At 70.4% G+C, this 115343-nt stretch carries 94 protein-coding genes, 1 tRNA gene, 9 pseudogenes and 1 riboswitch (2 of these 105 cut by a window edge); of the genes and pseudogenes, 60 read left to right on the forward strand and 44 right to left on the reverse strand.

What is annotated here, in order from left to right:
* The 7 genes from shc to ACIQ7D_RS02495 form a co-directional block, all read left to right on the forward strand.
* A protein-coding gene (gene shc, locus ACIQ7D_RS02465) for a squalene--hopene cyclase (RefSeq protein ID WP_403932682.1) crosses the window boundary here: on the forward strand, nt 1-346 show its 3' portion. It extends 1670 nt beyond the left edge of the window; the window shows 346 of its 2016 coding nt (coding positions 1671-2016); the start codon falls outside the window, past its left edge; its stop codon occupies nt 344-346.
* Nucleotides 346-1002 (forward strand): 1-hydroxy-2-methyl-2-butenyl 4-diphosphate reductase, encoded by a 657-nt coding sequence (locus ACIQ7D_RS02470; RefSeq protein WP_403932685.1) that lies wholly within the window; start codon nt 346-348, stop codon nt 1000-1002. The genes shc and ACIQ7D_RS02470 overlap by 1 nt, the downstream gene beginning before the upstream one ends.
* Nucleotides 1003-1007: 5 nt before the next feature.
* Complete coding sequence (gene hpnH / locus ACIQ7D_RS02475) at nt 1008-2027, forward strand: adenosyl-hopene transferase HpnH (protein WP_403932688.1); 1020 nt, start codon at nt 1008-1010, stop codon at nt 2025-2027.
* Nucleotides 2028-2222: 195 nt separating this feature from the next.
* Nucleotides 2223-4109 carry a 1-deoxy-D-xylulose-5-phosphate synthase gene (gene dxs, locus ACIQ7D_RS02480; RefSeq protein WP_403932691.1) on the forward strand — a complete coding sequence of 629 codons (1887 nt, stop codon included), beginning with the start codon at nt 2223-2225 and terminating at the stop codon, nt 4107-4109.
* Nucleotides 4106-5521, forward strand: coding sequence for an aspartate aminotransferase family protein (locus tag ACIQ7D_RS02485; RefSeq protein ID WP_403932694.1), 1416 nt, complete (start codon nt 4106-4108; stop codon nt 5519-5521). The genes dxs and ACIQ7D_RS02485 overlap by 4 nt, the downstream gene beginning before the upstream one ends.
* A gap of 71 nt (nt 5522-5592) precedes the next feature.
* Nucleotides 5593-6216 (forward strand): helix-turn-helix domain-containing protein, encoded by a 624-nt coding sequence (locus ACIQ7D_RS02490; RefSeq protein ID WP_403932697.1) that lies wholly within the window; start codon nt 5593-5595, stop codon nt 6214-6216.
* 22 nt (nt 6217-6238) lie between these two features.
* Complete coding sequence (locus tag ACIQ7D_RS02495; RefSeq protein WP_403932700.1) at nt 6239-6412, forward strand: DUF6126 family protein; 174 nt, start codon at nt 6239-6241, stop codon at nt 6410-6412.
* Between the two features lie 30 nt (nt 6413-6442).
* Here the strand turns inward: ACIQ7D_RS02495 and ACIQ7D_RS02500 are convergent, their stop codons facing one another.
* The gene (locus tag ACIQ7D_RS02500) at nt 6443-7255 is read right to left on the reverse strand and encodes a tyrosine-protein phosphatase (RefSeq protein ID WP_403932703.1); all 813 of its coding nucleotides are present in this window, start codon (nt 7253-7255) and stop codon (nt 6443-6445) included.
* A gap of 438 nt (nt 7256-7693) precedes the next feature.
* Nucleotides 7694-7860, forward strand: a riboswitch (cyclic di-AMP (ydaO/yuaA leader).
* A 4-nt stretch (nt 7861-7864) separates the two neighbouring features.
* Here ACIQ7D_RS02500 and ACIQ7D_RS02505 point away from each other — a divergent pair.
* Both ACIQ7D_RS02505 and ACIQ7D_RS02510 read left to right on the forward strand, forming a co-directional pair.
* Nucleotides 7865-8851: a peptidoglycan DD-metalloendopeptidase family protein gene (locus ACIQ7D_RS02505; protein WP_403932706.1), complete on the forward strand. Its 987-nt coding sequence runs from the start codon at nt 7865-7867 to the stop codon at nt 8849-8851.
* Between the two features lie 180 nt (nt 8852-9031).
* On the forward strand, nt 9032-9856 hold the full coding sequence (locus ACIQ7D_RS02510; protein WP_403932710.1) for an SGNH/GDSL hydrolase family protein: 825 nt from the start codon (nt 9032-9034) through the stop codon (nt 9854-9856).
* A 42-nt stretch (nt 9857-9898) separates the two neighbouring features.
* Here the strand turns inward: ACIQ7D_RS02510 and ACIQ7D_RS02515 are convergent, their stop codons facing one another.
* The 6 genes and pseudogenes from ACIQ7D_RS02515 to ACIQ7D_RS02540 all read right to left on the reverse strand — a co-directional run bounded on the left by ACIQ7D_RS02515 (nt 9899) and on the right by ACIQ7D_RS02540 (nt 15613).
* A complete protein-coding gene (locus ACIQ7D_RS02515) occupies nt 9899-10744 on the reverse strand; it encodes an STM4011 family radical SAM protein (RefSeq protein ID WP_403932713.1) in 846 nt (281 codons plus the stop codon).
* Nucleotides 10745-10804: 60 nt separating this feature from the next.
* A complete protein-coding gene (locus ACIQ7D_RS02520; protein ID WP_403932716.1) occupies nt 10805-12172 on the reverse strand; it encodes an STM4012 family radical SAM protein in 1368 nt (455 codons plus the stop codon).
* Nucleotides 12169-12981 carry an STM4013/SEN3800 family hydrolase gene (locus tag ACIQ7D_RS02525; RefSeq protein ID WP_403933787.1) on the reverse strand — a complete coding sequence of 271 codons (813 nt, stop codon included), beginning with the start codon at nt 12979-12981 and terminating at the stop codon, nt 12169-12171. Before ACIQ7D_RS02525 ends, ACIQ7D_RS02520 begins: the two co-directional genes overlap by 4 nt.
* Nucleotides 12982-13025: 44 nt before the next feature.
* Nucleotides 13026-14189, reverse strand: a complete 1164-nt coding sequence (locus ACIQ7D_RS02530; protein ID WP_403932719.1) for an STM4014 family protein — start codon at nt 14187-14189, stop codon at nt 13026-13028.
* 3 nt (nt 14190-14192) lie between these two features.
* Nucleotides 14193-15143: an STM4015 family protein gene (locus ACIQ7D_RS02535; protein WP_403932722.1), complete on the reverse strand. Its 951-nt coding sequence runs from the start codon at nt 15141-15143 to the stop codon at nt 14193-14195.
* Between the two features lie 115 nt (nt 15144-15258).
* Nucleotides 15259-15613, reverse strand: a pseudogene (locus ACIQ7D_RS02540) (pyridoxamine 5'-phosphate oxidase family protein).
* Nucleotides 15614-15850: 237 nt separating this feature from the next.
* Here ACIQ7D_RS02540 and ACIQ7D_RS02545 point away from each other — a divergent pair.
* A pseudogene (locus ACIQ7D_RS02545) lies at nt 15851-15985 on the forward strand (DUF6745 domain-containing protein); the annotation flags it as partial.
* A gap of 109 nt (nt 15986-16094) precedes the next feature.
* Here the strand turns inward: ACIQ7D_RS02545 and ACIQ7D_RS02550 are convergent.
* Nucleotides 16095-16973: a carbohydrate kinase family protein gene (locus tag ACIQ7D_RS02550; RefSeq protein WP_403933788.1), complete on the reverse strand. Its 879-nt coding sequence runs from the start codon at nt 16971-16973 to the stop codon at nt 16095-16097.
* Nucleotides 16974-17332: 359 nt separating this feature from the next.
* On the opposite strand from ACIQ7D_RS02550, the gene ACIQ7D_RS02555 reads away from it, so the two are divergent.
* Complete coding sequence (locus ACIQ7D_RS02555; RefSeq protein ID WP_403932725.1) at nt 17333-18574, forward strand: MBL fold metallo-hydrolase; 1242 nt, start codon at nt 17333-17335, stop codon at nt 18572-18574.
* A 21-nt stretch (nt 18575-18595) separates the two neighbouring features.
* Here the strand turns inward: ACIQ7D_RS02555 and ACIQ7D_RS02560 are convergent.
* From ACIQ7D_RS02560 to ACIQ7D_RS02590, 7 genes and pseudogenes are all read right to left on the reverse strand, one after another.
* Nucleotides 18596-19546 (reverse strand): annotated as a pseudogene (locus ACIQ7D_RS02560) (IS481 family transposase); the annotation flags it as partial.
* A 113-nt stretch (nt 19547-19659) separates the two neighbouring features.
* The gene (locus tag ACIQ7D_RS02565; RefSeq protein ID WP_403932728.1) at nt 19660-20427 is read right to left on the reverse strand and encodes an SDR family NAD(P)-dependent oxidoreductase; all 768 of its coding nucleotides are present in this window, start codon (nt 20425-20427) and stop codon (nt 19660-19662) included.
* Nucleotides 20403-21374, reverse strand: coding sequence for a Gfo/Idh/MocA family protein (locus tag ACIQ7D_RS02570; protein WP_403932731.1), 972 nt, complete (start codon nt 21372-21374; stop codon nt 20403-20405). The genes ACIQ7D_RS02565 and ACIQ7D_RS02570 overlap by 25 nt, the downstream gene beginning before the upstream one ends.
* 5 nt (nt 21375-21379) lie before the next feature.
* Entirely contained in the window at nt 21380-22300 is a 921-nt protein-coding gene (locus ACIQ7D_RS02575) for a sugar phosphate isomerase/epimerase family protein (protein ID WP_403932734.1), read from the reverse strand.
* Entirely contained in the window at nt 22297-22860 is a 564-nt protein-coding gene (locus ACIQ7D_RS02580) for a VOC family protein (protein ID WP_403932737.1), read from the reverse strand. The genes ACIQ7D_RS02575 and ACIQ7D_RS02580 overlap by 4 nt, the downstream gene beginning before the upstream one ends.
* Nucleotides 22857-23843 (reverse strand): LacI family DNA-binding transcriptional regulator, encoded by a 987-nt coding sequence (locus tag ACIQ7D_RS02585; protein WP_403932740.1) that lies wholly within the window; start codon nt 23841-23843, stop codon nt 22857-22859. Before ACIQ7D_RS02585 ends, ACIQ7D_RS02580 begins: the two co-directional genes overlap by 4 nt.
* 1 nt (nt 23844) lies before the next feature.
* The gene (locus ACIQ7D_RS02590; protein WP_403932743.1) at nt 23845-24858 is read right to left on the reverse strand and encodes a Gfo/Idh/MocA family protein; all 1014 of its coding nucleotides are present in this window, start codon (nt 24856-24858) and stop codon (nt 23845-23847) included.
* 66 nt (nt 24859-24924) lie between these two features.
* On the opposite strand from ACIQ7D_RS02590, the gene ACIQ7D_RS02595 reads away from it, so the two are divergent.
* The 8 genes and pseudogenes from ACIQ7D_RS02595 to ACIQ7D_RS02630 all read left to right on the forward strand — a co-directional run bounded on the left by ACIQ7D_RS02595 (nt 24925) and on the right by ACIQ7D_RS02630 (nt 31787).
* Complete coding sequence (locus ACIQ7D_RS02595) at nt 24925-25653, forward strand: bifunctional 4-hydroxy-2-oxoglutarate aldolase/2-dehydro-3-deoxy-phosphogluconate aldolase (RefSeq protein ID WP_403932746.1); 729 nt, start codon at nt 24925-24927, stop codon at nt 25651-25653.
* Nucleotides 25650-26285 carry an AAA family ATPase gene (locus tag ACIQ7D_RS02600; protein ID WP_403932748.1) on the forward strand — a complete coding sequence of 212 codons (636 nt, stop codon included), beginning with the start codon at nt 25650-25652 and terminating at the stop codon, nt 26283-26285. The genes ACIQ7D_RS02595 and ACIQ7D_RS02600 overlap by 4 nt, the downstream gene beginning before the upstream one ends.
* An 84-nt stretch (nt 26286-26369) precedes the next feature.
* A complete protein-coding gene (locus ACIQ7D_RS02605) occupies nt 26370-27167 on the forward strand; it encodes an IclR family transcriptional regulator (protein ID WP_403932751.1) in 798 nt (265 codons plus the stop codon).
* A gap of 81 nt (nt 27168-27248) precedes the next feature.
* Entirely contained in the window at nt 27249-28670 is a 1422-nt protein-coding gene (locus ACIQ7D_RS02610) for an MFS transporter (protein WP_403932754.1), read from the forward strand.
* A gap of 57 nt (nt 28671-28727) precedes the next feature.
* The gene (locus tag ACIQ7D_RS02615; protein ID WP_403932757.1) at nt 28728-29540 is read left to right on the forward strand and encodes a sugar phosphate isomerase/epimerase family protein; all 813 of its coding nucleotides are present in this window, start codon (nt 28728-28730) and stop codon (nt 29538-29540) included.
* Nucleotides 29541-29707: 167 nt separating this feature from the next.
* Entirely contained in the window at nt 29708-30499 is a 792-nt protein-coding gene (locus ACIQ7D_RS02620) for an SDR family NAD(P)-dependent oxidoreductase (RefSeq protein ID WP_403932760.1), read from the forward strand.
* Nucleotides 30500-30575: 76 nt separating this feature from the next.
* A pseudogene (locus tag ACIQ7D_RS02625) lies at nt 30576-30851 on the forward strand (transposase domain-containing protein); the annotation flags it as partial.
* A 357-nt stretch (nt 30852-31208) separates the two neighbouring features.
* Nucleotides 31209-31787 (forward strand): dienelactone hydrolase family protein, encoded by a 579-nt coding sequence (locus ACIQ7D_RS02630; protein WP_403933790.1) that lies wholly within the window; start codon nt 31209-31211, stop codon nt 31785-31787.
* Between the two features lie 260 nt (nt 31788-32047).
* Here the strand turns inward: ACIQ7D_RS02630 and ACIQ7D_RS02635 are convergent, their stop codons facing one another.
* Nucleotides 32048-32890 carry a class I SAM-dependent methyltransferase gene (locus tag ACIQ7D_RS02635; RefSeq protein WP_403932763.1) on the reverse strand — a complete coding sequence of 281 codons (843 nt, stop codon included), beginning with the start codon at nt 32888-32890 and terminating at the stop codon, nt 32048-32050.
* 288 nt (nt 32891-33178) lie between these two features.
* Here ACIQ7D_RS02635 and ACIQ7D_RS02640 point away from each other — a divergent pair, with 288 nt between their 5' ends.
* A complete protein-coding gene (locus tag ACIQ7D_RS02640) occupies nt 33179-33481 on the forward strand; it encodes a hypothetical protein (protein ID WP_403932766.1) in 303 nt (100 codons plus the stop codon).
* A 52-nt stretch (nt 33482-33533) separates the two neighbouring features.
* Entirely contained in the window at nt 33534-33842 is a 309-nt protein-coding gene (locus ACIQ7D_RS02645) for an ArsR/SmtB family transcription factor (protein ID WP_403932769.1), read from the forward strand.
* Between the two features lie 15 nt (nt 33843-33857).
* Here the strand turns inward: ACIQ7D_RS02645 and ACIQ7D_RS02650 are convergent, their stop codons facing one another.
* The 6 genes from ACIQ7D_RS02650 to ACIQ7D_RS02675 form a co-directional block, all read right to left on the reverse strand.
* Nucleotides 33858-35075, reverse strand: a complete 1218-nt coding sequence (locus ACIQ7D_RS02650; protein ID WP_403932772.1) for an aminotransferase class V-fold PLP-dependent enzyme — start codon at nt 35073-35075, stop codon at nt 33858-33860.
* Between the two features lie 5 nt (nt 35076-35080).
* Nucleotides 35081-36406, reverse strand: a complete 1326-nt coding sequence (locus ACIQ7D_RS02655; protein ID WP_403932775.1) for a pyridoxal-phosphate dependent enzyme — start codon at nt 36404-36406, stop codon at nt 35081-35083.
* Complete coding sequence (locus ACIQ7D_RS02660; RefSeq protein ID WP_403933792.1) at nt 36403-37884, reverse strand: Y4yA family PLP-dependent enzyme; 1482 nt, start codon at nt 37882-37884, stop codon at nt 36403-36405. The genes ACIQ7D_RS02655 and ACIQ7D_RS02660 overlap by 4 nt, the downstream gene beginning before the upstream one ends.
* A gap of 157 nt (nt 37885-38041) precedes the next feature.
* Complete coding sequence (locus tag ACIQ7D_RS02665) at nt 38042-39220, reverse strand: GTP-binding protein (protein ID WP_403932778.1); 1179 nt, start codon at nt 39218-39220, stop codon at nt 38042-38044.
* Between the two features lie 5 nt (nt 39221-39225).
* The gene (rpmF, locus tag ACIQ7D_RS02670; RefSeq protein ID WP_403932781.1) at nt 39226-39396 is read right to left on the reverse strand and encodes a 50S ribosomal protein L32; all 171 of its coding nucleotides are present in this window, start codon (nt 39394-39396) and stop codon (nt 39226-39228) included.
* A gap of 436 nt (nt 39397-39832) precedes the next feature.
* The gene (locus ACIQ7D_RS02675) at nt 39833-40369 is read right to left on the reverse strand and encodes a hypothetical protein (RefSeq protein WP_403932784.1); all 537 of its coding nucleotides are present in this window, start codon (nt 40367-40369) and stop codon (nt 39833-39835) included.
* Nucleotides 40370-40386: 17 nt separating this feature from the next.
* Between ACIQ7D_RS02675 and ACIQ7D_RS02680 the strand changes: the two genes are divergently transcribed.
* The 6 genes from ACIQ7D_RS02680 (at nt 40387) to ACIQ7D_RS02705 (ending at nt 45481) form a co-directional block, all read left to right on the forward strand.
* On the forward strand, nt 40387-40614 hold the full coding sequence (locus tag ACIQ7D_RS02680) for a TSUP family transporter (protein ID WP_403932787.1): 228 nt from the start codon (nt 40387-40389) through the stop codon (nt 40612-40614).
* A 229-nt stretch (nt 40615-40843) separates the two neighbouring features.
* Entirely contained in the window at nt 40844-41023 is a 180-nt protein-coding gene (locus tag ACIQ7D_RS02685; protein WP_403932790.1) for a hypothetical protein, read from the forward strand.
* Nucleotides 41023-43299 carry a heavy metal translocating P-type ATPase gene (locus ACIQ7D_RS02690; protein WP_403932793.1) on the forward strand — a complete coding sequence of 759 codons (2277 nt, stop codon included), beginning with the start codon at nt 41023-41025 and terminating at the stop codon, nt 43297-43299. The genes ACIQ7D_RS02685 and ACIQ7D_RS02690 overlap by 1 nt, the downstream gene beginning before the upstream one ends.
* Nucleotides 43296-43820 (forward strand): copper chaperone PCu(A)C, encoded by a 525-nt coding sequence (locus tag ACIQ7D_RS02695; RefSeq protein ID WP_403932796.1) that lies wholly within the window; start codon nt 43296-43298, stop codon nt 43818-43820. Before ACIQ7D_RS02690 ends, ACIQ7D_RS02695 begins: the two co-directional genes overlap by 4 nt.
* Nucleotides 43821-43925: 105 nt before the next feature.
* The gene (locus ACIQ7D_RS02700) at nt 43926-44615 is read left to right on the forward strand and encodes a hypothetical protein (protein WP_403932799.1); all 690 of its coding nucleotides are present in this window, start codon (nt 43926-43928) and stop codon (nt 44613-44615) included.
* 203 nt (nt 44616-44818) lie between these two features.
* Complete coding sequence (locus tag ACIQ7D_RS02705; protein WP_403932802.1) at nt 44819-45481, forward strand: sigma-70 family RNA polymerase sigma factor; 663 nt, start codon at nt 44819-44821, stop codon at nt 45479-45481.
* 77 nt (nt 45482-45558) lie between these two features.
* Here the strand turns inward: ACIQ7D_RS02705 and ACIQ7D_RS02710 are convergent, their stop codons facing one another.
* Nucleotides 45559-46062 (reverse strand): copper chaperone PCu(A)C, encoded by a 504-nt coding sequence (locus tag ACIQ7D_RS02710; RefSeq protein ID WP_403932805.1) that lies wholly within the window; start codon nt 46060-46062, stop codon nt 45559-45561.
* Nucleotides 46063-46652: 590 nt separating this feature from the next.
* Here ACIQ7D_RS02710 and ACIQ7D_RS02715 point away from each other — a divergent pair.
* From ACIQ7D_RS02715 to ACIQ7D_RS02770, 12 genes and pseudogenes are all read left to right on the forward strand, one after another.
* Entirely contained in the window at nt 46653-47408 is a 756-nt protein-coding gene (locus tag ACIQ7D_RS02715) for an aspartyl/asparaginyl beta-hydroxylase domain-containing protein (protein WP_403932808.1), read from the forward strand.
* Nucleotides 47409-47678: 270 nt separating this feature from the next.
* Entirely contained in the window at nt 47679-49034 is a 1356-nt protein-coding gene (locus ACIQ7D_RS02720; protein ID WP_403932811.1) for an MFS transporter, read from the forward strand.
* Between the two features lie 69 nt (nt 49035-49103).
* A pseudogene (locus ACIQ7D_RS02725) lies at nt 49104-50146 on the forward strand (beta-ketoacyl-ACP synthase III).
* The gene (locus ACIQ7D_RS02730) at nt 50143-50415 is read left to right on the forward strand and encodes an acyl carrier protein (RefSeq protein ID WP_403932813.1); all 273 of its coding nucleotides are present in this window, start codon (nt 50143-50145) and stop codon (nt 50413-50415) included. The pseudogene ACIQ7D_RS02725 and the gene ACIQ7D_RS02730 overlap by 4 nt, the downstream one beginning before the upstream one ends.
* Nucleotides 50416-50437: 22 nt before the next feature.
* Nucleotides 50438-51328, forward strand: a complete 891-nt coding sequence (locus ACIQ7D_RS02735) for a TauD/TfdA dioxygenase family protein (protein ID WP_403932816.1) — start codon at nt 50438-50440, stop codon at nt 51326-51328.
* Nucleotides 51325-51822 (forward strand): FcoT family thioesterase, encoded by a 498-nt coding sequence (locus ACIQ7D_RS02740; RefSeq protein ID WP_403932819.1) that lies wholly within the window; start codon nt 51325-51327, stop codon nt 51820-51822. Before ACIQ7D_RS02735 ends, ACIQ7D_RS02740 begins: the two co-directional genes overlap by 4 nt.
* A gap of 19 nt (nt 51823-51841) precedes the next feature.
* Nucleotides 51842-53404, forward strand: coding sequence for a long-chain-fatty-acid--CoA ligase (locus tag ACIQ7D_RS02745; protein WP_403932822.1), 1563 nt, complete (start codon nt 51842-51844; stop codon nt 53402-53404).
* A gap of 25 nt (nt 53405-53429) precedes the next feature.
* Nucleotides 53430-53675 (forward strand): phosphopantetheine-binding protein, encoded by a 246-nt coding sequence (locus tag ACIQ7D_RS02750; protein ID WP_403932825.1) that lies wholly within the window; start codon nt 53430-53432, stop codon nt 53673-53675.
* The gene (locus ACIQ7D_RS02755) at nt 53672-57928 is read left to right on the forward strand and encodes an amino acid adenylation domain-containing protein (RefSeq protein WP_403932828.1); all 4257 of its coding nucleotides are present in this window, start codon (nt 53672-53674) and stop codon (nt 57926-57928) included. Before ACIQ7D_RS02750 ends, ACIQ7D_RS02755 begins: the two co-directional genes overlap by 4 nt.
* A 100-nt stretch (nt 57929-58028) precedes the next feature.
* Nucleotides 58029-59072, forward strand: coding sequence for an ABC transporter substrate-binding protein (locus ACIQ7D_RS02760; protein WP_403932831.1), 1044 nt, complete (start codon nt 58029-58031; stop codon nt 59070-59072).
* Between the two features lie 56 nt (nt 59073-59128).
* The gene (locus tag ACIQ7D_RS02765) at nt 59129-60103 is read left to right on the forward strand and encodes a FecCD family ABC transporter permease (protein WP_403933793.1); all 975 of its coding nucleotides are present in this window, start codon (nt 59129-59131) and stop codon (nt 60101-60103) included.
* Nucleotides 60100-60900: an ABC transporter ATP-binding protein gene (locus ACIQ7D_RS02770; RefSeq protein ID WP_403932833.1), complete on the forward strand. Its 801-nt coding sequence runs from the start codon at nt 60100-60102 to the stop codon at nt 60898-60900. Before ACIQ7D_RS02765 ends, ACIQ7D_RS02770 begins: the two co-directional genes overlap by 4 nt.
* Before the next feature lie 177 nt (nt 60901-61077).
* Here ACIQ7D_RS02770 and ACIQ7D_RS02775 read toward each other — a convergent pair.
* A pseudogene (locus ACIQ7D_RS02775) lies at nt 61078-61728 on the reverse strand (RICIN domain-containing protein); the annotation flags it as partial.
* Between the two features lie 779 nt (nt 61729-62507).
* Nucleotides 62508-63290, reverse strand: a complete 783-nt coding sequence (locus ACIQ7D_RS02780; protein ID WP_403932836.1) for a DeoR/GlpR family DNA-binding transcription regulator — start codon at nt 63288-63290, stop codon at nt 62508-62510.
* Between the two features lie 174 nt (nt 63291-63464).
* On the opposite strand from ACIQ7D_RS02780, the gene ACIQ7D_RS02785 reads away from it, so the two are divergent.
* The 9 genes from ACIQ7D_RS02785 to ACIQ7D_RS02825 all read left to right on the forward strand — a co-directional run bounded on the left by ACIQ7D_RS02785 (nt 63465) and on the right by ACIQ7D_RS02825 (nt 71709).
* Nucleotides 63465-64364, forward strand: coding sequence for an SIS domain-containing protein (locus ACIQ7D_RS02785; protein WP_403932839.1), 900 nt, complete (start codon nt 63465-63467; stop codon nt 64362-64364).
* 332 nt (nt 64365-64696) lie between these two features.
* Nucleotides 64697-66631 carry an ATP-binding protein gene (locus ACIQ7D_RS02790; RefSeq protein WP_403932842.1) on the forward strand — a complete coding sequence of 645 codons (1935 nt, stop codon included), beginning with the start codon at nt 64697-64699 and terminating at the stop codon, nt 66629-66631.
* Nucleotides 66632-66638: 7 nt separating this feature from the next.
* Entirely contained in the window at nt 66639-67076 is a 438-nt protein-coding gene (locus ACIQ7D_RS02795; RefSeq protein WP_329827633.1) for a roadblock/LC7 domain-containing protein, read from the forward strand.
* A 2-nt stretch (nt 67077-67078) separates the two neighbouring features.
* Entirely contained in the window at nt 67079-67450 is a 372-nt protein-coding gene (locus tag ACIQ7D_RS02800) for a DUF742 domain-containing protein (RefSeq protein ID WP_403932845.1), read from the forward strand.
* The gene (locus ACIQ7D_RS02805) at nt 67428-68096 is read left to right on the forward strand and encodes a GTP-binding protein (protein WP_403932848.1); all 669 of its coding nucleotides are present in this window, start codon (nt 67428-67430) and stop codon (nt 68094-68096) included. Before ACIQ7D_RS02800 ends, ACIQ7D_RS02805 begins: the two co-directional genes overlap by 23 nt.
* A 40-nt stretch (nt 68097-68136) precedes the next feature.
* Complete coding sequence (locus ACIQ7D_RS02810) at nt 68137-68667, forward strand: GAF domain-containing protein (protein WP_403932851.1); 531 nt, start codon at nt 68137-68139, stop codon at nt 68665-68667.
* A 197-nt stretch (nt 68668-68864) separates the two neighbouring features.
* Entirely contained in the window at nt 68865-69728 is an 864-nt protein-coding gene (locus ACIQ7D_RS02815; RefSeq protein ID WP_403932854.1) for an ABC transporter permease, read from the forward strand.
* A gap of 99 nt (nt 69729-69827) precedes the next feature.
* Nucleotides 69828-70850, forward strand: a complete 1023-nt coding sequence (locus ACIQ7D_RS02820) for an ABC transporter substrate-binding protein (protein WP_403932857.1) — start codon at nt 69828-69830, stop codon at nt 70848-70850.
* 13 nt (nt 70851-70863) lie between these two features.
* Nucleotides 70864-71709, forward strand: a complete 846-nt coding sequence (locus ACIQ7D_RS02825; RefSeq protein ID WP_403932859.1) for an ABC transporter ATP-binding protein — start codon at nt 70864-70866, stop codon at nt 71707-71709.
* Nucleotides 71710-71768: 59 nt separating this feature from the next.
* Here ACIQ7D_RS02825 and ACIQ7D_RS02830 read toward each other — a convergent pair whose 3' ends face one another.
* The 6 genes from ACIQ7D_RS02830 to ACIQ7D_RS02855 all read right to left on the reverse strand — a co-directional run bounded on the left by ACIQ7D_RS02830 (nt 71769) and on the right by ACIQ7D_RS02855 (nt 79718).
* Complete coding sequence (locus ACIQ7D_RS02830; protein WP_403933795.1) at nt 71769-72494, reverse strand: sugar phosphate isomerase/epimerase family protein; 726 nt, start codon at nt 72492-72494, stop codon at nt 71769-71771.
* A 198-nt stretch (nt 72495-72692) separates the two neighbouring features.
* Entirely contained in the window at nt 72693-76157 is a 3465-nt protein-coding gene (locus tag ACIQ7D_RS02835; protein ID WP_403932862.1) for a ThuA domain-containing protein, read from the reverse strand.
* 236 nt (nt 76158-76393) lie between these two features.
* Complete coding sequence (locus tag ACIQ7D_RS02840) at nt 76394-77251, reverse strand: aldo/keto reductase (protein ID WP_403932865.1); 858 nt, start codon at nt 77249-77251, stop codon at nt 76394-76396.
* A gap of 241 nt (nt 77252-77492) precedes the next feature.
* A complete protein-coding gene (locus ACIQ7D_RS02845) occupies nt 77493-78020 on the reverse strand; it encodes a DUF664 domain-containing protein (RefSeq protein WP_403932868.1) in 528 nt (175 codons plus the stop codon).
* Nucleotides 78021-78103: 83 nt separating this feature from the next.
* Nucleotides 78104-79003: a transketolase gene (locus ACIQ7D_RS02850; protein ID WP_403932871.1), complete on the reverse strand. Its 900-nt coding sequence runs from the start codon at nt 79001-79003 to the stop codon at nt 78104-78106.
* Nucleotides 79004-79070: 67 nt separating this feature from the next.
* Nucleotides 79071-79718, reverse strand: coding sequence for a transketolase (locus ACIQ7D_RS02855; protein WP_403933796.1), 648 nt, complete (start codon nt 79716-79718; stop codon nt 79071-79073).
* 257 nt (nt 79719-79975) lie between these two features.
* Here ACIQ7D_RS02855 and ACIQ7D_RS02860 point away from each other — a divergent pair.
* The 3 genes and pseudogenes from ACIQ7D_RS02860 to ACIQ7D_RS02870 all read left to right on the forward strand — a co-directional run bounded on the left by ACIQ7D_RS02860 (nt 79976) and on the right by ACIQ7D_RS02870 (nt 82979).
* Nucleotides 79976-80049 (forward strand) — tRNA-Pro (locus tag ACIQ7D_RS02860).
* A gap of 114 nt (nt 80050-80163) precedes the next feature.
* Nucleotides 80164-81029, forward strand: a pseudogene (locus ACIQ7D_RS02865) (IS5 family transposase).
* A gap of 774 nt (nt 81030-81803) precedes the next feature.
* Nucleotides 81804-82979, forward strand: a complete 1176-nt coding sequence (locus ACIQ7D_RS02870) for a glutathione-independent formaldehyde dehydrogenase (protein ID WP_403932874.1) — start codon at nt 81804-81806, stop codon at nt 82977-82979.
* A 750-nt stretch (nt 82980-83729) separates the two neighbouring features.
* Here the strand turns inward: ACIQ7D_RS02870 and ACIQ7D_RS02875 are convergent.
* Together ACIQ7D_RS02875 and ACIQ7D_RS02880 are read right to left on the reverse strand one after the other, a co-directional pair.
* Nucleotides 83730-84146 (reverse strand): hypothetical protein, encoded by a 417-nt coding sequence (locus ACIQ7D_RS02875; RefSeq protein ID WP_403932877.1) that lies wholly within the window; start codon nt 84144-84146, stop codon nt 83730-83732.
* Nucleotides 84147-84299: 153 nt separating this feature from the next.
* Nucleotides 84300-84704: a hypothetical protein gene (locus ACIQ7D_RS02880; protein WP_403932880.1), complete on the reverse strand. Its 405-nt coding sequence runs from the start codon at nt 84702-84704 to the stop codon at nt 84300-84302.
* A gap of 100 nt (nt 84705-84804) precedes the next feature.
* Between ACIQ7D_RS02880 and ACIQ7D_RS02885 the strand changes: the two are divergent.
* A pseudogene (locus ACIQ7D_RS02885) lies at nt 84805-85239 on the forward strand (IS3 family transposase); the annotation flags it as partial.
* Between the two features lie 535 nt (nt 85240-85774).
* Here ACIQ7D_RS02885 and ACIQ7D_RS02890 read toward each other — a convergent pair.
* Complete coding sequence (locus ACIQ7D_RS02890) at nt 85775-86809, reverse strand: sodium-dependent transporter (RefSeq protein ID WP_403932883.1); 1035 nt, start codon at nt 86807-86809, stop codon at nt 85775-85777.
* Between the two features lie 175 nt (nt 86810-86984).
* On the opposite strand from ACIQ7D_RS02890, the gene ACIQ7D_RS02895 reads away from it, so the two are divergent.
* A complete protein-coding gene (locus ACIQ7D_RS02895) occupies nt 86985-87809 on the forward strand; it encodes a hypothetical protein (protein WP_403932886.1) in 825 nt (274 codons plus the stop codon).
* 39 nt (nt 87810-87848) lie between these two features.
* Here ACIQ7D_RS02895 and ACIQ7D_RS02900 read toward each other — a convergent pair whose 3' ends face one another.
* The 3 genes from ACIQ7D_RS02900 to ACIQ7D_RS02910 all read right to left on the reverse strand — a co-directional run bounded on the left by ACIQ7D_RS02900 (nt 87849) and on the right by ACIQ7D_RS02910 (nt 91081).
* The gene (locus tag ACIQ7D_RS02900) at nt 87849-89219 is read right to left on the reverse strand and encodes a sensor histidine kinase (protein ID WP_403932889.1); all 1371 of its coding nucleotides are present in this window, start codon (nt 89217-89219) and stop codon (nt 87849-87851) included.
* Complete coding sequence (locus tag ACIQ7D_RS02905) at nt 89216-89878, reverse strand: response regulator transcription factor (RefSeq protein ID WP_403932892.1); 663 nt, start codon at nt 89876-89878, stop codon at nt 89216-89218. The genes ACIQ7D_RS02900 and ACIQ7D_RS02905 overlap by 4 nt, the downstream gene beginning before the upstream one ends.
* 264 nt (nt 89879-90142) lie before the next feature.
* Nucleotides 90143-91081 (reverse strand): LysR family transcriptional regulator, encoded by a 939-nt coding sequence (locus ACIQ7D_RS02910; protein WP_403932895.1) that lies wholly within the window; start codon nt 91079-91081, stop codon nt 90143-90145.
* A 135-nt stretch (nt 91082-91216) separates the two neighbouring features.
* Between ACIQ7D_RS02910 and ACIQ7D_RS02915 the strand changes: the two genes are divergently transcribed.
* The 3 genes from ACIQ7D_RS02915 (at nt 91217) to ACIQ7D_RS02925 (ending at nt 93948) form a co-directional block, all read left to right on the forward strand.
* Nucleotides 91217-92149: an NAD-dependent epimerase/dehydratase family protein gene (locus ACIQ7D_RS02915; protein ID WP_403932898.1), complete on the forward strand. Its 933-nt coding sequence runs from the start codon at nt 91217-91219 to the stop codon at nt 92147-92149.
* Between the two features lie 55 nt (nt 92150-92204).
* On the forward strand, nt 92205-92747 hold the full coding sequence (locus ACIQ7D_RS02920; protein ID WP_403932901.1) for an NADPH-dependent F420 reductase: 543 nt from the start codon (nt 92205-92207) through the stop codon (nt 92745-92747).
* A 199-nt stretch (nt 92748-92946) separates the two neighbouring features.
* Nucleotides 92947-93948: an NAD-dependent epimerase/dehydratase family protein gene (locus ACIQ7D_RS02925; protein ID WP_403932904.1), complete on the forward strand. Its 1002-nt coding sequence runs from the start codon at nt 92947-92949 to the stop codon at nt 93946-93948.
* A gap of 116 nt (nt 93949-94064) precedes the next feature.
* Here the strand turns inward: ACIQ7D_RS02925 and ACIQ7D_RS02930 are convergent, their stop codons facing one another.
* Nucleotides 94065-95180, reverse strand: coding sequence for a sensor histidine kinase (locus ACIQ7D_RS02930; RefSeq protein ID WP_403932907.1), 1116 nt, complete (start codon nt 95178-95180; stop codon nt 94065-94067).
* Entirely contained in the window at nt 95173-95919 is a 747-nt protein-coding gene (locus tag ACIQ7D_RS02935) for a response regulator transcription factor (protein WP_403932910.1), read from the reverse strand. Before ACIQ7D_RS02935 ends, ACIQ7D_RS02930 begins: the two co-directional genes overlap by 8 nt.
* Nucleotides 95920-96041: 122 nt before the next feature.
* Here ACIQ7D_RS02935 and ACIQ7D_RS02940 point away from each other — a divergent pair, with 122 nt between their 5' ends.
* From ACIQ7D_RS02940 to ACIQ7D_RS02950, 3 genes are read left to right on the forward strand one after another with little or no spacing between them, the layout of a single operon-like run.
* Nucleotides 96042-96740, forward strand: a complete 699-nt coding sequence (locus ACIQ7D_RS02940; RefSeq protein WP_403932913.1) for a glycosyltransferase family 2 protein — start codon at nt 96042-96044, stop codon at nt 96738-96740.
* Nucleotides 96737-97357, forward strand: a complete 621-nt coding sequence (locus ACIQ7D_RS02945) for a DUF2064 domain-containing protein (protein WP_403932916.1) — start codon at nt 96737-96739, stop codon at nt 97355-97357. The genes ACIQ7D_RS02940 and ACIQ7D_RS02945 overlap by 4 nt, the downstream gene beginning before the upstream one ends.
* Nucleotides 97354-98100, forward strand: a complete 747-nt coding sequence (locus ACIQ7D_RS02950) for a class I SAM-dependent methyltransferase (protein ID WP_403932919.1) — start codon at nt 97354-97356, stop codon at nt 98098-98100. Before ACIQ7D_RS02945 ends, ACIQ7D_RS02950 begins: the two co-directional genes overlap by 4 nt.
* A gap of 316 nt (nt 98101-98416) precedes the next feature.
* Here the strand turns inward: ACIQ7D_RS02950 and ACIQ7D_RS02955 are convergent, their stop codons facing one another.
* A complete protein-coding gene (locus ACIQ7D_RS02955) occupies nt 98417-99655 on the reverse strand; it encodes a molybdopterin-dependent oxidoreductase (protein WP_403932922.1) in 1239 nt (412 codons plus the stop codon).
* Nucleotides 99656-99769: 114 nt separating this feature from the next.
* Between ACIQ7D_RS02955 and ACIQ7D_RS02960 the strand changes: the two genes are divergently transcribed.
* Complete coding sequence (locus ACIQ7D_RS02960) at nt 99770-101185, forward strand: hypothetical protein (RefSeq protein WP_403932924.1); 1416 nt, start codon at nt 99770-99772, stop codon at nt 101183-101185.
* A 199-nt stretch (nt 101186-101384) separates the two neighbouring features.
* Here ACIQ7D_RS02960 and ACIQ7D_RS02965 read toward each other — a convergent pair.
* The 4 genes and pseudogenes from ACIQ7D_RS02965 to ACIQ7D_RS02980 form a co-directional block, all read right to left on the reverse strand.
* A pseudogene (locus ACIQ7D_RS02965) lies at nt 101385-101618 on the reverse strand (IS5/IS1182 family transposase); the annotation flags it as partial.
* A gap of 116 nt (nt 101619-101734) precedes the next feature.
* Entirely contained in the window at nt 101735-108370 is a 6636-nt protein-coding gene (locus tag ACIQ7D_RS02970) for a beta-ketoacyl synthase N-terminal-like domain-containing protein (RefSeq protein ID WP_403932927.1), read from the reverse strand.
* A gap of 102 nt (nt 108371-108472) precedes the next feature.
* On the reverse strand, nt 108473-114517 hold the full coding sequence (locus ACIQ7D_RS02975; protein WP_403932930.1) for an SDR family NAD(P)-dependent oxidoreductase: 6045 nt from the start codon (nt 114515-114517) through the stop codon (nt 108473-108475).
* A gap of 58 nt (nt 114518-114575) precedes the next feature.
* Nucleotides 114576-115343, reverse strand: partial view of a PfaD family polyunsaturated fatty acid/polyketide biosynthesis protein gene (locus ACIQ7D_RS02980; protein WP_403932933.1) — the final stretch only. The gene runs 825 nt beyond the window's last position; the window shows 768 of its 1593 coding nt (coding positions 826-1593); its start codon lies beyond the right edge, outside the window; the stop codon is at nt 114576-114578.

A 115343-nucleotide genomic window follows, 5' to 3' on the forward strand; every position in this document is an offset into this window, starting at 1 on the left:
CGAGGACGGCGGCTGGGGCGAGGACCTGCGCTCCTACCGCGAGGAGGAGTGGATCGGGCACGGCGCCACCACCGCCTCCCAGACCGCCTGGGCGCTCCTCGCGCTCCTCGCGGCGGGGGAGCACGGCAGCGAGGCCGTCGAACGGGGCATCGCCTCGCTCGCGGCGACCCAGCGCGAGGACGGTTCCTGGGACGAGCCGTACTTCACGGGCACCGGCTTCCCGTGGGACTTCTCCATCAACTACCACCTCTACCGGCAGGTCTTCCCGCTGACGGCGCTCGGCCGCTATCTCCATGGGGAACCGAAGGCCCTCGCCACCCGCTCCGGCGTCCGACAGGGCGTCTGATGGAGCGGCCCCCGGGGCCGTCCACCGGTCCCGGCACACCCCTGCTGATCGCCTGCGCGCTCTCCATCGAGCGCCTGGCCCTGCGGGGTTCGGGGCGGGGCGCCGCGGCCGGCCCCGTCACCGTGCTCCGTACGGGCATGGGCCCCAGGAACGCCGAGCGTGCCGTGGCGCGCGCGCTCGGCGGGCCCCGGCACGGGGACGCGGCCGTCATCGCCGCCGGATTCTGCGCCGGGCTCACCCCGGGGATGAACCCGGGCGATCTGATCGTCGCCGACCAGACCCGCGACCGGCACGGCGCCACCCCCTGTACCGGCACCGGCCTCCTCGTGGACGCCCTCGCCAGGACCCTACCGGGGCGCACGGTCCACACCGGCCCGCTGACCGGCTCCGACCATGTCGTACGCGGTCAGGAACGGTCCGCGCTGCGCGCCACCGGGGCGCTCGCCGTCGACATGGAATCCGCCGCCACGCTGCGGTGCGCCCTGGCCACCGGGCCACGCCCCGTTGCGGCCGTCCGGGTGGTCGTGGACGCTCCGGAGCATGAGCTCGTCCGTATCGGCACAGTGCGCGGTGGAATATCAGCCTTCCGTGTTCTTCGTGCCGTCCTTCCAGCTTTCTATGAATGGCACCGTTCTTTGCTGCTCCCCAGGAGGTGAGCTAGATGGCCATGCCACTCCGTCAGACCATCAGGGTCGGGACGTACCTCTTCGAACAGAAGCTCCGCAGGCGTGAGAAGTTCCCGCTCATCGTCGAGCTGGAACCCCTCTTCGCCTGCAATCTGGCATGCGAGGGCTGCGGCAAGATCCAGCATCCCGCCGGGGTGCTGAAGCAGCGCATGCCCGTGGCGCAGGCCGTCGGGGCGGTGCTGGAGTCCGGGGCGCCCATGGTCTCCATCGCCGGCGGCGAACCGCTGATGCACCCCCAGATGGACGAGATCGTGCGGCAGCTCGTGGCCCGCAGGAAGTACGTCTTCCTCTGCACCAATGCCATGCTGCTGCGGAAGAAGATCGAGAAATTCACCCCCTCGCCCTACTTCGCCTTCGCCGTGCACATCGACGGGCTGCGCGAGCGGCACGACGAGTCCGTCGCCAAGGAAGGCGTGTTCGACGAGGCCGTCGCCGCGATCAAGGAAGCCAAGCGGCGCGGATTCCGGGTGACCACCAACTCCACCTTCTTCAACACCGACACCCCGGGGACCGTCATCGAGGTGCTCAACTACCTCAACGACGACCTGAAGGTGGACGAGATGATGATCTCGCCCGCCTACGCCTACGAGAAGGCCCCCGACCAGGAACACTTCCTGGGTGTCGAACAGACCCGGGAGCTGTTCAAGAAGTCGTTCGCCGGCGGCAACCGGGCGCGCTGGCGCCTCAACCACTCGCCGCTCTTCCTGGACTTCCTCGAAGGCAAGGCCGACTTCCCCTGCACCGCGTGGGCCATCCCCAACTACTCGCTCTTCGGCTGGCAGCGCCCCTGCTACCTGATGAGCGACGGGTACGTCCCGACGTACCGTCAGCTCATCGAGGAGACCGACTGGACCAAGTACGGCCGCGGCAAGGACCCGCGCTGTGCCAACTGCATGGCGCACTGCGGCTACGAACCGACCGCCGTCCTCGCGACCATGGGTTCCCTCAAGGAGTCCCTGCGCGCGGCCCGCGAAACGGTCGTCGGAACGCGGTGACGGCATGACCACGGGAGAGCCGGTGGGGCGGGGGCTTCCCGCGCCGCCGGCCTCGCCGCTCGCGCGGCGCCGGTCGCGCGCCGCGTTCATGGACGGCGCCGGGTCCACCGAGGACAGGGCGCCCAGGGAAGACGGCGGGCGCCCTCGGGGCCCCGCCGCCACCGTGAGCGACACGAATGCGAGAGGGGGCCGAGCGTGTCCGTCCTGGAGCACATTCGGGGGCCGCACGATCTCAAGGCACTGACGGCGAACGAACTCGACGAACTGACCGGGGACATCAGAGCGTTCCTGATCCAGGCGGTGGCGAGGACCGGGGGGCATCTCGGGCCCAACCTCGGGGTGGTGGAGCTGACCGTCGCCCTGCACCGGGCCTTCGACTCACCCGCCGACCGCATCCTGTGGGACACCGGCCACCAGAGTTACGTCCACAAACTCCTCACCGGCAGAAAGGACTTCTCCAAACTGCGTGGCAAGGGCGGCCTCTCCGGCTACCCCTCCCGCGAGGAGTCCGAGCACGACGTCATCGAGAACTCGCACGCCTCCACCGTGCTCGGCTGGGCCGACGGCCTCGCCAAGGCCCGGGACGTGCTCGGCGGGGAGGACCATGTCGTCGCCGTCATCGGGGACGGCGCCCTCACCGGCGGCATGGCCTGGGAGGCGCTGAACAACATCGCCGCCGCCAAGGACCGTCCGCTGATCATCGTCGTCAACGACAACGAACGGTCGTACGGGCCGACGATCGGCGGCCTCGCCGACCACCTCGCCACGCTCCGCACCACCGACGGTTACGAGAGGTTCCTCGCCTGGGGCAAGGAGGTGCTGCACCGCACCCCCGTCGTGGGCCGCCCCCTGTACGGGTCGCTGCACGGGGCGAAGAAGGGGTTCAAGGACGCCTTCGCCCCCCAGGGGATGTTCGAGGACCTCGGCCTCAAGTACGTCGGACCGGTCGACGGCCATGACATCGCCGCCCTGGAGTCGGCCTTCCACCGGGCCGGACGCTTCCACGGCCCCGTACTGGTCCACTGCCTCACCGAGAAGGGGCGCGGCTACACCCCGGCGCTTCAGGACGAGGCGGACCGCTTCCACACCGTCGGCGTGATGGACCCGCTGACCTGCGAACCGCTGGCACCGGCCGCGGGCCCCTCCTGGACCTCGGTGTTCCGCGACGAGATCGCCGAGATCGGGGAGGAGCGCCCCGACGTCGTGGCGATCACGGCGGCCATGCTCCACCCCGTGGGGCTGACGAAGTTCGCCGAGCGGTTCCCCGACCGGATCTGGGACGTGGGGATCGCGGAACAGCACGCGGTGGTCTCCGCCGCCGGACTCGCCACCGGCGGACTCCACCCCGTCGTCGCCGTCTACGCGACCTTCCTCAACCGCGCCTTCGACCAGCTCCTGATGGATGTCGCCCTGCACCGCTGCGGGGTGACCTTCGTCCTGGACCGCGCGGGTGTCACCGGGGTGGACGGCCCCTCGCACAACGGCATGTGGGACATGTCCATGCTCCAGTGCGTGCCCGGACTGCGGATCGCCGCGCCGCGCGACGCCGACCAACTGCGCGCCCAGCTCCGCGAGGCCGTCGCCGTGGACGACGCGCCGACTGTGCTGCGCTTCCCCAAGGAAGCGGTGGGCCCGGCGATCCCCGCGGTCGGGCGGGTCGGCGGTATGGAGGTGCTGCGCCGGGCGCCGGACGGCGCCGACGACGTCCTGCTCGTCGCGGTCGGCGCGCTCGCCCCGGTCTGCCTCGGCGCCGCCGAACTCCTCGCGGAGCGTGGCATCGGCTGCACCGTGGTCGACCCGCGCTGGGTCAAACCCGTCGACGAACAGCTCGCTCCGCTGGCCGAACGGCACCGGCTGGTCGCGGTCGCGGAGGACAACTGCCGCAGCGGCGGCGTGGGTTCCGCCGTCGGCCAGTCGCTCCGCGACGCGGGCGTCGACGTACCGCTGCGTACCTTCGGCATCCCCGAACAGTTCCTGGCGCACGCCAAACGCGGTGAGGTGCTGGCCGACATCGGCCTCACTCCGGTCGAGATCGCGGGCCGGATCACCACCGCACTGACCGGCAAGGAGAGCCCGCGATGAACGAGTCCCCCCAGCCGGCACCGGCACCGTCCAAGGGGTTCGACCTTGCGAGCCTGCTCGCGGAGCGCGGCGCCGAGCGCTACGAGCTGCACACCAGACACCTCAACCACCAGCTCCCGCGCATGCTGCACACCATCGGCTTCGACCGGGTCTACGAACGGGCCGAGGGCGCCTACTTCTGGGACGCGGACGGCAACGACTACCTGGACATGCTCGCGGGCTTCGGCGTGATGGGCCTCGGCCGGCACCACCCCGTCGTACGCAAGGCGCTCCACGACGTCCTCGACGCCTCCCTCGCCGACCTCACCCGCTTCGACTGCCAGCCCCTGCCCGGCCTCCTCGCCGAGAGACTGCTCGCCCACAGCCCGCACCTGGATCGGGTGTTCTTCGGCAACAGCGGTACGGAAGCCGTCGAGACGGCCCTGAAGTTCGCCCGGTACGCCACCGGCCGCCCCAGGATCCTCTACTGCGGCCACGCCTTCCACGGGCTGACCACCGGCTCGCTCTCCGTCAACGGCGAGGACGGCTTCCGCGACGGCTTCGCGCCGCTGCTGCCCGACACCGCGATCGCGCTCGGCGACCTCGACGCGCTGGAACGGGAGCTGGCCCGCGGCGACGTGGCCGCACTCATCGTGGAGCCGATCCAGGGCAAGGGCGTCCACGCCGCGCCGCCCGGCTTCCTGCGCGCCGCCCAGGAGCTGCTGCACCGCCACAAGGCGCTGCTCATCGCCGACGAGGTGCAGACCGGCCTCGGCAGGACCGGCGACTTCTACGCGTACCAGCACGACGAGGGCGTGGAGCCGGACCTCGTCTGTGTCGCGAAGGCGCTCTCCGGCGGCTATGTGCCCGTCGGCGCGACCCTCGGCAAGGACTGGATCTTCCGACGCGTCTACTCCTCGATGGACCGGGTCCTGGTCCACTCCGCGAGCTTCGGCTCCAACGCCCAGGCCATGGCGGCGGGGCTGGCCGTTCTGTCGGTGCTGGAGGACGAGCAGATCGTCGCGGGCGCACGGGCCACCGGCGAGCTGCTCAGATCCCGGCTGGCCGCTCTCGTGGACCGCTACGAGCTGCTGCACGAGGTACGCGGCCGGGGGCTGATGATCGGCATCGAGTTCGGCCGGCCGGACTCGGTCAGGCTGCGCGGGCGCTGGGCGATGCTCCAGGCCGCCCGCAAGGGGCTCTTCGCCCAGATGGTGGTCGTACCGCTGCTCCAGAAGCACCGGATCCTCACCCAGGTCTCCGGTGACCATCTCGAAGTGATCAAACTGATTCCGCCCCTGATCATCGGGGAGGGCGAGGTGGACCGTTTCGTGGCCGCCTTCACGGCCGTGATGGACGACGCACACGGCGGGGGCGGACTGATGTGGGACTTCGGGAGGACACTGGTGAAACAGGCCGTCGCCAACCGGTAGGGCTGGGTGTCTTCTTTTGCCTCACGGGTAAGAAATTTGCCCCGGAGGAAAGTTCCTGGCGCAATGGACGTATGAGCACACCCCCCGCCGGAGAGGCGGCCGACGCGCTGCCCGACCAGCTTCCCGACGTCGCGCCGCGCCTGCGCGAACTGCGCCGCGGCCGCCGGCTCACCCTGGAGGCCGCGGCCCGGCGGGCGGGGCTCTCCCCCGCCCATCTCTCCCGGCTGGAGACGGGCCGCAGACAGCCCTCCCTGCCCATGCTGCTGGGACTGGCCCGGATCTACGGGACGACCATCTCCGAACTGCTCGGCGAGGCGCCCCCGGAGCGCGAGCCGATCGTCCGGGCCGGCCGTACCGAACCCGTCGAGGCCGACGGATGGACGTACCACCAGGCGGGCGGCCCCGGCCGCGCCATGCAGCCGCTGCGGCTCCGGGTGCCGTACGGGGCGCAGGGCGACCTGGTCCGCGTACACCCCGGTGAGGAGTGGCTGTACGTCCTCGACGGCCGGCTCCGGCTGAGCCTGGGCGGCAGCCTGCATCTGCTCGGCCCCGGGGACAGTGCGCACTTCGACTCGCTCACCCCGCACCGCATCGCGGCGGCCGGCCCCGAGGGGGCCGAGCTGCTCTTCGTCCACACCCTGCTCCAGAGCCCGGCCGCCGACCTGTGCCTCGGCGACCCGGCCCACCGTGTCTGACCCGCTGAGAGAGGCCCCCGTCATGTCGGAGACAGAGCAGCCGGTGCCTCACGAGGGAGCGCCGGAACATGTGATGGACGAGGAGAAGAAGTTCCCGCGCGGGCTGGTGATCCGGCTCTTCGCCTATCTGGTCGCCGGTCATATCTTCGCGGCCTTCCTCTATCTCCTCTTCCACCTCGGGGCCCAGGGGCAGTGACGGCCCGGCCGCGACGGAGCACCGGCGGCCTCAGCCCTCGTCCAGGAGGCGGCCGCGCAGCCGTTCGCGGGTCCCGGGCATGAGGCCGAGGCCGTCGGACAGATAGCGGTCGGTGGAGCCCCAGGTCCTTCCGATGGCCTCGAACGCGGCGGCGAGATAGCCGGCGCGGGCGTCGAAGAGCGGGCTCAGCAGCGCCGACGCCTCATCCGACACCGCGGCGGGCGTGCTGACGGCGCGGCGGAAGAGGTAACGGCGGTGCGGGTCGTTCGACGTGAGGTAGTCCGCCTCGATCGCCTCCGGCTCCACCCCGACCGCGAGCAGCACCACGGCCACCGAGATACCGGCGCGGTCCTTGCCCGCCGCACAGTGCAGCAGTGCGGGGAGGCTGTCCTCCGCGAGTGCGTGCAGCAGACGGCTGTGCTCCGCCGCGCGCTCCGTGACGATCGCGCCGTACGAGCGGATCATCCGGGCCGCGGCTCTGCCGTCCCCGAGGAGCGCGCGGAGCTGGTCGAGGTCGCCGTGCCGGACCATCCGCCAGAACTCGGCGCCGTCGGCCGGGTCGGAGAGCGGGATGTTCACATGACGTACGCCCGCCAGCGCCACGTCCGCGCCGTCCAGCCTCAGATCGGCCGAGTTGCGGAAGTCGAAGATCGTGTGCAGACCCAGGCCGGTGAGGAAGGCGGCGTCCTCGACGGTGGCGTGGGCGAGATGCCCGCTGCGGTAGAGCGCGCCGTACCGCACCCGCCGTCCGTCCACGGTCGGAAGGCCGCCGACATCACGGAAGTTGCGTACTCCGGACAGCTCGGGCTCGGTGGACGGGACCTGCGGCGACTGCTGCGTCACGGCTGCTCCTGCGGGTCTGCCGTCGGCGCCGATCGCCGGCGGAGTCGGCCCCCGACCCTACGACATCCCCTGGCGCGCCGGTCGGTTCGGCGGAACGGCGGGCAAGCGTCCGCGTACGGAGCGGGCACACGGGGAGAAAACGCCCAAACAGCCCGCTGTCCGTATTGACTGATTCCGCATAACCTGCCCCGGTCGCGGGGGAGATGGGTGGCGCCCCGTGAGCAGGATCATATCCGTGACGTTCCGTGGTGACGGCGCGAAAGGGAAAGGCCCCCTCGAAAGGGAATTGGAGGGGGGACTCCACGCAGGGTGACGGGCGATCTTCCGCCGGCAGGACAGGTACGCAGCCGATGGAAAAGGGTGGCTTGTTCCGGCCGTCCCACTCGCCTACGTTCACCCTCAATCCGAGCGGAACGCCGAATCCTGCCGCCGCCTCGGGGACACCATCCACCCATTCACGCGTGGCAGGAGCGGGGGAACCAGGTAGTACGCCGTTCCGGTGCTCCGGCACCAGGGACGGCTCGGGGTGAAGTCGCGCACCACGCGCGGCCGGGCAGCTCCAGCCCGAACCCGACAGCTCACCTCGTAGGCGCCGGAGAGGAATTCGCCATGCCCGCGAAGGGTAAGCACCGCCGCCCGAGGACCAATCCGTTCTCGCGCGGATTCATCGCCGCAGGAACGGGCGGCGCCGCCATCGCGCTGCCGCTCATCGGCGCCACCGGCGCGCACGCCGCGCAGCAGGCCGCACCCGCCGCCGCTCCGCAGACCGCGCCGACCACCGCGCAGAACCTGTCCGCCGCCCCGCAGGGAGGCGCCGCGACGCAGGTCACCCGCTCCGAGGGCACCAGCGTCCACACGTACGCGGTGGTCGCCGGTGACTACCTCTCCAAGATCGCCGACGAGCAGAACGTACAGGGCGGCTGGCAGCGCCTGTACGAGGACAACCGCCAGGCCGTCGGCGCCGACCCCGGGCTGATCCACCCCGGCCTGAAGCTCACCATCGGCGGCAAGGGCGCGAGCGCCCGCTCGGAGGCGCCCGCCGCCTCGAAGCCGTCGAAGCCGTCGAAGACCGAGTCGTCGAAGCCGAAGTCGTCCACGTCGTCGAAGGCGCCCTCGTCCGGCACGTCCTCCTCCACGCCGGCCAAGAAGGCGGCGCCCGCCGCGGAACCGGCCGCGCGCAGCAGCGCGTCCGGCTTCACCCTGCCGGTCGACGGCGTCGGGGTCGGTACGGCGTACCGCGCCGCGGGCGGAAGCTGGTCCAGCGGCTACCACACCGGTGTGGACTTCGTGGCCTCCACCGGCACCACCGTGAAGGCGGTCGGCGCGGGCACCGTCGTGACCGCGGGCAACGGCGGCTCGTACGGCAACCAGATCGTCATCCGGCACGAGAACGGCCTGTACTCCCAGTACGCCCACCTCTCCTCCCTCTCCGTCTCGGCCGGCCAGAGCGTCACCACGGGCCAGCAGATCGGACTCTCCGGGGCCACCGGAAACGTGACCGGGCCGCACCTGCACTTCGAGATCCGCACGGGACCGGAGTACGGCTCGGACATCGACCCGCTGGCCTTCCTCCGGCAGAACGGCGTCTCCATCTGACCCGTCCGGCGAACACCGCGACACCCGCGTTTCCCGTGCGGCCCGGCACCGAATGTGCCGGGCCGCACGGCTTTTCGCTATTCCCACTTGAAAGAAAATTGACCGATGGTCTTTCTCACCCCACGTCAACCCCCGCCTACGGTCGCGTAGGTCACATGACCGGGTGGAAAATACCCTGCTGTGGCAGACGATTCGAGAGCAAGAAGAGACAAGATATTCGGGTCGTACGCGGCGATCGGTGACAGCTTCACGGAGGGCGTGGGAGATCCAGGACCCGACGGGCTGTTCGTCGGCTGGGCGGACCGGCTCGCGGTCCTGCTCGCCGACCAGTTTCCGGTCTCCGGTGCGACGGCCGACCCCGTCCACGGCGACTTCCGCTACGCCAACCTCGCCGTACGCGGCCGGCTCCTCGACCAGATCGTCGCGGAGCAGATCCCCCGGGCCAAAAAGCTCGCCCCTGACCTGGTGACCTTCTGCGCGGGCGGCAACGACATCATCCGCCCCGGCACCGACCCCGACGATGTCGCCGAGCGCTTCGAGCGGGCCGTCGCCGACCTCACCGGCGCCGTCGGCACGGTCATGCTGGCCACCGGCTTCGACACCCGCCGCGTGCCCGTCCTGCGCCATCTGCGCGGCAAGATCGCCACGTTCAACGAACACACACGGGCCATCGCCGACCGCTACGGCTGCCCCGTCCTCGACCTCTGGTCCTTCAGGACCGTCCAGGACCGGCGGGCCTGGGACGGCGACCGGTTGCATCTGTCGGCCGAGGGCCACACCCGGGTCGCGCTGCGCGCCGGGCAGGTGCTGGGCGTCGACGTACCCGCCGACCCGGACCAGCCCTGGCCGCCGCTGCCCCCGCGCGGCACGCTCGAAGTACGGCGCGACGACATCCACTGGGCCCGCGAGTACCTGGTGCCCTGGATCGGACGGAGGCTGCGCGGCGCCTCCTCCGGCGACCACATCGAGGCGAAGAGGCCGGACCTGCTGCCCCTGAAGCACTGACACGGCCCGGATCCCGGGCGGCGGGGGCGGCCCCGCGTGACCTCACGCCCCCGCCGGGATCCGCTCCAGCACCCCGCCGGCGAAGACGTCGTACAGCGGCAGCGTCTCCAGATGGACATAGCCGATATGGCAGTCGCACACCGCCAGCGGACAGGCCCGCGGCGCGAGCGCGCGCCGGTACGAGCCGTCGTAGAGACGGCCCAGCTCGGCGCGGACGAAGTGGCAGCGCCGTACCGTACCCTCGCCGTCCACCGAGATCACCGACTCGCCCGTCCGGCACGGCAGCCCGGCCGAGCGGTGCGGATGGCGGCTGTACGGGAAGAGCGGATCCAGCTCCGTCCACCGCGCCGCCTCCTCGTCCGTGTACGCGTGCCCCTCGGCCGCGTTGATCCAGAGATAGACGTGCGGGGGCAGCTCGGCGCGCAGCCGGCGCGCGTGCTCCAGATGCGCGTCGAGGCCGACGACCCCCACACTGAACCGGATCCCGCGCTCCGCCAGCTCGTGGGTCCTGGTCAGGAAGCGGTCGTACGGCGTCTGCCCCGGGTGGTACGTGCACCACAGGGCGAGCTTCGCGGGGTCGGCGTCCGCCAGCCCGTTCGTACGGAAGCTGAGATTCGTCTGGATGGCCACCCGGCGGATGTGCGGCAGCAGCGACAGCTCGGTGAGCGCCCGCCGGTACCAGGAGCGGACCATCCCCTCGCCCCACGGCGTGAACAGCACGGAGAGCCGGTCGTCCGTGGCGGCGGCCGCCCACGCGGTGAACCGCTCCAGGGCCGCCCGGTCGGCGCGCAGCAGCTCCGGGCCGTCCCGCCGCTTGGCGAACGGGCAGTACGGACAGTCGTAGTCGCAGGAGGCGAGCGGTCCGCGGTAGAGGATCGTCAGGTCCATGGGGCTCCCTTCGGGGCGTCGGTCCGCTTCGGCGGCGGCTCGGGCCGCCGCCTCGGCGGGCTATTTCGAGGCGTAGGCGGCCATCGCGGCCCGCACGGCGGGCGAGAACAGCGCCGGGCCCAGCGCGTCGGAGTGCGCGAGACCTTCGGGGGAGAGCCGCAGCAGCCCGGGGCCCGCACCGCTGTCCAGCCAGCCGAGTCCGGCGAACCGGTCCAGCTCGGCCCCGAAGTCCTCGGCCGGATCGGCGCCGAAGCGCGCGCGGTACTCCGCCACCGCCATGCCCCGGGCCTGGAGCAGCGACTGGAGCAGATGGCGGCGGCGCGCCTCGTCCCCGTCGACCCGGTGGCCCACCTCGGCGCGGGAGAAGTCCTCCGTCCGCGTGTAGGCGTCGATGATGGCCCGTATCGCGCGCATGTCGACGGCGTAGTCGAAGGAGTAGTGCAGGCGGGAGGTGTACGAGCGGGCCCCGCAGCCCAGGCCGATCATGCCGTCGGTCTGGCACGCGTAGTCGTCGGCGCCCTGGGGCGGCGCGTCCCGGCGGCGGAACATCCGCATGGACACCTGCTCGTACCCCTCGGCGAGGAGATGGTCGCGGCCCTGCCGGTAGAGACCCAGCCGCTGGCGGTCCCACCGGGCGTCGCTGCCAGCACCGAGCTTGCCGAGGCCCGTGAGCGGCCGTACGTACAGGGGGTAGAGATACAGCTCCTCGGGGAGCCAGGCGAGCGCCGCGTCCAGCGAGCGGCGCCAGGTCGCCGGGGTCTGGCCGTCGATGCCGTAGATGAGATCGATGTTGAGGACGGGGATCCGGGCGTCCCTGATCCGGCCGAGGGCGGCCTCGACCTCCGCGCGGCGCTGCGGGCGCACGGCGGCCCGCGCCTCCGCGTCCACGAAGCTTTGGACCCCGATGCTCAGCCGGGTCGCGCCCCGCTCGGCGAGAACGGCCAGCCGGTCGGCGGTGGCGGTCGCGGGGGAAGTCTCGACGGAGAGCGGGACGGCGCGCAGATCGGCGCCCATCCGCTTCTCGGCCAGGTCGCAGAGCCGCTCCAGTTCAGCCGCGTCCAGATAGGTGGGCGTACCGCCGCCGAAGGCCGCGGCGGCGAACCGCACCGGCCCCTCCCCGCCCCCGCCGGCGTCCAGCGCGTCGCGTACCGCCGTCGCCTGCCGGTCCAGCGCGTCCAGATAGCGCGTCGTCAGCTCCCCGGGCGCGCCGATCCGCGTGAAGAGATTGCAGAAACCACAGCGGACCTCGCAGAACGGGATGTGCAGATAGAGGGAGAGCGCGTCCTTGCGCTCAGTGGCCCACTCGGCGGCCAGCGCCGGACGGTCGTCGAGCGGGCGGTACGCCGTCTTGTGCGGATAGGCGTAGACGTAACTCTCGTACGGACGCGGCGTGGTCGCCGGGGCCGTGGGTGACGGCGCGGTGGTCATGGGGTGCTCCCGTACTCAAGGAAGAAGTGGGCGTACGGCACCGTCCAGACGGACGGGTGGCCCAGCCGGTGGCCGCTCCAGCCGTCGTCCCCGTAGGCGGTGCCGTGGTCGGAGCAGACGATCGCGAAACACCGGCGGCGGCTGCTCGCGGCGGCGAAGAGCCGGCCGATGTGCCGGTCGACATATTCGAGCGCGGCGGCGTGTGTGGCCCGGGTGTCACCCGCCTTCTCGGTGGCGCCCGGCCGGTGGAACCAGTTGGGCTGGTGCAGCGCCGACACATTGACGAAGAGGAAGAGCCGCCGCTCCCGGTCGAGGCCGGCGACGACCCGCTCGGCGCGGGCGATCTGCGCCTCGAAGGAGACCGGGGACGCCACGCCGAACTCCGGCTCCCAGTGGCTCTCCTGGAACAGTCCTGGCAGGACCGAGCCGAGCGCGCCCCGCCGGTTGAAGAAGCCGACCCCGCCGATACAGACCGTGCGGTAACCGGCCGCGGCGAGGCCCGAGACCAGGTCCGGCGTGTCGTAGACGAACGTCCTGGCGGCCGTCGACTCGCTGCCGCCGAAGCGCGCGGCGAACAGCCGGGGGTGCGGCCCCTGGGCGGCCGGGGTCGGCAGAAAACCGGCGAAGATCGCCTGGTGCGAGGCGTAGGTGAAGCTGCCCGGGGAGTGCCGCTCCTCCCAGCGGCCGGCCGGCAGATGGCGGGCGAGATGCGGGATACGGCCCGCCGCGGCCAGCTCGCACGCCACGTCGAAGCGCAGCGTGTCGAGCGTGACGAGCAGCAGGTCGTCGCGCCCGACCACCTCGTTCATGTCGGGCGGGGGGACGGCCCCGGGCGCCTCGGGGCGGGGGGATGTCATACGGGATCTCCGCACGGCCGGTGGGCCGCGGCACGGCCGGCCCGGCGGGGCAGGGCCGCGAGCTGCGCCGCATAGGTGTCCAGGCCGGCGGCCTCGCGTTCCGGCAGTCCGCCGAGGCCGGGCAGCAGGTCGCCGAAGGCGTTCACCTCGGCGACGGCGTACCGCAGCCAGCCCGGCTCCGGCATCAGGTCCACCCCCACGCAGTGGGTCGCCGGGAAGCAGGCCGCCGCCGCCTCGCACAGGGCGAGAACGGTGGAGAAGCTGCCGCCCGCCGCGTCGACCGTGGAGCGGACCGCGTCGAGATCGCCCCGGGCCCCGCCGAGATGGAGGTTGGTCATGGGCGAGGCACTGGTACGGACGACCGCGTGCGTGGCGCGGCCCGCGACCACCACCACGCGCAGATCGGCCGCGCGGCCCTGCTGCGTCCCCTTGGACACCCACTGCTCGATGTGCAGCCCGTCCGGTGCGAGGGTGTCGATGATCGCCGCCACCTCGCGCTCGGCCGTGTAGCGGCGCACCCGCAGGGAGTTGAAGAGGCGGCCCGCGCCGTCCAGCTCCACGGAGGTGATCGCGCTCACCCGGCCGGGGCCCGCGATCCGCACGGCGAGCACCCCGGAGGCCGAGGAACCGTGGGCGATCTTGACGAAGGCCCGGCGCAGCCCGGCCCCCGCCATCCGGGCCCGTACGTCGTCCCAGCCCGACACGGCGGGCGCCGCCGCGCCCGAGGTGGGCGACAGGGGGACCGGCACCCCCGCCTGGTCCAGTTCCCGGTGGGTGAGGCGCTTGTCGAAGAGGACCGCCAGCTCGTCCGGGTCGTCGAGGAGTTCGGCCCCGGCGTCCGTGGCCGCCCGGCCCAGGTCACGGGCGGCCGCCGTGAACCGTTCGTACCAGCGGCCCGTGCCCTCGACCCGGGTCTGGTCGTCCGTGCCGCGCAGCAGCCGGTCCACCTCGGCGTCCTCGCCGGGGGAGTCGATCCGTACGGTCTCCCCGGCGCCGAACGCGGCCCGGCCGCGCAGCACATCGAGCCAGCCGACCTCCCGGGCCGGTGCCAGCCCGGCGGCCAGGACCGCGTCCTGGAGCAGGGACAGGCGGCGGTTTCCGGGGATTCCCACCACGGTCAGTCGTGGCGTTCGGTGCCGGCCGGCGGTGAAGGAAGGCATCGGTTACTCCGCCACCGCCACGTAGCGGTGCTCGATGTCGTCCCAGTCCTCCGCCTCCTCGACCTCGGAGAGGTCGACCTCCACCCCGGCGGCGCCGAGGGTGGCGAGCAGCCGCTCCCGCACCGGCTCGCTCACGAAGTGGTGGTGCAGGTCGAGCTTCTTGAGGTGGGTGAGCGGCTGGCCTTCGAGGAGGGCTTGCGCGCCCTCGTCGCCGAGAGTGCCCATGGAGAGGTCCAGACTCTCCAGCCGGGCCACCACAGGGGCGCCGGCCAGCGCGACAGCTATCTCGTCCTGGATGACGCTGTTGCGCAGCGCCAGATGGCGCAGCCGAGGGAGCCGGGAGCCGGTCAGGACGGGCGCCAGGTCGGCCACGGTGGCGTCCGCGCCGTAGCCGTCCGAGCCGAGCCAGAGGTCCAGGGACTCCAGCGCGGGCAGGTCGCTCGCACCGATGCCCCGCACCACGTCGGCGCCGAGGCCGCCCGTCTCGATCCTGAGCGAGCGCAGCCGCTCGTGCCGTACGGCGGGGAAGTCCAGGCCGTTGCCGCCCCGCGACCCGAACTCCTCCAGCTCAGGGAAGGCGTCCAGCAGCGGGGTGAGCAGTCCCTGGTTGATCCAGGAGATCTCGCAGTCCGTGAACGTCATGTCACCGATGAACAGGGCCCGCAGGCCGGGCAGCCGGTGACGCGCCGCGACCAGCGCCGACACGACCGGTTCAGGGTCCGATTCGTACGCGTCGCTCCACGAACCGACGATCAGCGCCCGGACGCCGGTGGTGTCGACGCTCGCCGTGAAGCGGGCGAACGCCTCCTCCCACGACTCCGACGATTCGTACGAACCGACCGAGATCCGCCACGCCACCGAGTCCGGGTCCGGCAGCTCCTCGGTCGCACCGGGTTCGGGGAACCTGTACACGGGCAGGCCGTACAGCTCCTGCAGGTAGTGATTGACGGTCATGACGAACGCTCCAGACACCGGCGGGCAGTGATCGGCTGATGTGGAGAAGTTCTACCAAGCGCCACTGACAACTCCGGCCGGCGGGGCGATGCCGGTCGGCGGGGCGGGGTCCGCCTCACCAACCGGGCGGGCGCACCGTGCCCATCACGCGGGTCACCGTGATCTCGATGACCACGCGCTCGGGGTTGGGGCGCGGCGGCCGGCAATGCTCGGCGTAGCGCCGTTCGGCCTCGGTGACGGACCGCGGGTCGTTCTTGACCAGCGCGGTGCCTTCGAGGGTGCACCAACGGCGCCCCTCGACCTGGCTGACCGCGACCGTCACGCCCGGGGCCCGCCGCCCGGACGTTGCGGACCTTCCTGCTTCCGGCGCCGCTGATGATGCGCGCGATGCCGGCCTCGGGATCGAAGGTGACACCCACGGGGACGAGATGCTGACTGCCGTCCGGGCGCTGGGTGGCGAGGAAGCAGATCCGGCGTTCCTGTCAGAATCGGGCATCCTCCGCCCCGGGCGGAGGTACGTCGATGGTCATGGTGGTCCTTCGTCGAGCGGGGTGAACCTCGTGGGTCGGGAGCAGCGGCGGATGGCGGCAGCGGTCGGCCATGGCGAGCGGTCGGCCATGGCGAGCGGCCGGCGGGCCTCGCGGAGGTGGCGCGGCATGTGGGCTGGTGGCGGCCGTACGAAACGAACACGCGGGTAGAGGTGCCCAAACTCCGCGCCGGAGCCGGACGGTGCCCACGGCACCTACTGGCTGCGGGTGCCGCCCACGGTCCGCTCGACGAGAGAGGGCGTGGCCTGGACGTTCGGCCTCGAAGCGGAGGCGTACGTACCGATACGCCGGACCCGAGCCGGGGCCCGCGCCGGAAGGGGGTCGCCCTGCCCGGGCGGGGCGAAGCCGCAGAGCCCCGGGTGCGGGAGCCCCGGGGCTCAGATCTCCGGACCTGCCCCGGGGGTCATACCCGGGCCGCGAGCAACTCGTCCCGGCCGATCAGGGCCTCGCTGCCCTCGGCCGTACAGGCGTAGGCACCGGCGACCGCGCCCAGCGCCGCGCTCTGTTCGAGATCCAGGCCCGCGAGGCGCCCGTACAGGAATCCGCAGACGTACGCGTCGCCCGCGCCGTTGGAGTCCACCACCGGCGCGGGCGGGACGGTCGCGCGCACCGGGCGCGGGGTGCGTCCGCCGTCGCGGGTCATCAGGTACGAGCCGCCCGCGCCCGCCGTCGCGACCACCGCCTCGGCCCGCCCCTCGCGCAGGATCTCCCGCATCACCGAGGCGATCCGCTCACCCGCCCCGGCCGCGCTGAGGAAGACCAGATCGGAGCGGAAGGCGAACTCCCGGTGGTAGTCGTCGAGTCCGTCCCAGTCGTGCAGATCGGTCGAGACCGGGACCGCGAGCGCTTCGAGGTCGTCGAAGAGGTGGCGGGTGAAGTCGGTGATCGAGAGATGGACGTGGCGGGCGCGCCGCAGATGCGGCAGATAGAACTCGCGCGGCATCCGCAGACCTTCGGGGTCCCTGGCGTCGTGGAAGGACATCCTGCGGCCGGTCCTGTCCACGAGATTGACCGCGCGCCGGGTTCCTTCCGGCGAGATCAGCGTCTCGAAGTCCACATCGCCGGCGGCGAGCCGGTCCCTGACCTGTACGCCGGTCCAGTCGTCTCCTATGTAGTCGAGGAACTTGACGTTCAGCCCCAAGTTCCGGCAGCCCAGAGCCACATTGCCACCCGTGTGGCCGGGCCATTCACGGATCGGCCCCACCGGGACGGAATCGGCGAGCGGCACCGGCAGCGAATCGACCCGGACGACGGTATCCACCCCGCTGCCCCCGACGACCAGCACGTCGTGGCGGAACTGGTCGCTCTGATCGGTCTGCGGCTGCGTCACAGTCTCCCTTTCACGGTCCGGACGGTCCGACCGTCCCCCAGTATGGCCGTACCGCACGCCCCGGCGAAGGGACCGCCCCCGCCGCCCCGGCCCCCGCCGCCCCGCGGTCGCCCTCCGCTGTCCGTGATCGTCCGGCACGCTCCGGGAGATCACATGAATCGGGGGCATGAGACGGGAATCCCCGGGGCAGTGACGAACGTTGGACGGGCGTACGCGGCAGGGGGTGGGAGTGATCGATTCCGGTCATTTCGCCCCGCACCGATGAATGCTCCCGGCCATAATGGGACAACACCGAACCTCCAGGAGGTGCTGTGACAGGCGCTGGTTCCCCCCCTTCGTTGCGCTCCCGGCTGCGCTCGCTGCGACCCGCGGCCTTCGGGGCCGACTCGGCGGGGGAGAGGCTGGAGCGGATCCACCGCTCGCCGAACTTCGCCGACGGGGTGTTCCAGAACCCCGTGGGGGCCAGGACCAGACCGTCCGGGGCCTCGGGGATCGAGTTCGCGAAGATCTACTTCCAGAAGGAGGCACGGGCCCGGCGCTCCCCGATCGGCACCATCCCCGTGCATCCCACGACCCTCGCCGACCTGGCCGCGCCCCCGGCCTCGGGCCTGCGGCTCACCTGGATGGGGCATTCGAGCGTCCTCGCCGAGATCGACGGCCGGCGGGTCCTCTTCGACCCGGTGTGGGGTGAGCGCTGCTCGCCGTTCTCCTTCGCGGGTCCGAAGCGGCTGCACCCCGTCCCCGTACCGCTCGCCGCGCTCGGTCCGGTGGACGTCGTCGTGATCTCCCACGACCACTACGACCATCTCGACCTGCCCACGATCCGTGCCCTCGCCTCCACCGACACCCTCTTCGCCGTGCCGCTCGGGGTCGGAGCCCACTTGGAGGGCTGGGGCGTGCCCGCGTCCCGGCTGCGCGAGCTGGACTGGAACGAGTCCACCGAGGTCGCCGGTATCCGTCTCACCGCCACCCCCGCCCGTCATTTCTGCGGGCGTGGTCTGCGCAACCAGCAGCACACCCTCTGGGCGTCCTGGGTCGTGGCGGGGCCCGAGCACCGGATCTACCACAGCGGCGACACCGGCTACTTCCCGGGTTTCACGGAGATCGGCGCCGAGCACGGCCCCTTCGACGCCACGATGATCCAGGTCGGCGCGTACAGCGAGTACTGGCCCAAGAACCACACGGAACATACGCCGCTGCCCGGCGCGTGGCCAGACATTCACATGTCGCCCGCTCAGGGGGTTCAGGCGCACCTTGACCTGCAGGGCGGCCGGCCGCGTGGTGCGTTGATGCCGATTCACTGGGGCACGTTCAACCTGGCGCCGCATGCGTGGGCGGAGCCGGGGGAGTGGATCAAGGATGTGGCTGAGGAGGTAGGGCAGCCGGTGGGGTTCCCTCGTCCGGGTGAGCCGTTCGAACCGGCAGGGGAGCTTCCGTCGGATGCCTGGTGGCGTGCGGTGTCGGCGCCGATTGCGTGTCCGTGGCGTCGTCCGAAGGTGACGGGTCTGGCGCCGGTGCACCGGGAGGAAGTCGACCTTGCGGGCGAGCGGTGACGGGGGGCAAGGGGGATTTAAGGTGTACTGACCCGTGAGGTTAGGGACGCGGCTGGCGGGTGGTTGCCCCTTGAGCGCGGTGTGTCCGCGGTGGTGATTGTAGGTGTGCAGCCAGGCAGGGTAGGTGTCGCGTCGCTCGGCCTCGGTCCGGTAGGGCTGGGCGCGGGCCCATTCGTCCAGCAAGGTGCGGTTGAACCGCTTGACCTTGCCGTTGGTCTGGGGCCGGTAGGGACGTGTCCGTTTGTGTGAAATACCCTGCCCAGCAAGGGCGTTGCGCCAAGCGTGTGATTTGTAGCAGGCGCCGTTGTCGGTCAGGACGCGTTCGACGGTGATCCCGGCCCGGGCGAAGAAGGCGTGGGCCCGCTGCCAGAAGCCGACGGCGGTCTCCTTCTTCTCGTCGGTGAGAATCTCGCTGTAGGCGAGGCGGGAGTGATCGTCGACGGCGTTGTGGAGATAGCTGTAGCCGACGCCGGAGCGGGTCTTGCGGCCCGCCTGGCGTCCGAGGGTCTTGTGCCCGCCGCCGTCGGGGATGTTGCCGAGCTTTCTGATGTCGACGTGCACCAGTTCGCCGGGCTTCTCGCGCTCGTAGCGGCGTATGACGCGGCCGGTGGCCCGGTCCAGGTGGGTCAGGCGGGCAAGCTTGTAGCGGGTCAGGATCCGGTGGACGGTCGCCGGGTTCAGCCCGAGCAGGTAGGCGATGCGGGCCGGTCCCCAGCGCCGCAGGACCCGGACCTTGATGATGCGCCGCTCGGTGCGCGTCGGCGTCCGGTACGGGCTGGTGTGGGGGCGTGAGGACTGGTCGCACATGCCTGCCTCGCCGTGTTCCCGGTAGCGGCCGGCCCATCGCCGGGCCGTCGTGGGTGAGACCTGGAAGCGTTCGGCGGCCCGGCGCAGGGTCCAGCCGTCCTCGACGACGCAGCGGGCCAGGCGCAGTCGTCCGGTCTCGGTCAGGGGTGCGTTACGGTGGGGCACGAGGGCCTTTCGGTCGGTGTAGACGTCGCAATCCACACCGAACCCGGAAGGCCCTCGCTCGTTCAAGATCACCCCACCGTGAAACCTGTCACCAACCTCCGTGGACAGAACAACTAGGACCCCATACCGAGATGCGCTCCACCGGCGACGTCGAGAGAGACGCCGGTGATGTACCGGTTGGCCCGGTCCGTGAGGAAGCCGATCGCGTTGGCGACCTCGGCCGGTTCGGCGAAGCGTCGCATGGGGAGCTGCGCGGCGCGAGCGTCGCGTGCTGCCTGCGCGGAGCCGGACTGGTCGGCGAGCAGCGTCCACATCGGCGTGTTCACCGGTCCGGGGTTGACGGTGTTGACCGAGATCCCGTCCGGTCCGAGGATCTTGGCCATCGACCACATGATGTGCAGCACGGCGATCTTGCTGGCGTTGTACGGCAGGTAGTCGATCCGCGCTTCCTTGGCCGCGACCGACGACAGCAGCAGAATGGTGCCCTTCGTGCCGCTGCCCCGCATGAGGTTCGCGACCTCGCGCGTGATGGTGAACGTGCCCGTGGCGTTGATGCGCATGGTGCGCTCGAACTCCTCGGTCGTGGTCGCCAGCGGATCGGGGGTGCCGCCGAGCACCCCCGCGGCGTGGACGAGGACGTCGATGCGGCCGTGCTCGGCGACAATCCGGCGCACCACTTCGGCGGTCTGCTGCTCGTCGGTGACGTCGAGTTCGGAGAAGCCGGCGATGTCCTGCCCGTCGAGCGGTGCGAGGTCCGCCCCGACGACGATGTCCCCGCGCGCCTTCAGCGCGTCGACGACGGCCGCGCCGATGCCGCCGCTGGAGCCGGTGACCAGGGCGACCTGGGGCAGCGGCGCTACTGCACTGCTTTGCTGGACCACGTGCGTCCCTCCTGCTCCTCGGTGGGCAGGCCTGCCGCCGCGAGGATCTTGTCGAGTAGCTGCTGGGTCTTGACCGCTTCCCATCCGGAGGTCAGCGGCTGCTGCCGGTCCTGAACGCGGTCGAGGAAGTGGCGGACCGCGTCGGCGAAGCCGAAGGCCTCGGTCGCGGTCGCCCAGCCGAACGCCTCCGGGCTCATCGACCGGACGGTGCGGACGCCGTCCGCCGTCACCGCGACGGTGTCGGGGGCGATGACCTCCGCCGAGCGCAGCTGCCCGTAGGCGTCGAGCTTCTCACCCCACGCGCCGGCGGCTCGGGCCGCGACCAGCAGGCCGGTGTTCCCGGTCGAAAACCGGATGAGGGCGGCCGTGCCGTCCTCCTCCCAGGGGTCGGTTCCGGCGGCCGCGCTGGTGACCGCGACGACGTCTCCGCCGCAGAACCAGCGGAGGAGGTCCACCATGTGGATCGCGTTCTCGAACGTGGCCCGGTACTCGGAGCCGGCGCGGTTCTTCTGCGCGATGCAGAAAGACGCTCCGGCCGCACCGAACGCTTCCCGCGCAGCGACGTACACGGGCGCGAACCGCCGGTTCAGGCCGACCATCAGGATACGGCCGTGCTCGTCGGCGAGCTCCGCGAGGCGGACCGAGTCGGAGGTCGAGGTGGCGAGGGGCTTCTCGCAGAACACGTCGATGCCGGCGCGGAGGGCGCTCTCGACGGCCGCGACGTGCTCGGAGCGGGGAGTGAGCACGAAGACGGCGTCGAGCTCTTCGGCGTCGAGCATTGCGTCGACCGTGCGGTACACGTTCGCGAACCCCCACCGACGCTGCAGCGGGCTCGGGTCCTCGCGCCGCGACACCAGGGCGCGCAACTCGACGTCGTCGCGCTGGACAAGGGTGGGCAGCTGCGCGATGCTGGCGATGTTGCCGGCGCCAACCACGCCGACGCGCACTGCGGTCACGAGCGGACCTCGGCGTCCTGGGCGGTCGCCTCGAGATCGAGCTGCCGCAGCAGCGTACGGAGGTGCTCGGCGCCGCGACGGAATCCGATCTCGGGGGCGTCGAGATCCTGCGGATGCCACCGGTACTCGTATTCGAGCGAGAGCACGTCGTCGTAGCCGACCTCGCGGAGGCGCCGGAGGATGGGCGACCAGGCGAGGACGCCGTCGCCGACGACGCGCGAGATGACGGCGCGTTCCTCGGCGTGCACGCGCGCCGTCTCGGACGCGACGAACGGGGCGTTCGAGTCCTTGAAGACAAGGTCCTTGACGTGCACGTGGCCGATGAGATCGCCCTGGACGGCGAAGGCGTCGTCGACGTCCTCGTCGTGGGTGAAGGTGAGGTTCGCCTGGTCGTATAGGACGCGGACGGCGGGCGAGTCGACCGCGCGGATGAGCTTGGCGGTGTCGCGCGCGGTCTGCGTCATGGTGCCGAAGTGGTTCTCGGCGCAGAGCACGACGCCTGCGTCCGCCGCCGGGCCGGAGAGCTCCTGGAACGAGCGGACGAGCTGCGTCCAGTGCGCGGCGTGGTCCTGCTGGCCCGGCTGCCACGCGCCGGAATAGACTCGTATGCGGTTCGCGCCGACCGCGTGGGCGATGTCGATGGCCGACCGCAGCTCGTCGACGGCTGCTCCGCGCATACGCTGGTCGGTCGCGTTGATGGCGGTCGTGTACGGCGTGAGCCCGATGACGGGGATGCCTTCGCCGTCGGCGACGCGTGCCGCTTCCGCCGCTGCCGCGGCACCGCCGATGGGCAGGCCGCTCGTGTAGTCGTCCTGGTAGATCACCTCGGCGGCATCCAGGCCGGCTCGGGCGAAGAGTTTGAGCGCTTCGGGAACGGTGTAATCGGGGGTGCCGAGGGTGTGACCGGCGATCTTCATGAGGGTGTCTCCGAGGCATTCGGGGTCGAGTGGGTGTGCCAGTCGTGGGGGCCGACGAGGCGCGGGGGATCGACGACCCGCGAGCGGTCGACGAACTCGAGGATGAGTCCCCAAGCGGTGCGGGCGTATACCCACCGGTTCCCGGCGACAGCGGGGCTGTCGCCGGCGACCTCCTTGCGCGCACCGAGGATCTCGACGCCCCGGAGGTCGGCGACTGCGGCGACGACGTCGTCGACGTCGTCGACGACGAAGCAGAGGTGGTGCCCGCCCGCATCGCTGGCGCGCGGGAACACGGGGGAGCGGTCCTCGCTCCACCACTGGAACAGCTCCACGTTCAGGTTCGGCGGCAGCCGGAGCATGCGCAGCTCCAGGTGCGCGTCCGCGGGCACGCCGAAGTGCTCCGGCATGACCGCGGCATCGGGTCCGCGGGTGGAGCGATAGAGCTCTTCGGCGCCGAGAAGAACGGTGAACAGGCGGGTGGCGTCGTCGAGGTCGGGGACGGTGAAGGCCACGTGGTCCACGTATTGCAGACCGGGAAGGCGACCGGGGTTCGGATTCATGAGCGGAGTTCCTGGGTGGAGGAGCGGATGAGAAGCGATGGCTCGAGCACGACGTGGCCGGGCGGGCCGCCGGCGATGAGGGCCTCGCCGAGTTCGATGGCGATCCGTCCGAGGTCGGTGATTGGTTGTCGGACACTGGTCAACCGGGGGTTGAACTGGGCGCCGAGGTCGAGGCCGTCGAAGCCGACCACCGACAGGTCGGCGGGCACGGTCAGTCCGCGCGAGCCGAGCTCGGAGATCATGGCGAACGCGATGAGGTCGTTGGAGGCGATCACCGCCGTCGGGCGGATCGGTTCCCGCATCCAGTGGTCCACGATCCCCGGCCCCGGATCGGCGCCGGGCGCCGCCTCCAGGACCACGGGCGGGAGGGCGTGACGCTCGGCGGCGTGGTGGTAGGCGTCCCAGCGATCCTGGGCGGTGTACGTGCCGACGATCCCCGGGGCGTAGGCGATGTTCGCGTGGCCGAGACCAAGGAGGTGGTCGAAGGCGAGGTCGACGCCCCGGGCGCTGTCGACAGTGACAGTGGGCACGGCGGGGTCGTCTTCGACCCGGTCGATGACGACAACCCGGTTCGGAAACGCGTACCGGCGGAGCGCCTCAAGGTTGACCCGGGTTGAGGGGGCGACAATACCGAAGGGGGAGTACATGGACTGCATCGCGCTCACGTAGTCGGCGGTCTGCCCGGTGTCGCCGTCGGTGATGCAGAGCATCAGCTGGTAGCCGCGTGCTTCGGCGGCGGCGGCGGTCGTGCGCGCCAGCTCGGCGAAGAACGGATTGGTCATGTCCGGAACGATCAGCGGGATGAGGTTGCTCGAGCCGCGGCGGAGAGCCTGCGCGAGGGGGTTCATCGAATACCCGAGCTCGGCTGCGACACGCAGCACGTGTTCCCGGGTCGCCGCGCGCACGGCATCCGGCTTCGAGAACGCGCGCGACACGGTCGAGCGGTGCACGCCGGCCGCCTCGGCGACGTCGTCGATGCTCACCTCAGCCACGACGCGCCGTCCCCTCCAGGTGCGGCGACCAGATGAGCTCCATGGTGGTCAGAAGCTCGGCGAGCGTCGGCAGGCCCGCGAACCCGGTCGTGAGCGTGTCGGCGACGCCGGTGACGAACACGTCGTACAGCGGGTCGCTGTCGACCTCTAGGACGGCCCTCTTGGTGATGCCGGATTGGTCGGTGAACGTCGCGACTCCGGTGGTGTCGACGGTGGCGAACCCGTTGGTCCCGGCCGCGGTGAAGCTGCAGTACCGCTTCAGCGGCGAGTTGGGGAACGCGTAGCCGACCTCGACGATTGCCTCGCGGCCCGTGACGGTGGTCAGGACCATCGTGGAGTGGTCGTCGACCGCCTCGCCGTGCAGCGTGGTGGAGAGCTTTTGGACGACGTCGACCGGGTGTCCGAGGTGGCGAATCGCCAGGTCGACGAAGTGCGGTCCGAGGTTCATTAGGCTGCCGCCACCGGAGAGGGCGGGTTCGAGCATCCACGGGTTGCCGTTCCGCCGGTACCGCGAGGGCGGACCGGCGACGAACGCCATCCGCTCGTAGACAATGTCGCCGGCCTGTCGCAGCCAAGTGTCGATCGGGGCGCCGCGCTGGACGAGCGGCACGGTCGCCGGCACGGCGGCCAAGCGCGCCTCCTCCTCGATCGTCCGAAGGTCGTCGAGGCTCGCACCGGCGGGCTTCTCGATCACGAACGGGATGCCGCGGTCGATGAGCTCTCGGCCGACCGCGAGCATCTCGTGGTGCGGGCAGAACACGAACGCCACCTCGATGCCGTCCTGGCCCAGAGCCTCGTCGACGCTTGCCGTGACGGGTGCGCCCAAGGGCTCGGCGAATGCCCGAGAGACCGCGGGGTTGGGGTCCTGCACCGCCGTCACGCGGAAGTGTCGAGCGAGCCCGGCACGGTACAGCGGCGCGTGCCAGTGGGACGCACCCAGCACCACGGCCGAGGGCCGAGGGGCCGAAGAGGAATGATCCACCGCCGTCGACTCCTTCGTCTCCATGAGGATCCCGGCGCATCAGTCGCCCTCGAAGATGAGAACGATTGCTGAGATCGATTGCAATCGAAGATGCCAGACCTCGCGGCGATTCGTCAACGCATCCGGATCGCGGCTCGCGGAACGCGCAAAAGTGGTGTACCCATCAGGGTCATGTTCCAGAAACTCGACGTCATAGAGACCATCCGCGATTCCGGCAACGTCCTCATCGTCCGCCTCGACACCGCCGAGGAGGCGTTCGAGGTCGCCTCGGCAGCCGTCGCCGGCGGCATCCGCGCCCTCGAGATCACCCTGTCGATCCCCGGCGCCCTCACCGTGATCGAGCGCCTGACCGAGCGCTTCGCCGGTGAAGACGTGGCCTTCGGCGCGGGCACCGTCCTCGACGGGCACGCCGCCTGGTCGAGCATTCAGGCCGGCGCGCAGTTCCTCGTCAGCCCGAACCTCAACCCCGAGATGATCCGCGTCGCCAACCGCTACCAGATCGCCACCATCAGTGGTGCCTACACACCGACCGAGATCCTCGACACGGCCGAGGCTGGCTCGGACATCGTCAAGCTCTTCCCCACCGAAGCCGGCGGCATCCCTTACGCCAAGGCGGTCCTGGCGCCGCTCGCGCACGTCCCGATCCTTCCGGCGGGTGGCGTCACCACCGCCAACGTCGGTGACTGGTTCGCCGCAGGCGTCGCGGCGGTCGGAGTGGGCAGCGCCATCACCAAGGCCGGCCGCCCCGACGGCGACATGGGCAAGGTCACCGCAGCGGCGAAGGAGTTCGTGGCCGCGATCGCGCGAGTGAAGCGGTGACATCCGACGTCCGCGCCCTGCCCGTCGCCTACATCACGCTCGGCGGGGCGGGGTCGGGTAAGTCGACCCTGTCGAGACACCTCAGCTCCCTCACGGGCGCGGCGTATCTCGACAAGGACACGCTCGCCGGGCCCCTCGTGCGAGTGGCTCTCGAGGCGTTCGGGCAGGATCCCTCCGATCGGGAATCGAACGAGCTGTACCTGCGGACGGTCATGCCGGCCGAGTACGAGACGCTCTTCGCGACCGCCGGCCGGAACCTGGAACTCGGCCACTCCGTCGTCCTCGACGCGCCGTTCGTGGCGTACCTCGGAGACCCCGACTTCCTGCGTCGCTCGACCGAGAGTGCAGGCTGGCCCGCCGCTCGCATCCGGGTGATCCACGTGCGCACCTCGCCCGAGGTCGTGCGGCAAAGGTTGATCGAGCGCGGCAGCGAGCGGGACCGGGTCAAGCTCGCCGGATGGGACGTCTACTGGGAGCGATTCGGTGCACTCGAGTGCCGCTGGAACACCGGCGAGCACGACGTCGTCGTGAACGATGACGAGTCGGCGTTCACGCGTCTGCGTGAGCTGGTGCAGCAGGATCTGACCGCTGCGTTCTCGGGGTCTGACGACCAGGATGGCCGCGGGGCTTGACAGCGAGGGCGGACGCGTGTGAATTTTTGTAACCGCGTTACAGGCGACGCGGACCTGGATCCACGATGGCGAGGAGACGAGGACATGGCACTAGCCGATGACGTCACCAATGCGATGCATGTGCTCGAACTGCTGGCGCCGCATCGCGAAGGCCGACGCGTCACGGAGATCGCCGAGCGCCTGGGCATCAACAAGGCCATCGCTCATCGCCTCCTCGCCGCCCTGGTCGACGCGGGCTATGTGAATCAGGATCCCCGCACCTCCAGCTACTTCGCCACTCACAGCCTCGGCGCCCTGGGGCTCCGCCAGCTGTCCTCGTCAGCAGTGGGAACGTGGGCTCAGCGAAGCCTGGACTCGCTCGCGGCGGAGTGTGAAGAACTCGTTCGCCTGGCGGTAGTCACCAACGACTCCTTGAAGTGGATCGCCAAAGCCCAGGGGGCGAACTCGTCCCTCCGCATCGACCCCGTCATGGGCCAGGACGCGGTCCCCCACGCCACTGCATCCGGGAAGGCGTGGCTCGCCACTCTTTCTCCGGACCGAGTCGCGACCGTGCTGGCGCACGAGAGCCTTCTCGACGTCACCCCCAGATCCGCCCTCGATCGGTCCGCTCTCCAGGTCGAGCTCGACGAGGTTCGTCACCGCGGGTACGCCACGACGATTGAGGAGATGGACCTCGGTATCAGTGCCGTGGCGGCCGCCATCCACGGAGCCGGACCGGGCCGGGAGGCCACCGGGACGATCAGCATCGCGGGCCCCTCCGTGCGGATGACCCGAGCGCGCATGGCCGAGCTGTCGCCGCCCCTGCTCGCGGCCGCGGCTGACATCTCCCGGAGCTGGCTGAGCTATGCCTACCTCGTCGCAGACGAGGAACTCTCCGCCTAGACAGGCAGATGCAACAGGTTCAGCGACCCTCGGCCCGGGCGTGGGGATGCTCACTCGCGACCAAATTCAAAGGAGAATTTAATGACGGCCTCACGTCACGCGCCCGTCGCATCCACCCCCGACAGCGCAGATCCTGTCCCGCGTAAGGGACACGCCCGTAACCTGCTCGCCGGGACCGTCGGGCACTTTGTCGAGTGGTACGACTGGTATATATACGGTCTTCTCGCCTCTGTCTTCTCTGCGCAGATCTTCCCCGCGGACTCCCAGTTCGCGTCCCTCATCGCCTCGTTCCTCACTTACGCCATCGGGTTCATCGTGCGGCCTCTGAGCGGCATTATCATCTCTCCGCTTGCCGACCGGTACGGGCGCCGACGCGTCCTGTCTCTCGCGGTCTCGGGGATGGCTCTCGGCACGTTGATCATCGGGTTTACACCCTCATACGCGACCATCGGCTACTTCGCGCCGATCCTGTTCGTCGTCGCCCGCATCCTCCAGGGCATCTCCGCCGGCGCCGAGGGGCAGAGCGCCATCGCGTTCATGGTGGAACACGCTCCAGCCAACCGGCGCGGACTTTACGGCTCCTTCACCAACATGGCCAGCGGGCTGGCAACCCTCGCCGCAACGGGCGCCGCAGCCACCGTCACCTCTGTTTTCGCCGCCGACGCCCTGGCGTCTTACGGATGGAGGATCCCTTTCATCATCGGTGGTGTGGTCGGCGTCGCCGGACTCATCCTCCGCGCCCGCTCGGACGAGTCTCCGGAGTTCGAAGCCAGCACGCTCGTCGAGCAGAAGTCCGCACCCGCGAAGCTCCTCCAGCTGCTCCGCGAGCACCCCAAGGCGATCCTGCAGACTGCTGCCCTTTCCGCTCCCGCCGTGGCCTACTACACCTGGGCGACGTTCCTGCCCACCTACGCCAACCTCACCTCGGACCGAGACCTGTCCTCCGCCCTTGCCGGCAGCGCGATCGGCCTGGCCCTGCTGGTTGTCGTCGTCCCCGCCACCGGCTACCTCTCCGACCGTCTCGGTCGCCGGAAGATCTTCCCCATCATCGGCGCCATCGGAATGATCGTCCTGTTCTATCCGCTCCTTCTGCTCCTGCAGGCGCCCGGCTTCGGTGTCTACGTCATCGTCGCCGCCTCCGGATGGGTTGTCCTCGGAATCTGGCAAGCCGTCTACCCCACCATCCAGGCTGAGCTGTTCCCCGCCTCGGTCCGCGTCTCCGGGATCGGGTTCGCCCATCAGATCGTCATCGCCCTCTTCGGCGGCACCGCACCCCTCATCGCGGCCGCGTTCGTCGGCGCCGGACGCCCCATGTACGTGGCGCTCTACATGATCGTCATCGTCACCCTGTGCCTCATCGTCTACTTCACGCTCCCCGAGACTGGCAGCCGTGCCCCGCGGGAGATCGTTTCCGCGACCGACATCATCGCCGTCGTCATGAGCGAGAACTCGTCCACTGCTGTCAGTTCAGCCCCTGAACAGTACAAGGACTCCCGGTCGTAGCCGCCCCTGCTCCCGAGCGTGCGATGGGGACACTTCAAAGTTTGAACGGAAATTCATATGATCATCAACACTTTTTCATACCTTTGGTCGACAACGGCGATCGATGCGATATCCGAGTTGACCCAGAATGGGTACAATACCTTCGAGGTGCCCATCAGCTCTCCACATTGCTGGCCGGAAGAGATCTCCAGCTCCGAGAGTTCGGCAATCCTGGCGACGCTCAACGAGAACGGCGCCAAGATCCGATCCCTGAATGCCGGCGGATACGACATCAATCTGGCCAGTCCTGGTGCCAGCATGCGCCGGAAGAGCATCGAGCACATCACGTCGGTGATCGATCTTGCGGTAGCTTGGGATGTCCCGGAAATTGTGATCTCACCCGGCACGCGGCGTCCTATGATCTCCCCCTCACTCGAGAACGTCTACGGGTGGATGCACGAAAGCCTGGAAGAGCTGGTCCCGCTGGCCAAGCGGGCGGGAAAACGACTCCTCTTCGAGAACACCCCCTACTGCTTTGCTCCGACGATTAAGGAACTGGCGGACATCGTCGGCACGGTCAATGACGATGCACTAAAAATCGTGTACGACGTCGCGAACGCTGCTTACATCGGAGAGGATCCCGTATCGGGTCTGCGCTCACACCACGGATCGGTTGCACTCATGCATATCTCCGACACGGGTACGGAAACGTGGGGCCACGACCCCATCGGCACTGGGGTGATCGATTGGAACGGGTTGGGTAAAGCAGTCCAAGAAACAATCGGGGTAGACAACGTCGTGCTCGAAGTCATCCGCGAAGAGAACACCCTTGAAGAATTCGCGAAGGCGATGCGTGACCTCAGTGAAGAGGGTTGGAATCTCGGAGGGTGATTTCAGCGCCTCGGGGTTCAGAGTGACTCCGAGGGTCATCGAACAGTAGGTGACTGTTCTCGATCACCGATGTGAGTCGAAGTGCTTCGAAACGCATCAGATACAGCTGTCACGACTTGTGTGGCCTGCCGAGTATGCCCGCTGGAAATATACAAGGAGAGTGTGCAATGAGAGTTCTGGTCAGTGGCGGAAGCAGCGGCATCGGCGCGGCTGCAAGCCTGAGGCTCGCAGAGGCGGCGCTTGCCCGTGGCGAACAGCCGATGATCGCGGTATCCGGCCTTACTGCGAACGCGCGACAAGACGAGGTCGTCCGATCGATCCAGTCGATGGGCGGCAAAGCCATTGCATTGACTGGAGACCTGGGCGATCCTGATGTGCCCGGTCAGCTGGTAACCGCTGTGGTCGACGAATTCGGCGGCTTGGATGCGCTGGTGGCAAACGCCGGAATCGCCAGCCCTGGCGCACTCAAGGATCTCTCCCTTGAGGACTGGGACGGCATGTTCTCCGTCAACCTCCGCGGGGCGTGGCTACTTGCCAAAGCAAGTTACCCGCACCTGAAGGATAGCCGCGGGTCCGCCTGTTTCACCTCTTCAATGTCCGGCCAGCTCCCACATGCCGGATCGGGTGCTTACAGTCCGACCAAGGCTGCGCTCACGCTGTTGGCTCAGACGCTCGCACTGGAATGGGCGCCTGACGGAATCCGCGTGAACGTGGTATCCCCGGGCATGACTCGCACGCAGATGACTGAACAAATGTACCTCGATCCCGAAGTCAAGAAGGCAAGGGAAAAGATCATCCCGTTGTCGAAAATTGGCGACCCGATGGATATCGCGAACGTGATCGAGTTTCTTGTCAGCCCGCTGGCAGGATATGTCACCGGCCAAGATGTCTGTGTCGATGGAGGTTTCTCCAAGTCCATTCTCAGTCACATTCCCGGTCGGCCCAGCTCCAAGTCCTGACGGGAACTGTTCCGCCAAGACTTGTGTTCCTCCACAAGGGCTGCGGTGTCCGATTCTGTCATTACGCATGCCCCCGATGTGTTCGCCGTGGCGCCTGGGCGAGTTGACCCAGGTTGTTCCGTTCGATCTCGTCGACGAGGCACTCGCATCCGCAGGTGGTCTGCAACAGCGGGTGCGGCGGCTGCCGTCGCGGGTGGTGGCCTACCTTCTGCTCGCAGGCGCTCTGTTCACCGGACAGGGCTGGACCGGGATCTGGTCCCGGCTGACCACCTCACTGCCCGTGCCGCTGCCGATGCCGGCAGGTTCATCGATCACGGCCGCGATGCGACGGGTCGGCCCCACATCACTGAAAGCACTGTTCGACCTGGTCAAAGGCCCCGCAGCGGTGACGGCGACGCAGATGACACGGTTCGCGGGCAGGCTGGTGGTCGCGATCGACGGCACCCAGATCGCCCTGGCGGACACACCCGCGAACCTCTTGGTGTTCCCCAAGGCGAAGGCAGGACAGAACCGGCCGGCCGGATACCCGATGCTGCGTCTGGTCACGCTGGTTGCGCTTCCAAGACCGGCGAGTCGCCGACCTCGAAGCCCGCCTCACCGAACCGGGACCACCAACCTGACGCTGTCGGCCGAGCCCCACGGATGTCAGTGCCGCGGGCCATACTCGTGCCGCGGCGCCACCCGGGCACCACAGTACGAGGGGAGCAATATGGCTGAGGTGCTGGTCTTCCACCATGGACAGGGGCTGACCGCCGGCGTTCGCGAGTTCGCCGAGCAGCTACGACAGGCCGGACACACCGTCCACGCCCCAGACCTATACGAGGGGCAGGTATTCGACAGCCTCCAGGAAGGCGCCGGCTACGCCCTGAATGCCGGGTTCGACACGATCATTGCACGCGGAACCGCAGCCGCCCAGGGGCTGCCTGCGGAGCTCGTCTACGTCGGCTTCTCGCTCGGCGTCCTGCCGGCGCAGAAGCTGGCCCAGACCCGCCCCGGCGCAAGGGGGGCACTGTTGCTTGAGGCATGCGTCCCGGTCTCGGAGTTCGGCGGTGCCTGGCCCCAGGAGGTCCCGGTCCAGATCCACGGCATGGATGCAGATCCGTTCTTTGCCGGGGAGGGCGATGTGGACGCCGGCCGTGCGCTCGTCGAGACGGCGACGGATGCCGAGCTGTTCCTCTACCCTGGCGGCAGGCACCTGTTCACCGACAGCAGCCTGCCGTCCTACGACGAACAGGCCGCACGGCAGGTCAGCCATCGGGTGCTCGGCTTCCTCGGCCGCATCAAGTAGGGGCATCAACAGCCTGATCCTGTCCGGCTGGCTCGCGGCCCGTCCACCGTCCCGGTGAACGGGCCGGCCCACGAGACCACGCTGAATCCTGGCCAGCCCTGCGCAGGAACCCGTACGCCGGTCGCTTCGACGGCGCAAGCCCGCGCACCCCGGCTCGTAACACCAGCCGCCTGCCCGCCTAGGGCTGCCGCCGCTCGTACAGAATCGACCCGCGAGCCGCTTCGGCAGTTGAAACGCGTGGTTTCCCCTCTGCCTCGGTTTCACGCCCTCCCGTTGCTGGGTCGCACTGTCGCGGAGCGCCTCGTACGGCGTGCTGTTGCCTGTGCCTGCCCGTTGGCCCACTGCTCCTGGATGGCGACGATGACGCAGCTGTTGCCGATCTGCCAGACGGAGCCGGCCTGGGCGAAGCCGGCCTCGCGGAGGAGCTGGAGGTGACGGGTGACGGTGAGTGCGCAGCCGTTGGCGTGTGCCACTCCGCGTTGGCGTCGTACGGCGAGCAGCTCGGCCAGTTCGGGTTCTTGCTCGATGGCGGTCCACCAGGATTCCCAGTCCTCATGTGCGTACGCCTGCTGTCGTTCGGCGCGCCGGTGGCCGACATGGGCGGTGATCTCGGCGGTGGTGGCGCCGCCGTCCTGGGAGAGGTGGTCGGCGTTGATGAGTACGCCCCCGTCGCGCAGCAGCGGAGTGAGTTCCGCGTAGGTGCGCCGCAGGATGTCTTCGGGCAGGTAGTGGAGCGCCGTGGTGGAGACCACTGCGTCCAGCGGGCCCGAGAGTTGGAGACCGGAGACCCATCCTGTGGTGCCGATGGTCGTCTCGACGTAGCGGGCGGCGTCGGGGTGGCGGGTGCGGGCCAGTTCGAGGAGCAGGGGATCCATGTCCACGGCGACGATTTCCGCGTGCGGCAGCCGCTTCGACAGCCGTGCGGGCAGCGATCCGGGGCCGCAGCCGAGGTCCAGAATGCGGGGGTTGAGGCGGCCGGTGGTCACGTGCTCGACGACGTCGGCGATGACGGTGAAGCGTTCCTCGCGGTCTACCGCGTACCGCTGCTGCTGCTGTTCCCAGCGGTCAACCCACCGTGCGGCCGTTGGCAGACTCATGCCCATGTGATCCCGATCCCTCAGCTTCCTGATGTGCTTGTCCGGTTGCCGCGTCACCTCTGGGGCGATACGGCTCCCACCTGCGGCAGGATGCTTCGACGGCCACCGGATCCGCAGTTCTTGGAAATCATATCCATTAAGCGCTGTCCTGCATGGCGGAGCGCATGCGCATGTGGCGGCGCGGCCTCTTGAGAGTCGATATATAGTGGAGTTCGCATATGCTGATATCGCAATGTAACAACCCGCGCCGTCGACCTGACGGCCCGGCCCGCACCGATTGACCGGGAGCGATTCATGACGACTGCCGCCAGTCACCGCATCCACGAAGGCCACCCCCACGTGCACGGGGAGGGTTGTGGACATGTGGCGCTGCCACACCGCGACCACGTCGACTACGCCCATGACGGGCACATCCACACCATGCACGAAGGGCATGCGGACGAGTGCGCCACCGGTGGGCACGCCGTGCACGAGGGGCACGCGCACACGCACGGTGCCGACTGCGGTCATGTGGCCGTGCCGCACGACGATCACACCGATTACGTGCATGACGGCCACCGGCACGCGGCGCATGAAGACCACTGGGACGATCACTGATCGCCCATTTGGGCGGGGTTGAATTCTGACATGCTAATGTCAGCATGTGGTAATGAATCCCAGTAGCGACTCCGGTGACGAGCCGGACCAGGGTCTGCACGCCGCCAGTGAGTTGTTGCGGGCCCTGGCGTCGCCGGTGCGGCTCGGGATAGTCAGAGAGCTGACTGACGGTGCCAAGGCCGTTCATGAACTTGTCACGGCGCTCGGTGTGAGCCAGCCGCTCGTCTCACAGCACCTGCGGGTGCTGCGTGCCACCCGCATCGTCTCGGCCCGTCGCCAGGCCCGGGAGGTCGAGTACTCACTGACCGACGACCATGTGGCCCATATCGTCCTGGACGCCATCCGGCACGCTCGGGAGTGAACGGGCCGCCGCTCCTCACTCCAGGGAGCTGAGCACGGCGAGCAGTTGGTCGATCTCCTCGGGAGTGTTGTAGAGGTGGGCGCTGACCCGCACGGAACTTGTGGGCTCGCCCGCCTCGCCCTGGCAGTGTCCGTCCGTGCGCACCATGAACCCGTGGTCGAAGAGGATGAACCCCAAGTCGCTTGCTTCGATGGCTTGGTGACGGAACGTCACTATCCCGCAGCGGTGCTGAACTTGAGAATCCCGTGCCAGGCTCGTTTGACACCCCAGCACCTGATAGCTGGGCAGGAGCCGCAGACCGTCGGTCAGCCGTAGCGCGAGGGCTGTCGTCCATCGCTCGACACGATCCACGCCCGCCTGGTCGAGCCAGTCGAGGGAAGCTGACAGGCTCACGATGCCGGTGGTGTTGGGCGTTCCGCTCCATCCGCCCGGAGCGAACCGTGGGCCCCGGCTCTGACGGGCCCAGACGGCGCCGGACCCCGGCAAGGCCATGGCCTTGTGGCCGGAGAACACCACGAAATCGACATCGAGATCCCGGACGGATACCGGGAGATGCCCGACACTCTGAGCCGCGTCGAGACAGATAGGGATGTCCGGGCCGACCGCTTCACGGATGCGAGGGACGTTCATGTTCGCGCCATAGACGTGATGGACATGGGTCGCCGCGATGAAACGGGTCTGCGGGCCGACCATGGAGGCGAGTGCCCGCATGTCGTAGTCACCCGACGACGACTGGTACGGCATACCGCGTACCGCTACCCGCATTCCCCGGGAGAGCAGGAGATCCGCGGCCTCCCTCCAGGGGGCGACGTTGGCCTGGTGGTCGGCGAGCGGCACGATGATCTCGTCCCCCTCCCGCAGCGCTCCGGCGAGCCAGTCGCGCGCTACGGTGCGCAGCCCCTCGGTGGTGCCGCTGGTGAAGTGGACGGTGGACCGATCCGGCGCCGGGTCGTCGAAGAAGGCTTTGACCTGTTCCTTGGTCCGTTCGACCAAGGTGGTCGAGGCGTTCGCCCAGGGGTAGGTGCCACGTCCGGCGTTGGCGTTCGCCGTTGTGAGGTACGTCTGGACGGCGTCGAGCACGGCCTGCGGTTTCTGGGCTGTCGCGGCGCTGTCTAGGTAGACCAGCTCGGGGTGGCCGGTGAGGATCGGGAACTGCGGTCGCAGGGCGCGCTGCCAGGCCCGCAACTCCTCGGGGAAATCCGCGGCCTGGGCGGCCGGTATGTCTGAGGGCATCGACGTCAGTCCCTCACCAGCGGTGCGCCGGCGTCACGCCAGGCGATGATCCCGCCGTCCAGACTCCGCGCTTCGGCATGTCCCATCCGGGTCAGCAGGGCCGCGAACCGTGCTGATCTGTCTCCGACCGGGCAGGCCAGCAGCACAGGTCTGCGTCGGCTGAAGGGGAGACCGGTGCGGACGAGTTCTCCGAAAAGTTCGTCAGCGATGTTGATCGAGTCCTCGATGTGGAGGGCGGTGTAGGCGGAGGCACTCCGCAGATCGATGATGAGCGGGTGTGCCGTGCCGATCCACGCCTCGGCCTCGTGGGCCGGAACAGAAATGACCGCGCCCAGCTCCGCCTCGGAGACGTCCCGGAGGGAGTTCTTGCGTTCCTTCAGACCGAACAGGTCCGGCCGGCGCTGTTTGACGTAGCTGAGGTAGCTCTCGACCCGGTCGCAGACGATGAACACCGCGGTCCGCCGCTCGCCGTCCGCCGTCGGAGTGTCGGCCGCCTGGAGATGACGGATCGCGCCGTGGAAGGCGGCGCCTCCGGTGGGACCCGCGAGTATGCCGCACCGGCGGTTCAGCGTCAGCATCCCCTCGATGGCCTCGTCGGCGGAGACGGACGCCATGCTGTCGTACGTGGCGGGGTCGAAGAGTCCCACCTCGTGCACCTCGTCGATGGTGCGGATGCCCGGAACGAAATCCGATTTGTGGGCGACCAGCCCCGCGACGTGGACCTTGGGATCAGCCGCACGCAACGCTCTGGCCACCCCGGTGGAAGAGCCCGCCGTGCCCACGCAGGCAATGAACCAGTCCGGTGCCCGGCCGTCCAGGTCCGCCAGGATCTCCGGGCCGGTGCCCAGCTCATGTGCCCGCGTGTTGCTCTCGTTGTAGTACTGGTCCGTGTGCAGGTAGGTGCTGTCCGGGTCGGACAGGGCACGGTGGAAGAGGGTCAGCGGATCCTCGGTGTCGGTGGGGTCGAGGCACTCGCTGCGGCCGGGGAGTTCTTCGATCTCGGCCCCCAGCAGGAGGAGCAGGTCCCTGACCTCCGGGACCCGCATCCGGTTCGTGACGCTCTTGAAGGACAGCCCGTACATGCCGGCGATCACCGACAGCGCTTTGGCCGTGTTACCGCTGGAGAGTTCCACGATCTGACTGTGCTGTTCGACCGCGGACTCCAGCCCGGGTCGCACCATGTTCCACGCCGCCCTGTCCTTCACCGACCCGAAGGGGTTCAGCATCTCCAACTTGGCGTACACATCGATGTGACGCAGCCCGTGGACCGCGGGTTCGATGCGAACGAGCGGCGTGTCTCCGATCGCCGCGGTGATGCTGTCGTACCTCACTGCGTTCCCCCCAGACCTGCCGTCGGCCAGTACTGTTCGTCCAGACTCCATCGCCAGGAACCGTCGTCCTGCCAGACAGCCACCTTCTGCGCGGCAGGCAGGTGCTGAGCCCTGCTGGCCTGAAAATCCATGCAGTAGCCCGCGGTGTTCACGAAGGCGAGCAGATCGCCGGGTCTCGGCAGGCGGGGAAGGAACATCAGCCGGCGTGAGATGAGATCCCCTTCCAGACACAGGCTGCCGGACAGGAACACCCCTACGCCCTCGCTGTCACCGGCCGCGTCATGGCCGAGGATCACCGGATCCACGAATATCCCGTGATCCTCCAGACCGATGTCGTCCGCTTTCGCCGCCAGCCGTACGAGAGGCGGCCCGTCGTCGGTACGCCGCACTTCCAGCACGCGGGCCACCACCATGCCGCATTGGTCGACGAGGGCTCTGCCGGGCTCCGTACTGAGGTCGTAGAGATTCTCCAGGAGTGCGGAGGACAGGGTGTTTCCGGCCTCCGATCCGGCGGGGCTCGACAGGATCTCGTCCAGGTACTGTTCGCCGGCAACGGGGCGGTAGGCGGGATAGAGGCCGAGCGACCCGCGCACTGTGCCGTTCTCGTTGCGCAAGCCGTAGCCATGACCGCGCCAGGACAGGGCAGACCGTCGGCCCAGGACCGCCATGGTCAGTTCGGTGGTGTATCGCTCCCACTGCTCGTGGTGAGCCAGGTAGTTGACACCGAACCCGCCGCCGATGTCCACGGTCCGGGGGCGGAAACCGTGTTCGCGCAGTACCTCCATGGCGGTGAGACTGCCTTCCAGCGCGAGAGCTTTTTCCGCGACATTGGTCGTGTCCAGATGGAAACCCACCCCGGTCGGCTCCACCGCCGAGCCGCACTCGACGACCGCTCCGAGGAGGCTGTCGAGCTCGCTCACAGGCGAGCCGAAACGACTGGTCCGGCTCAGTACCTTGGCGCCGTAGGTGTCGAACGCGGAGAGACGCAGCACGATCCGAACCCGCGGGAGCGAAGACGAACGGACAACAGCCGCCAGCTGCTCCAACTCCGCCCGGCTGTCGACATGAACCGTCACCCCCGTCCGGGCGGCCAGCCAGAGAAAGGGCAGATCCTTGGGACCGGTCGCCATGATCCGGTCCGGCGTGAAGCCGGCGCCGAGGGCGTGCTGCAACTCTCCCAGCGACGCGACATCGACCGACGCCTCCGTGACGGCGAGCCTGCGCAGCAGAGCGCTCGAACGGTTGGCCTTGTGGGCGAAGAAGATCGTGCCGCTCAGACGGTGTTTGCGGTATACGGAACGGAATCTGGCAACGTTGTCCGCGACCTGATCGGGCAGCAGCACGTTCAATGGTGAACCGAGCGCGTCCACCAGCGCGCGGATGAACCCCTCCTCCTGTAACAGGTCGACCATGCGCGGCTCGACGCGCGGTTCGAGGTACAAGGGCAAGGGGCTCAACCTGCCTCCTCGGTCGGCCATGGTGTCCGCCTGCTCGTGACTGTTCGGACGCATACCTTCCCCGGGCTTCTGAGTCGTATGTGCGGCGGTGACGCACGGCACGCCGGTGCCGACGTGCGGTTCGGTCCTGGCTGAGGAGGTGCTCGATCCCGGTAGGGGCTCCGTGCTCCGTACACCGTCAGGCCCGGTGCACCGACAGCGATGTGGCATGTTCCTGCTCGCAGGCGTCGTCGATGCCGAACGTGTCCCAGACCGGAAACGGATCGTCGCCGGGCACGGCCTCTTCGTCAGCGATGAGGCAGTGGGCCAGGGCGGTTCGCAGAGCGTCGCCGCGCAGCCCGGTGCCGATGAAGACCAGTTCCTGGCCCTGGGCGGTGTCCGCGTCGCGGGCGCCGGAGGGTTCGAAGCGGGCGACGGTGCCGGCCTGCGACCACAGGCCGGTCACGTTCGGGCGGCTGGCCAGCCGGAAGAACCCTTTGGAGCGCAGGACCTGTCCGAAGTTTCCGCTGTCGAGGCCCTCGGTGACGAAAGTCCACAACCGGCCTGGGTGGAAGGGAAGTTCGGATCGGAAGACCATGGAAGAGATGCCGTACTCCTCGGTCTCCGGGACGTGGTCGCCGTTGAGCTCCATAACCCAGCCTGGCGCCTGTTCTGCGCGTTCCAGGTCGAACAGGGAAGTGCCGAGGATCTCGTGCGGCTCGACGCGACCACGGGTCGCGGGCACGATTCTGGCGACGGGGTTGAGGCGGGAGAGCGCCGCCCGGAGCCGATCGGCGTGCTCGGTGTCGACGAGGTCGAGCTTGTTGAGCACGATGACGTCCGCGAACTCGATCTGGTCCATCAACAGGTCACTGACCGTGCGTTCGTCGTCTTCGTACTGGTCGAGCCCACGTTCGGCCAAACCATCTCCGCCCGCGAGTTCCGGGAGAAAGTTCGCGGCGTCGACAACGGTGACCATGGTGTCGAGTCGCGCGAGATCGCCGAGGGTCGCGCCGTCGTCCCGCGGAAAGGCGAAGGTGGCCGCGACCGGCATGGGCTCGGAGATGCCGCTGGACTCGATGAGGAGATAGTCGAACCGGTTCTCGCGGGCCAGCCGGTCGACCTCCTCCAGCAAGTCGTCCCGAAGGGTGCAGCAGATACACCCGTTGGTCATCTCGACCAGCCGTTCCTCGGTGCGCGACAGTGCGGCCTCGCCGCCCCGCACCAGCGCGGCATCGATGTTGATCTCGCTCATGTCGTTGACGATCACCGCGACGCGCAGGCCCTCGCGGTTGCTCAGTACATGGTTCAGCAGAGTGGTCTTGCCCGCGCCGAGAAACCCGGACAGGACGGTGACGGGCAGTCGGCCATGCGTCATGGCCTTCAGCCCTCCGGACGCAGCAGGCCGCGTTCGTACGCTTTGGCCAGTCGCTGGGGCACTCGGTACACCACCCCGTCAAGGGCGACCGGTACCAGTTGGGGCACCGTGGCCTTCCACTGCGCCCGGCGGTGGCGGGTGTTGCTGCGGGACATCTTCCGCTTCGGAACGGCCATGACACATCTCCTCGGTGGGTGAGCAGCAGACGGTACATGGAAATGGATCCCATTATCAAATGAGGGATCGCCGTCGTGGCGTGCGAACTCCAGACCCGACTAAACTAAACGATTATCATTTCAGATTTCATGGAGGGTGCATGCCAGGCAACGCCTGGTGCACGCGGACCCGGTGGCGACGAACTTCCTGATCGTGGACGGCCGGGCGTGGCTGATCGACTGCGCGTGGGCAGCCCGGGGACCGGGATGGGCCGACGCGGTGCTGTGTCATCGGACATCTGACGCCGACCGAGCGCAAAGGGCTCTGGGCGATCCTGGAGCGGAAGCTGGATCCGAACGGACGGGCGGTATTGAATCTGACTCCGCCGATTCGACCGCAAACCCTTCCGGCCTCACCCATGGGCGAGGTGACCATCGGACGTCGCCGGTATGCCGGTCACGCGTCGGCCGAACCGGCCGGTGACAACGCGGTGACCTGGCACATGACGTACCGCACCACCCAGGACGGCCGGCCCGTCAGCGAGTTCACCGCGTCGGACATCTGGTACCTCCTGACTCCGGAGCAGCTCGGTGCCGAACTGGCGGAGCACGGCTTGCGCATCACCGCCGGCGCGTCCGGCCAGTCCTCCCACGACCGCGCCTCGGCCTCGGCGAGGACCCGTACGCCGTTGCGGGGCGCCCGCGCGAACGCGGGAACGGTCGCTGCCCACCCGGCGGAGTGCTCCGGGGTCTGCCTGCCGTCCAGGAGCAGCCGGAACCCCCACAGCACCGCGTCGGCCCATCCCGGTCCCCGGGCTGCCCACGCGCAGTCGATCAGCCACGCCCGGCCGTCCCCGATCAGGAAGTTCGTCGCCGCCGGGTCCGCGTGCACCAGCGCGTCTCCCGTCAGAAGCGGTTCATCCTCGGGGGCACGGGAGGAGCCCCATCGGTCCCACACGGTCATCAGCCCGACGTCCGGGCACGGCACGCTCATGGCCGGCGGGCAGCCCCTTGACGAAGACATTTCCGCCGGAGCTGCGCCGGTGTCTGCCGCGCGCGGCGGCCGTCGGCGCGCTGGTCGGTTTTCTGACCGGCTTGTTCGGCGTGGGCGGCGGGTTCCTCATCGTTCCCGCGCTCACGGTGGTGAGTCGGCCCCCGGCCAAGGCGCTGCAACGCGCGTTCTCGGTCTTCGTACTGGCGGTCGCGGTCTTCGTGCTCGTTCGCGTGGCGGTCGCCTGAAAGGAGCAGACCAATCGGAGGCCCTGCCGTCGGACACCCGGCGTCAGGTCAGCCCCCACCCCTTGCTGTGACCTGCACCACGCCTGTGCTGCGGAACCCGGACGATGGTCCGTCCGACTACTGAACTGGTACGGCGCGATCAGACGTCGTGCGATGGGACCTGGAGACGCGGTTGATGGACGAGTTCCGGCAAGCCTCCTCGAGCGGCGCGGACACAGTTCTGCGCAAAGTGGCACCCCCGCTCGCGCTGTGCGGCTTCCTCCTGCTGCTGGCCCTGATCTTCACCGTGTCCTTCGCGGTGGGCGTCGGCGCCGGCCCTGTGGCACCTGGAATGCACGGCGACAGCACCAGCGGCGACGGTGGCGGAGGTAGAGACGACATGGGCGACATGCAGGGGGGACACGGCTGATGCGCGCCGAACCGGGGACTGTGCTGGTGACGACCGATCTGACCGTCGGCGGCATGACCTGCGCGGCCTGCGTGACCCGGGTCGAGAAGAAACTCGGCAAGCTGGACGGTGTCACGGCGACAGTCAACCTGGCCACGGGAATGGCTCGCGTGAGTCATCCGGCGGACATCGGCCCGGACGAACTCGTCGCGACGGTCGAGAAGGCCGGCTACACGGCAGCCCTGCCCGAGCCGCCCAAGAAGCGCGAACCCGCGGGCGGCGACGGTGGTGAGACCGAGGGCCCCCGACAGGAACAGCGCCGACTGGTCGTCACCGCCATTCTCGCCCTCCCCGTGCTCGTTCTGTCGATGGTGCCCGCTCTCCAGTTCCGCAACTGGCAGTGGCTGTGCTTCGCGCTCACCGCGCCTGTCGCCGTGTGGGGCGCATGGCCCTTCCACGAGCGGGCGGTCCGGGGGCTGCGGCACTCGGCGGCCACCATGGACACGCTGGTGTCCCTGGGCGTGGGGGCGTCCTTCGCATGGTCGTCGTACGCGCTCTTCCTCGGAGGCGCCGGCGATCCCTGGATGCGGATGCCGTTCACCCTCGTGCCCACTGCCTCGGACGGTGTCGCGCACATCTACCTCGAAGCCGCCGTCGGTGTACCGCTGTTCGTGCTGGCCGGGCGGTACCTGGAAGCACGAGCGCGACACGGGACCGGAGAAGCGCTGCGCTCGCTGGCCCGGCTCTCGGCCAAGGAGGTTTCCGCCCGTGCGGATGACGGGTCCGAACGGCTGATTCCGATCGAGGAGTTGCGGACCGGGCAGGTTTTCGTCGTGCGGCCGGGGGAGCGAGTGGCCACCGACGGGCAGGTTGCGGAGGGCAGTTCAGCCGTGGACCTGTCCCTGGTCACCGGGGAGAGCGAGCCCGTGGAGGTCGGGCCGGGTTCGACGGTGGTCGGCGGGGCCGTCAACGCCGGCGGGTTGCTGCTCGTACGGGCGACAGCGGTCGGCGTGGACACGCAGCTTGCCCGGATCGCCCGGCTGGTGACCGAGGCGCAGGCTGGGAAGGCGCGGGCGCAGCGGCTGGCGGACTCTGTCGCCGGGGTGTTCGTGCCGATGGTGCTGGCGCTGGCCGTCACCGCGCTCGGGTTCTGGCTGGGCGCCGGTGCCGATCCCCAGGCAGCGATCACCGCGTCCGTGGCCGTCCTGGTCGTGGCCTGCCCGTGCGCGCTGGGCCTCGCGACTCCGACCGCGCTGATGGCCGCGACCGGCCGAGGTGCCCAGTTGGGTGTCCTGGTCACCGGACCGCAGGCGTTGGAGGGGCTTCAGCATCTCGACGCCGTGGTCCTGGACAAGACCGGCACGCTCACCACAGGCCACATGACCGTCGCCAGGGTCACGGTCGTGCCGGACGGGCTCGGGAGCGAGACGGTGCTGCGATTGGCCGGGGCCGTGGAACAGGGCTCGGAGCATCCGCTCGGCCGGGCCGTCTCCGCCTACGCACGGCGGGAGTCGGGCGAGCGGCGGCTGCCGGACGTGAGCGAGTTCAGCGCGTTGCCGGGGCGCGGAGTGCGAGGGCGCGCCGAGGGGCGACTGGTCGAAGTCCTGGCGCCCGACGACGACTTGCCTGCGGCGCTCGCGGAGGCTCTGGCAGGAGCCGGGTCCGCCGCTCGCACACCTGTGGTGGTTCGAGTGGACGGCACGGTCGAAGCGTTGATCGAGATCGGGGACGTCGTACGGCCCGGCAGCTACCGTGCGGTGGACCGGCTGCGGCGGCTCGGTGTACGGCCCGTGCTGGCCACCGGCGACCGCGAGGCGCCCGCCCGGGCCGTCGCCGAGGCGCTCGGCATCGAGGAGGTGCATGCCCGCTGCACTCCCGAGGGCAAGGCCGATCTGGTACGGGAGTTGAGGGAGCAGGGGTACCGGGTCGCGGTCGTCGGCGACGGTGTGAACGACGCCGCCGCGCTGGCGGGTGCCGACCTCGGGATCGCCATGGGCAGCGGCACGGACGTGGCCATCGGCGCCGCCGACGTGACTCTCGTCCGTGGTGACATCGAGGCCCTCGCGGACGCGGTTCTGCTGGCCCGGCGCACGCTGGGCACGATCCGCACGAACCTTGTCTGGGCGTTCGGTTACAACGTCGTCACCGTCCCGCTCGCCATGGTCGGCCTGCTCAACCCGATGCTGGCCGCGGCGGCAATGTCGGCCAGCTCGGTACTGGTCGTGATCAACAGCCTGCGGCTGCGCGCCTGGCAGCCCTTGCCCTCGTCCGCCGCCTCTCGGAGACATACCCGATGACCGAACAGCGCCTGTGCCCCCCGACCCGCCGCAGGCTCACCGACACCCTGCTCACCGTGCTCGCGCCCGCAGCCATGTGCGGTCTCGCGCTCGGCGGGCTGAGTATGTGGACCGCCTACGGCAACGCGGGCAGCCCGGCCCATATCAAGGTCACCGATGGCAAGCTGTTCGCGCCCACCGGTGCCACCCCGGTCACGGCTGCGTTCTTCCGGATCACCAACGGCGGGGGCGCGGCGGACCGTCTGCTGAAAGTGACGACCGCCGGGGCCGGCGCGGGCGCGCCCACCTTGAGCCAGCACGTCATGACCGGCTCCAACACGGCCTCCGACGAGACGGTGGACTCTGTCGCCGTCCCCGCCGGCGACAGCGTCGCCATGTCCCCGGGCGGCCTCGACGTGATCGTGCCGGCGGAGAAGGGCTGGCAGGCCGGTGACCTCGTCTCGTTCACGCTGCACTTCGAGCGCAGCGGGGCCGTGAAGGCCCTGGCGGTGGTGGTCAGTCCAGGCCGGGACAGCACATGACGCCTCACCCCTGGGGGCGGCCGAACTGCCCGTCGGGTTTCGGCAGGGCGCTGTGTCCTGTCCCACCCGGGACGAGCGGAGACCGGATGCGAGGATGAGGCCGTCATGACTGCTGGGCGGTGTGGGCGCACGATACGGGCCGCGGTGTTCGCGGCCGTCTGTGTGCTGCTCGCCGTCCTGGGCCACGTCCTGATGTCGGGCTCCACAGTGCATTGGTGGACGATGTGCGCCGGCTTCGCCGCCACGAGCGGTGCCGGCTGGACTCTTGCGGGCCGTGAACGGGGTCTCCCGCTGGTGGTGTCCGTCGTAGTCGTCGCACAGGGGGTGCTCCACTTGGCCTTCTCGTGGGACCAGTCGGCGGCGCCGGTATCCGGCACGGGCAGCGTGGCTCAGGACATGCGCGGCATGTCCATGGGCTCGATGCCCATGGACCCGATGGACATGAGCTCCACGGGGTCCATGTGCATCGGCGACGCGCCGCACGCGGAGCACCTCGGTCACTTGGCCCATGGCACCGGCGGGATGTCGCCGCTTGGCATGCTCGGCGCCCACACACTGGCAGCTTTGCTGACAGGGCTGTGGCTGGCGTACGGCGAGCGGGCCGCGTTCCGGCTCCTGCGGGCCGTCGCCGGCTGGCTGGCCGCTCCGCTGCGGTTGCCCCTTGCCGTCCTGCCCGTTCCACCGCGCCGGCCCAGCCTGCGGCCGAAGCGCGCATGCGTCGAGCGGATTCCACGGCTGACGCTCACGTACACGATCATCTCTCGGGGGCCTCCGGCCGGGATCGCTGTCATCTGAGACAGCTGGCTTCCCGAGGCCGTCCCGTTGGTGCCGCGTCTGTCGGTTCCGCGGCCTCGGGCGCGGGGCGTGCACGTTCCACGCCTCCATCTCACTCCCGTCCCGGGAGCTTCCGCAGCGGCAGACCTCACGCCCGGCGTGCCCGACACCGGCTCGCGCGGCGCCGTACCGGATGGTCCCGGACCACCAGAGAAGGACATCAGGTGATCACTCCTGTCCTCCCCCTGTCGTCCAGGAAGCGCGACGCGGGGCGAATGGCGTCCGAGTTGCCCGTTCAGCCCGTCGCAACGGCGACACCCGACGACCCGGCCACAGTCTGGGCTCTCGCCGCCCGTGCCGGCGATCCCGACGCCGTCGACCGTTTCGTGCGTGCCCTGCGTCCGGATGTCGTCCGCTATGTCACGTGCTTCGCCGCGGACCGTCAGCTGGCCGACGACCTCGCGCAGGACACGTTCCTGCGGGCGCTCGCCGGCCTGCACCGGTTCGAGGGGCGTTCGTCGGCGCGTACGTGGCTGCTGTCCATCGCGCGCCGCACGGTGGTCGACAGCTTTCGGTACGCCGCCGCGCGGCCGCGGATGGCAGACGTGGACGACTGGACGGTTTGGGCCGAGCGGGCCCAGCCGAAAGGCCTGCCCGGCTTCGACGACGGCGTGGCGTTGCTCGACCTGCTGGACATGCTGCCCGCCGAGCGCCGCGAGGCGTTCGTCCTGACCCAGTTGGCGGGGCTGCCCTACGAGGAGGCTGCCGAGGTCGGTGGCTGCCCGGTCGGGACGATCCGCTCCCGGGTGTCACGAGCCAGGGCGACCCTCGTCGAGCTTCTTGACCAAGCCGAGGGGCCTGGGGCCCGGACTGCCGTCGCCGTGTGAGGAGAGGGGCGCCGGGCGCCACCGAGTTGGGGGCCCGGCGTCCCTCCCCGCGTCCGGGTGATCCCGGCCGGCGCGACTTACCTCGCGGCCCCGGCCCCGGTCGCCCGGACGGCGACCTTTCCGCTCTGCCGGAACCACAGGAGGTAGGACACCTGCTGACCGGCTTTCAGAACGGGTGGGTCCAGGATCACGACGCACAGTCCGCCCGGTTCCATGCGCACCGTGCCGCCCGCCGGAACGTCCACGACCCATACGGAGTCCGTGCGTTCGGCGCCGTTCCGGCTCACCGAGTGGCGGAGGATACCGATGCCCAGCTCTGGTGAGTCCGCGTACAGCAGGGTGTCCTTCGACGGGCCGGTGTAACGGATCTCGAAGTACGCGCGGGTGGAACCGGAGTGCGCGGGTGCCGCGATGATGCGCGCGTCGACGCCCCTGATCCTGGGCGGCGGATCGCCTGCCGCGCCGGTCGCGGTGTAGCCCACCAGCAGGGCCGGCGCGCCGACGCAGGCACCCAACGGCGGCATGACGGCCCACAGGAGGCGGGCGAACGGTATGTCCCGCTTCCCTCGCAGCACACGCATCAGGCTTCTCGGCTCCACGTGTCAGTGGTCGGGACGCGGTCCTGTCCGGTTCCCGGTTCCCGGTTCCTGCCGAGCCGGCCCGTTCCGCACGGTGGTGGCGGGGAAGGAACAAGACCCTTCTGCGGAGCCCGGACCGGACGCGGTGGCGGAAGGGCGCGGCCCTGCGGCGGGGACGAGGTGTCCCATTGTGCGTCCTGTGCGAGAGCCGAGGGACGGCACGGTGCCTGGTCGGCCGTGGGAAGCGGTCTGCGGCAAAGGGCGCGCCGGAGCGGGCGGGCACACGGTCCGCCGTGTGAACCGGGCGGCGGCCCTTTGGCAACTGCCGTCACCGCCGGGGAATTCGGTCCGAAGAAACGGGAACTCAATCCCACCCGCGGCCGACTACTAGTCCGACAGCACAACTCGTCCCCCGCCTGCCCGCTACGCGAGGCAGACGGAGGGGGACGAGCGCGAACTTCGGGCGAAGGCGGATCGACAAACGTGAAACGCAGAAGTCTGTTCCAGTTCTCCGCGGCGGCGATCGGCGCCCTGCGGCTGCTGGAACACGAGCAGGGGAGCGGGGCCGCCGGCTGCGCGGAGGCGAGAATCGCGTGACACCGGAGATAGGACACGCCTTCGCCGCGATCAGGGCCGAGTTCGGTGCGGAATCGATCACGCGGGTCGAGCAGATGCTGGAGCCTGGCGGCGGGGGCGAACGGCATCCTCTGCAGAAAGAAGCAAAGTGGATCATGCCGGGGCTCTCCCCGACACCCTGGCACGATCCCTACGCCCACGACGAGATAGCCCCTGTCGTGCATGCGCTGGAGGCCGGCCATCAGGCGATCAAGGAAGAGCTGAACGTCGCCTGGACGGCGCGCCGGGAAGCGTTCTCGGACTATGAGCACTATCTGACGCGGCAGGAGAACTGGCAGGCCCTCTACCTGTTCCGTAAGGGAGGTCTTGTCGCGGAGTCGGCCACCATGGTGCCGACCGCTTACCAGTTATTGAAAGACGTCGCCGTCGACACGGAGAAGATCTGCCCTCTCCTGGAATGTCACTTCTCCACGCTGTTGCCGGGTCCCGGCATCGACCCCCACTGCGACCTGTGGAACTTCAGCATCAACCTGCATCTCGCCGTGGACATCCCCGCCGGGTGCAGCATCACGGTCGCCGGGGAGACGCGCTCCTGGAAGGAGGGCAAGTGCCTGCTCTTCGACTACTCCTTCGAGCACGAGGCGCGCAACGAGGGCACCCGTCCGAGGACCTGCCTGCTCATCGACCTCTGGCATCCGGAGACGACCATTCCGGAGCGCCGGGCATTGGTCGCCCTCATCGCCGAAATCCGTCGGCTCATGGGGGAGGGCTGACCTGAAGGAAAGAAATCAGGAAAGCGACGGTCCTGGATAGAGCGGGGGCATTCCCGGCATTATCCGGTATCGCTGGCGTTTGATCCCGGCAGTCCACGGCTGCCGGGTTGAAGTGCATCCTGAATATTCTACTGATGGGTGATTTCGGACGCCGAATCCGGTGTTCCCAGGCCGGATTTCTGCTGCTACGGTGACGCAAAACTAACGGTCTTCCGGAAATGCGTTCCACGCGGAATTCTGGAGACGGTGATGACGAGGAGGTGACCCATGATGTCTCTTTTGGTTCTGGCGTTGGGGCAGCTCGTCATCTCGCTCGACTACAACATCGTGTACGTCGCCCTGCCGGACATAGGTGGCGGGCTCGGCTTCTCCGACCACGATCTGCAGTGGGTGGTCAGCGCCTATGTCGTCTCCACAGGAGGCTTCCTGCTGCTGGGCGGCCGGGCCGCCGACCTGCTGGGCCGACGCCGCATGTTCGTTCTCGCGGCGCTGCTGTACGCGGGGTCGTCGCTGGTGGGCGGGGTGTCGGAGACACCCGGTGTGCTGGTCGCCGTGCGGGCGGTCCAGGGCATCGGGGGGGCCTTGCTGTTCCCGGCGACGCTGTCGCTGATCAACACCCTGTACGAGGAAGGGGCCGCCCGGAACCGGGCACTGGCAGTGTGGGGCGCGGCGGGGGCCGGCGGGCTCTGCTTGGGTTCCCTGCTGGGCGGGGTGCTGGTGGAGGCGTTCGGCTGGCCCTCGGTGTTCTTCGTCAACGTGCCGATCGCTGGAGTGCTCGCCGTGGCCGGGTGGCTGCTCTTCCCGATGGACGGGCCGTGGGACCGTACTCGGCCCTTCGACGTGACGGGCGCGCTCACCGCCACAGGCGGGATCACCCTTCTGGTGTTCCTGCTGGTGCAGGCCCCGGCGGAGGGCTGGACCACGCCTGCGGCCCTCATCAGCGCGGCGCTCTCGGTCGGCCTGCTGACGCTGTTCGCCGTCGTGGAGCGGCGGTCGCATGAACCGCTCGTACCGGCACGGCTGTTCGCGCACCGGGGGCTGCTGGCGGCGATGGGGGTGACCGCGCTGTTCAGCGCCACGTTCAGCTCGGTGCCGTACTTCCTCACCCTGTACTTCCAGACCGTCCACGGCTACAGCGCGGTCGCGACCGGGCTCGCGTTCCTCGTGCCGGCACTGGTGGTGGCCGTGGGCACGCAGGCCGGTGAACGGGCCGTGGCCGCCTTCGGGATGCGCCGCATGCTGGTGGGCGGTATGGCGCTGGGTTCCGCCGGAGCGGCGGTCCTCGCTCTGGCGCTCACTTCGGACGGCTCGTATCCGAAACTCCTGCCCGGCATCGTGCTGCTGGGTCTCGGCCAGGGCGCCGCGTGGACGGGGATGTGGATCGCCGCATCCGCCGGGGTGGCCCCAGGCGACCAAGGTGTGGCCTCCGGGCTGGCGTCGACCACCCTGCAGGTGGGCGGGGCGGTGGGCCTGGCGGTCCTGGTCGCGCTGGCCGGGGGTGTGGGGCAGAGCTCCGACGGCTCCGGGCTGCTGGACGGCATCCGCACGGCCATCTTCGCCATAGCGGGTGGCATCGGCTGCGGCACGCTCGCGCTCCTCGTGCGTCGCAGGACCACGAGTCCGTAGGTCCTTTTCTTCCCGTTGCGTGGCCACCTTTCTCGTCCGGTCTGTCCTCCGTCGTGCCTGGAGTGCCCCATGTTTCCTGCTGCCACCGGTTCCTCGGCTCCTCCGGTCGCCGTCCTGCGCGGGCTGGCCGGCCGGGTGCCGTCGCGGGTGGTGACCAACGAGCATCTCGCGCGACGGCTCGACACCGACGACGCCTGGATCCGTACCCGGACCGGGATCCGGCAGAGGCACGTCGTCGGCCCGGGGCAGGCGACCTCCGACCTGGCAGTCGAAGCCGGCCGCCGGGCTCTCGCCTCCGCGGGGACGGACACGGCCGACGCGGTCATCGTCGCCACGACCACCCCGGACCACCCCTGCCCGGCCACCGCCCCGGCGGTCGCCGGATGGCTCGGCCTGACAGGCGTGGCCGCCTTCGACATCGGCGCGGTGCGTACCGGGTTCGTCTACGGACTCGCCTCGTCGGCCGGGCTGATCGCGGCCGGTGTGGCCGAACGGGTGCTGCTCATCGGCGCGGACGCCTACTCCACGACCCTGGACCCGCTGGACCGGGCCAACGCGATCATCTTCGGCGACGGCGCCGGAGCGGTCGTCGTGCGCGCCGGACATCCCGATGAGCCGGGCGCGGTCGGCCACTTCGACCTCGGCAGCGACGGCGCCCACGAGAACCTGATCACGGTGGCGGCCGGCGGCTCCCGCCAACGCTCCCGGCCGGGCGAACCCACCCACGGGGAACGGAACTTCGCGATGTGCGGCAAGGAGGTCTACCGCCACGCGGTGACCCGCATGGCCGAGTCGGCGCGGGTCACCCTGGACCGGGCCGCTGGAAGACCGACGACGTGGGCCTCTTCGTACCGCACCAGGCCAACCTGCGGATCCTGCAATCGGTGGCGGACGATCTCGGGCTTCCGCGCGAGCGGTGCGCGACCCACGTCGAGTCCGTGGGCAACACGGGCGCCGCCTCCATCCCGCTCGCCCTCGCCGACGCGTCCGCCCGTCAAGCCGTCCGGCCCGGCGACCGGCTTCTGCTCACCGCCTTCGGAGGCGGCCCCACCTGGGGATCCTGCCTCCTGACCTGGCCCTCGCTCCCTCCACAAGAACGGACGACGTCATGAGCGCCGCCACCTACGAGCAACTCGTCGACCTTCTCACGAAGCTGCACGACGCCCCTGCCGACCGTATCCGCCCCGAGGCGACCCTCGGAGAACTTGACGTCGACTCGCTGACGACGGTCGAGATCAGCATCCGCATCGAGCGCGACCTCGGTGTGAAGGTCGGCGATGACGAGCTTCAGCCCGACCTCACCCTCGGCGACATCGTCGGACTCGTCGACACCCGCCGAGCCACCGTCTGCAACAGCTTGAAACCGTCTGAACCCGCCTGAACCCACGGAAGGAAGCACGGGTATGGAGATCAACGAGCAGCCCCGCGGCGCGATCGGCGCGACGGTCGAGGGCTTCGACCACACCACCGCCTCGGACGCCGACATCGCCGCGCTCAAGAACGCCGTCTACACCAAGAAGATCGCCGTCCTGAAGGCTCAGAACCTCTCACCCGAGGAGTTCCTGGAACTCGGCAGGCGGCTGGGCCGTCCGGAGATCTACTACGAGCCGATGTACAAGCACCCGGAGGTCCCGGAGATATTCGTCTCCTCCAACGTTCCGAAGGACGGAAAGCAGATCGGCGTACCGAAGACGGGCAAGTTCTGGCACGCCGACTACCAGTTCATGCCGGACCCCTTCGGGATCACCCTGATCTACCCTCAGGTCATCCCGGAGAAGAACCGCGGCACCTATTTCATCGACATGGGCGAGGCATACGAGAAGCTGCCCGAAGAACTGAAGAAGGAGGTAGCCGGAACGCACTGCAGGCATTCGGTGCGCAAGTACTTCAAGATACGGCCGAACGATGTCTACCGGACCCTCTCCGAGATCATCGAGGAGGTCGAGCAAAAGACCCCGGCCGTCCGTCAGCCGACCACCTTCACCCACCCCATGACCGGCGAGACCGTGCTCTACATCAGCGAGGGCTTCACCGTCGGCATTGAGGACCAGGACGGCAAACCGCTCGACGACGAACTGCTCAAGCGGCTCTTCGACGCCACCGGCCAGCTCGACGAGACCTTCGGGCACGAGGGCATCCACCTGCAGAGCTTCGAGCAGGGCGATCTGCTGGTCTGGGACAACCGCAGCCTGATCCACCGTGCCCGGCATACCACCACACCCGAGCCGACCGTCTCCTACCGCGTCACCGTGCATGACGAACGCGGGCTCCACGACGGGATCAGGGCGGCATGACGGACGAAGCCCTGTTGGCTCAGGTACTGACACCCTACAAGGACCACTGCAAGTACCTGCGTTCGGCGATCGTGACAGAAACAGACGGTCGTGCTTTTGCACGCTGCGAGTTCGAGATCCCCGAGTCGTGCTACATCGACGACACCGACCATTTGAATTCCGTCGAGGTGAACATCTGCTACAACCAGATGATGTATTACCTCGTCGCCAAGTCTGTCAAGGAAGGACTGGGCACGGGTTTCGAATCCTGGACGCTGGACGACTTCTGGAAGCATCAACTCCCGGACATTCTGATCGCCCGTTTCTCATCCAGCTTCCGACGCGCGATAGATCCCCGTTCCTTCTCCGGGGAAATGGAGTTCCGGTCCGTCACCCGGCGTGCCCCGGCCGACGGCAGCCCGTTCCTGCACGCCAAGACCGCCTTCCGCTACTGGGATGCCGAGTCGGGACGCTGCGACGGTGAGGCGACTCTGGCGTTCGTCAACGTCCCCTGACACGAGGCGAGAGAGATCCATGACCCCAAACAGGCTCCATCACCCGCAGCTCCGGACGCTCGTCCAGACCACGAGCTTCCACGCCAGGCACCAGCCCGCCACCCCCGCGGTCCTCTGCGAGGGCCGCACCCTGACCTACGAGCAACTGCACCGTGAGAGCAACCGCATCGCCCACGCTCTCCAGGCCGCCGGACTCAGGGCGGGCGACCGGGTCGCGTATCTCGGCAAAGAGTCAGAGCACTACTACGAGATCCTCTTCGCCTGCGCCAAGAGCGGCACCGTCCTGGTCCCCGTCAACTGGCGGCTCACCGCGCCCGAGGCGAGCCACATCCTCCAGGACTCCGGCACCCGACTCCTCTTCCTGGAGGACGAGTTCGGGCCGATCGTCGACAAGATGCCGACCGCGCCCCCGGACGTGGTCGTCGCACTCGGCGAGCTCTTCACCGCCTGGAAAACACCCCACCCCCACACCGAACTCCCGGACAGCGCCACCCCCGACACACCCGTCGTTCAGCTCTACACCAGCGGCACCACCGGCCTGCCCAAGGGCGTCGTCCTCGCCCACCGCAGCTTCTTCGCGATCCGTGACGCCCTGGCGAGCGAAGGCCTGGACTGGATCGACTGGCGACACGGAGACGTCGCGCTCGTCGGCATCCCGGGTTTCCACATCGGCGGCCTGTGGTGGGCCACACAGAACCTCAACGCCGGCACGACCATCGTCGCCATGCGTGCCTTCGCCGCGCGGCAGGCCGTCGACCTCATCCGCGATCTCGGCATCGCCACCGCCTGCGTCGTCCCGGCCATGCTCCGCATGATGCTGAACGAACCCGGCGTCAGCGCCAAGGACTTCACCACCGTACGCAAGACGGTCTACGGCGGCTCCCCGATCTCCGAGGCACTCCTTCAGGAGAGCCTCGCGGTCCTGGACTGCGACTTCGCCCAGATCTACGGGCTCACCGAGACCGGCAACACCGCCGTCTGCCTGCCTCCGGCTGCCCATGTGCCGGGCGGATCGCTCATGCAGGCGGCGGGACTGCCGTATCCGGGCGTACGCGGCAAGGTGATCGACGGCGAAGGCCGCGAACTGCCGCCGGGCGCGGTCGGGGAGGTCTGCCTGGCCACGCCCGCGCACATGGTCGAGTACTGGCAACTGCCCGACAAGACCGCCGAGACCCTCGTCGACGGCTGGATCCACACCGGGGACGCCGGATACATCGACGTGGACGGCTACGTCTTCATCCGCGACCGCATCAAGGACGCGATCCTCGTCGCGGGCGAGAACGTCTACCCGGCCGAGATCGAGAACGTACTGGAGGCTCATCCCGGGGTGGCCGAGGCCGTGGTCGTGGGCGCCCCCGACGAACGCTGGGGCGAGTACGTGCACGCCTTCATCGTCCCGGACCTCGAACGGCGGCCCACCCCCCGGGACCTGCACACCTTCCTCGTCCCGAGGCTGGCGAGCTTCAAGCTGCCCGCTCGCTACGAGTTCATCGACAGCGTCCCGCGCAACCCCAGTGGAAAGATCCTCCGCCGCGAACTGAGGGACTGCTTCTGGGGCGACTCCGCCCGCAAGGTCAACTGACCACCCTCCCCCTGGAGTGAACGACATGCCTGCTCCCCTCATGCTGGAGGGATTCCGCGCGGACCTGGCGGAGTTCCTCTTCCAGAAGCCCGACGAAGTCGACCTCGAAGAGAACCCCGTCTACGCCGGGCTGGACTCCCTGCACATCGTCACCCTCATCGAACGGTGGCGGGAAACCGGCCTGGACGTGTCTTTCATCGAACTCGCCGAGTGCACCTCATTCGCCCAGTGGTGGCAACTGCTCTCCGCACGTCAGGAGGCGGCGAAGTGACGGCGCGCCACCGGTTGCTGGCCGCTCAGGAAGGCGTCTGGACCGGCCAGCGGCTCGACCCGGACAGCCCGGCGTTCAACACGGCCGAGTACGTACACATCCACGGCCCCGTGAACGCGGCCGTCTTCGACGATGCCCTGCACCGCGTGGTCGCGGAGACAGAGGCCCTGAACGTCGCCTACCTGGTCGACGATCAGGGGCAGCCCTGGGAGACCGCCGCTCCGGCCGACGACTGGCGGCTGCACACGGCCGACCTCACGGCCGAGCCCGATCCGCGCGCGGCGGCCCTGGCGTGGATGGACGGGGACATGGCCCGCCCCGTCGATCTGGTCCGCGGCCCGGTCTTCGGCCACGCCCTGCTGCGGATCGCACCGCAGTCGTACCTCTGGTACCACCGAGTTCACCACGTCGCCCTCGACGGCTTCGGCCTGTCGCTGGTCGCCCGCCGGGTCGCCCAGGTCTACACGGCCCTGGTGGCGGGCGAGCCGGTGGGAGACAGCGGCTTCGGCACGCTGGCCTCGGTGCGGCAGGAGGAGGGCGTCTACCGGGACTCGCCCCGCTTCGCCAAGGACCGCGCCTACTGGACAGACCGGTACGCGGACCGCACGCGAGTGGCGACCCCGGCCGGCCGTTCGGCCCTGCCCGCGCGCACCTTCCACCGCCGGGTCGTCGACCTCGACGCGGCACACACGGAGACTCTGCGTGCCGTCGCCCGCCGCCTGAAGGTCACCTGGTCCGAGATCCTGCTGGCAGTCACAGTGGCCCGGCTGCACCACGCGACCGGCGCCCCGGAAATCGTCCTCAGCCTCCCTGCGATGGGCCGCCTCGGCTCCGTCTCCCTCCGCGTGCCGTGCATGGTCCGCAACATCCTCCCCTTGCGCGTCCCCGTCACCCCGGCGGACACTCTGCGCGAGCTCGCCGCCCGGATCTCCCGCGAACTGCGCGCCGGTCTCCCTCACCAGCGCTACCGCTACGAACAAGTGCGCCGCGACCTCAGACTGGTCGGAGGACAACGCAGGTTGTCCGGTCCGGGCGTCAACATCATGCCCTTCGAGTACGACCTGCGCTTCGCCGGACACCGCAGCACCGTCCACAACGTCTCCGCCGGCCCTGTCGACGACCTGTCTGTCAACGTCTACGACCGCTCCGAGGGCGCGGGCCTGCGCATCGCCGTGGACGCCAACCCCGATCTCTACGACGAGGCGGACGTCGTCGCGTTCCAGGAGGGGCTCCTTGCTTTGCTGAGTGAGGCGGTCGCCGCCCCGGACCGGCCGCTCGCGGACCTGCGGGCGCATGAGTCTGTCCCTGTCCTCGACGGCGGGCCGCTCCCCGGTCAGGTGCGCCCGGTGCTCGGGCTGATCGCCGACCATGCCCGCCGGCGCGGCGGGTCCGTGGCCGTCGAGCACGAAGGACGCAGCATGACGTACGCGGAGCTCTTCGGTTCGGCGCGTGACCTCGCCTGCCGACTGGCCGCCCGTGGGGTGGGCCCCGGGGCCCTGGTGGCCGTGGCCCTGCCGCGTGGCATCGACGCGATCACCGCCATCCTCGGTGTCCTGCTCTCCGGTGCCGCCTACTGCCCGCTCGACCCGACCGCACCCGAGGCGCGCAGGGCCGAGTTGCTGGAAGGCGCCCGGCCCGCGCTGGCACTGACGGCCGGCGCCTTCGCCGACGTCATGACGGATGCCCCACCAACGCCCGGCATGGCCCGGCCGACTGCTCCGACGCCGGACGACCTCGCCTACGTCCTGCACACCTCCGGATCCACCGGCCGACCCAAGGGCGTCGAGATCGGCCACCGGGCCCTCGCCCACTTCGTCGCCGGCGCCACTTACCGCTACGGCATCCAAGGCGTCGACCGCGTCCTGCAGTTCGCCCCTCTGCACTTCGACACGAGTGTCGAGGAGGTCTTCCTCGCCCTGTGTGCGGGCGCCACGCTCGTCGTCCGCGGCGACGACATGACCGACTCGGTCGCGGCCTTCCTCGAGGCATGCGCCCGCTCGCGGATCAGTTTCCTCGACCTGCCCACGGCCTACTGGCACGAGGTGGCGTACGCCGTCTCGACCGGTGCCGCCACCCTTCCCGCCGGGGTGCGGACCGTCGTCATCGGCGGCGAGGCGGCGCTGCCCGAGCGGGTCGACCGCTGGCGCAAGGCCGTCGGCAGGTCGGTCCGCCTGCTGAACACCTACGGCCCGACCGAGGCCACCGTGGTCGCCACCGTCGCCGATCTCCACGACCCCGCCCTTGCCCCGGGGGACGTTCCCATCGGGCTTCCACTGCCGGGCACGCAGGCCGCGGTCGTCGACGGTGAACTCCACCTCCTGGGCGACAACCTGGCCGTCGGCTACCGGGGAGACCAGCTTCCGGACGCCTCACGTTTCGCGCCTCTCCACGCGCTCCCTGAAGCACCCCGCGCCTACCGCACCGGCGACCTCGTACGGATCGGCGACGACGGGCAATTGCGCTACTTGGGCCGGTCCGACACCGAGTTCAAGATCAGCGGCCATCGCGTGCATCCGGCCGAGGTCGAGAGTGCACTCGTCGCCCACGCGGGAGTCCGTGACGCCGCCGTCGTAGGACAGGTATGGGAGGACGGGACGCGGCGGCTGGTCGCGTACGTCGTCCCGGACGGACCCGCCCCGGCCGTGGCCGCGATCAGTGACCACCTCCGTACCACGCTGCCCCCGGCGATGATCCCGTCATCGTTGGCGTTCCTGGATCGGCTGCCCCGGACGAGTTCGGGAAAGATCGACAGGAAGACACTCGCCACACACGACCTCGACCCCGGCACACGGGTGTCCTCGCCCGACGGCACCCTGGAGCGCACCGTAGCCGCCGTCTGGCAACAGGTACTCGGCGTGGCCTCCGTCTCAACGCAGGACGACGTGTTCGACCTCGGAGCCCAGTCGCTCCAGGCCATCCAGGCCGCCAACCGCCTCGGCGTCGAACTGGGCCGCGACGTGAAGGTCGCCTGGCTCTTCCAGTACCCCAGCGTCGCCGAACTCGCCCGCTTCCTGCGGCAGCAGGCACGCCCGACAACTCCCGGCCTTCCGGCGACCCTACTCGCCGACACCGTCCTTGACCCCGACATCCGCCCCGGCGACGGGCTCCGGGCGGGCGGAACGCCGGAACGGATCCTGCTGACCGGCGCGACCGGCTTCGTCGGCGTACACCTGCTGGCGCAGCTTCTGACGAGCACCGAAGCGGAAGTCGTCTGCACCGTCCGGGCCTCCAGTCCCGCCGAGGCCACCGCCCGTATCCACCAGGCCCTGGAAACCCACCGGATCCACCTCACCGACGCGGCGCGGGAACGCATCACGGCGATTCCCGCCGACCTGGCCCGCCCCGGTCTGGGCCTGCACGAAACGCTCTTCGCCGACCTGGCCCGCACCTGCGGAGCCATCTTCCACAACGCGGCGACCGTGAGCATCATGCGCGACTACGCCACCCTGCGCCCCGCCAACACCGAGTCGACCAGGGAGCTGTTGCGTCTGGCGGCCGTACGCGCGGTCCCCCTGCACTTCGTGTCGACCCTGTCCGTCGCCCCGCCGCTCGCCCTGAGCCCCGAAGTGCCAGAGGCGTTCCTCCCACCTCACACCGGACTGCGGTACGGCTACCAGCAGTCGAAGTGGGCCTCCGAGCGCCTGCTGGAACAGGCCGTCGAGCGAGGGATACCGGTCACCGTGCACCGGCTCGGCCGGATCGTCGGCCCGGCCGCCACCGGCTACGTGAACGAGCGGGACTTCCTGTGGAGCGTCCTGCGCGCCGGGATCCCCGCCGGCATCGTCCCCGAGCTGTTCGAGGAGGAGACCTGGACTCCCGTCGACCACGCCGTCGAAGCCCTCGTCCATCTCTGCCTCGGACCGGCGAGTGCGGCGAGGGTCTTCAACCATGCCGCCACGGCCCCCGTGCGGCTGAGCGACGTCTGCGACTGGCTGGAGGAGTACGGCTACCCGCTGCGGCGCCTGCCGCTGGACCAGTGGCGTGCCGAACTGCCGCGTTCCTCCGGCGTCGCGGCGACCACGCTGGCCTTCTTCGACTCCTGGGACGTGGACCCCGAGGATGCCGTCGGCCCTGATCTGCGCCTGGGACGCGTGCGCTCCGACAACGTCGTGACGGGCCTGTACGGGAGCGGCATCGCGTGCCCGCCCGCCGACCGGGATCTCGTCTTCCGTTACCTCGACCACTGCGTCACGACCGGCACCCTGCCTGCCCCGACCGGGCGGATGAGTCATCTGGCAACTCCCACAGAATAGTTGGGAATCTTCGGGAACTCACCGGATCTGCTTCCCGACTACTGCTACAGAGCCACAACAGAGCCCGTCGCCGCACGAGCACCCGCTTCAAGGAGCACGCATGTCGAAGAAACGGCCGGTCGCCATCGCCCTGGCCGGCGCCCTCTGCCTGGTCACCGCAGCCTGCGCCGAGTCCTCGACCGACACGGACAGCGCCGCCGACGGCAAGGCATCAGCGGCCGCCGCGAAGTCCGGCTACCCGGTGCCCCTCGATAACTGCGGAGTCTCGGAGAAGATCACCAAGGAGCCCAGCCGGGTCGTTGTGATGAACGGCGCCTCGGTTGCCGAGGTCTCGACGCTCCTCGCCCTCGGCCTCCAGGAAAAGGTCGTGGCGAACCAACAGAGTTACGGCATGTCCGAGGTCGCGGGACGCGCTGCCGCCATCAAGGCGCTGCCCAAGGGCGACGTGAAACTCAACGACGCCTACGACATCCCCCGCGAGGCGATGATCGGGCTGCGCCCGGACTTGGTGCTGTCGACGACGGCGTACGGCTTCGACGGGAAGAACGGCTTCGCCACGCGGGAGCAGCTGAAGCAGATCGGCGTGAACACCTATGTCTCCCCGCAGGGCTGCGACCAGGACACCTCCAAGATGACCATCGCCGACAGCTACACGCTGCTGCGCGACATGGGCAAGGTCTTCAACAAGAGTGACGAGGCCGAGAAGATCGTCGCCGCGTCGGAGAAGCACATCGCCGAGGTTGCCGCCAAGGTGAAAGGCGAGAAGCAGCCCAAGGTCATGGTGCTGTTCTCCAACATGGCCATGGGCGGCAACGACTTCAGCTCGGTCGTCGCCAAGGGCATCTACAACGACATCCTCTCCAAGGCCGGCGGCAGTAACGCCTTCGAGAACGCCTCCAAGACCTCCTTCGCGGACCTGAGCAAGGAGAAGGTGGCCGCGACCGACGTCGACGCGCTCGTCGTCATCGGCTACAACGACCCGAACCCGATGGCCTACGCCAAGAAACTGCTGAAGGAGTTCCCCCAGTGGCCGGCGGCGAAGAACAACAAGTACGTGGCGCTGTCGGACTCGATGTATCTCGGCCCGAGCAACGACCTGGCGGTCGAGAAGATCGCCGGGATGCTGCACCCCGACAAGGTCTGAACGGCCTGAGACTGTCTGTCGCCGCAGGCGCCCTGCTGGTCGTGCTCGTCGGGGTCATGGTCGTGGCGGTGAGTATCGGTGCGGTCAACATCCCCGTCGGTGACGTGTGGGGGATCCTCCTGCACCACGTCACCGGCCAGGGCACCACATCAGACCCGGCACTGGACCAGATCGTGTGGACCTTCCGGGCGCCCCGCGTCGTCCTGGCCGCCCTGGTCGGCGCGGGCCTGGCGGTGGCCGGGGCGGTACTGCAGACCCTGGTTGCCAACCCGCTCGCCGACCCGGTCGTCCTGGGCTTCTCCTACGGCGCCTCGCTCGGCGCAGTGCTGGTCATCACCCTCGGGGGTGTCGCCCTCGGCGGGCTGGGCGCGCTCGGCGTGTCCGGCGCGGCGTTCATCGGCGCCCTGGCAGCCGGGGCCCTGGTCTTCGTCCTGGGGCAGCGACAGGGCCGGCTCGCCCCCACCAGGGTGGTGCTGGCAGGGGTGGCGGTCGGCTATGTCCTGCTGGCGATGACCAGCTTCGTCCAGCTGCTGGCGACGCCCACCGAGCTGCGAACGGTGATGTTCTGGATGCTGGGCAGTGTCGCCGGCGCCCAGTGGAGCCAACTGCCCACCGTCACGGTCGTCGTCCTGGCGAGCACGGTCATGCTGACCCTGCTCGGACGGCGGCTCAACGCCCTGCTCGCCGGTGACGAGTCGGCGACCGCGCTCGGCGTGGACGTCAACCGGCTGCGGGCCGCCCTGCTGGTCGTCAGCGCGCTCCTCACCGGCACGGTCATCGCGGTCGCGGGCGGGGTGGGCTTCGTCGGCCTGATGATCCCTCATCTGGTCCGCCTCACCGTGGGCGCCGACCACCGCAGGCTGATTCCCCTGACCGCCCTCCTCGGTGCCGTCTACCTGGTCCTCGTGGATCTGCTCTCGCGCACCCTCACCCGCCCCAACGAACTGCCGCTGGGCATCCTCACCGCCCTGCTCGGCGCCCCCTTCTTCCTGTGGCTGCTGCGCCGCAACAAGGGCCTGGACACCGTATGAAACTGACCGTGGACCAGCTCCACGTCACCCTGGACCGCAAACCGATCCTCCGCAAGGTGACCCTGGAGGCAGCCAAGGGCGATGTCGTCGGCCTCGTGGGCCCCAACGGCAGTGGCAAGTCCACCCTGCTCCGCACGGTCTACCGGTCCCTGCGCCCCGCCGGTGGAGTGATCCGAGTGGGCGGCGACGACGTACGGGAACTCTCGACCCGCACCGCCGCGCGCCGCACGGCGGCCGTCCTCCAGGACGCCGGCACCACCACCGGACTGACGGTGACCGAGATCGTCGCCCTCGGCCGCACCCCCCACCACGGCCTGATGGGCAGGGACGGATCCGAGGACCGTGAGGCCGTCGCCGAGGCGGTGGCCCGCTGCGGAGTGGGTCCCTTCGCGGACCGGGATTACGCCACCCTGTCGGGCGGCGAACGCCAACGCGTCCTGCTCGCCCGTGCCCTCGCCCAGCGCCCACAACTCCTGGTCCTGGACGAGCTCACCAACCACCTCGACATACGCGCCCGCTTCGAGCTCCTGGACCTGATCCGCAGCACAGGGATCACCACTCTGGCGGTCTTGCACGACCTCGACCTCGCCGCCCGCCTCTGCGACCACCTCGTCGTGCTCCACGAGGGTGAGGTGGTGGCAGCCGGACCGGTCCTGGAGGTCCTGACCCCGGATCTTCTCCGTGCTGTCTTCGGCGTCCGGGGAAATACGGACCGCCACGCAGACGGCGTCGTCCGCATCACCTACGCCGCACAGCCCCTCGCCGACGCCCGGGAGCCCGAGCCGGCAGATCGGTGATTCGGTGACGCAGACGGTCGCTCACTCGCTGTGCGGCTCGTACGGGATTCCGGTGCGGGTCGGTTCGCGTGCCTCGGCCCCGTCGAACGACGGTTCCGCGCCCGTGCGGTGGCCGCAGCCAGGTCAGGTGCGGTTCGTCCTTCACCAGGGCGCGGGTGCCGTCACCTCCGGGACGGATCAGCCGGCGATCGACCGACAGCGGGCCGTAGCGGAGGAGGGGACGGAGGGCAGGTCAGGACGGATGATCTGCCATTGCTGCCGCGTCTGTGACGCGTACGGCTGCTGTTCGAGGTTGGCTCCGTCGGCGGTGCTTCGCTCGTCGACGCCGAGGCAGAGACCGCTGTAGCGGTTGATGAGGAAGTAGTGTCCGTCACCGGCGGGCGTGACGGCCCAGTGCTGCTGGGGGGCGGTGGCGTCTGACCAGATGCCGGCGTTGCCGCCGTCCTCGCGGGAGAGGCCCGCGACCTCCAGAAGCTTGCCGCTGCCCACACCCTTGATCTTGTAGTCGCCGTCGCCGGTGCTGGCGAAGGTCCACTTCTGGTTCGCCTGGTTGAGCCATGGCCACTGATCGACGTTGGTGCCGTTGGCGGTGCGCGCGCCCTCCACGTCGGCGGCCTTGCCGCTGTGCCGGGCGAGCAGCCGGTAGACGGTGCCGTTGCCGGGCAGGGTGGTGGATACCAGCGCGGGTTTGGCCGTTCGGCCGCCGATCCTGACGCCACGTACGTTGGCGTAGTCGCCGGTTGCCGCATTGACCAGGATCCGTACGAAGCCAACGTTCCGGACCGGCCACTCGGCAAGCTTGAGGGTGCGGTCACCAGCCCAGGCGCCCGCCCCTCGGTTTCCTGCCCCTCTGGTACGACCTGGAACGGTTCTGCCTGCGTCGGCCACGGGCCTCGAAGTACCCCCGCAGTGGCGATGGCCGTAAGTCTTCCAGGTGGCGACGGCGTCCGCCGTCAGCAGCGCGACTGGGTTGCGCTGCTTCTTGTACGGCACCCAGCACATGTACGGGCTGGGTGCCGTACGCCATGCGACCCCGGTGGCGCGACCGCGCCACCGGGGTCGCATGGTTTCCCCGCGAGATCCTCGAACGCGTCCTCAAGAGCTGCGAAATCGGCAAGGGCTGCGGAAAACCCAGGTGGTGGCTGGATCCAGCAGGCGTACCGCGAGCAAGCCTCGGACGGCGACGGCGCAAAGCCGGTCTCGGGGGCCTCTGCGGGTCAGATGGGGATGTTCCCGTCGGGGATGAAGGGGTCTCCGTGGCCGGGGACGACCAGGGCGGGCTTGAGGGCGAGGATCTTACTGCGGGAGGCGCGCAGGCCCTCGTGGTCGTCGGAGGTGGGATCTTCGGCGGGGCCGTGGACGCTCCACCAGGCGTGGGTGAGGACGACGGTCCCCTCGGCGGTTTCCGCGGCGGTGGAGACGTCCTGGGGGGTGTGGCCGGGTGTTTCGATCAGTCGGATTGAGGGGGAGAGCCGGTACCCGTCGGCGGGTCGGTCGAAAGGCCACCGGGCCGGCCAGTGAGGTGTTTGTCATGCGCAAGACCATCGTTTCGGTGATCGTCACCCCCGAGGCCGCCGAGTCCACGGCCGCCGTCACACCGACCACCGTCAGACCAGGACGACCGGAACCCCGCGCTCCTCGAAGCGGGCGGCCCGTCGTGCCGCCCCCGTGTCGGTGATGAGCGTCCCGATGTCCTCCACCGGGCAGATCCGGGCGAACGCGCGGGCGCCCAGCTTCGAGCTGTCCGCCACCACCACCAGGGTCCGCGCCCGCTCGGCGAGCAGCGCGTTGACGCTCGCCTCGTGCTCGCTGTGCGCGCCCGCGCCCTCCTCCGCGTCCACGGCGTCCACCCCGAGGAACGCGAGGTCGAGACTGACCTCGCCCAGGATGTGCCGGGCCAGCGGACCGACCAGTTCGTACGACTGGTGCATCGCGACCCCGCCCGTCGTCACGACCTTGAGGTGCGGCCGTACCGCCAGTTCATGGGCGATGTTCAGCGCGTTCGTGACGAGCGTGACCGCCGGTTCCTCGGCCGAGCCCCTGAGATCGCCGCGGGTGGCGATGGCGCGGGCCACCTCCGTCGTCGTCGTACCGCCGTTCAGCCCGACGACCATCCCCGGCTCGACCATCGCCGCCGCCGCCCGCGCGATGCGCTCCTTCTCCGAGGCGTGCCGCACCGTCTTGTAGCGCAGGGGCAGTTCGTACGCGACGGAATGGGCCACCGCGCCGCCCCGGGTACGGGTCAGCAACTGCTGCTCGGCGAGGTGGTCGAGGTCGCGGCGTACGGTCGCGACGGACACCCCCAGCTCGACGGCGACGGCCTCGACCTCGACCTGGTGCCGCTCGGTCAGCAGCTCCAGCAGGGCCGTGTGCCGCTCGTGGCGATTCACCGGATCACCGCATCCTTCCCGACGTCGACCGACCGGGCCCTGTCCGCTCCCGGGCCGCCCCTGAGCGTACCGTGCAACGTCATGCTTGTTTCTGATTGGAATGCTGCTCTAGCATGCAGAAAAAATCATTCTGCCGAACTTCATCGGTCACTGGACCGGGAGCGGAGAGCACGCATGGCTCAGGCGACACATGTGGAGACCGAACTGGCCGACCAGCCCGCCTGCTGGCGCCGGGCCGCCACGCTGGCCGTGGACCAGGGGGTGGTGGAGGCGCTGCCCGCGCCGGGGGAGCGCGTCGCCGTCGTCGGCTGCGGCACCTCCTTCTTCATGGCCCGCGCCTACGCCGCGCTCCGGGAGAGCGCCGGACAGGGGGAGACCGACGCCTTTGCCGCCTCGGAATTCCCCTCGGGCCGCCGCTACGACCGGATCGTGGCGCTGACCCGCTCCGGTACGACCACCGAGGTGCTCGCCCTCCTCGCGGGCGTTCGCGGCACGACCCGTACGACCGCGATCACCGCGGACCCGGCCACGCCGATCCGTGACGCCGCCGACCACCTGGTCGTCCTGGACTTCGCCGACGAACGGTCCGTCGTCCAGACCCGTTTCGCGACCACGGCGCTCACCCTGCTCAGGGCCCGTCTCGGGCTGCACAGCGACGCCGTGGTCGTGGACGGGGAGACGGCCCTCGCGCGGCCGCTGCCCGACGCCCTCACGGAGTGCACCCAGTTCACCTTCCTCGGCCGGGGCTGGTCGGTCGGACTCGCCGAGGAGGGCGCCCTCAAGATGCGGGAGGCCTCGCTCTCCTGGACCGAGGCGTACCCGGCGATGGAGTACCGGCACGGCCCCATCAGCATCACCACCGAGGGCACGGCGACCTGGATGCTCGGAGAGGCCCCCGACGGCCTGGCGGAGCAGGTCACGGCGACCGGCGGCCTGTGGGTGGCGGGGGGCCTCGACCCGCTGGCCGAACTGGTAGGGGTCCAGCGGCTCGCCCTCGCGCTCGCGGCGCGGCGCGGACTCGACCCGGACAGCCCGCGTCATCTCACCCGCTCCGTGATCCTCCCCGCGTCCTAGACGAGTCGTTCCCGCCGGAAAGCCACCGTGGAAAGGAAGTTGAGCTCGAACCGTTCGGCCCGGTGCCCCGCACCGGGCCGAACGCGTGCCGCCCCTGTGTCATTTCGTGCTGATGTGCGATGCCTCATACCGGAGCGGGATGCTCTGTGGGCAACTTTGTCAACTGCCCACCGCGAATGACCGCTTGGCGACTACCGTGTGTGCTCGGTGATCAACGGAGGGCTCATCCGGCATGCGCCGGTCCTGCCGCTGCGCCGTGAAACCAGAAGACCGCCGCCGCACCAGCACCAGCACGCATGCCGATCCTGGGGCCCCACGTACCGAGGACACAGATGTCTCCACTTCGCGCACCCGTCGCGCGGCCGGAACGCCGAGAGGGCGGGCGGCACGGTCGGCCGGGCTCCCGGACGCTCCCGTCCGCCGCCCGGGCCGACGCGGCGACCCCGCAGGACGCCCGCATACGGCCGTACCTCCTGCGCGCCGAACTCCTGCGCACCGCCGTCCTGCCCGCGATAGTCGCCTCGCTGAGCGGCGCGGCGGCCGTGGTGCTCGTCCTGCGCTCCACCACCGCGGAACCCACCGCCCCGGTCTGGACGGCCCTGTTCGCCACCGCGCTGCTCGCCTTCGCCGCCATCGCCGCGGCGGCGCTGGGCGCCGAGCGCACCGCCCGGACCGTCCTCGGCCGGTGCAACGCGCTGCGCCGCACCAGCGCGCGCCGGCAGGCCGAACTGCGCGCCGTCGTCGAACAGCTCAGACAGGGCGAACGGCTGCCCGCCCGCCCCACGCCACCCGCCGTGGCCGGCCACGGCGGCGATGAGTTCGAGCTGCTCACGGTGGAACTCGGCCGCACCCACGAGGCCGCGATCGCTGCCGTGACCCAGGCGTCGCGGCTCTCCAGCGGTGTCGGCAACGAACAGAAGGTGGAGGTCTTCGTCAATCTGGCCCGCCGCCTCCAGTCCCTCGTCCACCGCGAGATCCAGTTGCTGGACGACCTGGAGAACGAGGTCGAGGACCCGGAGCTGCTGAAAGGTCTTTTCCAGGTCGACCATCTCGCGACCCGGATCCGCCGGCACGCGGAGAACCTGGCCGTCCTCGGCGGGGCGATCTCCCGGCGGCAGTGGAGCCGGCCGGTCACCCTCACCGAGGTCCTGCGCTCCGCCATCGCGGAGGTCGAACAGTACCCACGGATCAAGCTGGTGCCGCCGATCGAGGGCAGCCTGCGCGGCCACGCCGTCGCCGATGTCATCCACCTGCTGGCCGAACTGGCCGAGAACGCCACGCTGTTCTCGTCCCCGCACACCCAAGTACTGCTCCGGGCCCAGCAGGTGACGGCCGGGCTGGCGATCGAGGTGGAGGACCGGGGGCTCGGCATGCACCCCACCGAGCAGAAGAAGATGAACGCGCTGCTCGCCGACCCGGACCAGGTCAATGTCGCGCACCTCCTCCAGGACGGGCGGATCGGCCTGTTCGTGGTCTCCGCGCTGGCCCGCAGACACGGGATCGCCGTCCGGCTCCAGAGCAACATCTACGGCGGGATCCAGGCCGTACTGGTACTGCCGCGAACGCTGCTCGGCGCCGACCCCGACGCGTACCCGGACCACACCGAACAGGCCGCCCCCGGGGAGCGGGACGGCTCTCCCGCACCGGGCTCTCCCGCACCGGGGTCCCCCGCACCGGGGTCCCCCGCACCGGGGTCCCCCGCACCGGGCTCTCCCACACCGGGGCCCCCCGCTTCGGGGCCTGCCGCACCAGGGAGCGTCGCGCCGGGTGGCGTCGTACCGGAGAGCGCCCAACTCCCGTCCCCGCCACCGGCGTACCCGTCACAGCCGCCGCCCGCCCCGCCGTCCCCCGCGGCCCCCGGCGGCCCCGCGCCGCTGCCCGTACGGACCGCCCGCGCCGAGCGGCCCACCCCCGCCGCAGCCCGCCCCGGTGCCCGTCACGCCGGGCGGCCCGAGCAGCCGCCCGCCCCCGTGATCCCGGTCAGGCCCGCGGTGGAGCCCACCGGCGACGGCAGGATCCGGGGTACCGCGAGCCGGCCCGTCCTGCCCAGGCGCCGGGGGCAGGAACACCTCGTACCGCAGCTACGGGACGGCCCCGCCCCGGCCCCCGCAGGTGAGCCCGCACTCCACGATCCCGGTCTGATGGCGGCCTTCCAACGGGGCATCGGCCTCGCCGAGTCGCAGCCCGTCGCGCGCCCCGCGGAAGCGCCGCCGCCCTCCTCCGGACTGCCGGAATCACCGCGCCACGACACCACCCCCAAGGAGTAGATTCACCATGGCGAGCGATGTGCCGACCGGCCATGTCTCCGACCTCGACTGGCTGTTGAGCGGTCTGGTCCAGCGAGTCCCGTACACCCGCAGCGCGGTGCTGCTCTCCTCCGACGGCCTGGTGAGATCCGTCCACGGCCTGGACCCCGACAGCGCCGACCACATGGCGGCCCTCTCCTCCGGCCTCTACTCGCTGGGCCGCAGCGCGGGCATCCGCTTCGGGGACGGCGGCGAGGTGCGCCAGGTCGTCGTGGAGCTGGACTCCACCCTGCTCTTCGTCTCCACCGCCGGATCCGGCACCTGTCTGGCCGTGCTGGCGGGCCGTGAGGCGGACGCCGCGGTCCTCGGCTACGAGATGGCGATGCTGGTCAAGAGCGTACGACCGTATCTGGCGACGCCCCTGCGGCACGGGGCCGGTGTCTCACCGAGCGCCGCGGGGCACTGACCGTGCCCCTCTCCACGGACGGGCCGTGGCTCGACGACGCGGCGGGCCGGCTCATCCGCCCGTACACCGTGAGCGGTGGCCGGACCCGGCCCACGGCTCCCCTGGACCTGCTGACGCTGGTGGTCTCCACCGGGACGGCGCCGCAGCCGCACCTCGGCCCCGAGCACACCGAGGCCGTCGTCCTGTGCGCGGGCCCGACCTCCGTCGCGGAGATCGCCGCACAGCTCCGGCTCCCCGTGACGGTGACCAAAGTCCTCCTCTCCGATCTGGTGGAGTGCGGGGCGATCACCGCACGGCCGCCGGACACCTTCGACCACCCCACCGACCGTTTCCTGCTGGAGGCAGTGCTCGATGGCCTACGACGACAGCTCTGACCCCTGTTCCGGCTCCCAGCCCTTCCCCACCGCGCTGAAGGTCCTTGTCGCGGGCGGATTCGGCGTCGGCAAGACGACCTTCGTGGGGGCGGTCAGCGAGATCGCGCCCCTCAGTACGGAGGAGCTGCTGACCCAGGTGAGCGCCGCGACCGACGATCTGACCGGCGTCGAGACCAAGACATCGACCACGGTCGCGATGGACTTCGGCCGGCTGACCCTCGACGAACGCCATGTGCTGTACCTCTTCGGCACACCCGGACAGGAACGCTTCTGGTTCATGTGGGACGAACTGTCCCGGGGCGCGCTCGGCGCGATCGTGCTCGCCGACACCCGGCGGCTCGACTACTCCTTCTCCGCGGTGGACTTCTTCGAACAGCGCGGCATCGGATTCGTCGTCGCCGTCAACGAGTTCGACGGCTCGTACCGTTATGACCCGGAGGAGGTACGGGCCGCGATAGACCTCAGGCCCGAGGTGCCGATCGTGCTCTGCGACGCCCGTATCGCCAGTTCGGGCATCCGGACGCTGGTCACACTCGTCCAGCATCTCCTCACCTCGTCCCCGGCCCCCGTGCGGTCCCCCTCCGAGGCCCCGGCCCTGTCCCCGGTGGTCTTCGCGCCCGCTCCGGCGCCGGAGCCCGCCGAATGAGGCCGTCGGCGGCGACCACCCCGAGCGACGGAGTACGCGGATGAGGTACGACCCGATCGCCCGGCTGCTGCTCACCCCCGTCGACCAGGAGGCCCCCCAGCGCGTGGTGCGGCTGCGCGGGCTCGGGCTCGGCGAACGCCCGGAACCGGCCCTCGACGCCTTCGCCGGGCAACTGGCCCGGATGACGGCCGCCCCCTACGCGATGGTCAACTTCCCCGACGGGGAACGGCAGTTCTTCGCCGGACTGCACACCCCGCCCGGCCGTGCCGAGCAGCGCCTCCAGTCCCGCGACCACGGCTACTGCCCCTACGTGGTGGTACGGCGCAAGGCGCTGGTCCTGGAGGACGTCCGCGACTTCCCCCGCTTCGCCGGGAACGCCCTCGTGGACGAGAGCGGCATCCGCTCCTACCTCGGGGCGCCCCTCATCGACCGTACGGGGATGGCCCTGGGCACCGTCTGCGTGGCCGACACCGAGCCACGGCGGTGGGGGCGCGCCGGACTCGACACCATCAAGGCGTGCGCGGCGCAACTGATGGCGCAGATCCACCGCAGGGAGGACGGCCTGGCCTAACCTCGGAACAGCCTCTTGACCACACGGACGGCCAGTCACTAGCGTGACGGATCAATCCTGCCGGAAAGCGCTTTCAGAGTCTCGGCCCCGGAGTAGGGGCCGAGCATCGGCCGAAGCGGTTCGCGGCAGGTCTGCCGAAGAGTGTTCCCAAGGCGCAGCGCACGTGACAACTACCGGGTGGCCCCGAGGAGTTCACAGTGAGCCAGAGCGTCCTGCCCGTCCCTCCTGTCCCTCCCTCCCCTTCGCCGCAGCGTGTCAGGCCCGGCGCCGGGGAGCGGATCGCCCGCGCCGTCGAGGCCGGTAAACGCCCCGTCGCGCTGCTCGTCGGCTGCGCCGTGCTCTGGTGGGCGGTCGCCGCCGCCGAGCTGGTCGAGCCGTATCTCGTCCCCTCGCCCGGCGCCACGCTCGATGTGCTGACGGGAAAGGCGGGTTACCTCTGGCACCACACCTGGGTGACGACGTATGAGACACTGCTCGGCTTTCTCATCGCCGCCGTGGTCGGTGTGTTCGCGGCGGTGGTGATGGTCCGCTCGTCGACCGTGGAGCGGACTCTCTACCCCCTGCTGCTCTTCGCCCAGGTCGTACCGAAGATCGCCGTGGCACCGCTGTTCGTGGTCTGGCTCGGCTTCGGGATCACCCCGAAGATCCTGATCGCCGTCCTCATCGCCTTCTTCCCCGTGGTGATCTCGATGGTGACCGGCCTCAAGGCGGTCGATCCGGAGATGCTCCAGCTCTCCGCGACGATGGGCGCGAAACCCTGGCAGACCTTCGTCAAGATCCGCTTCCCGGCCTCGCTGCCCCATCTCTTCTCCGGGCTCAAGGTCGCCGTGACACTCGCGGTGACGGGGGCCGTCGTCGGCGAGTTCGTCGGCGCCAACGAGGGGCTCGGCTATGTGATCCTCCAGGCAAACGGCAATCTCGACACCCCGATGCTCTTCGCGGGACTCCTCGTCATGTCGCTGATCGGCGTCGTCCTCTTCGCGCTCGTCGAGGTCGCCGAGCGGCTGCTGCTGCCCTGGCACGCGAGCCGCAGGGACACGGACGTCACCACCACCTACTGAGCACGAAAGGCGTTACGCGCCATACCTCTTGGGCACGACAGACACCACGCACGGCACGCACTGAGTACGACTCGCCCCCGCTCCGGGAAGGGCCAAGCCATGCACCCGCGCAGACTCCTGATCGGTCTCGTACCACTGTTCCTGATCGCGACCACCGCCTGTGGAGAGGACGGCGCGGGGACCACCACCAGCGACTCCGGCAAGAAGCTCGACGCAGTGACCCTGACGCTCAACTGGTATCCGTACGGCGAACACGCGCCGTTCTACTACGGCAAGCAGCGGAAGATCTTCGAGAAGCACGGCATCGATCTGACGATCAGGGCCGGCCAGGGCTCGCAGAAAACCGTGCAGGCGACCGCCGCCGGACAGACCGACTTCGGCTGGGCCGACACCCCCGCCCTGCTCAGCGGTGTGGACCAGGGCGTCGGGGTGAAGAGCCTCGGGGTCTTCCTCCAGACGACGCCGTCCTCCGTGCAGTTCTTCGAGAGCGAGAACGTCACCACGCCCGCCGATCTCAAGGGCAAGACCATCGCGGGCACGGCGGGCGACGCGCTCACCAAGACCTTTCCGATCTTCCTGGAGAAGAACGGGCTGAAGGAATCGGACGTCACGATCCAGAACACCGACCCGGCGGGCAAGATCGCCGCGGTGATCTCGGGCAAGACGGACGCGCTGCTCGGCTACGCCAGCGACCAGGGCCCGACCATGAAGAACAAGGCCAAGAAGGAGGTCTCGTACCTCCGCTTCTCCGACCACGGGCTCAACTTCTACTCCAACGGTCTGATCGCCGGCCAGCGGATCCTCGCCGAGCGCGGCGATCTGGCCCGGCGCATGGTGCGGGCCGTCAGCGAGTCGTGGGCGGCGGCCGAGAAGGCGCCGGACCCCGCCGTCGCCGCGATGGGCGGCGCCTCGGAGCAACTGCCGCCCAAGAACGTCCTGTCGGAGCAGTTCGCCACCACGGTGACCCTGCTGCACACCGACGCGACGCGCGGCGCCGCCCCGGGCGTCAACACCGAGGGCGACTGGCGGCGGACCATCGACATCATGGCGCGGGCCGGACTGGTGAAGAGCCCGAAGGCCGTACAGGAGTACTGGGACAGCGGCACGGCGCTGAAGGGATAGGACGGTACACACCATGGCCAGGGACGCGAAGCTCCAGGATCCGGCGGCGCGGCGGGACGGCGCGCACCACACCACCGTGCCCCCGGGCGCGCCCGCGGTCCGCCTGGACGAGGTGGCCGTCCGGTTCCGTACGAAGAAGCGCGAGGTCACCGCCTTGCACGAGGTCTCGCTCGATGTGGCGCCCGGGGAGTTCGTCGCCCTCGTCGGGCCCTCCGGCTGCGGCAAGTCCACCCTCCTCAAACTCGTGGCGGGCCTGCTGACCGTGTCCGAGGGCGCCGTCCGGCTGCACGGCCGGCCCGTCGAGGGACCGCGGCACGACATCGGCTACGTGTTCCAGCGCGCCGCGCTGCTGGAATGGCGCACCGCACGCCGCAACATCCTGCTCCAGGCGGAGATACGGCGGACGGACGCCGCCGCGGCGCGCGAGCGGGCCGACGAACTCATCGCGATGACCGGACTCACCGGGTTCGAGGACGCGTATCCGCACGAACTCTCCGGCGGCATGCAGCAGCGCGTCGCGCTCTGCCGGGCGCTGCTCCACGCACCGCCGGTGCTGCTGATGGACGAGCCGTTCGGGGCGCTCGACGCGCTCACGCGGGAACAGCTCAACATGGAGCTGAACCGCATCTGGCGCGAGACCGGCACCACGGTGCTGCTCGTGACGCACTCCATCTCGGAAGCGGTCTATCTGGCCCAGCGGGTGGTGGTGATGAGCCCGCGCCCCGGCACGATCACGGAGATCATCGACGTGGGGCTGCCGGCGGAACGGGAGTACACGCAGACGCTCGGGCGCCCCGAGTTCCGCACGGCGACAGCCAGGATCCGGGGACTGCTGGGGGCGGCTTCCGCGCAGGAGTGACGTACGGGTACGGGCGAGCCGCGCGCCGGTGACCGGTGCGCGGCTCGCCCGTACGCGGCTCAGTAGCGCAGCCGCGCGAGATACCGGTAGCTGCGCAGTGCCGTCAGGAACGGATCGGCCGGTGTGTCGTGCTCCACCAGCCACTGCCGTACGCCCCCGGACCGCGCTGTGTCGAACATCGAGGGGAAGTCCAGCACACCGGAGCCGACGTCCTCGAACCCGCCCTCGGGCGTCATGTCCTTCACATGCAGCGCGGGGAACCGGCCGGGGTTGGTCACGAAGAGCCGACGTGGATCGTCAGCGCCCTTCGACGCCCAGAACACGTCCAGTTCGAAGCCGACCAGCTCCGGATCGGTCTCCTTGAGCAGGATGCCGTACAGGCTCTCCCCGTCGACGGTGGAGTGGTCGCCGTCGTGGTTGTGGAAGAGCACCCTGAGCCCGGCGCGCCGCGCGAGCAGTCCCGCCGCGTTGAACTGCCGTGCCGCTTCCCGGTATCCGGCCGGTGAGTGCATCGTGGTGGGCAGGCTCGGCACCACGATCCACCGGCCGCCGAGCGTACGGACGTCCTCGATCGCCTGCGGCAGACCGCTGCCGGTGACCGTGGGGTAGGCGACATGTTCGAGCACCGCCCGCAGCCCGGTGGCGTCCAGCATCGCTCGGATCGCCGCCGCGCTGTGGCCGTGCCGGCCGCTGACCCCGACCGTCGCGTAGCCGATCCGCGCCAGGCGCTCCAGTGTCCCGGGGAAGTCCGAGGCCAGCGGGGTGCGCATGGTGTACAGATGCATGCCGATCGCGGACGGCGGGATCCGCCGGTGCCGCCGCCCGTGACCGGCGGCGCTCGCGCTGGCCGTACCGCCCAGCGCGACGGCCGTACCGCCCAGCGCGACGGCCGTCCCCGCCGCCGCGCCGAGGAACGCCCGTCTGCCGGTGACGGTGGTGCCGATCCCGTCGCTGTGGCTCGTGCGGTTCATCCCACTCCCCTCTCAGCGTGCGTCGACACGGACCGCGCCGGTCGTGGTGTCGCCGCGGTCGTCGGTGACGGTCAGCCGCGCCGTGTAGGCGCCCGCCCGGGTGTATGTGTGCGTGGCGCTCGGGCCCTCCGGACCCGCGGGCTTGGAGTTGTCGCCGTAGTCCCAGTGGTACGAGGCGATGGTGCGTCCGGCCAACGGCTTGACCTTCGAGGTGAGTTGGAAGGTGAGCGGCGTCGAGCCGTCCGCCGGGGCCGCTCGGGCCGTCACCTTCGTGGCCGGTTTCTTCTCGACACCGGAGCCGTTGAAGTGCAGCCAGTCCACCGCGAGCAGATCCGGACCCTGCTCGGTCCAGGCGGGGTTGGTGAAGACGGCGTACAGCTTCACCGTGTGTCCGGGGTCGACGAGGTCGGTGGTGGGGGAGACGATAGTGCCGTAGCCACCGGTGACGGGGACGGTCACCTTGCCCAGCAGTTGGCCGGTGGGGGAGTCCGCGCGGAACTCGATGTCTCCGCCGAGGCCGCCCGAGGACGCCCCGACCGTCACCGAACCGATGCCCTTCAGCGATACCGGGTCGAAGGCGATCCAGTCGCCGTCCTCGATCTCGCCGAGCCGCTTGCCGCCGGAGGAGTCGGCACGGTCCACTGCCTCCGCCCCGCCGTGCGCGCCGCCGGTCGACGTGCGGTGCTCGGCCTCGCGGAAGGCGGTGCGCAGGGTCAGCGAGGCCGACCCGGTGAGGGCGGGCACATCGCCTGCGCCGCCCCGGTCCTCGTAGCGCGCGGTGATCCCGTAGTACAGGTTCTGCCCGGGGCCGTGGCTGTCCCCGGCATCGGTGATGATCTCGCCCTTGCAGCCGGTGTAGTTGTCCAGCGGATGGAGGTGGCTGTCATGGCCGAGCTGGGACTGGACGACCACCCGGGAGCAGTCGATCCTGCCGCCAGGACCGGTCTTCCCGTCCTCCCGGTCGTTCACCTTCACGGTGAACGGGATGGTGTCGCCGAAGCGGAACATCCCGCCGTCCGGCGGCTGTTGGATGGTCACCACCGGTCGGGTGTTGCCGACGGTGATCTCCTGGACCGAGAGTCCGGTCAGCCCGCCGGGGCCTGTGACGGTGAGCCGGGCGGTGAACCGCCCCTTGTCGCGGTACACATGGGACGGGTTGGCTTCCGTCGAGTCGGTGGTCCCGTCACCGTCGAAGTCCCAGGCGTAGCGGACCGGTTGGCCGCCGGGCAGACCGGAACCCGCGCTGGAGAACGCGACGGTGAGCGGCGCCGCCCCGGTGTCCGGGGTCGCGGTGGTCCTGGCCTCGGGCAGCCGGTCGTCGCCGACATGGTCGATACGGTAGATGCCGGCGCCCTCGTTGCTGCCGCCCCGGCCCGTGCCGCTGCCCAGCCCGAAGTCGATGACGTACAGGGCGCCGTCGGGCCCGAAGTCCGCGTCGAAAGGCTGGTTCCACTTCATGTCGCCGAAGACGCCGTTGATGGACTGGAGGTCACCGGCCTGCACCGGCGGGAACCGCGGATCGGTGAACGTCTGGTCCTTCTCCTGGAACGAGAAGGTCTTGAACCAGGTCCGGGTCAGCTCGTAGACCAGCCACTTCCCCTCGAAGTACGCGGGGAACTTCGACGGGTAGGCGTTGTCGGGGTCGTAGTCGTAGACCGGGCCGCTCATCGGCGCCCCGCCGCCCGTGCCCAGTTCGGGGAAGTCGGCCGAGGCCGAGTAGGCGTACCAGACCGTCGCCGGTGCGGCGGGCGGCAGTTCGCGCAGACCGGTGTTGTTCGGCGAGTCGTTGACCAGGTTCGCGCAGTCGAACTTCGGGCCCGGGGTGCCGGTCGTGAAGTCGTAGTCGTTGAACGGGGTGTTGGCGCCGACACAGTACGGCCAGCCGTAGTTCCCCGGCCGGGTGACCCGGTTGTACTCGACGGTGCCCTCGGGCCCCCGGTCCGCGACGGCGGCGCGCGCGTCGGGCCCGTAGTCGCCCACCAGCAGCGCGCCGCTGCGCGGGTCGGTGGTGATACGGAACGGGTTGCGCAGGCCCATCGCGTAGATCTCGGGACGGGTGAGCTCCGTACCCGGGGCGAACAGATTGCCCTCGGGAACGGTGTACGTGCCGTCGTCCCGCGGTGTGATCCGCAGGACCTTGCCGCGCAGGTCGTTGGTGTTGCCGGCGGTCCCCTGGGCGTCCCAGGCGCGGCGTCCCGCGCGCTCGTCGATCGGGGTGAAGCCGTCGGAGGCGAACGGGTCGGTGTTGTCGCCGGTCGCGACGTACAGGTCACCGTTCCTGTCGAAGGCGATCGACCCGGCCATGTGCGAGTTCGCCCGGCCCTCGCCACGCAGTGTCGGGACCGTGAGCAGACGTTTCTCGGAGGCGGGGTCGATGGTGTCGCCCGAGACGGTGAAGCGCGACAGGTTGAGCTGTTTCTCGTTCTTGTCGGAGTGCAGCAGATAGAGCCAGTGGTTCGCCGCGAAGTCCGGATCGAGGGCCAGCCCGAGGAGGCCGTCGGACTGGCTCGTCATCTCGGGGGTGTACGCGAAGTCCAGCGCGGTCGAGACCCGGAGCGAGTCCTGGTCGATCACCTTGAGCTTGCCGGTGCGTTCGATGAAGAAGACCCGGCGGTCGGGGGCCACGGCCAGCTCGAAGGGGTCGGCCAGATCGCTGGTGACCAGCGGGGTGCGCTGGAAGGCGCCCGTGCGGGTGGCGGTGCAGTCGCCGGGCGCGCTGCCCGCCGCCCACTGGATGCCACCGAGCAGATGCGAGAGGAAGGCGTCCTCCTCGAACGCGGCGGCGTCATGCCCGCCGGCGGTGAACCAGGAGCGTCCGCCGTCGTAGTTCTGGCACCAGGACCACGGATGGTCGACGCCCTCGTCCAGGCCGTCGATCCCGTCCCGCACCTTGATCTGGGCGAGGGTGTGCACCTTCCCCGTCGGGTTGGTCCGCCAGTTGTACCACTCCTCCGTACGCTCCCAGAGCTGCGGAAGGTCACGGGTGGAGGGGTGCGTCCGGTCGAGTACCTTCACCCGGCCCGTCTGGACGGCCGGATGCTTGTCGAAGACCGCGCCGACCAGCCCCTCGTACCAGCTCCAGTCGCGCTCGCTCGCCGAGGCGGAGTGCAGCCCGACCCAGCCCCCGCCCCCGCGTACGAACCCCTGGAGGGCGGCCCGTTGGGCGGCGTCCAGCAGATCGCCGCTCTCCGGCGTGGAGTTGGTGTTGTTGAAGACGATGGCCTGGAAGCGGGACAGGTTCTCCTCGGTGAAGGCGGCGGAGTCCGAGGTGGCCTCCACGTCGAAGCCGTTCTCGCTGCCGAGTCGCTCAACAGCCTTGATACCGGCGGGTATCGAGTCGTGCTCGAAGTTGGTGACCTTGGAGAAGACCAGAACGCGGAACGCCGCCGCCTCGGCCCGGGGCGGGGCGGCCACCCCGGCACCGAGGACGAGGGCGAGTAACGCGGTGATCACAAGGAAGGGCGACGAAGCTCTCATGGGCGCTCCCGGTGCTGGTTGGGCCGGCGGGTTGGAAAGCGCTTTCAGGAGTACGCCGCACAGCGTAGGTCCCCGTATCACGGAGAGGCAATGGGTCGGAAGAGCCTTCTGCGACAGGGGAGTTGGGGCGGACCGGGCTCCGCCGGGACAGCGGGTTCGGGACGGGCCTGGCTCCGCCGGGAAATCCACCGGGAGAATCCGCCGGAATTCGGCGTGCTAGGGCCCGTCCCGCCGCGTCAGGCGGCGTCCAGCTCCGCCACCTCGTCCGCGGTGAGAACGAGATCGGCCGCCGCCGCGGAGTCCGCGGCGGTCTCCGGCCGGCTGGACCCCGGAATCGGCACCACCGTGGGCGACTTGGCCAGCATCCAGGCCAGGCACACCCGCTGCGGACTCACCCCGTGCGCCTCGGCGATCCGGGCGAACGAGGCGTACGAGGAGCCGAGTTCACCCGCGTTCTTGATACCTCCGAACGGGCTCCACGGCAGGAAGGCGATGTCCAGCTCGGCGCAGAGTTCAAGCTCCGGCTCGCTGGAACGGAAGGCCGGCGAGAACTGGTTCTGTACGGAGACCAGCCGGCCGCCCAGGATCTCGTCGGCCGCCCGGATCTGCTCCGGATTCGCGTTGGAGATGCCAGCCTGCTGGATCTTGCCCTCGTCCAGCAGATCGCGCAGGGCGCCGACCGACTCCTCGTACGGCACCTTCGGGTCCGGACGGTGGAACTGGTACAGCCCGATCGCCTCCACCCCGAGCCGGCCGAGCGACGCCTCACAGGCGCGCCGCAGATACTCGGGGGAGCCGTCCAGCGTCCATGAACCGTCACCGGGGCGCAGATGGCCGCCCTTCGTGGCCACCAGGACCTCGGGTCCGCGCGGGTGCGTGGCGAGGGCCTTGGCGATCAGGGTCTCGTTGTGACCGACGTCGGTGGCGAGCAGATGGTAGGCGTCGGCCGTGTCGATCAGTGTCACCCCGGCGTCCAGCGCGGCGTGCAGAGTGGCGAGGGAACGGGCCTCGTCGGGCCGGCCCTCGATCGACATCGGCATGGCGCCCAGGCCGATCGCGCTGACGTCGACGGTTCCGATGCGGCGAGTCTTCATGGTGGGGGGACACCTTTCCTGCTGCGGGGGAACGAGTTGCCGGTTCTCCCCCAGCCTCGCCGCTGATCGGCGGCGCGTCCAACAGAAGAGGACGAGATCTTCCGGAAGAGGACGAAATCTTCGTCGCGTTCGCCACGCTGCCGCTCGCGGGCGCGGTGGGAGCACTCGCGCGGTCCAGGCACTCGCGCCGTGGAGGCAATCGTGCCGTGGGCCCTCCTCGCGGAACCCGGCAGGGACCGGCTCAGGGACGCTCCAGCCATCCCCGGACGAAGGCCGCCTGCCCGGCATGCTGGAGATCGTCGGAGACGACGCTGACCAGCCGCACCCCCAGGGTCACCGCCGGGGTCCACCCCTCGTCGACGACCCGTCCGAGATCGGCGTCCTTGAGCGTGCCGAGATAGGCGACCGTCCGGTCGTGGACGGCGTCGTGGTACCCGGCGAGCAGTTCCGCCGTGACACCGCCGAGTTTCGCCACATCCTTGGCGGAGTGCCCGTAACCGGTCGCGCCGGGGCGGAACGAGAGCCCGAACCGCCCGTGCCACCCCTCCGCCGTCCACACCTGCTCCGTACCGGCGGCGTCCGCGATGTGGTCGTCCTGGACCCGGGTGAGATGCCAGACGAGCCAGGCGATCGAATTCGCCCCGTCGTCGATCCGTACCTCCAGCTCGTCGGGGGAGAGCCCGCCGACCACTTCGTGGACCGTCTCGCGGATACGGCCGAAGGCGTCGACGAGCAGATCCGCGCTCGCGGTGGTCGGGGTGTCGGTCATGGTCGGCTCCCTTGTTCCTCGGTGGGCCCGGACTCCTCCGTCAGGTCCGTTCCCATGGGGATTCCAGGGTCGCCCACCGGACCTCAGCGCGCCAGGAACGCCGAGACGCGCCCCCGCAGCGAGGCCGGGTCCAGCCCCTGCCCCGCGACATGTTCCTCCAGCGAGCCGTAGCGGCGCAGCTCACGGCGGTCCACCCCGAGCCCGAGCACCCGGTGCGGCGTCTCGGCCAGCGCGTCGTTGGCGGCGGCCGTGGAGGTCCCGGCGAGATACGGCTCCACGAGCACCACATCGGCCCGGTCCGCGCCCGCCACGGCCCGGCGCAGCGCCGCGCCGTCGAAGGGCCGTACGGTCGTCGCGTACAGCACCGTGGTGTCCAGGCCCTCCGTCGCCGCCAGTACGTTGTCCAGCAGCGGCCCGACGGCCACCACGACCCCGCCCCGGCCCTCGCGTACGGTGCTGAAGCCGTTCCCCGTCACCTCGCGTGCCCGGTCGTTGCTCTGGAGCGACAGCCGTACGTACACCCGGTCGTCCCCGGCGGCGGCCTGCCGCAGCAGGGCCTCGGCCTCGTCGGGGTGGCCCGGCACCTGGACCGTCCAGCCGTCGAGCGTGTCCAGCAGCGCGACATCGCCGGGCGCCATATGGGTGAAGCCGCCCGCCGGCGAGTCGTACGACGCCCCCGCGCTCACCAGGACTCCGCCCACGCCCTGGTGGCCGAAGTCCAGCTTGACCTGCTCGAAGGGGCGCTCGACCAGGAAGCTGGCGAAGGTGTGCACGAGGGGGCGCAGGCCCGCGAGGGCGAGCCCGCCGCCCACGCCGACCAGAAGCTGTTCCCGGATCCCGACATTGATCACCCGGTCCGGATGGCGGCGCTCCGCCTCCACGAAACCGGCGGCGCTGATCTCGGCGAGGACCACCGCGATACGAGGATCCTCGTCGAGAAGGCTGGAGGCGGTGGAGATGAAACGGTCACGCATGGTGTCCATGGAGCTGTACCTCTCTCGGTGCGCGCCCCGGTCTCGTCCGGCGCGCGGCTGGTTCTCAGGGACCGGGTCAGGACTTCGGCTCGACACGGGCCACGACCGCGCGGGGCCGCCCGGCGTGCGGTGCGGTGAACGCCCTGTACAGCGCCTCGTGATCACGGCCGTCCACGGTCACGGCCGACCAGCCTGCCGCCTCGAACCGGGAGGCGATACCGCCGGGCCAGCCATGGGTCGCGGAGCTGTTGTCGACCACGAGGGTGTGGAGCTGTTCGAGCCCGGCGGGGCCCGCGTAGGCGATCGCCTCGTGGTTGCTGCCCTCGTCCAGCTCGGCGTCGCCGATCAGCACCCACACGCGCGGCTCCGTCAGCCCCCGCGCCCGCAGCCCGAGCACACTGCCCACGGCGAGCGGCAGCCCGTGCCCCAGGGAGCCGCTGCTGATCTCGATCCCCGGTACCAGGGTCCGGTCGGGGTGGTGGCCGAGCGGTGAGTCGTACGCACCGAAGCCGGGCAGCAGCTTCTCGGCGAGGAACCCCTTGGCGGCGAGGACCGCGTAGTACGCCATCGGCCCGTGCCCCTTGGAGAGCAGGAACCTGTCCCGCCCGACCGCGTCGGCGTCCCCGGGCGTCACCCGCAGCACCCGGTCGTAGAGCACCCAGAGCGCGTCCAGGGTGGAGGTCGCGGCGGGCCCGTGCTTCTCGTCACCGGTCATCAGGGCCATGAGCCGGTGCAGCTCCCGCAGGGCGGCGCCGGGAGACGAGGACGCCGGCCGGGTCTCCGGTACGGTCCCGGTGGCCGCGCCGCTCGTGCCGTTGGTGCGCGTCGTGCCTGTGCTTGTCATACGAGCCACGGTGCAACGTCAAGCGCACTTGAGGTCAAGGCGGCCCCTGCCGGGAAAGCGATTCGTGACCACCGGCAGGAGTGCGGTATTGTTCTCATGCACGTTCGGACCAGGGAAACCCCAGGTCAGACGGGCACCGGGACGTGGCGCAGCTTGGTAGCGCACTTGACTGGGGGTCAAGGGGTCGCAGGTTCAAATCCTGTCGTCCCGACTTGTGTTTTCGCAGGTCGTAGGCGGTATCGGAGAAATCCGGTACCGCCTTTCGGTGTTTCTTGGGGACCAGTTGAGGATCAGCCGCACCTAGGCCGTTTCGTTGGATCATCTGATCGTTGGTCTGGGTGTGTCGTTGACTGACGCGCAGTGGGCGCGGATCGAGCCGTTACTTCCAGACCGGTCGCCCAAGCGGGGTGGGCGGTGGCGGGCCCATCGACAGGTGATCGACGCGCTCGCGTTCAAGTTCCGGACCGGCTCGCAGTGGGTGCACCTGCCAGAGCGGTACGGCAACTGGCGGGGCGTCTACAACCGGCTACGGATGTGGGCCGTGGACGGCACCTGGGAGCGGGTGTTCACCGCGCCCATGGCCCAGGCCGATGCCGACGAGGACCCGAACTGGGCCGTCTCGGTGGACTCGACGATCGTGCGCGCTCACCAGCACGCCGCCTGGGCCCGCGAAAAGGGCCCCGGCCGGCGAGCCGCACGACCATGCCATCGGCCGGTCCCGCGGAGGGCTGACCACAAAGATCCATCTCGCGTCCGACGCCGACTGCCGGCCCCTGGCCTTCGTTCTCACCGCCGGACAGGCCGGTGATGCTCCCGCCTTTCCAGACGTGGTGGCCCAACTGCGCGTCCCCCGCCCACGCGGGCGGCCCCGGACCAGGCCGGACACGGTCCTGGCCGACAAGGCGTACTCCTCACGCGCCATTCGCGAGCACTTACGCAAGCGCGGTATCCGAGCAGTGATCCCCGATCCCCGTCCCGGCAGACCAGCGGGGCCACCGGCTGCGGCGCGGCAGCCAAGGCGGCAGACTCCCAGCCTTCGACCGCGAGGCATACAAACAACGCAACACCGTAGAGCGATGCGTCAACCGCTTGAAGCAATGGCGCGGCATCGCCACCCGCTACGAGAAGACCGCCACCATCTACCTGGCCGGACTCCACATCGCAGGCATCTTCCTATGGTCAGCCCGATGATCCAAACGAAACGGCCTAGCGGGATAGGGCGTCACGCGGTTCCGTCACGGTGACGCCATAGCCGAACGCCGCTTTCGCCTCAGGAGGCCTGGCTGTTCTGCACGGGATCGGACGGCTTCACGTTCACGCCTCGCGCGCCCCTCGTACGTGCCTGCCGCCTGGTGAACCGGGGACTCCATCCTGGTCGTGACCTGGGGTGATACGTCGCCGAACAGCCACTGTCTGGTGGCTGTCCCTGCCAGGACGAACCGGGTGGAGGCAGCATGTCGGAACGGGTCGGAAACGTCTCACGGACTGAGCCGACCCCTGGCCCGGCCCCGTACCCACACCACTACAGCTCAGGGAACGGGGCCTGGTTGGTTCAGACCTGAGGCCGCCGCGGCGCTCGCTGCCCGCATTTTGGAATGGCGAGTGATTCGGGACCGGAACCTGGGCGTCTCCAAGGGCGCCGTCAGCCAGCACCTGGCACTCCTGAAGAAGGACGACTATCGCTGGTCCGCGGTCGTCCGGGTCGGAGGATCCCGCTGATCGATCGGTGCACGGTTGTGTCGCAGCGGGGGTAGACGGAGACTTGAACGGAAGGCCGCCGAGCGCCGACGCTCCGCCGGGCGGCCCGGCGGCGGCACCATCGTTCCACCTGAAGTGGGTGAGCTGCCCACAGGCGCATACCGGAGCTAAGGCCCTCTGCCGTACCCCGATTGCCGGGTGTCAGGCTTCGGTGCCGTCTCCATCCGTGCCGTGCTGCGGTCATGCCGGGGCACCGAAGGAGCAATCATGAAAGCAGCGGTATACGAAGGTGCGCGAACGGTCACAGTGAAGGACGTACCGGACGCGAAGATCGAGCACCCCTGCGACATCATCGTCAAGATCACCACCACCAACATCTGCGGTTCGGACCTGCACATGTACGAGGGCCGCACCTCCTTCGAGACTGGCCGCACCCTGGGACACGAGAACATGGGTCAGGTCGTGGAGGTCGGCTCGGCCGTCCGCAAGGTCCAGGTCGGCGAGTATGTGGTGCTGCCCTTCAACATCGCCTGCGGCTTCTGCAAGCAGTGCGAGCGGGGTCTGACCAACTACTGCCTGACCATGCAGCCGGTACCGGCATTCGCCGGAGCCGCCTACGGATTCGCCGACATGGGCCCCTACCAAGGCGGCCAGGCGGAACTGCTGCGCGTGCCCTACGGCGACTTCAACGCGCTGCGTCTGGGCGAGGACGCCGCTGAGCAGCAGACCGACTACGTGATGCTCTCCGACATCTTCCCCACCGGCTATCACGCCACCGAGATGGCCCACGTCAAACCGGGCGACCAGACGATCGTCTTCGGAGCCGGTCCCGTCGGGCAGATGGCGGCCTACTCCGCCCTCCTCAAGGGCGCCAGCCGCGTCTGGGTGGCCGACCACCAGCCCGACCGGCTGCGCAAGGCGGAGGAGATCGGTGCCATCCCGATCAACACCGCGGAGCAGAACCCGGCGGAGGTCGTCAAGGAGGCCACCCTCGGTCTGGGCGCCGACAACGGCTGTGAATGCGTCGGCTACCAGGCACACGACGCCGAAGGACACGAGGACGCCAGCCTCACGCTCAACGGACTGATCGACTCGGTCAGGTTCACGGGCGACATCGGCGTGGTGGGCGTGTTCATGCCCGAGGACCCCGGCGGTGCCGAGGCCCAAGGGGAGCTGGAGGCGCAGGGCAAGATCCCGATCGACTTCGGCATGATGTGGTTCAAGGGTCAGCACATGGGCACGGGGCAGGCGCCGGTGAAGAGGTATAACCGGGCGCTGCGGGATCTGATCGCCGGCGAGAAGGCAAAGCCGAGCTTCATCGTCTCCCACGAACTCAGCCTGGACGAAGCCCCCACCGCCTACGAGCACTTCGACGCCCGTGACGAGGGCTGGACCAAGGTGGTCCTGCACCCCAACGGACACGGAAACGGCCACAAGCAGTGAGGGACCCAAGGACCGCCGTCCGCCTGTGCCCCCGGACCCGGGCCGGGGGACGGGCGGCGATCGCCCCGGTTCCGCCGGGGTTGGACGGGCGGGTGTCGCCTGCGCTCCGGTCGGACCTGAACCAGCGGCGATCGCCCGCGTCCGGCCCGGTAGGACGGACGCCGGGCTCCACCCGCCCAGCTCGACGGGCGCGTGCCTCGACACGCGAGGTCCGAACCCGCTCCGTAAGCCAATGTCATGGGTCTGTCGGTCATGCCCCTTGGCAAACCCACGGCGCGCGCCACGTTCACGCCTCGACTGGACACTGTGCCGGTTCGAGCGACGGAGGCTGAGGACCGAATGCGGGCGGCGCGGAAACCGACTGGCGCTCTTCACCTTCTCGCTTGGCGAAAAAGATTCCGTCGGCTTCCCAGACCGCCATATCGTCCTCACTCCACGGCAGGCTTGTCACCCAGCAGGGACTGTCGGTCGGCGTGAGTGAGGAAGCTGCGCTCTCGGAGACGCTGAGCCGCTGCCCCAACGAGCTGGTCACAGTCACCCTGGCCCGGTAGCGCCGGCCCCCTGGTGTGCCGGAAAGCGTGGACGGGGGAGACTCGGGTTCTGGTGACCAGGAGGACAAGAGCCGTGTAACGGGCACTACCTGATCTGGATGCTCGCCCACCTCGGCCTGGCCGGCGGCCGGGGAGCGACGAGGGACTCGCCGCTCATTGCGATCCGAGGCCGCCGATAGTCGGCGTGACAGGATTTACTTCACCCGCACAGATTCGAATTGAGCTTCGTGCTGCCTTCGAACCTCGCGACCTCAAGTGATATGGCGTAGAGGCCATGCGCCCCGTTCGAGGCGTAAGTGTACCAAGCTCGACCTGTATCGTTTCCGCCGTACCACGAGCGCCAGGGCCAGTAGGTTTTATAGCCGTTCAGGTCTTCTGATACGAATCGGATTTTTACGTGATGCCCGTCGGCCAATGTGTCGTAGGCGTACAATCCGAGATCTATCGTAGAGCCAGCGGAATTGGATTGCCAGTTTTTGTAATCGAGTTCTCCGCGCACCCCGGTCGCTTTGCACGTGATAGTGCCCGACGCCCCCGCCGCTTGGGCCGTTCCCGATGCGGTGAATACGGTGAAGAATGCCAGGCCCACGCTTGCGGAAAGCAAAGTTTTTCTCATGGTGCGATCCCCCTCTGATTGCTTGGATTCTTGTTTCGGTTATGTGCGATACGAAGCGTCACTGCGCTTTCCGCATCTATGTCTTGCTTCGTTTATGGGCTCGGGGCGGTCGAACGCTTCGTTTCCTTTTCGTTCGTCACCCATTCTCACCGTTCAAGCCTGGACCGTCCATGTCGGAGAGTGCACAGGATTTACCCCTGCGTCCACAGATCCGGGCAGAGTGAAACGTCCACCACCGCCCGCCCGCCGGCGCCACCACCGAACGACGGTGCCGCACCCGATGACCTCCCCGTCCCGCCCGGCCGGAACGAGCGACCCCGCCGGGCGGTCGAACTCCGGGGGCCAGGGCCCGCGCGGGCTCCGCTGCTCCGCGATCGCGCTGAACGCCTCCGCGTACTGGGCGCGCGCCTCCCGCCGGCGGCGGATCGCGTCCCGCGCGCCCTGCTCGGTCAGACCGCCCTCACGGGCTCGGACCAGTGCGCGGACGGCATCGGAGCGGTCCATGCCGAACTCGTCCACGCACCTGCCGTAGAACTCAAGGTCGTCGACAACGGCCATACGCACTGTCATATGCACCTCGCTGTTCAAGAAGATCCGCCTGGGCCGCTGCTGACGTGTCGTCTGCGCGGGGCCAGGTTGTTGCCCCGGCCGGGCAGAGCTGGACATCTGCTCACGCCGGGTGATCGGCTACTCGACGGCCTCCCACATGCGGGCGAACTGGTCATCGACGCCCTCAAGACGGCGGTCGCGACCCGCGGCGGCAGCGTGAACGGAGTGATCTTTCACGCGGACAGGGGTTCGCAGTACACGTCGGCCGCGTTGGCGCAGGTCTGCGACGGTTTTCGGGATCCGCAGGAGCATGGGCAGGGTCGGCTCGAACTACGACGACGCCCTCGCCGAATCCTTCTGGCAGGGACTCAAGAGGGAGGCGATGCACCAGCGGCTGTTCTCGACGATGCGTCAGGCCAGACTGGAGATCTTCCAGTGGCTCACCTACTACAACGCTCGCAGGCGCCACAGCGCACTCAACTACCTTTCACCTGCCGAGTTCGAACAGCAGCAGAGAGAACGTAGAATCACACGCGCAGCATGAACCCCGTGTCCACACTCCGGGGGACGCCTCACGGCCTTACCGCCATCCTCTGCTGCTACAAACGACTCGCTCGGCTCACGACATAGGACACGGTCTTAAGAGGCAGAGGGCTATGGCCGGTCTCCTGGCTATGCGGGCCGGTGACGACGAACCGCACGGGGCGTCAGCTGAGGGTCTCGATGAATCCGGCATCCGGGAGCCGTCACGACAGCCGGTTTTTGAGTGCCGGTCTTGGGGACCAGTTGGGGACCACACGCCCTGCGTCGGGGGCCACGTCGTGCATCGCGGTGAACGTTTTGCGCCAGAGGTCGACATGTTACGTCCCGATTTGGGTGCCATCGCAACGTTCTGGGGGTCAAGGGGGCGCAGGTTCAAATCCTGTCGTCCCGACTTGTGTTTTCGCAGGTCGTAGGCGGTATCGGAGAAATCCGGTACCGCCTTTCGGCGTACCTCCCCGCCGGCTACGCCGGCCGCTGTCCGGGTACCACGACCTCGGAACGGACAGCACGGGTAATCGCCGTGTGGCGCCCGGCCCTCACGGGGCAGGCAGGCGTACGACGAATCCGGCGAGGCTCTTCTGGACAAGTCCGTACGCCAGGACGGGCATGAGCAGGTGCGGTTTGTCCGGCATCGCCGCCGTGATCAGTACGGCGCCCGCGCTGCTGTTGCTCATTCCGCACGCCAGAGCGAGAGATGAACGTCCGCCCCGGTCCAGCCGCAGTGTCGTGCCGGCCGCGAGACCCAGCAGGAACGAGGCGCCGCATATTGCCGTGGCTGCGGTCACCGCGGCGCCGACCAGCAGGGGACGCGGATGGGCCAGGCAGGGGCCGAGCGCGCCGCTGGCGTTGACGTAGGTCGTGGCCAGTGAGGCGAGCAGGGCGGACGGCGTGACGCCGGTCTCCCAGAACGCTGACCATGAGGTCGGCATGACGGTGCGGCACAGCACCCCTGCCGCGCAGGGCAGCACGATGCTGGACAGTGCGAAGCTGCCGCGGCTCAGTTCTGCGGCGACGGCGAGTGTGTGGGCGTAGGGGCCGTGCAGCAGGGATGCCAAAAGGCTGATCACGAGCGGCGTGGTCAGCGGACTGACGAGCGTGGACCCCAGCACCGCGGCGACGACGGTCGGTTGGTCTCCGGCTCCTTTGGCCGTCCACACGGTGGCGTTGGCCGCCACCGGCATCGTCACGATCAGCACCATCGCCGTGACGAGGCCGCTGCCCTGATCGGAATCCGGCGTCCGGCGCAGCAGGGCGGCCAGGAGGGGGACGAGTGCCAGGGGAATCGTCAGATGGAGTACGAGTGCGGCCAGGAGGGCAAGCGGCCGTCGCAGCAACCCGGTCAAGGCGCCCAGCCGGATCTGGAAGCCGGCCGCGAACAGGAGCACGCCCAGCAGAACCGGCGGCAGATGCACGCTGACAGCGCCCACCGGGAGCGCGTGCGGCCGGCGCAGCCACAGGCCGGGCCCGGGCACCAGCAGTGCCGCGGCGTACGCGGCGAGAACGGCACGGCCCAGATGGCCGCGCAGCCACCCGGCGAACCAGGTGGCGCGGGAGACGGTGGCAGGCGGCACGGCTTCCTCGATGAGGCTGGAGCGGCAAACTGACAGCGAAGACGAGCCGGCCGGATATACCCGTGGAGCAGGAGAACAGGTCCATCGCCTCATCATGGGCAAGCAGCCCCGCGGTTTCGGACCGACCGGCCCGGCAGTCAGGATGCGTTCAGGTTGTCGCTGGCACGGTCACGTCATGACACAGGATTCATCGCGAACCGCGTCGTTCGTTGTACCCCGGCGGGCCTCCGGCGGCGGCCACAGGGCCCGCTGGAACAAGGTGCCCGAGATCACCGTCTACTTCTGGATCATCAAGGTCCTCTGCACGACCGTGGGAGAGACCGCGGCAGACATGCTCGCGGGAAACGCCGGACTCGGCCTGACCGGTGTGTCCGTACTGATGAGTGCCCTACTGGCGCTCGTGCTCATCGTCCAGTTCCGCACCCGCGCCTACCGGCCCGGCGTCTACTGGCCGGTCGTCGCACTGATCAGCGTCGTCGGCACTCTGATCAGTGACAATCTGACCGACAACATGGGGGTGCCGCTGGAGCTGAGCACGGCGGTGTTCGCTGTGCTGCTCGTGGCCACCTTCCTCTTCTGGTACGGACGCGAGAAGACGCTGTCCATCCACCGCATCGACACCACCAGCCGTGAAGCGTTCTACTGGCTCGCGGTCCTGTTCACCTTCGCTCTGGGCACCGCGGCCGGCGACCTCGTCGCCGAACGCATGGGCCTGGGCTACCTGACCTCGATCCTGGCCTTCGCCGCGGTCATCGCCGCGGTGGCCGTCGCCCACTTCGCGCTCGGCCTCAACGCGGTGTGGAGCTTCTGGATCGCCTACATCCTCACCCGCCCGCTGGGCGCCTCGATGGGCGACTACCTCTCCCAGCCCACCGGCGACGGCGGCCTGGGGCTGGGCACCGTGGTCACCAGCGTGCTCTTCCTCGCCGTCATCCTGGGCCTGGTCGTCCATCTCTCCGTGACCCGCAAGGACACCACACAGCTGCCCACTACGTCCTGAACCGTCCGTGCGCTGTGGCCCGGCTCGCCCCCTGGGGGGTCAGCCGGGCACTTCGGCGACGAAGTGTGCCCCGCCGTGTTCGGCGGCGTCGTGCCACACCCGTCCGCCGACCGACCGGGTCAGCCGCATGACCAGCGCCAGCCCGAGCCCGGCTCCGTCGTGCCCATCTGCGGGATCGGCGCGGCGGCCGGGCTGGAACAGCCGCGGCACGAACGACTGCGGCACTCCGGGACCGTCGTCGGCCACCGTGATCCGCACGCCCTCACACGTTGCCCGTGCGGACAGCGTCACGGCCGAGTCCGCGTAACGCAGTGCGTTGGCGTGCAGCGGGCTGACGATGCGCTCCAGCACCGCCTCGGCCACGCCGGCCCGCAGGTCGGGGTCCACGTGGACCAGAGTGCGCACCCCGGCACGTCCGCTCTCGCGGGCCAGGCCCTCCAGCACGACGCTCACCCGGCACGTCCCCGGCGCATCCGGTCCGGCTGCCGCGCCGGCGCGCGAGTCGGTCAGCAGGGTGTCGCAGATGGACTTCATCGAGGATGCCGCCTCAGCGATCACCGCGTGCGCCTGCCGGGTCTCGGCCGCGGTGCGTGGCCGGGCCTGCCACAGCTCCAGTTCCCCCATGACGCGGGCCAGCGGCGTGCGCAGTTCGTGCGACAGCTCTGCGGTCAGCTGCTGCTCGTGACGCAGCATGCTGCGTATCCGGTCCAGCAGAGCGTCCAGGGACGTTCCCAGCTGATGCAGTTCCTGTGGGGCCCCCGTCGAGGCGAAGCGGGTGGTCGAGGACACCGCGCTCCACTGGGTGGCCTGGTCGGTCATGACGGCAACCGGGCGCAGCGCGCGGGCGACGGACAACCTCGTCAGCAGATAGGTGCAGGCCAGCATGACCGCACCGAACCCCGCGGATCCTGCCAGCAGGGCGTTCGCCGAGCTGGTGTACGGGGCCATATCGACGGCCGTCACCACCATGACGCCTGAATGGCCCGGCGGGACCTGTTCCGCGCACAGCCGCCAGCCCGGGCGCTCGTCCGAGGAGGTGGCCGTCGTGCACGCCGAGGCGCCGTTGTGCGCCATCCGCTGGGCCGCCTGGGCAAGCCGGTGGTGGTGTCGGGCGGTCGGCGGCTGCTCGACCGCCCGTGATCCGTTATAGATCCACACGTTGGAGTCGAGGACTTCGTCGTGGGTCGTTTCCCGAACTCGTACTCGGTCGCCCGACACCTCCACGGTCGAGGCGACGGCGGCAAGGGTGCTGTGCAGCCGGTCGTCCGCCAGGGACTGCAAGTGCCGTGCCGCGACGGCGTTGAACACGATGGTGAGAGTCGTCAGCAGCAGGGCCGCCGCGGCCACGGCCACCAGGGCCAGCCGCCCCCGCAGGGTCCTCGGGGCGAAGCGTCGGAGGCTCGGCGTCATGAGAGGCGATGTCCGATGCCGCGCTGGGTGTGCACCGTCAGGGCGCTGTCGGCTGCGCGAAGCTTGCGCCGCAGCCTGCTCACATACTGATCCAGAGTGTTGTCACTGACCCACGCGCCGTCCGGCCAGCCGGCGCGCAGGAGTTCCCGGCGGCGCACCATCGTGCCGCCGGCCGCCACCAGAACGGCCAGCAGCCGGAACTCGGTGGGTGAGAGCAGGACCTGGTGGCCGTGCACGCGGGCGCTCAGTGAGATCGGGTCGATCTTGACGTCGCCCACGTACTGCTCCCGGGTGGGGGCGGCCCGCTTGAGCAGCGCGTTCGTGCGGGCGACGAGCTCGCGCAGGTGGAAGGGCTTGCACAGATAGTCGTCCCCTCCCGCGGAGAAGCCGGAGAGCCGGTCTGTCAGATGCCCCCGGGCGGTGAGGAAGATCACCGGAGCGTCGAGGCCGTTGGCCCGCATGGCCTGGCACACGTCGCGGCCATCGGCGTCGGGCAGGCCCACATCCAGCACCACCGCGGCGATCTCGGCGGTGGCCAGCTTCAGCGCGGTCGCGCCGTCCGCCGCCGGCACGGGTAGGAAGCCTTCCTCGGCAAGCCCTCGGCGCAGCACATCACGCAGGGCGTGGTCGTCCTCGACCACCAGAATCTTGTGAGACACCGGCTCCTCCTGAATGTGCACGCGCCGCCGAAGCGCCGGACGGTACCGGCACAGGCCGAGGGCGGCACCGGCAAGGCTGCCCGGCGGACCGCTTCCTCGCCCTCCCCATTGTCTACTGTCATGTAGACGCACATGGTGTCATGGCTGCCGCACGCCGGGGCCGCAGGATCAGTAGATCGGCGTCCGACGCGTGGAGTAGGCCGTACCGAACCAGGTGAACGACCTGATCGCCGATCGCGTCCGATCGCGTCGGCACCGCGATCCTCAAGAGTGCGGTCGCACCGTCGCGGACGTCGAGCTGTCTTCCGCGAGTTGCGTCCGAATGCCGCGAGGCACACGCACGCCGTGGCTGCGCAGGTTGCCGATGAATCGTGCGGCGAGCAGGTCCGGGTCGGCGGCCGTCACCGCCGCCAGCCTCCTGACCCACCGAGGCGAGAACGATCGCACCGCGCCCGGGAAGCCGGCGCTGATGGCACTCACGGGGCACACGGCGATTCCCAGGCCGGCGGCCGCGAGCTGCGGAGCCGCGGTGGTCACCGATGTCCTCATCACGGGCTCCGGGCGGACCCCAGCCTTGGTGAAGGACCGATCGAGCCAGGTGCTGAGGCCGTTCTCCGGGGCGAAGTGAACGAGGCACACACCGTCGAGATCGTGCATGTGCACGACAGGCTCTTGGGCCAGGGGATGGTCGGTCGGGGCCACCAGCACGATTTCCTCGTCAGCCACGACCGTGGTCGTGAAGCGGTCAGGCACGGGACCGGGCATCAATACGACGTCGACTTCGTCGGAGTCGATGAAGCCGTGGAGCTCGTCGACCGCCGTGGATTCACGCAGGGTGATCGCCACCCCCGGGTGGCGGTTGTGCCACTGGCGGACGACCGGGGCGAGCACGGACACAAGGCTCTGCGCACAGGCCAGCCGCAGCGATCCGCCAGCCGCTTCGCCGACGGCCCGTGCCGACCTCACCGCGGAGGCGGCCGCCTCGATCGCTCGTCTGGCATCCGTGACGGCGGCGCGCCCGGCGGGAGTGAGCTTCACCCCCCGGGGTTCGCGACGAAGCAGGGTCGTTCCTGTCTCGCGTTCCAGCACCGCGAGCTGATGAGAGACAGCGGGTTGCGACGCATGCAGGAGCAGTGCGGCCCGTGTGATCGATCCGGAGTCCGCGACCGCGACCAGGCATTCCAACGCTCGAAGAGAAGCCATCCAAAAATGCTATCCCAGCGCCCCAAACTATCGATGTCATGGAGGGAAGAGCTCGGGAGCCCTGATCGCTGCAACCGATGGCGCCTTCTCGTCCACGTCTTGCGAGGAGGGCCGCAACCGACGAAGGAGAGTTTCATGGCGCGGACGTTCGTCACGGGCGGTTCGGGGTTCATCGGGCAGGTGCTGGTGCGTCGGCTCCTCGACCAGGGGCACTCGGTCCGCGTACTGGTCAGAAGTGAGGCGTCGGCCGAGAAGGCATCGGTACTGGGCGCGACGCCGGTGCGAGGCGACTTGACCGACCCGGCCACATGGCGGAATCAGGTAACGGGCAGCGATGTGGTGTTTCACCTCGCGGCCGAGACGGACATCACCGCTGACCGTGAGCGTCATGAGCGTGCGACGGTTCGCGGAACCCAGGCAGCCGTCGACGCGGCCCGCTACGCGGAGGTTCCTCGGTTCGTCCACTGCGGGAGCGAAGCCGCGCTCCTCGCCGGCGACCCGCTCCTGGACATCGACGAGACCGCACTGCTGCGACCGGACTCGCAAGCCGCCTACAGCGCGGTGAAGGCCGTTGCGGAGAAGATCGTGCTCGACGCGAATGCCCCCGGCTTCGCCACCGTCTCGATCCGCCCGAGGTTCGTCTGGGGCCCCAACAGCATCCTCATCGAAGGCCTGGTGGCTGCGGTGAAGGCGGGGCGGTTCGCCTGGATCGACGGAGGCCGGCACACAACTGACGTCACATTCGTCGACAACGCTGTCGAAGGCCTCATGCTCGGTTGGCGGCGCGGCCGACCAGGCCAGGCCTACTTTGTCACCGACCGGCACCGCGTCGTCCTGCGTGAGTTCCTGGAGACCATGTTCGGGATCTATGGCGTCGATACGCCGATCCCCGACCTCGACGCGGAGACCGCCGCCCGCGAGGTCCCCGTTCCCGCCCGATGGTTCCTCGGCCAGCCATGCGTCCTGCGGACGGACAAGGCCGTGGCCGAACTCGGCTACGAGCCCGTTGTTTCGCACGCTACAGGGCTGGACGCCGTCAGGGATTCGGTGGCCGTCGGCCACCCGTGAACCGTCATCCACGTTCAACCGACACATGTCAACGTTCAACTGGAGAGAGACATAAATGAAGATCGTCACGATCGGAAGAGGAATGATCGGCGGAGGTCTGGCCGGCCTGTGGCGGACCGCGGGCCACGAGGTCGAAGAGCTCGGCCGTGACGGTGGGGACGCATCGGACGCGGAAGTCGTCCTGGTTGCGGTACCCGGCGCAAAGATCTCGGTCGCCCTGAGCAAGGTGACGGGGCTGGAGGGGAAGATCGCCATCGATGCGACCAACATCATGCCGGCGCGTCATGGTGACTTCCCGTCGTACGCCGAGGAGGTGAAGTCCTTCACCCACGCCCCGGTGGCCAAGAGCTTCAACATGAACTTCGGTGCGCTGTTCGGCGCGGTGCGCGAGCAGCGAGTGCGACCGAGCAACTGGTACGTCGCCGACGAGGGCGCCCGCGAGGTCACCGAGCAGCTCATCCGCGACGCCGGCTACGACCCGGTGCGCGTTGGTGATCTCTCACGAGCCCGCGACTTCGAGAACGCGGTCTGGCTGCTCATGGGCATCCAGCCGGTCGGGGGAGTGTTCTACCGGTTCGCCGTACCGGGCGAGCTCTGATCGACGTGGGAGTTCATCGGCCCGTACCCGCCGATCGGTGGGTACGGGCCGCCACCCTGAGCCATGGCGGCAGTTCGAGAGCGTGCTCCGGCGGTTCAGGACGGGCGGCCGACGGAGGAGACCTTCCGCGCCTTACCGAAGGGTGACGTTCCCCGGCGGATCACCGCGCTCGGTGTCGCCGCGGATCTAGCGTGGCCGTATGCGCGTACTGGTCACCGGCGGTGCCGGATTCATCGGGTCCCATGTCGTCGAGGCGCTGAGGGAGCGCGGGCACAAGGCTGTGGTGTACGACGTCCGTGGTGATCCCGGCGCCGATGTGCGCGACCCGGCGGCCATCGCCCGGGCGCTCACCGGTGTCGACGCCGTGTGCCATCAGGCGGCGATGGTCGGGCTGGGCGACGGGGTCGCCGACGCGGCGGAGTACGTCTCGCACAACGACCTCGGAACCGCCGTACTGCTCGCCGCGATGGCGGCGGCCGGTGTGCCGCGTCTCGTGCTGGCGGGGTCGATGGTCGTGTACGGGGAAGGGCGGTACGCGTGCCCGCGGCACGGTGTCGTACGGCCCGGACCGCGGGCCGTCGCCGATCTGGACGCGGGGTGTTTCGAGCCACGGTGTCCCGTGTGCGGGGAGCCTCCGGACCCCGCCCTGATCAGTGAGGACGCCCCGGCCGATCCGCGGAACGTGTACGCCACGACCAAGCTCGCGCAGGAGCACCTGGCCGCCGCGTGGGCCCGGTCGACGGGCGGGGCCGCGGTGTCGTTGCGCTACCACAACGTGTACGGGCCCCGGATGCCCCGCGACACCCCGTACGCGGGGGTGGCCTCCTTCTTCCGCTCGGCGCTGGCCCGGGGCGAGGCACCGCGGGTCTTCGAGGACGGGCGGCAGCGGCGGGACTTCGTGCATGTGCGGGACGTGGCCGCCGCCAACGTGGCCGCGCTGGCGGCCGGGACGGCGGGCGGTGCACTGACCGTCTACAACACCGGCAGCGGCGAGCCGCACACCGTCGGCGAGATGGCGTGGGCGCTGGCACTCGCACACGGTGGGCCCGAGCCGGTCGTCACCGGTGCGTACCGGCTGGGCGACGTCCGGCACATCACCGCGGACTCCGCACGGCTGCGCGCCGAGCTGGGCTGGAGGCCGGAGGTGAGGTTCGAGGAGGGGATGCGGGAGTTCGCGCGGGCCGGACTGCGCGGGGACTGACCGGATCCGGCGGGGGCCGGGGGGAGGCGCGCCCGCCCGGGCGGAGTGCGTCCCGCCGTCCGGACGGCGGGACGCACCTCCACCCGGGCGGGGCGGCCGCCGCACCGGTACGGCGCTCAGGGCGCCGCCGGCAGGGTCACCTCGAAGCGGCAGCCGCCCGGGATGTTCCGCACGGAGGCCCGTCCCTGGTGGGCCTCCACGATGCCCCGCACAATGGCGAGGCCCAGACCCGCGCCCGCCGGGGGCGTTCGGGCATCGGTGCCGCGCCAGCCGGTGTCGAAGACACGCGACAGGTCCTCCTCCGGGATTCCGCCGCAGCCGTCCGTGACGGACAACAGCACCACGGAACCGTCCGCCGCGCGCTCGGCGGCCACCGCGACGGTGCCGTCCGCCGGGGTCCGCCGGATGGCGTTGACCAGCAGGTTGCCCAGCACGCGGCTCATCTCCTTGCCGTCCACCTCCACCGGCACGGGCTCGACGCGGTGGCCGACCAGCCGTACCCCGTGTTCCCTTGCCAGCGGGTCGGCTCCCGCCAGCGCGTCGCCGACCAGGTCGTAGAGGGAGATGCGGCAGGGCGTCAGAGGGAGGGTTCCGGCGTGGATGCGGGAGAGTTCGAAGAGGTCGCCGACCATGCCGTTGAGGCGCTCGACCTCGGTGCGGATCTGTCTGAGGTAGCGGGCGGGGTCCGCGGCGACGCCGTCCTCCAGGGCCTCCGACATGGCGCGCAGGCCGGCCAGCGGGGTGCGCAGGTCGTGCGAGATCCAGGCGACCAGTTCCCGCCGGGAGGTCTCCAACGCCCGCTCGCGTGCCCGGGATTCGGCGAGCTTCGCGCTCCGGGCCGCCAGCTCCCGGCTGAGGGCCTCCAGTTCGGCGGTGGCCGGGCCGTGGGGAGCGACGAAGTCTCCGTCGTCACCGAACGAGCGGGCCGCGACGGCCAGTTCACGGCTGCGGGCGACGACCCAGCGGCCCAGCAGCAGAGCGGTGGCCAGGGACACCACGGCCGCCATGGCGACCACGGTGGTCACCACCGCCAGGTCGTGCGAGGAAAGGAACATGGCCTGTGCCACGGCCAGGGTGCCCGCGAGCATCGCCAGTACCCCGACCGCCGCCACTACGGCGAGCGAGGCGGTGAGCGAGCGACGTCGTAGCAGCCGCAGCACGCCCGTCCCGGCCAGCCCGGTGGAGGCGGCGCCGGCGAAGGCGTAGAGAGCGATGAGGAGCGTGTCACGCACGTCGGTCCCCCTCGGTGCTTCCGGGGTCGAAGCGGTAGCCCACGCCCCACACGGTCTGGATCATGCGGGGCCGGGCCGGGTCGTCCTCGACCTTGCCGCGCAGGCGCCGGACATGAACCGTGACGGTCGACAGGTCGCCGAAGTCCCAGCCCCACACCTCCCGCATCAGATCCTCCCGGCTGTACGCGCGCCCGGGGTGCCTCATGAAAAAGGAGAGCAGGTCGAACTCGCGTAGTGTGAGCGCGAGTTCGGCTCCGTTCTTGGCGGCACGGCGGGCCGCGGGGTCGACGGCGAGTCCAGCCGCGCCGAGCGGGCCCGTACCCGTGCCGGGCCGGGAGCGGCGCAGGACCGACTCCACGCGCAGGACCAGCTCCCGTGGGCTGAAGGGCTTGGTGACGTAGTCGTCGGCCCCGACCTCCAATCCGAGAATACGGTCGTCCTCGTCACCGCGAGCGGTGAGCATGATGACCGGCACCGGCCTGTGCCCCCGCAGCCGCCGGCAGACCTCCAGGCCGTCCATGCCGGGCAGCATCAGGTCCAGCACCACCAGGTCCGGCCGGTGCGCGGCGGCCCGGGTGAGGGCGGAGGGCCCGTCGGCGGCCCGGTCGACGACGTATCCGGCGCGGTCCAGGTATCCGGCGACGACCTCGGAGACGGTCGGATCGTCGTCGACGACCAGGACGCGCGAGGGCCGGCCGCTCCCGGATCGAGCTCTCAGGGGCTCGTACGGCTGATGCATGCCCCCAGCCTGGCACCGCGCACTCCCCTGCGTCGGCGCCGGACCCCGCCCGGCTGCCGACGTCCGTGTTTCGTAAGGACCGGCTGACCGAAATGCCCGGATCTCGTTCGTAGGGTGAAGCCGTGACCTTCCCACCACCACGAGACGTGGACGTCGTCCTCCCCTGCCTGAACGAGGCCGAGGCCCTGCCCTGGGTACTCGCGCGGATCCCGGACGGCTGGCGCGCCCTGGTCGTCGACAACGGTTCCACCGACGGTTCGGCACAGATCGCCCGCTCGCTCGGTGCGACCGTCGTGCACGAGCCGCGCCGGGGCTTCGGAGCGGCCTGCCACGCCGGACTCGCCGCGGCCCTCGCCGACATCGTCTGCTTCTGCGACTGCGACGCCTCCCTCGACCCCTCACTCCTCGTGCGCTTCGTCGACGAGATCCGCCGCCACGAGGCCGACCTGGTCCTCGGACGGCGGCGGCCGCAGAGCCGAGGCGCCTGGCCGGTGCACGCACGCGCGGGCAACCTCACCCTCGCGCGCCTGCTGCGCCGCCGCACCGGGCTGCGTCTGCACGACCTCGGACCCCTGCGGGCCGCCCGCCGTGAGCCGCTGCTCGCCCTCGGTCTCACCGACCGGCGCAGCGGCTACCCGCTGCAGATGGTCGTCCGGGCCGCCGACGCGGGCTGGCGGATCGCCGAGTACGACGTGCCGTACCTGCCGCGCAGCGGCGTCTCCAAGGTGACCGGCACCTGGCGGGGGACCTGGCAGGCGGTCCGGGACATGAGCCGCGTCCTCCAGGAGACCCCCGCACACGAAGGAGGAAGCCCGCGGTGACCACCATCCTCGTCATCGCCAAGGAGCCCCGGCCCGGCCGGGTGAAGACGCGGCTCACCCCGCCCTTCACCCCCGGTGAGGCCGCGGAACTGGCGGAAGCCGCGCTCGCCGACACCCTGCACACGGTGGCGGCCACACCGGCGTCGCGGCGCGTCCTGGTCCTCGACGGCGCTCCCGGATCCTGGCTGCCGCCCGGCTTCGACGTCGTACCGCAGTGCGCGGGCGGGCTGGACGAGCGGCTGGCGGACGCCTTCGCCCGCTGTGCCGGTCCGGCCCTGCTGATCGGCATGGACACCCCTCAGGTGACACCGGAACTGCTCACCGTGGACTTCGCCGACTGCGACGCGTACTACGGGCCCGCGGAGGACGGCGGCTTCTGGGCACTCGGTCTGGCCGAGCCCGCTCCCGGCCTGCTGCGGGGCGTGCCCATGTCGGCACCGGACACCGGGGCCGTGCAGCGGGAACGGCTGGTCGCCGCCGGGCTGCGCGTACGCGACCTGCCACGCCTGCGTGACGTCGACACCGTCGCCGACGCCCACGCGGTCGCCGCCCTGGCCCCCGGCGGCCGGTTCGCCGCGGGACTGGCCCGGTGCGCGTCGGCGACGGGCCCCCGGTGAGCACCACCGTGCCCCCGTGGGCGACCGCCGAATCCTACTCTGCGGCCCTGCGCGCGGGCGGGGGGCCGCTGTTCCTGCGCGGCGACGACGGCTCGCTGCTGCCGCTGGAAGTGGCACGCTGGTGCGCCCGCCCCGACCCGGCCGATCTGGACGTTCTGGACCGGTGCGAGGGCCCGGTGCTGGACGTGGGCTGCGGGCCCGGACGGCTGGCGGCGGAACTCACCGCGCGGGGCCGGACCGCTCTCGGTATCGATGTCAGCGAGGCCGCCGTCGCCCACACCCTACGACTCGGCGGGCGGGCGCTCCGGCGCTCCGTCTTCGAGTCGCTGCCCGGTGAGGGGCGTTGGGGCACCGTCCTGCTCATGGACGGCAACGTCGGCATCGGCGGCGACCCGGGCGCGCTCCTGGCGAGGGTCGCCGACATTCTGCGCCCCGGCGGTCTGCTCCTCGCCGAGACCGACCCGGTGGATGTCGACGAACGGGCCCGGGTGCGCGTGGTCGGTGTCCCCGGGACCCAGGCGGCCGGCGCCCCCTTTCCCTGGGCCCGGCTCGGCACCCCGGCCCTGTTGCGGTACGCGCCGGGCTGGGAGAGCGTCGGTCACTGGGCCGTCGGTGTCCGGCGCTTCGCGGCCCTGCGCAGCCGCAGGGCCACCAACAGCGCCGAGCCGCCGAAGAGGACGGCGGTGATCAGCAGCCAGCGAGTGAGGAAGCCGTCCGGCGACAGCCCGGTGGCCGACCGGTAGCGGTCCTCCACCATCCCGCTGATCAGCGGGAACCACACGAGCAGCAGCAGACAGGAGAGCGCGGCCGGGACACGCACGTACATCGTCCACCCATGGCGGCCGGCCGCGCGCAGTCCGTGGACGACGGCCCGGTCGGCCGCCACGTACAGCGGCAGCAGGACGAGGTCGTGGAGCAGCGCCGCGCCCACGATCCACAGCGTGACGCCGAACCAGTCGTCCGCGAGGAGCCGTACGCCCGCGTAGCCGCTGAGCGCGAAAGAGCAGGTCGGCAGCAGAAGTTGAGAAGGGCTTCCGACAGGGATCCGTGGTCGGCGCATCACAGGTCTCCGAACGTCATCCGGGCCACCCACTTGGTGTTCAGCACACCGGGCGCGGCCGGCACGATCACCCGGGCCGGGAAGCCGTGGTCGGGGGACAGGTCCTCGCCGTTGACGTACAGGGCGAGCAGGGAAAGAGGGTCGGCGACCTGGTTGGCGCGCAGGGCGGCGCGGCGGAAGGAGCCGTGCCGCTGGAGGGACTCCACGAAGAGGTCCGGAGGGTCGCCGTCGTACCCGACGAGCGCGGCAAGGTCACACAGCCGTACCCCGCGCCACCACTGGTCGGACGTCGACCAGCCCTCGACGCAGGCGATGGGCAACGCCGAGCTGTTCAGGGGCAGTTCCGCGAGCTGGGCGCGGCTGAGGCGGACGCTGCCGGTCCGTCCCGTGACCACGAGCCGCCAGGCGTCCTCGCCGGTCTCCACCGCCTCGATACCGGCGTACGCGGCGGTCTTGTTGATCTGGAAGCCGTTCGGTCCGCCGCCGGGGACGGCTCCGCCGTGCGGCGCGAGAAGGGCGCTGCGCCGCAGACCGTCGAAGCTCTGCCCCGCCGTCGTCAGGAACAGCAGCAGCGAGCCGCCCCCGACGAAGGACAGGGCGCCGCGCCGGGAGACGGTGGGCTCGGCCGGGCGGGGCGACACCAGGTCGTTCCGCTCCTCCCGCTCCTCCCGCAGATGCCGCAGATTACGCAGCGCCATGGGCGTCTTGAGCAGCGCATGGGTCACGAAGGCCGCGCAGAACACCCACGCGCCGTAGAAGTGCAGCGGGTAGAAGGAGCCGGGGAAAAGGTAGTCGAGCTGGACGTTGAGAACACCGGTCACGAACTCGAACAGCCCGCCGCCGACCAGCAGCAGCAACGAGATCCGCTCCAGGGCGTGGCCGAGCGAGCGGGCAGGCGGCAGCGCGAACAGCCTGGGCACCACCGACCACAGCTTGGCCAGCAGTACGGGAATCAGGGTGATGCCGAGGGTGACGTGGACGCCCTGGTTCAGCCGGTACAGCCAGTGCGGGGCGGTCGGCCAGGCGAAGAGGTAGAAGCCGAGGATCCCCTTGTCCGGGGTCTTGTCGTTCACCGGCGACAGGCCCGGGTTGTAGGCGGCGTACGACATCAGGCCCGTCACGAACAGCACCGTGACGCCGACGAGCAGGACGACGCCCAGCACCGAGGTGAACCAGGGACCGCGCAGCGGACTGCGCCAGAAGGCGGGCGAGGAGGGAAGAGGCGGGTCGTCTCGCATGACCCGACCGTAGGCCGGGACCACCCCACGAAAGCGGCCGTGACTCATGACGAAACGCTGACGTCCGGCCCGGGGCGCGCCCTGTCGCCGTCCACCCGGCCTAGCGTTCCGGACGTGACCCACACCCCGCCTACCGCCGAACCGAGCGCCCCACGCTCCCGCGGTCCCTCCCGCGGCCCGCGCCATGACCTGTACGCCGCCGGGGCCGCCGCCCTGCTGGTGACAGCGGCCGTGCTGATCGGCCGCCACATCCAGGACACCCGCCACACCCTGTCCGTCGGCTGGCCGCCCCTGCTGGCATCCTGGGGACCGCACCTGGGCCCCGGCACCCCTGCTGCCGTACTCGTCGCGGCCGCCACCGTGGCGTACGGCCCCGCACTGGCGGCCCGGCTCCCCTGGCGGACCTTGCTCCCGCTGGTCTGGGGCACGGCCACGGCCTGGATCTACTCCCTCGCACTGATCGACGGCTGGCACCGCGGCATAGCCGTCCGGCTCACAACACGCTACGAATACCTTCAGGTCATCGACCGCTTCCACGACATCCCGGCCACCCTGCGCGACTTCACCCATCACATACTCATCGGCTCCCCCGACAACTGGCCCGCCCATGTCGCCGGCCACCCCCCGGCAGCCCCTCTCACCTTCGTCCTGCTCGACCGGATCGGGCTGCGCGGCGGCGGCTGGGCCGGAGTCTGGTGCATCACTCTCGGCGGGACGGCCTGTGTGGCCGTGCTGATCGCGATCCGTGCCCTGGCCGACGAGCGCCTGGCGCGGCGCGCGGCCCCCTTTCTCGCCCTGGCACCGGCCGCGGTGTGGATGGGCACCTCGGCCGACGCGTACTTCGCGGCGGTGGCGGCCTGGGCGGTGGCGCTGCTGGCGCTCGCGGTCACCCGGGGTTCCCTTGTGGCGGCCGGGGCGTCCGGAGTGCTGTTCGGCCTGACCTGCTATCTCTCCTACGGCCTCACTCTCTTCGCACTGATCGGGGCGGCCGTCCTCACCCTGGGCCACCACGGAATCCGGCGGCGTCCGGTACTCCTGCTGCCGTTGTGTGCCGGGCTGGCCGTGGTCCCGACGGCCTTCACGCTCGCCGGGTTCGACTGGTGGGAGGCGTACCACCTGCTGGTCACCCGCTACTACCAGGGCGCGGGCGGTATCCGCCCCTACGGCTACTGGATCTGGGCCAACCTCGCCTGCACCGTACTCATCACCGGTCCGGCGACGACGGCGGGCCTGCGGCGCTCGGCCGCGGTACTGGTCCTCAGGCGTGGCAGACCCCTCGCGCACAGGGGCGGCTCGGGTTACCGGGCCGACGCCGACGCCCGCCTCGCGTTCCTGCTGGCCGGCGTCTTCCTCGCCCTCGTGGTCGCCGACCTCTCCGGCATGAGCAAGGCCGAGACGGAACGCATCTGGCTCCCCTTCGCCCTCTGGCTGCTCGTCTCCTGCGCCTTCCTCACCCGCCCACGCCTGTGGCTCACCGCCCAGGCCGTACTCGCACTGCTCCTCAACCATGCGCTGATGACCGGCTGGTGACCGACGGCGGTTGCCCGAACGTCGCCCGGAGGCAGGCGGGCCCGGACCGGCGCCGCCCTCCGGTAAGTCACCGGAGGGCGGCGGGCTTTCACGGCGGACGGCCGGCGGGAGAACTCCCCGTCGAGCGGAGGCCGGTCAGTGAGGTTTTCTCAGCGAAGATCACTTCCAGGTTGCGTTGAGAACGAGTGCGGCGCGCGAGACGGTCGGAGGCGATGAGGGTGCCGTCCAGGGTGATGTGCGTCATGCCTTCCCGTCGGCAGCGGTCCAGCACGTCGTGCAGGTCCGGGGCCTGCTCGGCGAGCACGCTGATGCCCTCGTGCAGGTAGCGGTAGCCGGTGTCCTGGGAGATTCCGGCGTCGCGTGCCAGGCAGTGCACGCAAGCCCGTTCGCGGAACCAGCGACTGGTGTTCGCCGCGAGCCGGGCCGCGGCGGCGGACGATTCGGCGGCCGGGGCTGCGCAGGACAGGATGGGCACACCGGGGACTGTTCACCCGCCTCAGCCGGGGCGTAGCACCGGGATCCGGCCGGTGGCGGTCCCGCGCGAGCCGTTCAGTCCCCGGTACCGGTGTCGGAGACCACCCGCATGCCCAGTCCGCGCACCCGGTAGATGCAGGTGCCGTCACCCCACAGCGACGCGTCCGCCAGCGCATACGGGCCCCGCGTGTCCGTACCGGACTCGACGATGTCCATGTCCACCCGGATCAGCCGGCTGGCCGGGGTGATCTGGCCGCGGTACGTCCAGGCCGTCTCGCGGCCGGGCAGCACCGGTTCGAACCGGGGGCGCGGGACACCGTCGGCGGCGCCGCGTTCGAGCAGATGGAACTGGAGCAACTGGCACATGGCCTCCAGTCCCAACGACCCCGGTTGCACCGGGTCCTGGAAGAAATGCGCGCGGAAGAACCACTCGTCGGGGACCACGTCCTTCTCCGACCGCAGCCGGCCGAGCCCCGCGCGGCCCCCCTCCGGCCAGAAGCCGGTGATCCGGTCGAGCATCAGCAGCATCGGGCCCGGCAGCCGTGGTTCCCCGGCGAAGTACCGGGCCGGCCGCCCGGTCAGATCGACCGTATGTCCGCAGGGCTCGTCGAGCCGGGCCCGGTCCTCGGCCGCCACCACGAGGCCCGGCTGGTGGTCGAAGGACGACGGCGGGAAGTAGCCGAAGACCGTGGAGAGTTCGCACAGCGGCGCGCCGTCGGCCGTGCATGTCACCCGGAAGGACTCGACGATCATGTCTCCGCTGCGGGAGACACGGGTCAGTACGGCATGGGTGCGGACCGTGGCCGTAGCCGGGGTGACCTCGCCGCTGACCGTCCCCGTGCCGTCGAGGTTGCGGAACAGCAGATCCGTGTCGCTGGTCAGCGCGCTGCCCACGTACGAGGCCAGCCACCCGCAGGGTTGCAGCGCGATCTCCATGAGGACGGCGAACGGCATCGCACGGCCGCCGCTCTGCTCGAAGTACCAGGCCCGCGCGGGTACGTCGTACTCCGCGACGACACCGCTGCCCTCCCGCATACCGCACTGCGGTCCGTCCACCGCGACGATCCGGCTCATGAAGTGGTACGGGGGGCCCGGCAGCCGCGCGACCCTCCGGGCGCCGTCGAAGGGCTCGTACGCGGCGCCGAACGCCTCACTCGGTCTGCCCCAGGCGCACGCCAGCAGCGAGGCGTAGCCCAAGGGGAGTCCGTCGGACGCCACCGCCACTGGCTTCTCCTCCCGGTGCCCGGCCAGCCCGCCGAGCAGGGGGAGCGGCACCGGCGCGGCGTCGGTCCGTACGGTGGGCGGGCCCGAGTGCCGCCAGTGCGAGAGCGGCCAGTCGGGCACCAACCGCAGCGCCACATCACGGCCCAGGAACGCCTTCGCGCCGTCCACCGAGCCCAGCACATCCGCGTACAGCGTGGGCACCGGGCCGGCCGAGACGCTGCGTACGAACACCTCGTAGACGACCCGCCGGCCGGACGGGGTGGCCTGGCCCCGGCACATCGTCCGGCAGGGGTGGCCGTCGACCGGCTCGAAGCGCCAGCCGTCCCGGTCCACGGTGAAGCCCATGGCCGCCAGGTAGAACGCCATCGCCTGGAGACCCCCTTGGAGCATCAGGGTGCCCGGCATGCAGGGGTCGTTCTTGAAGTGCCCCTCGAAGAACCAGTCGTCCGGCGACAGCGGGGTCTCGGCGCGCAGATAGCCGCGGCCCCACGGCCCTCCCGCCGGGTCGAACGCCGTCACCTCGTCGATCAGCCGCAGCCGGCCGTCGTCGAGCCCGGGCGGGCGGACCTGGGCAGCCGTCGCCTCCCAGCCCGGCCCGAAGCAGTCCGCCGGCCGGCCCTGGGCCAGGGCCGAGACGCGTTCCGTGCCGAAACGGGCCAGCCCGCACCGTACGGTGGGCGGATCGAGCGGGGGACCGTCACCGGGCGGGTGTTCGGCCGGGTCCCACCGCACACCGCCACCGCCGGCCAGCTCCCGCGGGGTGAAGAACCCGGCCTGGCCCTCGCGGACGCTCAGCCGTAACTCGCCGTCCACGAAGCACTCGTAGTGGAAGAGGGCCAGTCGGACACCGTCGTGCTCCGCGTGGCCGTCGATGGAGATCTCGTAGCACAGGGTGTCTCCCGCCTCCGGCGGGCTGCCGTGGTACGTCACCTCGCAGCCGAGCAGCCGGTAGGCGCGCTCGCCCCGGTTGAGGAGATCGACGCCCAGCCAACTGAGCAGAAGTAGGTCCGCCTGGCCCGCCTCGATCAGCAGCCCGGCCGGCATGCGCCCGGTGGAGTCCAGATACCAACTGCCGGGCAGGACATCGGTCTCCGTCCAGATCCTCCCGTCGGTGCGTACCGGATCGGACGCGGCGAGCGCCGCCGGGACCGCGTCGATGCCGGTGACCCGGTCCGCGAACAGCATGGGCGGCGCGGGCATCCGGGTCTGTACCGCGTACGCGTCCTGCTCGGCGAACCGGGGGCCGAACAGCGCGGAGATCTCCCGGGAGGCAAGGTGTTCGAGCTGCGCGCGGTCGAACTTCGGCCCCGGCCGAACGAGTTGGGCGCGCGCCGGTGGGGTTCCCGGCGGCCGCTCGGGATGTACGGGATCGAGCGCCCCGGCGGCCGGACGCGGCGCCGGAAGGCCGGACGCCCGCGCGGGGGCGGGCCCGGCAGCCGTCAGCGCGGTGACGGCGAGGGCCGACATCCGCAGGAACCGCTGGTGGGCCTCGGTGTGTACGGCCATGATCTCCTGGTGCAGCGCGGCAACCCGCAGGCTCTGCCGGACGACCGCGGCACGGACCGTCGCCGCTCCCGCTCCCGCGGCCGTCGCCGCTCCCTCCTCCGCCGCTCCCGCGGAAGGCCCGCGGCCCGGCGCGCCGGGCCGGCCGGCCTCCCGGTTCGGCACCGGCGCCAGTTCGGGGGCCCGGGGCAGGGTCACCACCGCCGGCTCCGGGGACGGCGGCGGCAGACAGGGAGTCGCGGGTACGGCAACGGTGACGGCGGGCCCCGGGCACCGGAGCTCGGTGGCCGCGTCCGCGAGGTGGGCGAACAGCTCGTCGGCGCGTACCGGTACCCCCGCGACGACAAGTTCGGCGACCGCGAGGCAGAGCTGCCGCAGCCCGGTGTCGCCCGGGGCGTCCAGGGCGACGGCCACATGGTCCCGGTCGCCGAGCACCCGCTTGACCCAGCCGGTGCACAGTCTGCGAGGCCCGTGCTCCACGAAGATCCGGACACCGTCGGCCCAGGCCTGCTCGACCGTGGCCGCGAAGTCGATCGTGTTCAGCCCCTGCGCGGTGAGCGCCTCGGCCGCCCGCTCGGCCGTCGGCCGGTACGACTGTCCGGTGGCCCCGCTGTAGAACCGTACCCCGGGGACATCGACGGTGGGGCGGTGGTGCACCGCGCGCCATGCCGTACGGACCTCCGACAACTCCGGTGCATGGGCGGCCAGTTCGTAGTCCAGCTCGATCGCACGGTCGGCGCCGAGCCGGGCCACGGTGGCCGCGCACGCACGGGACTCGCCGCCGATGACACAGACCCCGGGCGCGTTCACCGCCATCAGGTGGACCGCGACCTCACCGGCCAGCTCCGTACGGACCGCCTCCAGGGGCGCGTTCACCAGATAGGCGGCCCACTGGGAGCCCCGGACGCCAAGGCGCTCCCAGTGGCGTCTCACCGCCCGGAGTTCACCGGTCAGCTCCGTCGTGAACAGACCGCTGGCCAGGGTGGCTTCGTACAGTCCGGCGGAGTCCGGCCAGGCCCCCAGCGCGACCAGCGCGGCCGACTCGCCCGAGGAGTACCCGACAGCGGCGTCCGGCCGCAGCCCGAGCACCTCCCGGGTGAACACGGTGTGGAATACGGCGAGTTCGGCGGCGTCCCAGATCTGGCCGAACACGCCCCGCTCCGTCGGGGACCGCAGCCGTGTGCCGGTCCTCCCATGCCCGGCCCGGACGGCCTCCCCGAGGGACGGCAGCGCGAGCATCAGCTCGTGGCCCATACCCGGGTATGCGGCCGAGCCGTTGGTGTAGACGAACGCCGTCCGCCCCACGACCGGCTCGTCCCGGTACAGCACATCCGGCGGACGGATCCCGCCTTCGGTCAGCCAGCGTCGGGCGGCCTCCTCGCGGCCCGGCAGCGCGGCGTCGTCGTCGACCACGAGCGCCAGCCGGGCCGGTCCCGCGGCGGACCGCGTACCGGACTCCAGCGCCGCCAGCACCTCCCGGCGGTCGGCTCCGGAGAAGACATACAGGCGCGGAGCCGGGCCCCGCAGCCATGGCCGGGCGTCCCCCGCGCGCAGCCGGGCGCTCGCGGCGGGCCCCTCCAGCGGTGTGACCACGACCCTCGCGGTACGCGCGACGGCCGCCGCGTCCGCGGGCCGGCCGGGACGCGGCACCGCACGGTGCTGGAGCGCGAGCGCGGCGACCGCGACGGAGACCAGCCCGTACGCGGCGTGTGCGCGGCCGAAGGACGACGCCGGGTCGAACACCGCGTCCGGACCGTCCCCGATGACCATGTCGGGCATATCGGCGGGACCGGAGGAGGGAGTGGAGGCTGGGGAGTTGACAGGTTCCTCGTCGAGCAGGGCGATGACGGTGTCGCCGTCCTCGCGGGCGGTCTCCAGGGACTTGAGGACCAGGACGACGGCGGCGTCCCCCGGTTCGCTCTCGTGCCCCAGCTCCCGCAGCGCGGCCCGGTGGACCACTTCATGGGACAGATCGGTGGCACCCACGAGCGCCGCGTCAGCCTCTCCCGCCCGGACGGCCCGGGCCGCGACCTCCAGCGCCACCAGACCGGACGCCTCCTCCGCCGACACCGCGAAACTCGCTCCCGCCAGGTCGAGTTGGGTGCTGATGCGGTTCGCCACCAGATTCGGCATGCTGCCCACCACCGCCTCCGCGGTCATGGGCCCCACGAACGCGTCCCGGGCGGGGCCCGCGGCCGGTACCGCGTCGGCCGGCCGCGCCTGCTCCAGCCAGTACGGAACTCGCCAGCGCGCCCCCGCCCGCGCCACTTCCGGATCCACCCCCATACCCACGACCACCATGGTCCGCTCGCGAGGCAGGGACACCGCCCCCGCGGCCTCCCGGGCGGCCTCCAGCACCAGGAGCTGATGGCGTACGGTCCGCTCCAGGGCGAGCGGCGGGAAACACAGGTCCGCCAGTTCCACCGCGATCTCCGAGGCGGCGCCGCGCCGTTCGCCGCCCAGCACCGCCCGGCGGAAGTCCTCGGCGCACGTCCCGTCGCCGACCCGGGCGCCCAGGGCGACGATCGCCACCGGACCACGGCCGCCCGGCGCGTCCCGCACCGGGGCCAGGGCGTCTTCCGGGGCCGGGGCGGGCGGGGCCGACACCGGGCGGGCCGGAGACCGTACGGTGGCCGGAGACCGTACGGCGGACGCCGGGGCGTCCTCGTCCGGGAGATCCACGATCAGATGGGCATTCGTCCCGCCGAATCCGAACGCGCTCACCGCCGCCCTGCGCGGCCCCGGCCACGGCTCCGGCGCGGTCAGCACCCGCAGCGGCGTGCCCGCCAGCGCGTCCAGCGGACGGTCGGCGCCGAGCGTCGCCGGGCGGATCCCCGTACCCAGCGCGCCGAGCACCTTCAGCAGCCCCGCCACCCCCGCCGAGGCCAGCAGATGGCCCACGTTCGACTTCACGGAGCCGATCGGCACGTCATCACCGGTCCCGAAGACCCGGGCCATGGCGCGCGCCTCCACCGCGTCCCCGACCGGTGTCCCCGTCGCGTGGCACTCGACGAGCGACACGGTCCCGGGCGCGAGGCCCGCCATGTCGTACGCCAGCCGCATGGCCCGTACCTGGCCTTCCTCCGCCGGGCTGATCAGCCCGGCGCCGCGCCCGTCGTTGGACAGCCCGACACCACGGATCACACCGAGCACGGGAAGCCCGGCGGCGCGCGCCTCGGAGAGCCGTGCCAGGGCGACGAACCCGGCGCCCTCGCCGTGCACCAGCCCGTCCGCGTCCCGGTGGAAGGGCCGGCTGCGCCCCGTACGGCTCGTCGCGGACAGCCCGCAGAACCCCACATGCAGATAGAGGGGGTCGGTCCGGCTGACCGCTCCTGCCACCATCAGGTCCGCCGTGCCGTCGTGCAGCCGGTCGCACGCCAGCTTGATCGCGTACAGCGAGGAGGCGCAGGCGGCGTCGAGGGACCACGCGCCCGCGCCGAGTCCGAGCGCCCGGGCCGCGAGGCGGGCGGGCAGTCCGGACGAGAAGCGGTTACGGGCGTCGGGCCGTACCCGGTCCGCTCCCGCCGGCAGCGCGTCACGGACCGGGGGGCGCTGCGCGCAGAGCCAGACGTGTTCGGCGAAGGCCGCCCCCAGGGGCGTGGGGTAGGACAGATTTCCCAGCACCAGCCCCGCGCGCGGCAACGGGCCCTCGCGCCCCGCCTCCGTGAGGGCCTGGCGGACGCCGTACATGACCCAGTGGAAGAGCGGGTCCAGCGACAGGATCCGCTCGGGGGCGATCCGGAAGCCGCTCGGGTCGAAGACGGACTCGAACCCCTTTACGTATCCGCCGACTTCGGAATAGGTACGGTCGAGATGGTCGTCCACCGAGCCCATGGCCCAGCGGTGCGGCAGCCGCCACCGGCCCTCGGGGACGGCCGACAGGCTGCCGCGGCCCGCCGCGATGTTCTCCCAGAACGTGTCCGGATCGAGCGCGTCGGGCAGTACACACCCCCGGCCGACGACGGCGATCGGTTCGAATTCCATACGGGGCTCACCTCGGGCAGGGGCAGGGGCAGGGGCTGGGACGGGTCGGCGGGTCGGGCGCGAGCGTGTGGGGAAGCGGGCGGGAGTCGCCGGTCGTGGTACTCAGAGGCCGGGACGGCTGACGAGCTCCACACCGAGCAGTTCCAGACGGACCGACCCGTCGGCGTCGATCAGCGCCGCGTCGCAGCGCGCTCCCGTGCTGTGCGCCTTCCGGCCCCGCACCACACACCGCACGGTGCCGTCCACCGGCCCGCGCCGGTGCACCCTGCATTCCGCGACGGCCATCGGCAGCGTCGCCGCACCGACGGCGTTCCGCGCCCAGACCAGGGCGAGTTGGAGCGCGCCGTCCACTGCGGCCGGGTCCAGCGGCCAGTGTTCCCCCGCCCAGCCCAGGGCGCGCACGCCCGCGACGGTCGCCTCGGCGCCGTGCTCCGAGACACCGTGCGGAGTGCGGACGGCCTGGAACCGGGGTCCGTGGAAGAGGAGTTCGCCATCGTAGAACTCATCGCCGTCCAGCGGCTCCAGACCGTCAGGGCTGCCCCAGCCGGCTGGATCCGGCTCCACGGCCCCGCCGTCCAGCACGGCCCGGAAGTGCGCCACGCCGTCCGTGCTCCGCAGCTCCGCCTCCAGCCCCGCCGCCGAACCGGCCGCCCCCCGGCTCCCGTGCACGCTGAACCGGTGGCCGTCACCGGCCAGTTCGGGCAGGGCGAACTTCTTGTACACCCGCAGATCGCGCAGGACGAGCGGTCCGGCATCCTGCTGCCAGGCGGTGGCCGCCCCCGCGAACCAGTTCAGGACCATCGCCACGGGCAGTACGGGAACCCCGGCGATCGCATGGTCGGCCAGTTGCGGCAGGGTGTCCGCCCGGACCAGCAACTGTGCCGGGGGCGGATCACCGGCGGGCGACAGCGCCGCCGGATCGGCCCCGGCCGCCAGGACGACACGCGCCTCGCCGGCCGTGCCGTCCAACTCGGCGGTGAAGGCGGCCGCGCCCTGCGCCAGAGGGATGAGCGGGACCCCCGACCGGTCGAAGTGCGTGGCCAGGGCGGGCGTGACCATACCGCCCTGCCACGGGCCCCAGGCCACGCACCGCACCAGACAGTCCGGGCGGCGGGCCTGTTCGGCGGAGGCCACCTGGCCCAGGATCTCGTTGGCCATGGCGTAGTCGCTCTGCCCCGCGTTGCCGTACACGGCGGCCACCGAGGAGAACAGACAGATCACGTCCAGCGGATCGTCCGCCGTCGCGGCCAGCAGCGCGCGCAGACCGTCCACCTTGGTGGACATCACCTGCTCGACCTGTGCGTCGCTCTTGTCGGCGATCCGCTTGTCGGCCAGGACCCCCGCACCGTGCACGATGCCGGTGACCGGGCCCCACACCTCGCGTACGTCACGGAGCGCCGCGGCGAGGGCTTCGCCGTCGCGGGCGTCGACCTGGATGTACCGGACGGGAGAGCCCGCGGCCTCCAGCGCCGCCAGCGTCGCCCGTACCTCACGAGCGGCCAGGATCTCCCGGGCCCGCGCCGTGAACCGGGCGGGCGAGGCGTCCGCCGTGTCCGCGGTGGAGCGCTCCGTGGGGTGTTCCGGGGAGTGCTCCGCGGCGCGCTCAGCGAGCAGCCGGACGAGCGCCGGTTCGTCGTCGGCCGACGCCGGTCCGTCGGGCTCGGGTGCCGGTGCCGTCCGGCCGAGCAGCACGATCCGCGGACGGTATGTCCTGGCCAGGTCCAGCAGCGCTGCGGCGGTCACCCCCCGGGCCCCTCCCGTGGCCACGATCACCGACGCGGAGGTGATCCGCCGCGCGGCGGCGGGCGTCACCGGCGCGGGCACCGCCCGGGGGGTGGTGCGGGTACCGTCCGCGCGGAGACCGGCCTCCGTGGCGGGGCCGCCTTCGAGCAGTTCCCGTACGACCGCCTCGGCGACCGCCTCGTCGTCCCGGCCGCCCCGCTCGCAGTCGACGGCCTTGACCGAGGCGTCCGGCCACTCCTTCGCCGCGGTCCTGACCAGACCGGCGGCACCGCCCAGCCACGCGCGGTCGCCCGCACGGCCGCCGAGCCCGAAGTCGCCCCCGGTGTCCTGCACGGTCACGAACAGCCCGCCCCGCTCCGTCCCTCGGGCCGCCACCGAACGCGCCGCGCGGAACACCGACCGGTGGACCTCCCGCGCTCCGTCCGGCGTAGCGCTTCCGGTCAGCGCGCCGAGGTGTACGACACCACGCGCGTCCTCGGGCACCTCCGCGACGGCGGTGGCGTCCACGCCGCGTTCCGCCAGCTTTCGTGCGACGAGGCCGGTGAGCCTGCCGCCGTCCAGGCCTCCGCCGGCCACCACGAGCGGCCCGTCCAGGAGTCCCGCCATCGCCAGACCTGCCGCCGGTGACTCCACGGCGCGCGGTACCAGCCGGGTCAGCGCCGCCGTCGGCCCGGCCGCGGCCTCGACCGTAGTGCCGACGGGCCGGGCGGGGGTTTCGGGGACCGGAGCGCTCACGGTGCCGGGAGCCTCCGGGACGGTGGAGGTGAGCGCCTGGACGATCTCGCGCAGGGTGCGGAGCTTGCCGAGCCGGCCGACATCCCCCGCCGCCACATCGCCCACCTCCCGGCGTACGGCGGACAGGATCTCGACCCGCTTGATGGAGTCGACCCCCAGATCAGCCTCCAGCTCCATGTCCAGGCCCAGCATCTCCACGGGATAGCCGGTGAGCCGGGCCACCACCGAGAGCAGCAACTCCTCCAGCTCCGACGCCGACGGGGGCGCGCCGGCGGCAGCCGGTGCCCGGTCCTCGGTCACGGGCGTCGGTTCCGGGCGCGGCGCCGGGGGGCGGGGGAGTCGCAACGGCACGGGAGGAGCCTGCGGAGCCGGGGCCTCGGCCATCCCGCCTGCGCCCTGATCGCCGCCGCCTCGAACTCCCTGTACTCCTTGCGTCTCCTGTCCGCCGGGCGCGGGCACGGGCACGCCGAGCATCGCGGACAGGGTGGTCTCGGTCATCCGCAGAAAGGCGATATGGCTGTCCGTCAGCATGCGTTGACAGGCGGCGTGGGCCTCGGCCGTCTGCCGCTGGACGTTCTCGACCGCGGCGTACCAGTCGGCGCCGGCGGCGGGCCCGGGTACGGCGTCGTAGGTCGTCATGACGGCATCGGCGGACGCCGGTTCGTACGCCGGCGGCTCCGGGGCGGGGTGGGTGGTGGAGGCGTACGCGGGCACGGGAACCGCCAGGGTGTCGGGAACGGGGACGGGAGTGGGAGCGTGAGCGGGGCCGGCGTCGGGAGCGGCCCGCGACCGCCGTTCGAGCGGTGCCTTCGGCGCAGGCGAGGGCGAGGGCGATGGCGGTTCGGCGCCTCCGGCGCGGGGCGGGTAGAGCTGACCGTGGTTGGCTCCGCTGATCTTCACGGTCATCCGGGGCCCGCGCTCCTTCGTCGGCGTTGCGGGCGAGGCGTACGGCGCCCAGAGGGGTTCGAGGTCGAGGGGCACTCCGCGTACGGCGAGTTCGCCGAGCGCGGTGTGCAGAGTGCTGATCCCGGACCGGCCCGGCCGGTCCAGCGGAACGGCCGCGTGGTCGCGGTCGCCGAGGATCTGCCCGACCAGTCCGGTCAGCGCGGTTCCCGCGCCCACCTCGACGAAGGTCCGCACCCCCGCCGCGTACATCGCCTCGATCTGGTCCTGGAAGAGCACCGGCGAGGCGAGGTGGTCGGCGATCCGGCGGCGTACCTCGTCGGGCGAGGCCGGGTACGGGGCCGCGTCCGCGTTGCCGTAGACCTCGATCCGGGGCTCCGTGAGCGGGACCGTGCGCAGGAACGCGGCGAGCGGTTCCCGGGCCGGGGCGACCAGCGGGCTGTGGAAGGCGGTCGCGGTGGTCAGCCTGCGGGTACCGACCCCCTCGGCCGCGAACACCCTCTCGGCCCGCGCGACCGCCTCCGCCGTCCCTGAAAGCACCGTCTGGACCGGGGAGTTGTGGTTGGCCGGCCAGAGGTCGCCGAGTCGCCCACCGGCCAGTACCGCCGCCACCCGGGCGCGATCCGTCGCCACGGCGAGCATCGCGCCCGGCGTGGCGGCAACGTCCCGCATCAGCTCACCGCGCCTGCGGGCCACAGTGATCAGCGACGCGGCGTCCAGCACCCCCGCGCAGTGCAGTGCCACCAGCTCACCGAAGCTGTGGCCCGCGACGCGGTCGGGCCGCAACCCCAGGGACCGCACCACTTCCAGCAGCGCGAGGGCGTGCACCGCGAGCGCGGGCTGCGCCCACTCGGTGGCGGCCAGCAACTCCCGCTGCGCCGCGCGCTCCTCGTCGCTGAAGGCGGGCGGCGGGAACACCACCCGGTGCAGGGGCAGTCCGTCGAACCCGGTGCCGCCCCGTTCGTCCCATACGGTCTGGGCGGCCGGTGCCAGCATGGCGAGTTCGGCGCCCATTCCGACGTACTGGGACCCCTGTCCCGGGAACAGGAAGCCGATACGGCCGGGCATGGGCGTCCCCGAGGCGTACCGGACACCGGTCGGTGTCGAGAACGCCGTGCCGGGGCGCTGCCGGATCAGCGCGAGCGCCCGCGCGTATTTATCCCGTAACTCCTCGACGCCGGAGGCGACGACGGCCAGCCGTACCGGGGCGGTGGGCGAGAACGCGCTGTGGCTCTCCCGGGCGAGCGCGGCCAGCGAACGGCTGCCGCCGGCGTCCGGCGCCACCAAGGCGGACGGCGACGCGCCGCTGAACAGGACGAGTTCGCTCGGTGCGGAGCGGTGGCGCGGGGCCGGCCTGCCCGGGGTGCCCGAGGGCACGTACTCCTCCAGGGTGACGTGGAAGTTGCTGCCACCGAAGCCGAAGCTCGACACCGAGGCCCGGCGCGGGTGACCGGCGGGCCGTACCCAGGGCCGGGCCTCGGTGTTGACGTAGAACGGGCCCTCCGGGGCGGCTGCCGCCGGGTTCGGCCGGTCGACCTTGATGGTCGGCGGCAGCACCTTGTGGTGCAGGGCCATGACCGCCTTGAGCAGCCCGGCCGCGCCCGCCGCGCACTTGGTGTGGCCGATCTGTGATTTGACCGAGCCGATCGCGCACCACTGCCCGTCCTTGCGCCCGGACGCCCCGAACACCTCGTTCAGCGCGGCGAGTTCGGCGGTGTCACCGGCCTTGGTGCCGGTCCCGTGCGCCTCGACCAGCTCCACGGTCCCCGGACCGTATCCCGCCTGCTCGTAGGCGCGTCGCAGGGCCCGTGCCTGGCCCTCGGGCAGCGGTGCGTAGATCGCCGAACTCCTGCCGTCGGACGAGGCGCCGATCCCCCGGACGACCGCGTGGACGCGGTCGCCGTCCCGTTCCGCGTCGGAGAGTCGTTTCAGCGCGTACATGATGACCGCTTCGCCGAGCATCGTGCCGTCCGCGGCGTCCGACAACGGCCGGCAGTCACCACTGCGGGACAGCGCCGGGGTCTTGGAGAAGGACAGGAACATGCCGATCCCGTTGCTGGTGTCCACACCACCGCTGATCACCAGGTCGGCCCGGCCGAGCGCCAGCTCGCCGACCGCGGTGGACAGCGCCGCCAGGGAGCTGGCGCAGGCGGCGTCGGTGGTGTGGTTGGTGCCGTGCAGATCGAACCGGTTGGCGATCCGGCCCGCGACGACATTGCTGAGCAGCCCGGGAAAGGTCGACTCCCGCCACGGTGTGTAGTGCGCCGAGATGCGGTCGCACACCGCGCGCGCCTCGGCCTCGGGCAGTCCGCTCTCCCGTAACGCCTTGAACCACACGGGGCGTTCGGTGCGGGCGTACATGTGCGGAAGCAGTTCCAGGGCGGAGACTCCGAGGACGACGCCGACCCGGTCCCGGTCCATGCCCCGCAGGCCCCCGGCGTCGGTCAGCACCTGGTCGGCCACCATCAGGGCGAGCAGCTGCGAGGTGTCCGTCGTGGACAGGCTGGTGGGCGGCGTCCCGTACGCCATCGGGTCGAAGTCGATCTCCGGCAGGAACGCGCCCCGGCGGGCGTACGTCTTGTCGGGGGCGGCCGGGTCAGGATCGTAGTGGTCCTCCACCAGCCAGCGGGAGGCCGGCACCTCGGTCATCAGGTCCCGGCCGCCGGTCACGATCCGCCAGTAGCCGGCCGCGTCCTTCGCGCCGGGCGCGAGGGCGCCGACACCGACCACGGCGACGGGCACCTGACGGGGGATGGAGGCGGTCACGGACTCTCCTCGGGTTCGGACGACGGGAGTTGACGGATACGAGGCCCTGGGGGGCTGCTCATGCCAGGGCGCACGGTGTGTAGGCGAACGCGTCGGACGGCAACGGGACGCCGTAGGTACGCAGTTGATGGGCGCGGGTGAGTACCGCGGCGCCTTCGAGCAGATTGAGCGCGATCTGCACCACGGACCGGTTCGCCGGTTCGGCCAGGAAGGTGCCCGCGGCCCACCGGTTGAACGCGCCCATCGCGGGACCGCACCAGATCTGGTAGTCGGCGCGCCGGGCCGACTCGCCGGTGATCGCCCATCGGCTCGAACTGCCCAGGTACCAGCGGAAGACCAGTGCCATACGGTGCTTCGGATCGGATGCGGCACGCGTGATCTCGGCGGGATCGCGCCGCTCCCAGAAGGCGACGGTGCGCCGCCATACCTCGTCGAACGAGGCGCGCAGCACCTCCCGTTCGATCGGTCCGCGCACCTCGGGCGGGATCTCCTCCAGCGAACCGTGTGCCCGGTACGCCGCGTGGAGCCGGCCGGCCCGCTGGGCGAACAGCGTTCCCCGGGACAGCACTTGCAGCCGTACGCCCAGCTCGAACATGTCCGCCGCCGGTGCCATGGTCACATCGGCGATGTCCGCCTCGCAGAGCATCGCCTTGGCCTCGTCGGACAGCCCCGCCTCGGTGGCCGTCTGGTTCACCGACCCGACGACCACGTAGGACGCGCCGAGGGCGAAAGCGGCGGCCACCGCGTCCGGTGTGCCCAGCCCGCCGCCCGCACCGATCCGAACCGCCCGCTGGTAGCCGAACCGGCGGCCCAGTGTGTCGCGCAG

The sequence above is a fragment of the Streptomyces sp. NPDC096310 genome (assembly GCF_044763125.1).
Taxonomy (GTDB): Bacteria; Actinomycetota; Actinomycetes; order Streptomycetales; family Streptomycetaceae; genus Streptomyces.

Bases quoted from the DNA above. Each gene is read 5' to 3' on its own strand.
- ACIQ7D_RS02470 (WP_403932685.1), top strand. From the start codon at position 346: ATGGAGCGGCCCCCGGGGCCGTCCACCGGTCCCGGCACACCCCTGCTG.
- hpnH (WP_403932688.1), top strand. From the start codon at position 1,008: ATGGCCATGCCACTCCGTCAGACCATCAGGGTCGGGACGTACCTCTTC.
- ACIQ7D_RS02485 (WP_403932694.1), top strand. From the start codon at position 4,106: ATGAACGAGTCCCCCCAGCCGGCACCGGCACCGTCCAAGGGGTTCGAC.
- ACIQ7D_RS02490 (WP_403932697.1), top strand. From the start codon at position 5,593: ATGAGCACACCCCCCGCCGGAGAGGCGGCCGACGCGCTGCCCGACCAG.
- ACIQ7D_RS02495 (WP_403932700.1), top strand. From the start codon at position 6,239: ATGTCGGAGACAGAGCAGCCGGTGCCTCACGAGGGAGCGCCGGAACAT.
- ACIQ7D_RS02505 (WP_403932706.1), top strand. From the start codon at position 7,865: ATGCCCGCGAAGGGTAAGCACCGCCGCCCGAGGACCAATCCGTTCTCG.
- ACIQ7D_RS02515 (WP_403932713.1), bottom strand. From the start codon at position 10,744: ATGGACCTGACGATCCTCTACCGCGGACCGCTCGCCTCCTGCGACTAC.
- ACIQ7D_RS02520 (WP_403932716.1), bottom strand. From the start codon at position 12,172: ATGACCACCGCGCCGTCACCCACGGCCCCGGCGACCACGCCGCGTCCG.
- ACIQ7D_RS02525 (WP_403933787.1), bottom strand. From the start codon at position 12,981: ATGAACGAGGTGGTCGGGCGCGACGACCTGCTGCTCGTCACGCTCGAC.
- ACIQ7D_RS02530 (WP_403932719.1), bottom strand. From the start codon at position 14,189: ATGCCTTCCTTCACCGCCGGCCGGCACCGAACGCCACGACTGACCGTG.
- ACIQ7D_RS02535 (WP_403932722.1), bottom strand. From the start codon at position 15,143: ATGACCGTCAATCACTACCTGCAGGAGCTGTACGGCCTGCCCGTGTAC.
- ACIQ7D_RS02575 (WP_403932734.1), bottom strand. From the start codon at position 22,300: ATGAAGATCGCCGGTCACACCCTCGGCACCCCCGATTACACCGTTCCC.
- ACIQ7D_RS02580 (WP_403932737.1), bottom strand. From the start codon at position 22,860: ATGAATCCGAACCCCGGTCGCCTTCCCGGTCTGCAATACGTGGACCAC.
- ACIQ7D_RS02590 (WP_403932743.1), bottom strand. From the start codon at position 24,858: ATGGAGACGAAGGAGTCGACGGCGGTGGATCATTCCTCTTCGGCCCCT.
- ACIQ7D_RS02595 (WP_403932746.1), top strand. From the start codon at position 24,925: ATGCCAGACCTCGCGGCGATTCGTCAACGCATCCGGATCGCGGCTCGC.
- ACIQ7D_RS02605 (WP_403932751.1), top strand. From the start codon at position 26,370: ATGGCACTAGCCGATGACGTCACCAATGCGATGCATGTGCTCGAACTG.
- ACIQ7D_RS02610 (WP_403932754.1), top strand. From the start codon at position 27,249: ATGACGGCCTCACGTCACGCGCCCGTCGCATCCACCCCCGACAGCGCA.
- ACIQ7D_RS02615 (WP_403932757.1), top strand. From the start codon at position 28,728: ATGATCATCAACACTTTTTCATACCTTTGGTCGACAACGGCGATCGAT.
- ACIQ7D_RS02620 (WP_403932760.1), top strand. From the start codon at position 29,708: ATGAGAGTTCTGGTCAGTGGCGGAAGCAGCGGCATCGGCGCGGCTGCA.
- ACIQ7D_RS02630 (WP_403933790.1), top strand. From the start codon at position 31,209: ATGGCTGAGGTGCTGGTCTTCCACCATGGACAGGGGCTGACCGCCGGC.
- ACIQ7D_RS02635 (WP_403932763.1), bottom strand. From the start codon at position 32,890: ATGGGCATGAGTCTGCCAACGGCCGCACGGTGGGTTGACCGCTGGGAA.
- ACIQ7D_RS02640 (WP_403932766.1), top strand. From the start codon at position 33,179: ATGACGACTGCCGCCAGTCACCGCATCCACGAAGGCCACCCCCACGTG.
- ACIQ7D_RS02645 (WP_403932769.1), top strand. From the start codon at position 33,534: ATGAATCCCAGTAGCGACTCCGGTGACGAGCCGGACCAGGGTCTGCAC.
- ACIQ7D_RS02650 (WP_403932772.1), bottom strand. From the start codon at position 35,075: ATGCCCTCAGACATACCGGCCGCCCAGGCCGCGGATTTCCCCGAGGAG.
- ACIQ7D_RS02660 (WP_403933792.1), bottom strand. From the start codon at position 37,884: ATGGCCGACCGAGGAGGCAGGTTGAGCCCCTTGCCCTTGTACCTCGAA.
- ACIQ7D_RS02665 (WP_403932778.1), bottom strand. From the start codon at position 39,220: ATGACGCATGGCCGACTGCCCGTCACCGTCCTGTCCGGGTTTCTCGGC.
- rpmF (WP_403932781.1), bottom strand. From the start codon at position 39,396: ATGGCCGTTCCGAAGCGGAAGATGTCCCGCAGCAACACCCGCCACCGC.
- ACIQ7D_RS02675 (WP_403932784.1), bottom strand. From the start codon at position 40,369: ATGAGCGTGCCGTGCCCGGACGTCGGGCTGATGACCGTGTGGGACCGA.
- ACIQ7D_RS02690 (WP_403932793.1), top strand. From the start codon at position 41,023: ATGCGCGCCGAACCGGGGACTGTGCTGGTGACGACCGATCTGACCGTC.
- ACIQ7D_RS02695 (WP_403932796.1), top strand. From the start codon at position 43,296: ATGACCGAACAGCGCCTGTGCCCCCCGACCCGCCGCAGGCTCACCGAC.
- ACIQ7D_RS02700 (WP_403932799.1), top strand. From the start codon at position 43,926: ATGACTGCTGGGCGGTGTGGGCGCACGATACGGGCCGCGGTGTTCGCG.
- ACIQ7D_RS02710 (WP_403932805.1), bottom strand. From the start codon at position 46,062: ATGCGTGTGCTGCGAGGGAAGCGGGACATACCGTTCGCCCGCCTCCTG.
- ACIQ7D_RS02720 (WP_403932811.1), top strand. From the start codon at position 47,679: ATGTCTCTTTTGGTTCTGGCGTTGGGGCAGCTCGTCATCTCGCTCGAC.
- ACIQ7D_RS02730 (WP_403932813.1), top strand. From the start codon at position 50,143: ATGAGCGCCGCCACCTACGAGCAACTCGTCGACCTTCTCACGAAGCTG.
- ACIQ7D_RS02735 (WP_403932816.1), top strand. From the start codon at position 50,438: ATGGAGATCAACGAGCAGCCCCGCGGCGCGATCGGCGCGACGGTCGAG.
- ACIQ7D_RS02740 (WP_403932819.1), top strand. From the start codon at position 51,325: ATGACGGACGAAGCCCTGTTGGCTCAGGTACTGACACCCTACAAGGAC.
- ACIQ7D_RS02745 (WP_403932822.1), top strand. From the start codon at position 51,842: ATGACCCCAAACAGGCTCCATCACCCGCAGCTCCGGACGCTCGTCCAG.
- ACIQ7D_RS02750 (WP_403932825.1), top strand. From the start codon at position 53,430: ATGCCTGCTCCCCTCATGCTGGAGGGATTCCGCGCGGACCTGGCGGAG.
- ACIQ7D_RS02760 (WP_403932831.1), top strand. From the start codon at position 58,029: ATGTCGAAGAAACGGCCGGTCGCCATCGCCCTGGCCGGCGCCCTCTGC.
- ACIQ7D_RS02765 (WP_403933793.1), top strand. From the start codon at position 59,129: ATGGTCGTGGCGGTGAGTATCGGTGCGGTCAACATCCCCGTCGGTGAC.
- ACIQ7D_RS02770 (WP_403932833.1), top strand. From the start codon at position 60,100: ATGAAACTGACCGTGGACCAGCTCCACGTCACCCTGGACCGCAAACCG.
- ACIQ7D_RS02785 (WP_403932839.1), top strand. From the start codon at position 63,465: ATGGCTCAGGCGACACATGTGGAGACCGAACTGGCCGACCAGCCCGCC.
- ACIQ7D_RS02790 (WP_403932842.1), top strand. From the start codon at position 64,697: ATGTCTCCACTTCGCGCACCCGTCGCGCGGCCGGAACGCCGAGAGGGC.
- ACIQ7D_RS02795 (WP_329827633.1), top strand. From the start codon at position 66,639: ATGGCGAGCGATGTGCCGACCGGCCATGTCTCCGACCTCGACTGGCTG.
- ACIQ7D_RS02805 (WP_403932848.1), top strand. From the start codon at position 67,428: ATGGCCTACGACGACAGCTCTGACCCCTGTTCCGGCTCCCAGCCCTTC.
- ACIQ7D_RS02810 (WP_403932851.1), top strand. From the start codon at position 68,137: ATGAGGTACGACCCGATCGCCCGGCTGCTGCTCACCCCCGTCGACCAG.
- ACIQ7D_RS02820 (WP_403932857.1), top strand. From the start codon at position 69,828: ATGCACCCGCGCAGACTCCTGATCGGTCTCGTACCACTGTTCCTGATC.
- ACIQ7D_RS02825 (WP_403932859.1), top strand. From the start codon at position 70,864: ATGGCCAGGGACGCGAAGCTCCAGGATCCGGCGGCGCGGCGGGACGGC.
- ACIQ7D_RS02830 (WP_403933795.1), bottom strand. From the start codon at position 72,494: ATGCATCTGTACACCATGCGCACCCCGCTGGCCTCGGACTTCCCCGGG.
- ACIQ7D_RS02835 (WP_403932862.1), bottom strand. From the start codon at position 76,157: ATGAGAGCTTCGTCGCCCTTCCTTGTGATCACCGCGTTACTCGCCCTC.
- ACIQ7D_RS02840 (WP_403932865.1), bottom strand. From the start codon at position 77,251: ATGAAGACTCGCCGCATCGGAACCGTCGACGTCAGCGCGATCGGCCTG.
- ACIQ7D_RS02845 (WP_403932868.1), bottom strand. From the start codon at position 78,020: ATGACCGACACCCCGACCACCGCGAGCGCGGATCTGCTCGTCGACGCC.
- ACIQ7D_RS02850 (WP_403932871.1), bottom strand. From the start codon at position 79,003: ATGGACACCATGCGTGACCGTTTCATCTCCACCGCCTCCAGCCTTCTC.
- ACIQ7D_RS02855 (WP_403933796.1), bottom strand. From the start codon at position 79,718: ATGGCCCTGATGACCGGTGACGAGAAGCACGGGCCCGCCGCGACCTCC.
- ACIQ7D_RS02870 (WP_403932874.1), top strand. From the start codon at position 81,804: ATGAAAGCAGCGGTATACGAAGGTGCGCGAACGGTCACAGTGAAGGAC.
- ACIQ7D_RS02875 (WP_403932877.1), bottom strand. From the start codon at position 84,146: ATGAGAAAAACTTTGCTTTCCGCAAGCGTGGGCCTGGCATTCTTCACC.
- ACIQ7D_RS02880 (WP_403932880.1), bottom strand. From the start codon at position 84,704: ATGGCCGTTGTCGACGACCTTGAGTTCTACGGCAGGTGCGTGGACGAG.
- ACIQ7D_RS02895 (WP_403932886.1), top strand. From the start codon at position 86,985: ATGACACAGGATTCATCGCGAACCGCGTCGTTCGTTGTACCCCGGCGG.
- ACIQ7D_RS02900 (WP_403932889.1), bottom strand. From the start codon at position 89,219: ATGACGCCGAGCCTCCGACGCTTCGCCCCGAGGACCCTGCGGGGGCGG.
- ACIQ7D_RS02910 (WP_403932895.1), bottom strand. From the start codon at position 91,081: ATGGCTTCTCTTCGAGCGTTGGAATGCCTGGTCGCGGTCGCGGACTCC.
- ACIQ7D_RS02915 (WP_403932898.1), top strand. From the start codon at position 91,217: ATGGCGCGGACGTTCGTCACGGGCGGTTCGGGGTTCATCGGGCAGGTG.
- ACIQ7D_RS02920 (WP_403932901.1), top strand. From the start codon at position 92,205: ATGAAGATCGTCACGATCGGAAGAGGAATGATCGGCGGAGGTCTGGCC.
- ACIQ7D_RS02925 (WP_403932904.1), top strand. From the start codon at position 92,947: ATGCGCGTACTGGTCACCGGCGGTGCCGGATTCATCGGGTCCCATGTC.
- ACIQ7D_RS02935 (WP_403932910.1), bottom strand. From the start codon at position 95,919: ATGCATCAGCCGTACGAGCCCCTGAGAGCTCGATCCGGGAGCGGCCGG.
- ACIQ7D_RS02955 (WP_403932922.1), bottom strand. From the start codon at position 99,655: ATGCGAGACGACCCGCCTCTTCCCTCCTCGCCCGCCTTCTGGCGCAGT.
- ACIQ7D_RS02970 (WP_403932927.1), bottom strand. From the start codon at position 108,370: ATGGAATTCGAACCGATCGCCGTCGTCGGCCGGGGGTGTGTACTGCCC.